Source organism: Roseobacter fucihabitans, from assembly GCF_014337925.2.
GTDB lineage: Bacteria > Pseudomonadota > Alphaproteobacteria > Rhodobacterales > Rhodobacteraceae > Roseobacter > Roseobacter fucihabitans.
Genome location: NZ_CP143423.1, coordinates 1 through 90,000 on the forward strand (window position 1 = coordinate 1; position 90,000 = coordinate 90,000).

Genomic DNA, 90,000 nt, shown 5'->3' on the forward strand with positions numbered 1-90,000 from the left:
AACGGGGGCGGGGTTGAACTGGGAACGCTAGAGGGAAAAACAGGTCCAATATGACTAAGGAAAAATGGGGGCAGTTGAGGCAGCGGCTGCTTAAGACCGTCGGGCAAAACAACTATACCAATTGGATCGAACCGATTGAGTTCCGCGCAAACGAAGAAGGCATTGCGACCTTTGACGTACCGACCAATTTTCTGGGGAATTACGTCAACCAGAATTTTGCAGATCTCATACTGCATGAGCTGAAATCCGAAGACCCCAATATCCGTCGTTTGCATTTCGCCGTCCCGGCACTTGCCGCGGCCCACCGCACTAACGCGGTCACGACCGACAAACCGGTGCCGACGACCCCAAAAACATCCGGCTCGATGGCCACTGCACCGCTGGATAGACGTTTCACTTTCGACACCTTTGTCGTTGGCAAGCCGAATGAACTGGCCCATGCTGCTGCCCGCCGCGTTGCCGAAGGTGGCCCTGTTACTTTCAACCCGCTCTTCCTATATGGGGGCGTTGGCCTCGGCAAAACCCACCTGATGCATGCGATTGCCCATGAATTGCGCCAACGCAAGCCCGGTATGAACGTGCTGTATCTCTCTGCCGAACAATTCATGTACCGTTTTGTGCAGGCCCTGCGCGACCGCAAGATGATGGATTTCAAGGAAATCTTCCGCTCTGTCGATGTGTTGATGGTCGATGACGTGCAATTCATCGCCGGAAAAGGCAGCACGCAGGAAGAGTTTTTTCACACCTTCAACGCGCTTGTGGATCAGAACAAGCAGATCATCATTTCTGCTGATCGCGCGCCGGGAGAGATCAAGGATCTTGAAGACCGCGTGAAATCGCGGCTGCAATGCGGTTTGGTCGTGGATTTGCACCCGACCGATTACGAACTGCGGCTCGGCATTCTCCAGAGCAAGGTGGAACAACAGCGTCTCAACTACCCCGGCCTTGAAGTCGAAGCGGGCGTTCTGGAATTCCTTGCGCATCGTATCTCGACCAACGTGCGGGTGCTTGAGGGCGCGTTGACGCGGCTCTTCGCCTTTGCCTCGCTGGTCGGGCGTGAAATCAACATGGATCTGACGCAGGATTGCCTTTCTGACGTTTTGCGCGCCTCCGAACGCAAGATCACCGTCGAGGAAATCCAGCGCAAAGTCTCGGATCATTACAACATCCGTCTCAGCGATATGATTGGCCCCAAGCGGCTGCGCAGCTATGCACGGCCGCGTCAGGTCGCCATGTATCTGTGCAAGAAGCTGACGAGCCGCTCCCTGCCCGAGATTGGGCGTCGTTTTGGCGGGCGCGATCACACCACCGTCATGCACGGTGTGAAACGCATAGAGGAACTCAAGATCCAGGATGGCCAGATCGCCGAAGATCTGGAACTCCTGCGCCGCGCGCTGGAAGAATAGTCACACATTTCACCCGTCGCCCTGCAAAATGGCGGCGGGTCTTGACGCCCTGCGCTTTCCAACACACAAAACAATAAAAGTCTTGTGAAGTCGGTGGAACCGGGTAGTTTGCCTGTCCCGACTGGTGGGAAGGATAACAAAATCATGAAGATCAGCATCGAACGTGCCGCCCTGCTGAAAGCGGTGTCCCAAGCGCAATCTGTTGTTGAGCGACGCAACACCATTCCCATCCTGGCCAATGTATTAATTGAGGCCGAAGGCAGCGACGTTTCCTTTCGCGCCACGGACCTCGACATCGAGGTCGTGGACAAAGCGCCCGCCCAAGTGGAACGCGCCGGGGCGACGACGGTATCGGCCACCACCCTGCATGAAATCGTGCGCAAACTCCCCGATGGGGCGCTTGTCACTCTGACGGCGGATGGTGCAACGGGCCGCCTTACGGTGGAGGCGGGCCGGTCGAATTTCTCGCTGGCGACCCTGCCGAAAGAGGACTTCCCGGTCATGGCCTCCTCGGAATATGCCTCGAACTTCTCCGCGCCCGCGCCCGTGTTGCGGCGATTGTTTGATAAATCGAAATTCGCGATTTCGACCGAAGAGACACGGTATTACCTGAATGGCGTCTATATGCATGTCTCGGATGGCGAAGAGGGGCGGGTTTTGCGCTGTGTCGCAACGGATGGGCATCGATTGGCCCGGATCGACGCCAATCTGCCGGTCGGGGCCGAAGATATGCCCGGCGTCATCGTGCCGCGTAAAACCGTTGGTGAATTGCGCAAATTGCTTGATGACGATGACATGAAGATCGCCGTGTCGGTGTCGGAGACGAAAATTCGCTTTGCCACGCCCGAAATCACGCTGACCTCCAAGGTCATTGACGGAACGTTCCCCGATTACACCCGCGTGATCCCCCAGGGCAACACGCGCAAGCTGGAGGTGGACGCCAGCGATTTCGCCAAAGCCGTGGACCGTGTGGCAACAGTCAGCTCGGAACGCTCGCGCGCCGTCAAATTGCAACTGGACGAGGATCGCCTGATCCTGTCGGTCAATGCGCCCGACAGCGGAGCCGCAGAGGAAGAGCTCGCCGTGGCCTATAGCGATGAACGGCTGGAGATCGGCTTCAACGCGAAATACCTGCTCGAAATCGCGAGCCAGGTGGATCGTGAAAACGCGGTGTTCATGTTCAACTCCTCCGGTGATCCCACCTTGATGCGCGAAGGCAATGATATGTCGGCAGTCTATGTCGTCATGCCGATGCGCGTTTGACGCGCCGCACCGGGCATTTCGTAACATCCGGGTGATGTCGTGACATTGGCGCTGACATCCCTGACGCTGTCGCATTTTCGGTCGCATAAACTGGGGCGGCTGTCTCTGGACGCGCGCCCGGTTGCGCTTTACGGGGCCAATGGGGCGGGCAAAACCAACGTTCTGGAGGCAGTATCGCTGTTTTCGCCGGGACGTGGGCTGCGCCGGGCGAGCGCACAAGACATGACGCGCCGCCCCGAAGCGTTAGGCTGGAAAGTCACCGGGCTTCTCCAATCTCTGCACCAGACCCATGAGATTGAAATCTGGTCGGAAAATAACGCAGCCCGTCAGGTCAAGATTGACGACAAAGCGGCACCGCAAACGGCATTGGGCCGCATTGCACGGGTGCTGTGGCTGATCCCCGCCATGGACCGGTTGTGGATCGAAGGGTCTGAGGGGCGGCGGCGGTTTCTCGACCGCATGACCCTGAGTTTCGAGCCGATGCACGCCGAAGCCTCGCTGAATTATGAACGTGCCATGCGTGAACGCAATCGTCTGCTCAAGGATCAGGTGCGTGATCCTGCTTGGTACGGCGCATTGGAGAGCCAGATGGCGCAATCGGGTGCCGCCATTGATGCCAACCGGCGCACCGCACTCGCGCAATTGGCCACAGCACAACAGGATACGGCGACGGCCTTTCCCACAGCGGATCTGACCCTGACCCACGCCGACGGGGACCTGCCGGCGACGGAGGCGGATTTGCGCGAGGCGCTGGCGAGCAACCGGAACCGGGACATGGCCGCCGGGCGGAGCCTGATCGGACCGCATCGCGCGGATCTGGACGGTGTCTACAGCGCCAAGGACGTCCCGGCCAAAGATTGCTCCACGGGCGAGCAAAAGGCGCTGCTGGTCTCACTGATCCTCGCCAATGCGCGGGCCTTGGCGCGGGATTTTGGCGCACCGCCCCTCCTGTTGCTCGATGAGGTCGCCGCCCATCTGGACGCGGACCGTCGCGCGGCGCTCTATGATGAAATCGTGGCTCTGAAGGCGCAGGCCTGGATGACAGGCACCGGGTTGGAGCTTTTTGAAACCCTCGGAAACCGCGCCCAATACGTAGAGGTCGGCGAAAGTGACGGCATCTCACAGATCGCGCCACCGCGATGAGCATCTCTCTGGCCGATCTGCTGCTCTATTCGGGCGCGCTGGTGATCCTCTTCCTGACGCCCGGACCGGTCTGGCTGGCGCTCATGGCGCGCGCCCTGTCGGGTGGGTTTCAGGCCGCCTGGCCGCTGGCGCTCGGCGTGGCTGTCGGCGATATCATCTGGCCGCTTGTGGCCATCCTTGGCATCTCCTGGATCCTGTCGGTGTTCGATGTCTTCATGGCCGTGCTGCGTTGGGTGGCCTGCGGTGTTTTCATCATCATGGGCGCGCTGCTGATCAAACATGCGCATCAGAAAATCAGCGCCGATAACAGCCTGACCCGCCCCGGCCTCTGGCCCGGTTTTCTGGCTGGGATAATCGTCATTCTGGGTAATCCAAAGGCGGTTTTATTCTATATGGGTGTGCTGCCGGGTTTTTTTGATTTGCGCTCGGTGACGCCGCTCGACGTCGCTGCAATCCTCGGCGTTTCCGTTGCAATCCCGATGATCGGCAACCTGATATTGGCGGCTGGCGTCGGGCATGTCCGCGCAATTATCACCAAGCCGGAAACCCTCGCCCGCATCAATGTCACCTCTGGCGTGTTGCTGATCGCGGTGGGTATGCTTATTCCCCTGATCTGACACAAAATATTGTGCCAATTGCGTGACAACCCCCCGAAAAAAACGTATAAATCTGAAAAAATACGAAGGTGGCACGGCATGTCCGACAACGAGCAGGCGCAAGAAGATTATGGCGCTGATTCTATCAAGGTTCTCAAGGGCTTGGAGGCTGTTCGTAAGCGCCCAGGCATGTATATCGGGGACACGGATGACGGGTCCGGTCTGCACCATATGGTCTACGAGGTCGTGGACAACGGGATTGACGAGGCGCTGGCGGGTCATGCGGATGCTGTGAACGTCACGATCCACGATGATTCATCGATTTCCGTCAGCGATAACGGCCGTGGTATTCCCGTGGGCATTCACGAGGAAGAGGGCGTTTCCGCCGCCGAAGTGATCATGACGCAGCTGCATGCGGGCGGCAAATTCGACAGCAATTCCTACAAGGTGTCGGGCGGTCTGCACGGCGTTGGCGTTTCTGTTGTAAACGCGCTCAGCGATTGGCTGGAACTGCGCATCTGGCGCAGTGGCAAGGAGCATGTCGCGCGGTTTGAGGGCGGGTTTACGGTTAAGCATCTCGAGGTAGTCGGTCCCACAGATCGGAGCGGCACTGAAGTGCGTTTCATGGCTTCCACCGATACGTTTTCAAACCTCGAATACTCCTTCGAGACGCTGGAGAAGCGCTTGCGGGAGCTGGCGTTTCTGAACTCCGGTGTGCGGATCATTCTGACGGATGAACGCCCCGCCGAGCACCTGCGCTCGGAATTGTTTTACGAGGGCGGCGTCAAGGAATTCGTCAAATACCTCGACCGACACAAGTCCTCTGTTATGCCCGAGCCGATCTTCATCACCGGCGAAAAAGACGACATTGGCGTCGAGGTCGCGATGTGGTGGAATGACAGCTACCACGAGAACGTGCTGCCCTTTACCAACAACATCCCGCAGCGTGACGGCGGCACCCATATGGCGGGTTTTCGCGGTGCCCTGACGCGCACCATCAACAATTACGCGCAGGCCAGCGGCATTGCCCGCAAGGAAAAGGTCAGCTTCACCGGGGATGACGCGCGCGAAGGTCTGACCTGTGTTTTGTCGGTCAAAGTACCGGATCCGAAGTTTTCATCGCAAACCAAAGACAAGCTGGTATCCTCCGAAGTCCGCCCCGCCGTTGAGGGGCTGGTGAACGAGAAACTGGCCGAATGGTTCGAGGAAAACCCCACCGAGGCCAAGATCGTAGTGGGCAAGATCATCGAGGCCGCCCATGCCCGCGAAGCCGCGCGTAAGGCCCGCGATCTGACCCGGCGCAAGACGGCGATGGATGTGAATTTTCTGGCTGGGAAGCTCAAGGATTGCTCGGAGAAAGACCCCTCCAAGACCGAAGTCTTCCTTGTGGAGGGCGATAGCGCCGGGGGCTCTGCCCAAACGGGCCGGGACCGCCAGACACAAGCGATTCTGCCGCTCAAAGGCAAGATTCTGAACGTCGAACGCGCGCGGTTCGACCGGATGCTGGGCTCTCAGGAGATCGGGAACCTCGTGATGGCGCTCGGCACGGGCATTGGACGGGATGAGTTCAACATCGACAAATTACGCTACCACAAGATCGTCATCATGACGGACGCGGATGTGGATGGCGCGCATATCCGGACGCTTTTGCTGACCTTCTTTTTCCGCCAAATGCCGCAGCTGATTGAAAGCGGGCATCTCTATATTGCCCAACCTCCGCTTTATAAGGTGTCGCGCGGCAAGTCAGAAGTTTACCTTAAAGATCAGCAAGCTATGGAAGATTACCTGATCCAGCAGGGCATCGACGGTGCCATGCTCAGGCAGGGAAATGGTGAAGAGATTACCGGCGCGGACCTGTCTCGCGTCGTTGATCTGGCCCGGCAAATGCGCCGCGTACTGGAAGCCTTCCCAACGCATTATCCCCGCCATATTCTGGAACAGGCTGCGATTGCCGGGGCCTTCACCCCTGGTGTTGTCGATGCTGATCTGCAAGGCACCGCCGATAAGGTCGCCGCGCGTCTGAACTTGATTGCGGCGGAATACGAGCAGGGCTGGCAAGGCAGGATCACGCAGGATCACGGCATTCGGCTGGCGCGCATTTTGCGCGGCGTGGAAGAGGTACGCACGCTGGACGGTCGTATCCTGCGCGGCGGCGAGGCGAAACGGACGGGTGGCTTTACGCAGAGCCTGCAGGACGTCTACAGACTGCCCGCGACGCTTGTACGAAAGGACCGGGTGCAATCCATTCTGGGGCCCATGGACCTGCTGGATGCGATTTTGCAGGAGGGCGAAAAGGGTCTGTCGTTGCAGCGATACAAGGGGTTGGGCGAAATGAACCCCGATCAGCTGTGGGAAACTACGCTGGACCCGGATGCGCGGACGCTGTTGCAGGTCAAGGTAGATGATATGGCGGAAGCCGATGACCTCTTTACCAAACTGATGGGCGATGTGGTTGAACCGCGCCGCGAGTTCATTCAAAAGAACGCGTTAAACGTTGAAAACCTGGATTTTTGACCCTGTGTAGGAATCCACAAAGCACTTCGCACGCCCCATAATTATTCGTGAAACGCCCATAGTGTTTCGCGAATGAGTTTGTTGCTACTTATGAAATCTAAACCGCGACAATAAATTTTTCATTCAAGCGCTCGACCGTGGCGCGCCACTTCGGTATTGTGGTTTCCAAACATTCCTATTTCTTGGATTGTCTGCTTTTCTGGAACCGTATGAAGCCAATCAACGGGCACGAAATATTCGCATTTTTCCTGATCGTCCTTCAAGTGTCGATGATAGCCACCCGTCAATTTATCGAGCGCTGGGCTTCCCTCGATCCGAAATTCGTTTGCGGCTACGCGAGGTCCAGACACACGCCCTACACCAACGAACCCCTTCCCAGGGATCTTGACCCAAATGCGGTCGTCCTCATCCAACATTCGCAAAGAGTTACTATACCAAGAGCCTCCACCACCGGATATGAAACCAAATTCAATGGCTTCATTCCATTTTCGCGTGTCGTCCGCACCAAAGCTGACATAAAACTCACCGTTCCAAGGTTCCTTTTCCCCACCCTTACTGCTGCTCGCTGCTTGAACCTGAACTTCCCCAGGATCAATGAGCCAAGCCCGGCTCAATAGTTGCTCCATCTGTCAACCGTGCCCTGATCCCCAAGTCTCATTCGGCTTTGCGCGGAGTCCTTTGGGTTAGATCTTTGGCGTTAGGCGGCCATTTTGTCCATCGCCTTTCTGTGCGAGAATTCCATCGGGGTCAGGTTGCCCAAGCCTGAATGTGGTCTTTGCCAGTTGTAATCCTCCTGCCATTCTTCGAGCGTTTTGCGAGCATCGCCTAAAGCACCAAACAGCGTTTCGTTGAGGCATTCATCCACTGCCCGGCAGTGCATGTTTACATGCACGAGAGGGGCGCAGCTGGTTGTGTCGCAAACTTTGTCGTGAGGCGAGATGGGGCCTCGCTAGGATACAATTATCCAGCGAGCTCGGCAAACTGTTCGAAGCCGGACAACCCTGGTCGGTCGAATTGTCCTTTGCGGATCATGTGGGCGACTTCGATGCCCGCCAGAGTGGACGCGGCTGAATTGAACGATTTGAAGGTCCGCATTGGCTGATTCTGTGGAAAAACAACGTGTTGCGAGCGCAGGAAGTGGTGATCTAAATGGAGCGCGAGCGCCTTTCTTATCAGGCTTTTTGCATTTGCTGCGGTGCAGGAAAGATCTTGGCGAGTTTGCGGAGGTTTTGGGCGGTGGCGGCGAGCAGGAATTCGTCATTTGCGCCGCATGGGCCACGTAATCGGGGACGTCCCAGCCCGAGGATGCGTTTGAGATGCGCGAAGAGCATCTCAACTTTCTTGCGCAGCCGCATTGAGATTGCGTATTGCTTGGTCTTGGCAATGTCGCGGGCGACCTGACGGGCGTCTTCATGTTCTTCGCGGGTAATTTTTCGCGCATCAGCATTCGGGCAGCATTGCATTTCTGACAGACAGGCCTGACACGTCTGTTTAAGGGCCTTATACTTGGCGACGCCTTTGCCGGTTGGCCCACGATTTGGGTCAGAATAGTTGCGCCGGAATTGCTTGAGCGGCTCGCCTTCCGGGCAGATGTATTGGTTATTCTCCGCATCCCATTCAAAGTCCGCGCAAGACCATGTGCCATCCGTGCGGCTCGCTTTATCCATAACCGGAATGTGCGGTTCGATCTTGCGATCAACCAACCACCCGAGCATCGGGCCGGAACCGTAAGCTGTGTCCATTGCCCGGCAGTTGATTGCAAAGCAATCAATGAGAGGGGGCGATAATCCATTCGGGATGCAGATCGAACGTGTCTTTGACCCGATCCAACATTGAGCGCACAGACCCGACTTCTGCTTGCCGGATTGATCGTCTGGCCTCCACATCGACGATCACGGCATGATCCGTGTCGATCAGGTAATTGGTGGAATAACTGAAGAACGCAGGGCCTTTACGGGCTGCCGTCCATTGGCTTGCAGGATCAGAATGGGACGTGAACTTGGGTTCAACCTCAGATGCTGCGCCAAAAGCTGCGTTATCCAAGACATCAAGATACTCCTTCACGGCACGCGGCGCATCGTTTGGATCGATGGCATTATGGTCCCAATCTTCCTTCGGCGTCGCGTTTTGTTTGTTCGCATCTGCCTCGATCAAACTGGCGTCTGCCGCAAGGCGCTGGCCACTCACCAAGCCATCCGCGATGCACCGAGCTACGGTCTTCTCGAACAGGTGTCGCAACAATGCACTCTCCCGGAAACGCCCATGCCGGTTCTTGGAGAACGTCGAGTGGTTCGGCACCGGATCAGATAGATCGAGGCGGCAAAACCAACGATACGCCAGTTTCAAATGCACCTCTTCACAAAGACGGCGCTCCGAGCGGATGCCAGAACAATAGCCCACGAGCAGCATGCGCCCTCTCATGCATGTAAACATGCACTGCCGGGTAATAGATCAGCAGTTCTGGGTCGATGGACGGGCGGCCAGTGTGGCTATAAAAGTCCGCTAGGTATTGGCGGATGTCGCTTAGATCAACGAACCTATCAATTGACCGCAGCAGGTGATCTTGGGGCACATGATCGTCAATCGAGAACTCGTAAAACAGCGCGCCTTGTGCTTCTTGCTTTGGTCCCAGCATCGAAATCACCCCCGTTGCTAAGGAAAATTGAATCAGCGAATAGCCACCCGATCAAGCAAGAGTTTTTCAACAGAATCGGCTCAGACCGTATCTGAAGGCTCTGGTCAGATCACTCTTGCCCGGAATGCACAGAAGCTGCTGCTCGGACCAGGCAAAGAAGGCCACAATCTTTGGCTGGCTCAGCTTTTGACGCGCGGCCATGCGGACGTCGGCTGGCTGGCCGTTGGTGTCGCGCTCGATGTCGTGGAGTTTGCCGATCCTGTCGAGGGCCTCGTGGGCGATATCGGACTTGGTCGAGGTCCGAAAATCGTGGAAATCGCGCCGCAGGCAGGGCCAGCAGGCCGCCTCCCGCAAACGCGGCACACCACCCGGTTCAGGCGCGTAAAGCTTGGCATAGCCTTTGTAGCCGTCGGCTTGGAGGATGCTGCGGGCATCTGCCAGATGGGTCAGGACATGCTCTTCCTTCCAGTCTGGCGCAAACCGATAGACAGCGCCGGGCGGTGCGCCCCCCGCCCAAGGACGTTGGTCCTGCACACAGGCCCGGATCCGGCCTTGCTTGACACCTTTGCCAGGTCCTTTGTCGCGCCTTGAACGATCCGGCACCCGGATCGGCGTGTCATCCACTGGCTGGCAGGGCATTGCGCAGCAATCTGCCGAGAGGGGGCGTGCAGCAGATCGCTGCCCATGATGTGCGCCTCGATCCGTTCAATAATGGGCGACAGTGTTTTCATGGCACGGCCACCCTGGGCTGCGCCCGTTCACACCTCAGACTGTCCCCCGGGACAGCCCGTAGCTTCGCGAACCGGTGCTCACCCAGCCGACCAGCGTGGTTTCGGGAATGTCGCCCCCCATACGCGCAAAGATCTCATGCTGGCGATATAACGGAAGGTGATCGTCGAACTTCGACACCCGCTGAGCGACGGGCGATGCCTGCATCGCCAAGAGGGGCACATGCGCCAGCAGGTCTGGCCCTGCCATGCTGCCCGGGATCGGACGGCCTGGCGCGGGCTCCTGCACCATCTTTTCGCAACGACGGCAGGATTTCCTGATCCGGACGATCTGCACAACCTTCATCCGTGCGGCGATCATGTCGAGAAGTTCGCTGACATCCTCGCCCACGACGCGCAGATCGCCACCACAGTCGGGGCAGCACGTGCCCGGATCAAGCTCACGGCGTTCTCGCAGGGTCACCTTCGACACACGCGGGCAGCGGCGCAAAACGGGCGCGCAGGGCTCATCAGCGGCCGGTGCGTCCTGACCTTCGTCGATCATCGCGTCATCGTCTTCGGCCACGGCGACCAGCAGGTCTTCGAGCGCCGGTTCCAGCTGCTTGATCTTCTCTGAGGATTTGCCAAAAGCCAGTTTCTGGAGTTTGGCGATCCGCAGCCGAAGGGCCTGAACCGGTTGATCGTGGACCCGCAAGGTCGCTGTGATCCTGGCGTTCTCTGCCTGCAATTCCGCGATCATCGCCTTCAAAACAGCGGGATCATCCGTTTGCCCGGCAGGGCATTGCGCGAAGCCAATATCCCGAGAGGGGGAGAGGTTTTCAGCAGGTTTCGACAGGCGTCTGATTACCAGAAAGCAGGCCAAAGCACCATATAAATAACGCAAATACAGACGCAAAATCACCCCACACGCGCAGGCGGAGCCCCCCCAATCCAGACGCCGCCAGTCGATCGAGCATCGCGAGCTGCGCTGACGTCATCCGCACAGCCCCGTCTTGGGCGCTTGGCCACGGGAAACGGCAACGTTCCAGCACCTTGTAACAGAGACAAAAGCCCTGGCCATCCCAATACAGCAGCTTGATCCGATCCCCACGCCGCCCCCGGAACGCAAACACGGCACCACTGGCAGGCTTCTGCCGCCACGCGTAAATTTGTTGTCGCCTTATCTCATGGCGCTGCGCCACCTGTGTAACGCTCGCCCCACCAACCCCAACCGACATGACAATCTCGAGCTTGTGATCACCATGCCAGAAGCGTCGTCGCTCAGCCCCAATAAGTTCACCACAAATCACAAATCCCGCATAAAAGACGTCGCTAATGACGTCTTTAAACACATCTCTCAGATCATCGCGTCGTTATCAGGCAGGCCGTGCCAATCGAGCGGTTGCCAACTTCACGTTGACGCTCTTACTCTTGAGCGCTGCGCTTTTCTCCAGAACGTTTGGGACATTAAAGCGGAGTTTTGTTGGATTTTGCGCAATGGTTTTTGTGGCGTCGCAAGCGACGCCACCGGTCTCGACCATCGGCGCAACGATTATCATTGAAGACGTACAACTGGCCGGATCTTAACTGAAGTGCAAGAAACATTCAGTACTTCCTACGCATGTTTAGATCTGCTTTTTGGATTCTCAATGCAATGTTGTTGGCGCTGGCGATTGGGCCAGTATCCCTTGTTGCGTCGCAGTCGGGTCTTCCAGACGAAGCCGGTATCTACCTCGTTTTTGAATTCGGATCATCTTCAGGTCTAACGAGAGACATATTGTTCTCTGGAGCTCAGGAAATAGGACCGATCCGCCCTCCGATGTCACGGATAATTTTTGCATCTCAGACAACACATGATCATCTCCACGCCGCTGGCTATACAATGATGCCCGCCAGTGCACTGGCTGCGCTTTGCGGCATTGAAATCCAAAAAACACATCAACTTCCGAGGACTTAGTTATCATGCTTGCAACCGTAGTGTCTTCACCCGTCCGGATGGTGTTTGTTATCGCCACCGTGCTAACACCATGTGCGATGTTCGCCGCATTCCTTATTGGTGGGAGCGTACTGTCAACCGCATTAATATCTCTGAGTTTCCTCGGTTTAGGATTAATGATGGGGCGCAGCCAACCTAAGTTGCTACCTGTCGGCGCAGCTGTCGCATTAATTGGCCAAGCCATTGCATTGAACAATGCATTTCAAGGGCATCCTTGGCAGATCGATACTCACATGCTGTACTTTGCCCTGCTTGCAGTGTTGGTAAGCTTGCGCAGTGTCCCAGCCGTCTTGACTGCCGCTGGCATTATCGCAGTCCATCATGTTTCTCTATCGTTTCTGATGCCTTCCTTAATCTATCCTTCAGGTGGGTTTACTGAAAATATTGGACGTACCACGCTTCATGCCGTGATCGTACTTATGGAGACTGCGGCGCTTGTTCTAACGGTAGTTCAGTTGCAACGCCTCAATCAACAGATGCAAGTCAAAGCAGGTGAGTTGGAGGAGAGCTTGAAGCTATCTGACCAAGCACGTCATCAAGCTCAGAAATCCCAAAAAGAAGCTGAAGCAGCCAAGAACGATGCGGAAAAAGCTGCGACGCGTGAAGTCGAAATGGCCAAAGAAAAAGAAAGCGCCGATCGTAAGGCGACCAAGGCCCGGGAGGCGATGATGATCGACCTTGGTAATTCCTTCGGTACGGTTGTCGAAGCGGCTGTCGCAGGTGAGTTTTCCAAGCGGGTGGACGCGAATTTCTCCGATCAAACCCTCAACGAGCTCGCAGAAAATATCAACCAACTGCTGGGGGCCGTGGATCAAGGTCTTTCCCAAACCGGTCAAGCGCTGGAGCGTGTTGCCGGTGGAGATCTGACGAAGCCTATGGACGGTGACTTTCATGGAGCCTTTGGTCATCTACAGAGAAACGTCAACAATATGATGGACGGCCTCAAGTCTCTCATCGTTGAAATTACAGGCAGCGGTACTACTCTCGCGTCATCATCGGCTGAGTTGCGCGATACGTCCGACGGGCTGTCAAAACAAGCCGAACAAAATGCAGCTTCTCTGGAAGAGACATCCGCAGCTCTCGAAGAACTTTCTGCAAGTATCAAGCGGGTCAGCGGGAGTGTCGCGGACGCAAGCAAGAACGCGCAGACAGCCCGAGATACGGCACAGTCCAGCGAGAAAGTGGCATCTGACGCGGCGGAATCAATGGAGAGTATCGCCGACGCTTCCAAAGAGATCACGCGAGTAGTTGGTGTCATTGACGACATTGCGTTTCAGATCAACTTGCTTGCCTTGAACGCTGGCGTTGAAGCGGCGCGCGCGGGAGAGGCGGGCCGTGGTTTCTCAGTCGTCGCCTCAGAAGTTCGACTGCTCGCTCAAAGAGCAGCCGAAGCCTCAAAAGAAATCGCGGCTGTAATCGTCAAAAGTGATACTGCGGTTTCTCAGGGTGTTGAAAAAGTTTCCAACGCGAAATCTTCTCTCGAGACGATTGCTGAGAGCGTCATCGGTATTTCCAAAGGGGTTGATGAAATATCTACCGCAATATCGGAACAAGTGCATGGCATCGGTGAAATCACGACGACCGTGAGCCAAATTGATCAAAATACGCAGAGACAGGCAGCTTCATTTGAAGAAGTCACAGCTGCAAGTGCCATACTAGCAAGCGAAGCCGACAATATGAAACAAACAACAGCACGCTTCCGAACAGGTCAGGAGACCAAAATAGCCGAAATGAACAAACCAGCCGCACCCCTCACAATACAACAGCCGAGAAGTGCCGCCGTAAGCGCCGGCGGACGTGCAAGCCAAGACGGTTGGAATGAATTTTGATTGCTATGAGTGAGTGGCAAATGGGAACAAGCGTTGTTACGATATCTGTTTTGGCGCGGAAATTTAGCTTAAAAAATTGATCGATACAGTCTTCGCAGTAATGAGAGCCTGTTGAATGTTACAGAGAACTGCCGCGGTATTGTTACCGAGATTTGGGCCGCTCAGTCATGATGTTTTGTTCGCCATGACGTGGTCAATAGTGACCTTGTTGCAGGGATCGTATCACGACTGCTATCGAGGCGGTTTGTTCTTTTCAGGATGCTGTAAATGCCGCACAAGTTTAACGCCAGTCGATGAGGCAAGATCCCGAAGCAACGGCATCGGGTGACCAACTGGGCCGATTATAACGAAGGCCTGCGGCGGCGCGGTGATCTGGCTGTCTGGATCAGCGAAGACGCACTCGCCCTGTGGTCGGTGCCACGCCGAACGACACGTGGCGGACAGCCGCACTACTCTGATCTGAGTTGTGTGGCTGTCCGGAGTTGATGCGCCAAAGGCCTTGTCGTCAAAAGCGTCGAGATATTCCCTGACTGCTCGCGGTGCATCGTCTGGATTGATTGCCGATACATCCTATTCCGACTGTGCAGCGGAGTTCATTCTATCGACATCTGCTTCCCCCTCTCGGGATATTGCTGCGCAATACCCTGCCGGGCAGCGATCAAACTGGCATCAACTGCAAAGCCATGGCCACCAACAAGACCTTCAGAAATGCAGCGCGTAACAGTGGCTTCAAAAACTGACCGAAGCAGGTCGCCATCCCGGAATTTACCGTGACGGTATTTTGAGAAGGTACTGTGATCCGGCACTTTGTTGTTCAAATCGAGACGACAAAACCACCGATATGCCAGGTTCAGATGAACCTCATCACACAGACGCGTTCAGATCGGATGCCTAAAACGTAACCGACAACCAGCATCCGTACGATCAGTTCCGGGTCAATCCCCCCTCATGCATTTTCAATGCACAGCCAGGCAATGGAAGTGCGTCCCAGATGGCTGTAGTGCGGCACAAGTTGATGACGGACCGTCCCGACGTCCAGAAACTGATCAACCTCACGCAATATGTGATTGGCAGTACATGTGCCTTGCCCTGTGCCCCAAGTCTCATTCGGCTTTGCGCGGAGTCCTTTGGGTTAGATCTTTGGCGCTAGGCGGCCATTTTGTCCATCGCCTTTCTGTGCGAGAATTCCATCGGGGTCAGGTTGCCCGAGCCTGAATGTGGTCTTTGCCAGTTGTAATCCTCCTGCCATTCTTCGAGCGTTTTGCGAGCATCGCCTAAAGCACCAAACAGCGTTTCGTTGAGGCATTCATCCACTGCCCGGCAGTGCATGTTTACATGCACGAGAGGGGCGCAGCTTGCCGTTGAAGCTTTCAATGAAACCGTTCTGCCGGGGCCTTCCGGGCGCGATGTAGTGCCAGTCAATGCCGGTATCCTGAACCCATTTGAGAGGATCGCCATGCTGGTGAACTCGGTACCGTTGTCCGATACAATCGTCGTTGGCATGCCGCGTTCAGTAATGATCTGATCCAGTTCACGCGCGACCGTTGACCAGACAGCGACGTGTCGGCCACCAGCACCAAGTTCTCGCGGCTGAAGCCATCGACAACTGCCAAAATGCGAAACCGACGTCCATCTGTCAGCGCGTCAGACACGAAATCCAACGACCAATGCTGGTTCGGTCCGTTGGGCAATGCCATTGGCTTCCTCGTTCCCAACGCGCGCTTCCTGCCACCCCTGCGACACACCTGAAGCTTCTCTCTTCACGATAGATGCGCCGCACTTTCTTGTGGTTCACCTCAAAGCCCTCCCGCGCAATCATCACGTGGATGCGGCGGCACCCAAACCGACGTCGTTCACGAGAAACGCGTTTGATTGCATCTCTTAGCTCAGCATCATCGCCTCGGCGCGACAGATATCGCACCGAGGATCGATCAACTTGTAAAACATCACACGCCCGCCGTTGACTGACTTGATGGGCCGCCATCAAATGCACCACAGCTTGCCGCTTCAGGGCGGGCGTCACCGTTTTTTTGAATTGATGTCTCGCAACATGGCGTTGTCCAACATTTGTTCAGCCAACAGCTTCTTCAGCTTGCTGTTCTCATCCTCAAGCGCACCCAGTCGCTTCGCGTCGGACGGCTCCATGCCGCCATACTTCGATTTGTATTTGTAGAACGTTGCTGAGCTGATCCCCCTCCCGGCAGATTGCTTCGCAATCGCCTGCCGGGCAATGCATGCCGCCGACATACGTCCGCAGTCTTCTCACCAGCTTCCTGTTCTTTGATCATTGCTATGATTTGTTCGTCCGTGAAACGTGCCTTCATTTGTCCGTCCTGCTGGTGGGCAGACTCTACACAAATTTGGAGGAGTTTAAGGGGCGCAGGTCAGTGTGGATGCGACTAGTCCCTACAGGTCGGGTGCCGTCATCACAGCACATCTTCATGCTATATTTTGGCTTAATCCAATATACGGGGTGTTTTATGCTGTTTGATACTGATTTCATATAAAGTATCAGACGATGTTTGGTGAGATCTGTCGCCGTGCCCCGACTGACGCATGCAAAATGCCACTGTTGAGAGGAGAGCTGTGAACGGCGGTCGCTGATCATACGTCTAGGGAGGACAACATGAGTATTTTTAAGATAACGGTTTTGGCCGCGACGATTGGCCTGGTTGCAGGCCCCATATTGGCCGAAGGGTATGAAGGCGTGCCACGCACGTTCCTCTGGAACCCCGGCACAAGTGAAATCAACGATGCCGCCGAATTCAAAAAAGAAGGGCCATATGTCATCGGTTTTTCAAACGCTTCTATCTCAAACCCTTGGCGCGTCGCGATGCTGCATGGCATCGAAGCGGCTGCTGAACGCAACGCCGACAAGCTTGAACGTTTCATCATCACCGACGCCAATGACGACCCCGGCAAGCAAGCCGCGGACGTGCAAGACCTGATCGCGCAAGGGGTCGACATCTTGCTGATTTCACCTGCGACAGCAGAGGCCATGGATCCCGTGATCCGGCGCGCCAGCCGTGCGGGCATTCCTGTCGTTTTGGTAGACAGGTCGGTCCCCTCAAGCGAGAATTTCATTACGTTCGTCACCGCATCTGACCAAGCGCTTGGCCGTATTTCGGCACAATGGTTGGCCGAAAAGCTGGGTGGTGAAGGTCAGGTTGTCATGCTGGGTGGTCTTGCAGGTGCGTCCCCTGCGGAGGCGCGGATCACCGCCGCGATGGAGGTGTTTAACCAGTTCCCCGATCTGGAAGTCGTCGAAACACAATATACCAGCTGGTCACCTGCCAACGGCAAAACCATCATGTCTGCGCTGATCCAAAAATACGGCGATGACATTGATGGCGTCTGGGCTGACAGCGGTTTGCAGGGCTCTGGCTCAATCGAGGCCTTCCTTGCTGCTGGATACGAAGACGGCACAATTCCACCGCACACAGGTGGCGATTTCAACGCAATGTACCAGCTTTCCGTTACGCATGACGTGCCGATGGTTGGCGTTGATTATCCACCTGCGATGGGCGCGCGCGCGTTCGAGGTCTTGTTTGACGTGCTTGACGGCAAGGGCATCCCTTCGCGAATCGAAGTGAACCAACAGGTTGTCGTCTCTGAAGGCCATGAAACGCCTTCTGTGCAGGCCGATGTGTTTGTTTCAGACTATGCTCTGATGGACAAGCCGGGTTCGGTCATCATGTCATCTGGTGTCGGTGTGGACTATGATCCTGCGACCTTCACTGCTGTTTACCCCAAGTAAGATGAAACGGGCCAGAGCGGTGACATGCCGCTCTGATCACAAAAGGGGAGGACACGCACAATGGCAGGCCCATTTTTAGCCGCGCGCGGCTTAAGCAAATCATTTGGACCTAACCAAGTCCTCAACAACATAGAATTCGCGGTATCTGGCGGCCAAGCTGTGGCATTATGCGGCGAAAACGGCGCTGGAAAATCAACCCTGATCAAGCTTTTGACGGGTTTGTATACCCCCACGTCTGGTCATGTAGAATTTGACGGCGCACCTGCAAAATGGACAGGTCCGCGCCAAAGTCTGGCGGCAGGGATTGCCGTCGTCCATCAGGAATTCTCCGTGCTGGGCGCATTATCCGTCGCCGAAAACATCTATCTGGGCGCAGAGCCACGCACCCGTTTTGGCCTGATTGACCGCAAAGCGCTCAAACGGCAGGCGACAACGCTGCTGGCTGATCTCAAGATCACCCTCGACCCCGATACATTGGTCGAAACGCTTTCCGTGGCTGACAAACAAATGGTCGAAATCGCCAAAGCCTTGCGCGCCGATGCGAAGGTGTTGATCCTTGATGAACCGACTGCTGTCCTTAGTCAGAATGAAACGCAGCACCTGTTTGCAATCATCCATGACCTGCGCGCACGCGGCATGGGGTTTATCTATGTCTCGCACCGCCTTGATGAAATATTTGAAGTTTGCACCGATATCACAGTGATCAAAGATGGTGTTGTGACGTCCAAAGGTCCTGTCAGCGACTACACGCACGACAGCGTCATTGCCGCAATGGTGGGCCGTGAGTTGGGTGATCTGTTTCCGCCCAAGGCCAGCGACCCAAACGCTGGCGCATTGGTTCTGGGCGTACGTAATTTCCATGTCGGTTCCGATCTGCCACCTGTAGACCTTGATGTCCGTGCAGGCGAAATCGTGGGATTGGCAGGGCTTGTCGGGTCTGGCCGGACGGAACTGGCGTTGGCGCTATATGGCGCGACCCCTTCCACCGGGGAAGTCCATCTATCAGGCGAACTCATGCCCCATCGCGATCCAGCGGGATGTATCGACGCGGGCATCTTGATGCTGACCGAAAGCCGCAAGGACGACGGGCTGTTCCTGAACTCATCTGTCGCGCGCAATTTTGCAGCGACCACGCCAGGGTTTGGCGCGCATCACAATGCCATTCCGCCCGGCCATGAAGATACGCGCGCTGCCGTCCTCAAAGAGCGTCGCGGCGTTGTTGTTGATCACGTCGGCCTTCCCATTTCTGCTTTATCTGGGGGTAACCAGCAAAAAGTTCTTGTCGCACGCCTGCTGGAAAACCGGCCTAAGCTGTTGATCCTTGATGAACCCACCCGCGGCGTGGATGTGGGTGCCAAGGCAGAGATTTACAAAACCCTACGCGCGCTTGCGCAAGAGGGGCTCGCGCTTTTGGTGATTTCGTCGGAGTTGATTGAAATCGTCGGATTATGCGACCGCGTGTATGTCATGCGCGACAATGAAATCGCGCAAGAGTTGCGCGGCGCAGACATCACCGAAGAAGCCATTATCACGATTGCCGCTGCCGAAACCTCCCGCCACCACGGGGTCGCCGCATGAACAATCTGATCCGTGCAACCCGCGCCCAACCTGTTCATCTTGTCGTGTTTGCCCTGATTGCAATCGTCTTTGCCGTGGGGGCTGCGTCCTCTGACCGGTTTGCGACACCGCTGAACATCGGCAACATCCAAGACCAGATGGTCGCCCTTGCCATTATCGCCTTGGCACAGACAATCGTGATCCTGTCTGGCGGGATCGACCTGAGCTATGCAGGGGCGCTGAGCTTTCTATGCGTTGTCTTTGCCGCCATCGCAGGGGACGGAACCGGGACATTGATGCTGGCGATGGTTGTCGTTGCGGGTTTGGGCATCACAATCGGCGTGATTAATGGTGCCATTACGGCCTATGTCGGTGTGCACCCTTTGATCACAACACTTGGCACATCAACAATACTGGCAGGTTGCGCGCTGCTGATCACGCGGCAGCCATCAGGATCGGTCCCGCTGTTTTTCGAGGACTTGATGTACGAGCGCGTCGGTATCGTCCCTTACGGCATGACCTTTGCGGTCGCCCTTTATCTGCTGGTCGGTTTCATGCTGTGGCGGACAGTTTTTGGCACACGCATCTACGCAATCGGCGACAATGAGGGCGCAGCCACGGTGTCAGGGCTGCCGGTCAAACAGACCAAAGTGGCAGTCTATGCTTTGTCAGGGCTGCTTTGCGCAGTGGTGGCCATGTACATGACAGGGCGGTTCGGCGTCGGCGATCCGCGCGCGGGCGTTGGCTTTGATCTGCGCTCGATTACCCCCGTCATTGTCGGCGGTACTTTATTGGCCGGGGGCAAAGGCGGTGTATTGGGGACCGGGCTTGCCGTGGTCTTGCTGGCAGTGTTGGCCAATGTGTTGAACTTTATGAATGTCTCCAGCTTCTATCAATGGATCGTCGAAGGGTTGATCATCATCGCGGCCGTGTCCTTTTTCGCTGGAAAGGCCAAGTCATGAGTGCCGCAATATCTGTTAACCGCAACACCGTCCGCGCCGTGCAGCGCCGCGAAATCCTGATGCTTCTGGGGTTTCTAGCGGTGATCTGGGCAACTACAGCAGCACTTAGCCCACGTTTTCTGACGCCCGCCAATTTGAGTGATATCTTGATCCAAGCGGCACCTTTGGGCTTTGTCGTGATCGGCCAGATGATCGTGATCATCGTGCGGGGGCTGGACCTCTCAGTCGCCTCGATCATGGCGACTGTGGCGGTGCTTTCAACGTCACTGATTGATTCAACAGCAGCAATTTTTGCAGTGGGGTTGCTGCTTGGTGGATTGATCGGTGCGGTCAACGGCTATCTGGTCGCTTTTCGTCATGTCACGCCTTTCCTTGCGACACTGGCCACAATGATCGTGCTGCAAGGCATCCGCTTTGGCTATACTGGCGGCGCGCCCGGCGGGTCCCTGCCCGAAACATTCCGCTGGCTGGCAACTGGCAACATCGTGGGCGTCCCTGTGGCCCTGATCGCATTGGGTATTGTGGCATGTGCGGTGCACTGGTTGCTGGAACGGACGGTCTTTGGCAGACGGCTAAAGCTATATGGTGACAGCCCAGAGGCCGCTTACATGACGGGTGCGCCAACGCGGTTCTTGGTGATGATGGCCTTTGTGATATCAGGGGTTATGGCTGCGTTTGCAGGGCTGTTTTTGGTGGGTTACGTAGGTATTGTCGATAATTGGACAGGGCGGGGATATGAGTTGGACAGCATCGCCGCCGCAGTGATTGGCGGGGCTGCTCTATCGGGGGGCAAAGGCACCGTTCCGGGGGTATTGCTGGCCGCACTGATCCTTGTATCGCTCTTCAACATCGTTGTGATTTTGGGGCTTTCGATCGAACTCCAGCTTGTGATCAAGGGTACGCTGATCATTCTTGCCGCTGCCGTCTACATGAAACGGGCGCAGACATGAGCCTTGATGCAAAATCAAACATGCAGCGGATCACTGCGATCCTGAAAACATTTGACGTCGATAACACGCCACGGCGCACGACGGATATTCTGGCAGAGCTTGGCAGTACACGCTCTACCGGATTTGGCCTCATCAGGGCGCTGGTCCTTGCAGACTGGCTTGAACGTTACGATCACGGGCTTGTCAGGTTGGGACCAAAAGCACGCGGCATGATTTTTGCGCCACTTGAGGTCGCAGAAGACATCAATACCAAACAAATCACGGTGACCGCAGCACGTCTTCAGTCACCTGCGGGTGAACGCGGTCTCGATTGGGATCAGGCGTTGGTTAAGACCGTGAACACGGCACATTTTGCAAAACCTGCGCCCTACCGGATCGGGTTCTCAAACGCTTCGGTCAACAATGCGTGGCGACGTGCAATGCAAGACAGCCTGCTTTATGCCGAGAAAACCAACCGCCAACAAATCACAGAACTTATCACACTGGACGCGCAAGATGATCCGGCACTGCAGTTGGCACACATCGATCAGCTTGTTGCACGGGGCATTGATCTGTTGCTGATATCAATGACGACCGACACCGATCAGATCGTCAGCAAACGACTGAAGGAATTATCGCATGCCGGCCTACCCATTGTTGCACTTGATCGGCGGCCCTTTGATACGTCGTCGCTGACAACTTTCGTCACCGCATCTGATCAACGGATTGGGCGCATAAGCGCGCTGTGGCTGGCAGAGCATTTGGCCGGACAAGGCAAGATTTGGATGCTGTCGGGCCTGGAAGGCGCAAGCCCGGCTATCCGCCGCCAGCAAGCCGCACTTGCCGTTTTTGCGCAGTTCCCGCATTTGCAGGTCGCGTATGTTAGCCATACAAACTGGACACCCGAAGGCGGGTATCGGACAGTTGGGCAACTACTGGATGAAGCGGGACGCGCCCCTGACGGGATATGGTGCGACAGTGGATTGCAAGGCATGGGATCGGTGCAGCAGTTCCTGGATCGCGGGCTGACACCGCCTGCGCATACGGGTGGCGACCTGAACGGCATGTACAAACTCTGTTTGCGCCGCAAAGTGCCGATGGTCGCACTGGATTACCCGGCCAGCATGGGCGCACGCGCACTCGAAGTCGCATTGGAAATCCTTGCCGGGCACACAATCCCGCAAAGGGTTGAAGTGCCGGTACAGGTTGTGCTGCCGCGCAGGATGGAAACAGCAACCGTCAAGGCGGATGTCTGGGCCGAACGCCATGTCGCCTGGGATTTGCGCGATGAAGCAATCTTGTCCCAAGGCCCAGCCCTGCGCGGTGCCACCGTCCTGTCCGATCCAAGGCCTGTGACATGACAGGAACAGCATATGATCGTGCAGTTGCCGCGTTTGAAGAAATTATAGGCGCCCCGTCTCAGGGGGCTTACCCGACACCTGCGAAGCTGATCAAGCAGACTGGCCAGCATCTGACAACCGGCTACCGCAACACTGCAGCATTGGAGGCCGAACAATTCCTGCGCCGTGATGCGAGTGGTGTCTATCTGCAAGGGCTTACCGGCATTCGTACAGGTCTGAACGCCTTTGGAATGGGGCGGCTTGCACCTGTTATGGTCCCTGTTTTGCTGCGCATCCGCGAGGCCACGCAGCAAACCAGCTTCTTGGCCATCATAGACGGCACATCTGTTCACACAGGGCCATATGCTGTCGGGCGCAACACAAAACGGACGCGGCTGGACGCAAGATACCGCCTTGAAAAACCGCAGGACGCAACGGACAATACCCCCCAAGAAGTGCCGCTTCTTGCGGACGGTCCAGATGGTTCGCGACGGATCCATACCTTGATGGTGACGGTTGTGATCAATCACACTTATCAGGCTGTCTTTGGGCTAAAGCTGAACCCTTCCCAACCTCCAGAGCCGTTTTTGGCGCAAGAGCTGGCACAGGCCGCCGCGACAATTACGCAATGAAGCTGAGTTATTGGAATCAGCAATTTCAGATGACGCAGGTGTTGCCTGATTTTCATAGCTATCTTGCAAGTATGAAGCGCCGCAGCGCTTCGGTCACGTCCGCGTTTCAGCGGCTCACCTATGGTGATGACCCGCGCCAATATGTGGAGTGGACAGGCACCCCATCCAAAGACCGCCCGCTGCCCGTCTTTATCCATGGGGGGTATTGGCGCGCACTTACGGCGCAAGACCACCGCTTTGTGCTGCCTGCAATCCAATCTGCGACGGGTGCTGTGGCAAACCTTGAATACCGACTTTTGCCGCACGTCACCCTGCGCGACATCGTGATGGATGCAGTACAAGGCTTGCACGCTTTGTCGGAAAGGTTCCATTGCCCATTGGTCGTCATAGGTCATTCTGCCGGTGGTCATCTTGCGGCGATGGCTGCACGACAAATCCCAGACCGTATCGTTGCCGCGATAGGGATCAGCGGGCTCTATGATCTCACACCGCTGCAATGGTCATTTCTGCGCGAAGAAGTAGGCCTGACACTCGCTGACCTGCGCGGCCAAAGCCCGCAAGACGTTTGGGAAGGTCACGATGCAAGCCACATCACCGTCGCGGTTGGTGCCAACGAGACCCCTGAATTTCTTCGCCAGTCGCACATGTTTGCCAACGCACACGGCGCGCTCTCGCTGACCATTCCAGACGCACACCACATGACCGTTCTTGACGATCTGGCCGACCCCCAAGGCGTGATGATCGCACATCTAACCACCATTCTCGCAACATCGCATTCCAACCTGTGACCAAGAAGGAGACCTATTTTGTCAATCACTACAGAAAGCTACGCGTCCCAGCCTGACGGGATGATCCCCAATAGCCGCTTTCCATTGCTCGTGCATCGTAATGCTGTCCCCGGTGGCGGCGCCAATGCCATCAAAGAGCGTTTTCGGTCAAATGGCTGGTCCAATAACTGGGACTATCCGGGTGTGTATGAATATGCGCATTTTCATTCCACGACCCATGAATGTCTGGGCTGTGCGCAAGGCTGGATGGCATTCAATTTATCCGTTGGCGACGGTGGCTGGACCAAGGTCCGTATTGAGGCAGGCGATGTTATTGTGATGCCCGCAGGTGTCAGCCATGAAATGACCAGCCAATCCGAAGATATCCATATGTGTGGCGGCTATCCTGGCGGCCGTGATTGGGACGATATCCAAGAAGAGTTCCTGACGGACGAGGACTACAAACGTGCTTGCAAACGGATCATGATGTTACCGATCCCCGACAAAGATCCTGCCACAGGGCAGGCTATGCCTGAATGGCACGCAGCCTCTTCCTCGGTCGATGGTGGATGGAACGACTGGCGGCATGGGCTCGATAAACGCAACTAAGTCCAAGCGCCTAAAACCAAAAAAGGCTCTGATTTCAGAGCCCTTTTTCCTTATTCTGCGGTGTCTCGGTATGGTGCGCCGGTGGCATAAGGTACATTCACACCGCCATATCGCCTTACCCGCACATTGCATTGCTCCGCATGGCCTGCAAACCCTTCAAGCATGCATAACCGCGATCCATATTCCCCGATCATCGTGGTAACCGCATCGGTTGTGATCTTTTAATAGCCATGGGTTTTCAGAAACTTACCGACCCAAAGACCACCCGTATGGTGCCCCGCCTTATTGGTTGGTAACGTGTGATTGGTCCCGATCACCTTATCGCCATTGGCCACATTGGTGCGCGCACCCAAAAACAGCGCGCCATAGCAGGTCATATTCTCTAAAAACCAGTCATCGCGGTCGGTCATAACCTGCACATGTTCTGATGCAATTTCATCGGCGACGGCCAGCATTTCATCATAGCTGTCAACAACGATCAGCTCACCATACTCTCCCCAAGATATCGCCACCGTATCAGCCGTCGGCAAAATTGTCAGCAGACGGGTAATTTCATCCATCGTGTCGCGAGCAAGCTTTTCGGCTGCGGTCAACAAAATACAAGGGCTGTTGTACCCATGTTCGGCCTGTCCCAACAGGTCAGTGGCGCAAAGCTCTGCGTCTGCCCCCATTTCGTCAGCGATCACCATCGCCTTTGTCGGGCCAGCAAAAAGGCCGATGCCCACGTGACCAAAAAGCTGTCGCTTAGCTTCGGCGACAAAGGCATTTCCGGGGCCAACAAGCATATGCACCGGCTCGATCGTTTCAGTGCCGATAGCTATCGCACCAATGCCTTGAATGCCGCCCAAGACATAAATCTCATTCGCGCCGCCCAGATGCATCGCTGCAATCATCGCCGGATTTGGCTTGCCTTGAAACGGCGGCGTACATGCAACGATCCGTGGCACACCCGCAACCTAAGCAGTCGCAACAGACATATTCGCTTCCCGGGGTCTGCTCCGGCTGAGTGTTAAATCCTACGCTAAGGATTGAGCACGCGTTTTCCGTAGTCTTGAAGATTTCCATTTGGGTTGACGTAGCGGTAAAGCGTGACGGGCTTCACGGCTAATTCCTTGCAGAGCTCAAAAACTGACGTGTCACGGTTTGCCATTGCGGCTTGCGCCATGCGCACTTGGGCTTTTGATGACGCGAATTTCCATCCGCCTTTTCTGCCCCGCGCTCGGGCGGCAGCTAATCCAGCCATTGTGCGTTCGCGGATCAATTCACTTTCAAATTCAGCTAGAGTAGCGAAGATGCCGAAGGACAACCGGCCAGCGGCTGTTGTTGTGTAGATTTGCGGCCCTTGGCCGGTCAGCACTTTGAGACCGATACCGCGATCTGACAGTGTGGTAACGGTCTTGACCAAGTGGTGAAGGCTGCGGCCAAGGCGGTCCAGTCTCCAGATAACCAGCACGTCGCCGTTCCGAAGAGCCTTGAGGCAGGTTTCGAGTCCGGGCCGGTCATCTTTCTTTCCCGACGCCTGATCCGAATAGATCTGGTCATCCGGCGCGTCGGCGGCGAGCAGGGCATCGTGTTGCAGGTCGAGCGTCTGGCTGCCGTCTGCTTTGGAGACGCGGGCATAGCCGATCAGCATGTTTCACAAACGAACGTTTGAGATACTTGATCCGGTTGGTGGCATTCGGGCACTGAGCATGCTCCTTAACCCATATCACAATCAAAAATGGACAATCCCCTATTAGAAAGCAAAAGAAACATGGCGACACTACCGCCATGGGTAAGGCAGATTGTGCCTTTATCACCATGGCCAATGCCCGGTTGATCGCATCACTTCCAATATGCCAGCGTGACAGGCGCGAGAGCTGGTAATAATCATGTGTGTTTGTAGCTTCAGCCATTTTGCTGAGTCCCAGATTAAGACCTTCTGCGAGCAGGACATTCAATAGCCCAATTCTGCCCTTGCAGGGTGCGCCCGTGCGCAGATGGGTGAACGCATCGGTAAAACCCGTGGCCTCGTCCACTTCCAGCAGCATGTCTGTAATCCGTACATCCGGCAGACGTCGGTAGAGATCAAGGACAAGCTCATCTGTTTCAGCAGAAACGGCGGCGGTCAGGCGGTCAATTTTCAGGATGCCATTCTCAATGGAACCACCCGGACTGGCACCGGCTTTGGCGGCGGCTAGGCGTTTCAGGCCCTGCGCCATACGCGCTTTGCAGTCATTCAGCCATTACTCAGGATCGAACAGAACCGTTAAACAGGGCGTGGCCTTCCCTGTTTCAATCGGCACCAAAGCCTGCTTCAGATCGCCGTAGCGCCGGGAGTGTGATAGCCAGATATCGCCGGACCGGAAGGCATCACGCAGGTGGGACATTACTGCAACCTCCCATAGCCGGTGGCCATCAGATTCTTGTACATTGAGATGATGATGCCATTTTGAGTTGCGTTGCAAGAAGGTCCTGGGCTTTTCTGCTACATCTTTGTTTTTCCTGATGATACTGGCGGCGGCCATCAACGGTTCCGCAACTGTTGCCGCCTTGATGTCCAGCGCTCGCAGCATTCGCAGTGCATAGCGACGGAACCGGTGATAGCCCTGTCCTACATGGGTCAAAGGCTCGGCTGACATGGTATCGCCCAGCTGCGCCGCCGTTGCCACAAGGCCTTCCAGCTTGTGCCATCCACAGGCGGTTGCAACAGCCGGATCAAGCGGCGCATCATCGTCTTTTGCTTCGAGCAATGCCGCGCCCAGACGTTTAAAAGAGCGCAGAGTGTCCTGCAGTGATGTCTTTGCGCCATTGATCTGTGCATCGCATTGTTTCTTCGTATCCGGCCAGATCTTGCCAACAATCCGGTCATGGTTTTCCACAATTGCGTCGGCAATGTCAGCGCGCCACTCCACGGTGCAAACTGCAAGAATGGCCAGCCGTCGATCGCTGGAAATATCCCGTAAACCATCTGTAAAGTAGCGCTCGCCCTGGCGGCGAAGGCGGGTCACCTAGTGCGGTGGGACGCCGTCCAACACATCAAGGGATAGCTCAATGCCTTGCAAAAACTCCAGCCGATCCAGCAATCGGCTGATGTCGGCCGAGTTCTTACCAACCTCAAATTGGCGCAGCCAGATCAACCGGCTTACCCGACCATCTGCGCTTTCAGCCAGCAGAGTATCAAGCTGGGGTTCTATTGGGCCACTCAGGCGATCGACGATACGTGTTTCAATCCGTCGTTCAGCGGCGACAAGGGCGTCAGCGCATAGGCGTTCTATGACCGATATTCCAGGCAGCATGATCTGCGCGCCTTGACATTGCTTTACCAAGCGCCGGGCCAAATCCTTGTTTGAGCCCGCCACCTCAGCTTCCCTTACAAGCCAAGCCTTCAGATCGCCTGCGCCCCGCCCGGAAAACATTTTGTACCCGTAGATATCGCGCAGGGCAGCGAGATGCTCATGACGCGTTTCTTCGCGGGCAGCATACCCCATTAGATCATCGGGTTTCAGGCCCAGCTGTGCGGCAAGTAACCGTGATATCTCCTGAGGGATTACTTCACCTGGCACAAGCAAGCGCCCGGGGAAACGCAACGCGCAAAGCTGCAAAGCTGCAAAGTAAAACCGAAACGGTAGTGTGAACGGCGTCTCGTGTGAATGTATTCAAGGTCATCATCCGCCAATGTGTAGTGGCGCAGCAATGAGGGTTCGTCCGTAGGCAGGTCAAAAATAGCAGAGCGCTGGCGCTTCGTTAGAATGGTGCGAGGTTGTGTCGCAAACTTTGTCGTGAGGCGAGATGGGGCCTCGCTAGGATACAATTATCCAGCGAGCTCGGCAAACTGTTCGAAGCCGGACAACCCTGGTCGGTCGAATTGTCCTTTGCGGATCATGTGGGCGACTTCGATGCCCGCCAGAGTGGACGCGGCTGAATTGAACGATTTGAAGGTCTGCATAGGGCGGGTGATCTTTTTTATGAAACGGTGGTCCTGTTCGATAATATTATTGAGATATTTCACCTGCAGAATCTCGATCAGCCAACACCAGTTATGCATCACCAGCAGGCAATTCATGTTGAACAGACCGACCGCGTTTGATCCGCTCTTGTCGATAAAAACCTTGTCCGGCCAGCCGTTACTGGCGATCACCTTGGCGAAGAATGCGGTTGCTGCCGCCTCATCACGTCGCTCGGACAGCATGAAATCAAGGGTATTGCCGTATTTGTCTATCGCTCGATAGAGATATGTCCACTGGCCTTTGACCTTGATATAGGTTTCGTCCATCCGCCAAGATCGACCGGTCGACGCCTTCTGACAACGCGCCTCACCGGCAACGGCGACAGAATATTTCTCGACCCATCGATTAAGCGTTGCATGATCAACATCGACGCCGCACTCGTTCATGATTTCTTCGAGATCCCGATACGATACCGCAAACCGAACGTAGAAATAGACCGCGTATAGGATCACCGATTTCGGAAAATGCGCGCCTTTGAAACTGATCAATCGTTTAAACCTTGAATGAGATGTCGAAAGGCTGCCCGATGAACGTCACTGCCGAGAAGTGCAACAGGGCTCCAAAAGTTTGCGACACTACCCGGGCAGTGCCCATGGCGTGTTTTGCTGTTTACTTTACGAGCCAAGCAAACTTTCTCTTGACGCTCAAGTTGTATTCGTTCGAGCATTGGACCTCATAACGTCAAAAAGTGAAGACGAATTGGAGGATACTATGAAAAAGCAGCTTTTATCAGCTGTCGTGGCACTCAGCGTGATGACGACAGCATCCGCTGCATGGTCAGACGGACACCAAGGAGCGATGGACGTACCCAAAATCACTTCATCGGTTGTCTTGGAGGGGCGGGAAGCTCCTTGGGACATGGCTTTCTTGCCGGACGGTACAATGTTCTTCACTGAAAAATGCGGCGGTCTTTCTGTAAGAACGAAAGATGGCACCGTAAATGCTCTGTACGGAATGAAGGATTCCGAGGGCTTTTCAGATGCCGGTAGTGATCTGTTCTGCGAAGGGCAAGCCGGTATGCTTGGCGTGGTAGCAGATAGGCATTTCGCGAAAAATCGTACCCTGTATGTCTATTCGAGTTCATCCAAATATCACGGCGATGGCTGCAAGACCAATTTCGAGAGGTGTGACGGCAACATCGTAATGAGGTTCAAGGTCAGCGAAGACCTGAAAAGCGTGTCTGACAGGACCGATATTGTTACAGATATTCAATATAAGTCGTTTGACTCCGATCAGCCCTTTGGCGGACCGGGGGCCCATAACGGCGGTAGAATCCGCATTGGACCCGGCGGCTATCTCTGGGTCGCTGGTGGTGATCGTCACAGAGGGATTTGTCCGCAGGACGGAACACTCCTTTGTGGCAAAGTTCTTAGGATCGATGCGGATGGAAATGCTCACCCGGACAACAATCCCCCCGAAGGTTTTGACAAGCGCATCTACACTTACGGGCACAGAAACGTTCAAGGGATAGATTTCCGCCCAAGCGACGGAAAGGCTTTCACGGCAGAGCATGGCCCGTGGCATAACGACGAAATCACAGCACTTGTAAACGGTGGTAACGCCGGATGGGATCCCGCTCAGAACACAGGTGGCAGAGGTGAGTGCCCGGATCAGTACTGTGGTTATGAGCCGAACCAGCTGGACGCTGTTGACCCAGCGATACGTGCTGCGTACACGCCAATGAGTGACACGCGTTTTGATGACTTGATGCCAGCCACTTGGAACAACAATGGGTACTCTCAAGGCACTGGTTCCGCCGCCTTTCTCAGAGGCGAGAATTGGGGCATCTACGAGGGCCGCTTGGCAGTCGGCATTATGGGTATCGCTTTTGGGGATACGCCAGCAGGCTCAAGAATTGACCTGATCAGCATTACGCCTGACGGCTTGGGTATTAATGGAATCACTCGGATGCCTCTCGGGTTTTCGGCGAGATTCCGTGGTCTCGTGATGGGGCCGGACAATGCGTTATACGTCGCCACTGACGAGGGCGAAATCTACAAAGTAACAGCAGAAAGCATGAAGTAGTTTTTCAAAAGAGACTCCGCGCTATGGAAGTGGCGCGGGTGTTTTGTTGAATGTTTTGGACGAAATGACGCCGTTAGAATACGCCCAAATCAATTGCCCGCGAACAGGGTGTCGGGCAACTCGTAGCGCTGACCGTCAACATGAATCACGTGGATACCGTACTTGAGGCTCCAATCGGCATTGGTGCCGACACCGGACATTGTTACGCTTGCCTTCAGGAATTTACTACCTTCGAATAAGAGTCCCCGCTCGAAGCCATTCGCGAAAACCACCGTCACCGTGGTTTTCCCTTTCTCATCCCGTTTGATGCGGTAGCTGCATTGACCAAGCGACTCGCCACGTTCCTGGGCGCACGCAATTGATTTCGGCGTGTTGTTGTCAGCCGAAGACATCGGTGATTTATCTTGTTGTTCGGCGGACGCCTCCACCGTGCCAAGCAAAACGACAGCACATATACAACTCAGGATTGGCGTCTTCATTTCAACTTGTCCCCGTAACTCACTTTTGAAGTTCAGGTTTCGTGCAATGCGTCACCGTCCCGGTCAATCATAGCAACTCGCCAAACTACTCTTCCCTGATCCTTGGTTCGTCGGGGAGCAGGATGCGCTGTTTGATACTCTTTGCACAAGGAACATTCAAATTTGATCAGTAAGCGGTGCGGCGAAACCAGCTTCCTGAAGGCACCCCAAGGGGCAATCTTTCCACCCACAAAAGCCCCCGCGCAGCGCAGGCGTTAAGAAAGCGCGGCTGCTGGTTCCTGTTCTTGCCCGCCCTACTCCCGCGACCTCAACCCCACCTCTCGCGACATTGCTGCGCAATACCCTGCCGGGCAATGATCGAGATGGCTTTCTCAAAGCTCAAAGCCCATCTGAGACGGATCGGACCAAAAACGTTTGATACAAACTTCCAGGCCCTCGGCGACATTTGTGATCTGTTTGATCCAAGCGAATGCTGGAACCTCCTCAAAGCTGCCGGATATGCCTCAGATTAAATGCAAAATGCTTTAATCGCGCTCACAGTGCGAGAACATTGATCAGCTTGCGCACCTGTCGCCGCCAGTCATTGCGACACTGGCAAACAGTCCCTCAAACCGCAAACCCGACAGTCTGGTGTTTCAGTACGCCTCTGCTGAAAGTGTGGGACAGGTCTGAACAATGTTATTGAGCGTGCAGGTATCGAAAAGCTGTCACCCCACTGTTGTCGCCACGGCTTTGCTACCTCAATGTTGCAAGCTGGGATAGACCCCAAGACTGTTGCGTTGCGGGGTGGCTGGAAAGATGTTGGAACAGTCATGAAGTTCTATGCCCATGCGATGGATGATCCGACCGTCACAGATGCGCTTTTTGGCACAAAATAGACACAAGACAAAAGCAAGGTGTAACCAAGTATCTGTAAATAAAAGGAAATATAACAATGACTTGGACCCTTTGTTAGGGAACGGTATCCCGCCGCCAAACCTATGGCACTTGCGGCTCTGGTACAACGGGAAAAACGGGGCTAGAACGCCGCAAATTCGCTTTTTTGCGACACACCTGCTCCGATCGGAAACCTGACTTATGTATACTGCCACTCTTCTGTGCGCACCGGCGCTACGAAACCTTGAACCGGCTTTCGTAACCGCGCTGCGCAATGCCTGGGGCGGCGGAGATGTCATCTGGTTGGCGCCGGATGAGGCGGCTGAGTTTTCACTCGCTCAGATTCGGGGCAACCGCTGGGATGTTTGGCGAGAGGCGCAGAAACGGGGTGTCGATCTGATCGTGCAACCAACTGAAAACCGTGTCAAAAAAATGCTCCTGGCCGACATGGACAGCACGATGATCCAACAGGAATGCATTGATGAACTGGCGGATGAGGCCGGTGTCGGTGACAGGGTCAAGGACATCACCGCGCGGGCCATGAATGGGGAGCTGGACTTCGAGGAGGCATTGCGCGCACGCGTCGGTCTCTTGTGCGGTCTGCCGATCCCAACGATCCGGAAGGTTCTTGAAGAGCGCATCACATATATGCCGGGCGGTGCCGTATTATTGGCTACGATGAAGGCGCAGGGCTGCTATGCGGCGTTGGTCTCCGGTGGGTTTACGGATTTCACGGCGGCTGTTGCGACCAGGCTCGGCTTTGATGAAAACCGCGCGAATACGCTTGTCTCAGAGGGGGGCGCTTTGACGGGCGAGGTCGGCACACCGATTTTAGGCAGGCAAGCCAAGGTTGACGCTCTGGTCGAGATCACAACCCGTCTGGGATTGACGGAAGCGGATGTGCTTGCGGTCGGGGACGGCGCAAATGATTTGGGCATGTTGGCGCGGGCCGGTACGGGGGTTGCCCTTCATGCCAAACCCTCTGTTGCGGCGCAATGTGACGTTCGCATCAACCATGGCGACCTCACCGCGCTCCTGTTCCTGCAAGGCTATGCCAGCAGCGATTTTATCACTCCCTGAACGGGCGTATATGGTCATAACAACGCGGATGCGGCCCTGACCCAGCCGGTTTGCACCTTGCGGCGATTGGTAATGGGTGCGTTGAGCCGCTTGCGCGTTGCCGCATGGTCGGACTCCAAAACGCCCAGCTTCACAAGAATGGCCGCAATGGCGCATTCCGCGGCGCGTGTCGTGCCATCGGCGATCTTCAGCGCGATCCCCAGTTTCTGCTCCGGCAGGATCGCGGTGAAAAAACCCTCGGCACCGGTTTTGACCGCAACCTTGCCCTCCATCGCGCGCATCAGTTCGCTACAGGCGCGACCCTCTCCGGCGACCAGATCGGGATGCAGACGCATCGCCTCATGTAGCCGTGTTTCGGCGCTCCCCGTCGGTGCGGCGGCGAAATGTGCCATGGCGCGCGCAACCCCATGCAGGCTGGCGGCGTAATTGGGTGCTGAACACCCATCAATGCCATAGCCGGGCGAAGTTTCCCGCGTCGTCGCCTCGAAGGCCTCAAGGCAGGCGCGCTGCACCGGATGGTCCGGGTCGATGTATTCGGGACCCGCGTCAAGATGGTGGGACAGGGTCAGGAACCCCGCGTGCTTGCCGGAGCAATTATTATGGCACTGGCCAGGGGCTCCGTGATCGCAGATCAGCTTTTCGCGCGCTGTTCGATCATCCGGCATCTGTGGCCCGCATCGCAACGCCGCATCGCTCAGCCCAAGCGTGCCGAGCCAGGCCTCGACCCGGCGAGTGTGAATGGCGGCACCATTGTGGGAGGCACAGGCCAGGGCCAGTTGCTCGGTGCTCAGACCGGCGCGATCCGCAGCCCCGGACGTGATCAGCGGCAAGGCCTGTATCATCTTGGTGGAACTGCGTGACAGAACGATCTTGTCCGGGTCCCCCCAGGCCTGCACGATCTGGCCGCCCGCATCACAGATCACCGCATGGCCAGAATGGGCGCTCTCCAGAAAATCGCCGCGCCACATTTCGACCATTGGAGTGGCTTGCGTCATTTTATCCCTCATGATTTTGGCAAAAACCTGCTAATCGCTCTTTCGTGCATCGCGGATTTTGCGTTACTGTGCCAGTTGTCGAGAAGTTTACCCGGTCCTGCAAGAGAGCGCACCGAAAAAGGTGCGCCGGGCGGATCGCGGATATATTGAGGCTATGGGCGGCTGGAGGCTGTTAGATATGCGGATGAATGGAATTTTTATTGGGCTGGTTGCGGCTTTGGCCTTGTCAGGTGCTGCTGTGCAAGCGCAGGGACAGAGCAGTAACCTGGTCGCGGAAAAGACCGATTGGAGCGTGTTCGAGGATACCAACCCCAAGGAATGCTGGGGTGTTGCGGTGCCCGACAAGACGGTCAACACCCGCGATGGGCGTGTCGTGGCCGTCACGCGGGGTGATATTTTGCTGATGGTGCTGTTCCGTCCGGCCGCCAATGCGAAGGCGCAGGTGACGTTCAACGGCGGCTATCCATTCGCCAGCGGGTCCAAGGTCAACCTCAACATCAGCGGTTCGGATTTTGCATTGTTCACGGATGGCGAATGGGCCTGGCCCGAGAATGAAGCCGAAGACGCAAAGATCGTGGCGGCGATGAAAAAGGGTGCGAATGCCGTGGTGTCGGGCGTGTCGACACGCGGTACGAAAACCGAAGATACGTTTTCCCTGCTCGGCTTCACCGCAGCCCTTGAAGAGGCCGAAAAGCGCTGCGCCGGTTAATGATCCGGGTGTTTTCCTTTTGATCCTGGCGCAAACCTCTATATAGGGGCCAATCTTCGCCACGTTAGGAATCGCCATGTCCGCCTCCGCGCCGATTACGCAAGACGTCCACACCATGCCGCGCAAATTGCCGGAGGGACCGGTGAACCTTGTCGGGCTCACGCGCTCGGGCATGCGGGATGTTCTGATTGCCGCCGGTACGCCGGAGAAACAGGCCAAGATGCGCGTCGGGCAGATCTGGCAATGGATCTATCAATGGGGCGTGCGTGATTTCGACCTGATGACGAACCTGTCCAAGGCGTTTCGTGCCGATCTCAAAGAGCGTTTCGTGATTGAGGTGCCGGAGGTCGTGTCCAAACAGGTCAGCGAGGATGGCACGCGCAAATACCTCGTGCGCATCGCGGGCGGGCATGAGGTGGAGGTTGTCTATATCCCCGAAGAGGGACGCGGGACTTTATGTGTGTCTTCGCAGGTGGGCTGCACCCTGACCTGTTCGTTTTGTCATACCGGCACGCAGAAGTTGGTGCGCAACCTGACCGCCGGTGAAATCGTCGGCCAGATCATGATGGCACGCGACGATCTGGATGAATGGCCCGAGACGGGGACACGTACCTATGAAGCGCGGTTGCTGAGCAATATCGTGCTGATGGGCATGGGCGAGCCGCTTTATAATTTCGAAAACGTGCGCGATGCGATGAAGATCGCGATGGACCCTGAGGGTATCCAGTTGAGCCGTCGCCGTATCACCCTGAGCACATCCGGTGTTGTGCCCGAGATTGCGCGCACGGCGCAAGAGATCGGTTGCCAGCTTGCCATCAGTTTCCATGCCACCACCGATGAGGTGCGCGACAAGCTGGTGCCAATCAACAAGAAATGGAATTTGGAGGTGCTGCTGGAAGCGCTGCGCAGCTATCCCAAAGTGTCCAATTCCGAGCGGATTACCTTTGAATATGTGATGCTGAAAGGGGTGAATGACAGTGACGCAGACGCGCATCGGCTGATCAAACTGATCGAGGGCATCCCGGCCAAGATCAACCTGATCCCGTTTAATGAGTGGCCCGGCGCGCCCTATGAACGCTCCTCCAACAACCGCATCCGTGCTTTTGCGGACATCGTTTATAATGCGGGCTACGCCTCGCCCGTGCGCACGCCGCGCGGTGAGGACATCATGGCGGCCTGTGGCCAGTTAAAATCCGCAACCGAGCGCGCGCGCAAGTCCCGCCGCCAGATCGAGGCAGACGCGGGTATGACGGGCGCCTAATGCGGCGCAGGGACGCCTTGGTCATTGGTGGTATTTTCGCGGTCGCCATTGCCATTCCACCTTTTTTGCGGCGGCGTGAGCAGGCGTTTGAGTTTTCCGACCTGCCCGGAATGCCGGGATTTCGCCGGTTAGAGCGCGGCAACATCAGCGGTGCACCGGATTTTTTCACCGGACTGCAAACGCCACAGGAAATCGCTGCAAACGGGCGGTTGCCGCAGAACCTGTGTCGCGCCGTTTTTCCAGAAAAAGCGATGCCGGGGCGCGTTCCGGTTGCGGTTTTCAGCGATTATTATTGCCCCTATTGCGCCGTTTTGGACAAGCGATTGGCCGATTTGGAGGCCGGGGGCGCTTTGATTGATCTTAGATTTCACGAGCTGCCGCTCCTCGGGGAGCGGTCGCGTTGGGCCGCGCGCGTGGCCTTGGCCGCCAGCACGCAGCATGATCACAAGGCAATTCACCTCGATATGATGCAGCGCATCCTGCGCCCTGCGATAGCCGGTGTCAGGGACGTTGCGGACCGTTTCGACCTCGATGCGCAGCGCATCATGAAGGAGGCGCGAAGCGGGGCAATGGATTTGCGGATCGAGGATGCCTTGGCGCTCGGACGCGCTTTGGGTATTCCCGGCACACCCGGTGCGATGATCGGGCGTACGCTTGTTATCGGCGCGCTGCCCGAACGCGATTTGAGCCACCTCATTGATCTGGAAGCGGGCGCTCCAAGTTGCGCCTGATCCAGCCTATCGGAGGGTTGCTAGCGTGTTTGCTTTACCGCCATGCCCTGCGCCATGCCCTGCATGAAGGCCGCTGCGATGGGCGGCATCGCTTCTTGTTTGGCTGCGCTGTCATCTGATGAGCGGGGTTTGTTCGGCGCTCCTGCCAGCCACGTGATGATCAGACCCGTACCGAAGAAGCCGCCCCCCATGATGGCGCAGGCGGTGATTGGATCGGTCTGGGTCAGCAGGAGCATAAAGACCGATGCGCTCAGGAAACCAAGGCCGACGAGTGCCAGGACCGCGCCAATACCACCCAGCGCGAAACGCTGAGCGGTTTGACGGATCCGATGTTGCAGGCGATCCAACATGTCAGGACCTGCGTGCTGTCATCATGCCAAAGAGGAAGCCCAAGCCAGCAGCAATTCCAACGGCCATCGCCGGTTGCTGGCGCACCGAATCTTCGGCCTTGTGATAAGCCGCTTCGGCATCGGAATAGAGCTTTTCTCCCGTTTCAACGGCTCTTGTCTGCGCTGTCTCGACCGATTGAGTGGCAGAGGCCTTAACAGCCTTGGCCCGGTTTTTGGCCTCCTGTGCCGCGTCGTCTTTCTTGTCCTTTGCCAACTCTGACATCAGCCCGGTCAGAGCCGCGATGTCTTCTTTGATTGTGTCAATCTGGGCGGTGACATCTGTAACTTCTGTTTTGCCGTTGGTGCGTGCTTGTGCCATGTTTAGAGCCTCCAATTAAAATTCACGACCTCAGGGGGTGCGTGAGTGACTGTTCGGAAGGTCAACGCCCTGTGTCTGGAAAAGGTTCCCTAGCCGCGCCCCGGTAATTTATCCCGTGTCGGCAATTCCTGCCAGTTTTCGATCAGATGCATGGCCTCGGACGCGCTGTCGACAAAGCGAAAGAGCGACAGGTCCTCATCCGAAATCGTCCCCGCATCCGCCAGGACCTCCCAGTTGATGATCCCTTCCCAGAACGCGCGCCCAAAGAGCAAAACCGGCACCGGCTGCATGCGCCCGGTCTGGATCAGGGTGAGGGCCTCAAACAATTCATCGAGCGTACCAAAACCACCCGGAAAGACGCAGATCGCACGCGCGCGCATCAGGAAATGCATCTTGCGGATCGCGAAATAGTGGAAATTGAAACACAGTTCCGGCGTCACATATTCATTTGGGGCCTGTTCATGCGGCAGCACGATGTTCAACCCGATGGAATGGCCGCCCGCATCAAGGGCACCGCGATTGCCGGCTTCCATCACACCGGGACCGCCGCCCGTGACGATGACATTCTCGCGCCCGTCGCTTTGCAGGCTCTTGAGTGTCATGAGCCGAGAAAATTCGCGCGCTTCGTCATAGAAATGCGACAGATCCGCCAGCGTCCTGGTGCGGGCCTTGTCCTTATTTGCCGGGCTGGGAATACGCGCACCGCCAAACAACACGATGGTGCTGGTGATCCTATGCGCATCCAGCATCATTTCCGGTTTCAGCAGTTCCAGTTGCAACCGCACCGGGCGCAATTCTTCGCGGCACATGAAATCATCATCGGCAAAGGCTAGACGATAAGCGGGCGCGCGGGTTTGCGGCGTGTCCGGAACCTCCCTGGTGGCATCACGGTCTGTATGCGCATCACGCAAGGGGTGTCGGGATTTGTTCATCACGTTTTCTCCGGAAACTCGATTTGTGGCAGGGGGACATGTTGTGCCCCAAGATGCAATGGCTTTGGCGCGCGCGGCGGGGTCGTGAGTGATTGCGTGCACCGTCCAGCGCTTGTATAGGCCGTGCATTAACATTCTTTTCCTTTGGGGGCCTTATGTCCAACGCACAGCTTGAAACCGCCATCGAAGCCGCCTGGGAGGCGCGTGACACGATCACCCCAGCCACCACCGGCGAGACCCGCGACGCCATCGAAGACACGTTGGCGGCACTCGACAGCGGCAAGCTGCGTGTTGCGGAAAAGCAGGCAAGCGGTGACTGGCATGTGAACCAATGGGCGAAAAAGGCCGTTCTGTTGGGATTCCGCATCAAGGATATGGAACGTCAGGGCGGTGGCCCGCAGGAAGGCGGCTGGTGGGATAAGGTCGATAGCAAATTTGCGGGCTGGGGCGACAATCAGTGGAAAGCGGCCGGATTTCGCGCCGTGCCCAATTGCGTGGTGCGCAAATCCGCGTTTATCGCGCCGGGTGTTGTGTTGATGCCATCGTTCGTGAACCTCGGCGCCTATGTCGATGAGGGCACGATGGTTGATACCTGGGCGACCGTCGGTTCCTGCGCGCAGATCGGCAAGAACGTACATCTGTCGGGCGGTGTGGGCATCGGCGGCGTGCTGGAACCCATGCAGGCGGGGCCGACGATCATTGAGGATAACTGTTTTATCGGCGCGCGTTCCGAGGTGGTTGAGGGCTGCATCGTGCGCGAAGGGTCGGTGTTGGGCATGGGCGTTTTCATCGGTAAATCGACCAAGATTGTGGACCGCGAAACCGGCGAATTTACCTATGGCGAGGTGCCGTCTGGATCTGTGGTTGTGGCGGGCTCAATGCCGTCCAAGAATGGCGTAAACCTCTATTGCGCGGTGATCGTGAAGAAGGTGGATGCCCAGACCCGTTCGAAAACCTCGATCAATGAGCTGCTGCGCGACTAAGGCCGGCGGGGAGACCCGAGGCTGTTCCGCCTCGGGTGCCTTGGCTCTGTGATGTCTTCTGGAGCGCTTTGTAAGGATCGAGATCGCATGGCAACAGACAAGAAACCCTCCCGGCAACAGGTCTTTACGCTTGTGGTGCAGATCGGGCGTAAAAGCGGTGACGGCTTGCCCGAGAAGGCCACCGGCGCGGGGCTGGTGGTGTTTGCCAGCGGCATTGATGAGGCCGAAGCCGTGCGCGAAACCGTGGCCGTTCTGAAACAGGCCGAGACCGCACCGCTTGATGTGACCGGATACGGCACGCTTGAGGAACGCCTCGCGGAAGGCCATGAGATCGACGACGAAGAGCGCGGGTTGATGCAGCGCGCGCTCGATGAAAACGCCGTGATCATTGCGCAGATGGAGCCGTTTTACGGCACCCACCCCGAGGTTGACGCGGATTAACCGCCGTTGTTTTGCGCGCTGGCTCTTGGCATTGCCGGGATTACGTCACACTCTCAGAAATGACCAAATAGAACCGCAAGGGAACGTCTTATGGCTGGCCTCGATCCTGTTTCACTGACCGCTGAATTGGTGCGCTGCGCTTCCGTTACGCCTGCCAATGAGGGCGCGTTGGAGATTCTGCAGGGTCTGCTCTCGGAGGCCGGGTTTGAATGTGCCTGGGCGGATCGTGGCGGGATACGCAACCTTTTTGCACGCTGGGGGCCAGCCGCTCATGCGCGGACGTTCGGTTTTAACGGTCACACGGATGTGGTGCCCATCGGGGACGCTGCCGCCTGGAGCAAGCCGCCCTTTGGTGCGGTGATCGAGGGCGGCGTGCTTTATGGACGCGGCTCGACGGATATGAAATCCGGCGTTGCGGCCTTTGCCTGTGCCGCTGTGGATTTCGTTACCGATACGCCGCCTGAGGGCGCCATCATTCTGGCCATCACAGGGGATGAAGAGGGCGATGCGCTGGACGGGACGACCGCGCTGTTGGAGCATATGGAGCGCAGCGGAGAGCGCATGGATATGTGCCTGGTCGGAGAGCCGACATGCCCGGACACCATGGGTGAAATGATGAAAATCGGACGGCGCGGGTCGATGACCGCCTGGATCACGGTGATCGGTAAACAGGGCCATTCCGCCTATCCGCACCGTGCGCTGAACCCTCTGCCCTCGATGATGCGCCTGATGGACCGGCTGGCCAGTCGCGAATTGGATCAGGGGACCGATCATTTTGACCCTTCCACGCTGGCGGTCGTCACGGTGGATACCGGCAATCCGGCCAATAACGTGATACCGGCGGAATGTCGCGGCGCGGTGAATATCCGGTTCAACGATGCGCATAGCGGTGCGTCGCTGAGCGATTGGATTCGTGATGAAGTAGCCAAGATAGAGACGGAATTCGGCGTTCGCACGGAGGTCACGATCAAAATCTCGGGAGAGAGCTTCATAACCCCGCCGGGGCCCTTATCCGATCTTGTGGCCAAAGCCGTCGAGGCGGAAACCGGCATCATGCCTGTTCTCTCCACGACGGGCGGCACATCGGACGCGCGGTTCGTGAAAAACCACTGTCCCGTGGTGGAATTCGGTCTTGTCGGGCAATCCATGCATCAGGTGGATGAACATGTGCGCGTGGAACATATTCACCAGCTAAAGGCGGTTTATACCCGCATTCTGAAAGACTATTTCACGTGACTTTTGACATTGCGCTTAGCGATGACATCGTCACATGTCAGGCATTGCGCCGCATCGTTTTTATCGAAGAACAGCGCGTCTCTGAGGTCGACGAAGTGGACGGGCGCGACGGTGAAGCGCTGCATCTGCTGGCGCGCGCTGACACCCGACCGATCGGTACCGCGCGGCTTTTGATTTATGGCGATACGACGAAGATTGGGCGTGTTTGTGTTTTGCGCGACCACCGTGGCAAGGGGTTCGGTGCCGCTTTGATCCGCGCCGCCGTGGAGATTGCACGGGATCAACACAACGTCCGCCGGGTCCAGCTGGGCGCACAAATTCAAGCGCTTGCGTTTTACGAAAAGCTGGGCTTTGCCGCGTTTGGACCAATTTACGATGATGCCGGGATTGATCATCGTGACATGGAGCACGTGCTGTGAAACGCACCGTCGTAGTGATGCTCAAAGAGCCGTACCCCGGGCGTGTCAAAACCCGTCTGGGCAAGGATATCGGTATGGTGCCCGCCGCTTGGTGGTTTCGTCATCAATCCCGCCGCCTGATCGCCCATATTGAAGATCCGCGTTGGCACGTCGTGCTGGCCGTCAGCCCGGATCGCGAGGGGCTGCAAAGCCGTGTCTGGCCCGCGCATCTGCCTCGGATACCGCAGGGACGCGGGGATCTGGGGGATCGCATGGCGCGCATTTTGCGGCACCACGACCGGGGGCCTCTTTGTATCATCGGGGCGGATATTCCCGGTATCGGGCGGCCTCAGATCGCGCGTGCGTTCACGGCTTTGGGAGCGACGGAGGCCGTGTTTGGTCCTGCCCCGGACGGCGGTTACTGGCTTGTCGGTCTGAAACGCACGCGGGCCGTGCCAGCGCGGATATTCGAAGGGGTTCGGTGGTCGTCAAAGCACGCCTTGGCCGATTCTGTCACGACCCTGCCCGACAAACGCATCGCCTATGTGGATACTCTACGCGATGTAGACCAGGCTTGCGATTTGCGCATGACGGCACCGGGCGCGCGTGTTACCTCAGAGGCATGACACGCATCCCCACAAAACCCGAAATCCTCGACTGGATCAGCGAAAACCCCACCCTGACCGCCAAGCGGGACATCGCAAAGGCATTCGGCATCAAGGGGGCCGCGCGTATTGATCTCAAACGCGTGCTGAAAGAGCTTGAAGCCGAAGGCCACCTCGAAAAGCGCCAGCGCAGCTACCGCGACCCGGACCGCTTGCCGCCGGTCAGCGTGTTGCAGGTCACAGGACCGGACAGTGACGGTGATCTCTTTGCCAAGCCGATGGAATGGCAGGGTGCGGGAGTTGAACCGGTTGTTTTGGTCATTCCACGCGCGGCTGATCCGGCATTGGGGGCCGGGGATCGCATTTTGGCGCGGCTGACGCTGATCAAGGGCGAGGATCATCATTACGAGGCACGTCTGATCCGGCGGATCGGCACCAATCCGCGCCGCATTTTGGGGGTGTTCCGACAGACTGCGGAAGGGGGGCGTATTCTGCCCATCGACAAGGGGTCGGACAAGGAATGGCAGGTCGCGGGCGATGCCACCCACGGGGCCAAAGACGGCGAGTTGGTGGAGGCCGAACAGGCCGGACCAAAAGGCCGTATGGGTCTGCCGCATGCGCGCATCGTTGAACGGCTTGGAGACCCTTCGGCCGCCAAGGCGGTGTCGCTGATTGCGATCCATCAACATGGCATTCCGGATGCGTTTCCCGATGACGTCGTTGCTGAGGCGGATCGCGCCAAACCGGCGGACCTGAAGGGGCGCGAAGATCTGCGTGACTTGCCGCTGATTACCATCGACCCGTCGGACGCGCGCGATCACGATGATGCCTGCTATGCCCACGCCGATGAGGATCCCAAAAACGCGGGCGGGCACATCGTCTGGGTCGCGATTGCCGATGTTGCCGCCTATGTCACGCCCGGTTCTAGCCTGGACCGCGAGGCGCGCAAGCGGGGCAATTCGACCTATTTCCCGGACCGTGTGGTTCCGATGTTGCCGGATCGATTGTCCGGTGATCTGTGCTCCCTGCATGAAGGGGTGCCGCGTGCCTGTATCGCCGTGCGGATGCAGTTGGACGCCGCGGGTCACAAGCTGGGGCATAGCTTCCACCGCGGTTTGATGCGCTCTCCCGCGTCGCTGCATTACGAAGAGGTGCAACAGGCCATGGACGGCCAGCCGAATGAGCGGTGTGGGGCCTTGTTGGAGCCTGTATTGAGGCCACTATATGCCGCTTATGCCGCGCTGGTTGCAGCGCGTGAAAGACGTCAACCGCTGGAATTGGACCTGCCGGAACGGCGCATCGAGTTGGACGACGAAGGCAAGGTCACGGCGGTCAACTTCAAGGACCGGTTGGACGCGCATCGCCTGATCGAAGAGTTCATGGTTCTGGCCAATGTTGCCGCCGCCGAAACGCTGATCGCCAAGAAAATCCCGCTTCTGTTCCGCGTGCATGAAGAACCCAGCCCCGAAAAGCTCGATGCGCTGCGCGAAACCGCAAAGGCCAGCGGGTTCACGCTGGCCAAAGGGCAGGTCCTCAAAACCGCTCATTTGAACCGGCTCTTGAAAGAGGCGGCAGGGTCTGATGAGGCCGAGTTGATCAATATCTCGACCCTGCGCTCGATGACGCAGGCCTACTACGGGCCGCAAAACCTTGGGCATTTCGGACTTGCGCTGGGGCGGTACGCGCATTTCACCTCGCCCATTCGCCGCTATGCGGATTTGATCGTGCACCGGGCGCTGATCACGGCACACGGGTGGGGCAAAGACGGGTTACGTCCGGAGGATTACGACGATCTTGAGCAGACCGGCGAGCATATTTCGGACACCGAACGCCGCTCGATGGTGGCCGAGCGGGATACCACCGATCGCTATATGGCGTCCTTTCTGAGCGAGCGGGTCGGCAATGAATTCTCCGGCCGGATCAGTGGCATCGCGCGTTTTGGTGTCTTTGTGAAACTCGATGAGACGGGCGCGGATGGGCTTGTGCCGATGCGCTCGATTGGGCGTGAATATTTTCACCATGATGCGGAGACGAATTCGCTGATGGGGTCCGATACCGGCATGATGATCTCTCTGGGACAGCGCGTCACCGTGCGATTGGCCGAGGCCGCGCCGGTCACGGGGGGCATCGCGCTGGAGCTCTTGGCGCTTGAGGGTGACGCAATCCCACAGGGGCGCAGATCGCCGGCGGGTCGCACGCCAAAACGTCGCGGCGTCACCGCAAAGCGCAAGGCGGATAAGACCAAACGCAAGGTAAAACGCACCAGACGGTAATCTTGCAGGCCAACGGGTGCCGATACGCGCCTCTGCTGTCATTTTCTGTCATGACATGTGGTAGGGTTCTTGCATGAGCCGTACGCACCGCCTTTTTCAGATGATGCAAACCCTCCGCGGGTTGCCGCCACCCGTAACGGCACGGCAATTGGCCGACGAGATGCACATGTCTGAACGTACGATATACCGCGACATTGATGCTTTGCGTGGTATGGGCGCGGTGATCGATGGCGAGGCGGGCTTTGGGTACACATTGATTGAGGACGCCGCCCTGCCTCCTTTGGGCTTTGAGGATGAAGAGTTGGAGGCGCTTGTCCTTGGGCTGCGTGATGTGGCCGTGATCGGCGATCCGGCTCTTGCCAAGGCGGCGCTCTCTGCGCTGGCCAAGATCAAGGCGCGTGTCCCGCCGAGACAGGCACATCGCTTGCAGCATGCGGTGCTGGATGCCCATCGATTTGGGGTGCTCCCAGAGATCAGCATCGATGTGTCGGTGTTGCGCAGGGCGACATGGGATGAGGTCGCTGTCGCATTCAACTATCGCGACGGGCAGGGGGCCGCGACGGTGCGGCAGGTCGATCCGCTTGGTCTGGTATATCTTGACCGCTCAAACGTGCTGTTGGCCTGGTGCCATCTGCGGCGCGATTTTCGGACGTTCCGCCTTGATCGCATGAGCGCATTGCGCCGAACGGATCACAGTTTCCGGCCCCGACGGGTTCCGATGCTGCGCGCCCATCTCGAGCTCATTCGAGGCAGCGAGGCTAAATCGGCAAATGATCGCGGAACCTGTGATTGAATCATTTTGCAGGAGTGCAATTTCCGCTACACTGACCGCAATAATAAGAAAGCAGCAGTAGGGCATATCATGCGGTGGACATCGGTAGGCGTGGTTGTTTTGGCAACCGGAATGATCGGCAATGACCTGAGCGCTTCCAGCGCACTCCAGGCCAACAGGCCGGTTTTGAGACCGGACACGGCGGTTGTGTCACAGGCAAGTGTGACGATTCTCCGGCCTAAGCTGAGGCCGTCCGATCTTGCGGCGACGATAACACCTGTGGTGACGCAGGTGGCGTCAAATTCCGGTTTCGAAAGCTGGATCAAGGGCTTTGAGCCGCGCGCACGGGCGCAGGGGATAAGCGCTGAAACGCTGCGGGCCGCGTTCAATGGGGTTCAATATGACCCCGATATCATTCGGCGGGACCGCAACCAGTCCGAGTTTAGCAAGAACATCTGGGACTATCTGGACAGTGCGGCCTCAAGCACACGGATTGCCAATGGTAAAGCGGCCCTGCGCGCGCATAATCGCAAGCTGGAGGCGATTGAAAAACGCTTTGGCGTCGAAAAAGAAGTGGTCGTCGCAGTCTGGGGGCTGGAAAGCGCCTATGGGACGTTCCGGGGCAAGAACGATATCGTGCAATCGCTGGCGACGCTGGCCTATGACGGGCGGCGGGGCGCGTTTTTCGAGGAGCAGTTGATCGCTGCGCTCAAGATCCTGCAAAACGGGGACACCAGCCCGCGCAACATGACCGGCAGTTGGGCCGGGGCCATGGGGCATACGCAGTTCATCCCGACGTCCTATCTTGATTACGCAGTTGATTTTACCGGCGACGGGCGGCGCGATATCTGGTCGGATGATCCGACGGATGCGCTGGCGTCCACGGCGGCCTATCTGTCACGGTTCGGATGGGTCACGGGGCAGCCCTGGGGCGTGGAGGTGCAGGTTCCAGAGGAGTTCGACTATACGCTGGCCGACCGCAAGATCACCAAATCCCCGCGGCAATGGGCGCGGTTGGGCGTGGTGGATATGGCGGGTCGCGCGGTGCCTAACCATGGCAAGGCGGCGATCCTGCTGCCGGCGGGGAGCCAGGGCGCGGCCTTTATGATCTTCAAGAATTTCGGCGTGATTGAGCGCTATAATACGGCGGATGCCTATGTGATCGGTGTCGGGCATCTGAGTGACCGCATCAAGGGCGGTCCGGGGATAAAGGCCAGTTGGCCGCGCGGCGATCGTGCTCTGAGTTTCGCCGAACGCCAGGAGATGCAAAAGCGCCTGACGCGCGCGGGGTTCAGCACGCAGGGCATCGACGGCAGAATTGGACCCAAAACCATTGATGCGGTGCGCGCCTATCAGCGTAGCCAGGGAATCGTTCCTGATGGATACGCGTCGCTCAGATTGCTGAAACGTCTGCGATAAAAGAGTGTCGGGGCGCATGTGGTGAGATGCGCCTCCGGCGGGCATATTTTTGGAACAATGAAAGTGGCATCCTGAACCTTCGATCAGGCGGGGGACATGCCGCGCAGTCGTTCCGAGCGCCGCCTTAGCATTTCAACAACGGTCAGTAACGCAATCGAGACGATTACGAGGATCGTGGCCACGGCGAGGATCGTCGGGCTGATCTGTTCGCGCAGGCCGGTGAACATTTGCCATGGCAGGGTTTTCTGCCCCGCAGAGCCGACAAAAAGCACCACGACGACTTCGTCAAAGCTGGTGATGAAGGCAAAGAGGCCGCCGGAGATCACACCCGGCAGGATCAGTGGCATCTGCACCCGGAAAAACGTTGTGATCGGCCCGGCCCCCATGTTCGCCGCCGCACGGGTCAGGGAATTGTCAAAGCCGACAAGCGTTGCGGTCACCGTGATGATCACGAAGGGGATGCCGAGGGCCGCGTGGGCGAGAACCACGCCGATGTAAGTGCCTTGCAGACCGATCCGGCTGTAGAAGAAGTACATGCCAGCGGCCGAAATGATCAGCGGTACGATCATCGGCGAGATCAGGATTGCCATGATGGCGCGACGAAACGGGACATGCGGCTGGCTCAGGCCGATGGCGGCCAGAGTGCCGAAGCTGACCGAGAGGAGCGTGGCCATGGGGGCGATTTTGACCGAGTTTGCCAAGGCGTTCTGCCAGTCATCGTTGGTCAGGAAATCCCGGTAGTGTTTCAGTGAATAGCCCGCCGGGTCAAACCGCAACATCTCGGGCGTGAAGGTAAAGAAGTTCTGCGCATTAAAGCTGAGCGGCATGACCACGAGAATAGGCGTGATCAGAAACACCAGAATCGCCCCGCAGATCACCCGGAAGGTGAAGTGCCATAGCACTTGTCCGGGCGTCAGATAAGGCGCGATATAAGCCCGGTATCGCCCCTCATAGAGCCAGAAACTGAACCAGCCGAAAAACCAGCCGAACAACGCGCCGATGATGCCAGCCGGAATCCCGCCGAGTGCAAATCCGGCAAGCGCCAGAAGCACGACCAATGCCCAACGCGCGGGTTTTTCGGCTTTCACGATCTGCGTCATCACAAAGGCCAGACCGCCCAGTAGCACGGCACCCAGGATGACACCCAAAAGGGAATTCTCTTGCGCGGTGCCGACCAGCAGCCCGGCAAAAGCACCGGCGGCGGCCACCACGGGCACGTAAAACGAGACGGGCGTGCGGGAGATAGGGGTTAAAGCAGCCATTGTTCAGCCTCCCAGCTTGACGTTATCGATGCCCACGATGCGGTCGTAGGCCCAGTAAAGCCCAAGGACGACGACGAGCAAGATCGCCCCGAGCGCCGCCGCCAGACCCCAATTGAGAGAGCTGGAAATGTGATAGGCAATGCGGTTGGAGATGAATATCCCGGTGGTGCCACCGACCAGTTCCGGCGTGATATAATAGCCGATGGACAGGATGAACACGAGGATAGAGCCCGCGCCGATGCCTGGCACCGATTGCGGGAAATAAACGCGCCAGAAGGCAGTCCAATTCGTCGCACCCAGCGATTTCGCCGCGCGCAGATAGGTTGGCGGGATCGTTTTCATGACCGAATAAAGCGGCAGGATCATGAAGGGCAACAGAATATGCGTCATCGCGATGATGGTGCCGGTCTGGTTATTGATCAGCGCAAGGCGGCTGTCATCGGCCACCACGCCCAGCCAGACGAGCGTATCGTTGATCACGCCTTGTTGTTGTAGCATGACCTTCCAGGCGGATGTGCGCACCAGCAGCGATGTCCAGAACGGCAGAAGCACCAGGATCATCAGCAGGTTGGCAGTCCGTGCGGGTAGGTTGGCCAGGATCCAGCCAACCGGATAGCCCAGCAGGATACAGCTGCCGGTAATCACCAGCGACATGATCAGCGTACGGATGAACAGTTTGATATAGAGCTGTTGGTTTTCAGGACGCATTTCCGGACCATCGGGAGATTTTTTCATATCGACGGCATTGAGGAAATACCCGGAGGTGAAGGCAGGGCTGTAGGTCTGGATCGTTTGCCAGACCTCAATATCGTGCCAATCCTCGTCGACGTCTTCAAAGGCTGCGGCGTAATCGACCGTCTCAAACGTGCCAACAGCCCCCATGGCCTCCAGCAATTCCGCGGATCCCGGCCCGGCGTAACCAGACATGTCCGGCTCTAACAGTAGATCGTTGTAGAGCGCGGAATAGACCAGCGCCCAGGGGTCTTCCTTGGCGAGATTTTCCGCGTCTTCGTTCTGAACGAAATCCGCGAAAATCTCGAAGGTGGCGGCGGTTTCAGGCAAAAGCGCAGAAATCTCGACGCGGGGTTGAAAGGCTGGCTGTGCGGCGGTGCCTTTGGGGTCCCATGCGTTCTGTTCGGCAAGCCAGCGATCTGTCCCCATCAGGGCGTTCCAGTTTTCGCTGTCCTTCCAGAAATCATCCAGATCTTCGAATTGGTCCTGATGGACCTCGCCCATATCCTCAACCCTGCGCCCGGATTTGCGGAACAGAGACGACACGCCGGTCAATTCATAGTTCAGACGGGAGCCCAAGCGCGTATGAAGCTTGCGTTCCTGCGCAACGAAGATGTCCTGATAAAGCGCCTCAAAGGTGGATTGCGGGGGGATTTCGCCCGCATCCCCATCCCAGTCGGTCAGCGCCTCCGTGGTGCGTGGCAGCGTTTCGGCAACAATCTGGTTTTCAACCGAACGGAACAACATATCGGCGATCGGTGCGATGAACGTCACCAGCACGAAGAGCAGCAAGGGCGCGATTAACAGCAACGCGCGTAGCTTCTGGCGGCGCAACGCGCGGCTCAGGCTTGATTTCAGCGTGGTGCCGTCGGCAGCCATCATGGGGCCGGTGGTTTGGGTTGTATCCGTCATTTATATACCTTCCACCGCGATGATGGTTCCGTCAGAACATGCCTGTCTAATCTTCATATTTTCCTGGTATTCAGGGTCATTATAAAAGGCGAGCGCTGCGTCATATGACGGAAACTCGATAATGACATGGCGCGGATGGGCCGCGCCTTCCAGGATTTCGGACGATCCGCCGCGCGCCAGAAACTTGCCGCCGTGACGCGGTACCAATATGTCATTGCGCGCGCTGTAGGGCTTGTAAGCCTCACCGTCCTTCAGGTCTATATTACCGATGATGTAGCCTTTGGGCATGGCGTGTCCTTTTTTGGATGTGGTGGAGGCCAGCAGCTGGCCCCCACCCTCTTTTTCAGTCCCTAAGCGGGATTATTGTGCCAGCCACGCCTGGAATTTGGCGTCGATGTCGTCGCGGTAATCCGCCCAGAACTCGTAGTTATAGAGGAACGTATTCTTTGCGTTTTCAGGATCGGTTGGCATATGCGGCGCCATGTCGATACCCAGATCGGCATGCTGCCCGACGAGCGGCGCAGAGGATGCACGGGCCGGGCCATAGCTGATCCACTTGGCCTGATCCGCGAGACGCTGCGTGTCTGTGGCAAAGTAGATGTAATCCAAAGCGCGCGCTTTGCGCTCATCGCTCAGACCGGCGGGAATGATCCAGCCATCAAGGTCGAACACCTGTGCGTCCCAAAGCATGGCAACGGGTTGGTTCTGTTCCTCAATCACCGAGAACAAACGCCCGTTGTATGTGGAGCCCATCACGACTTCGCCGTCCGCCAGCAACTGTGGCGTATCCGCACCCGCAGACCACCAGATCACGTCGTCTTTGATGGTTGCCAGCTTGTCGAGTGCCTGCTGTTGACCTTCGTCGGTTTCCAGAACGTCATAGACTTCGTCCTTGGCGACACCGTCACAGAGCAAGGCCCATTCCATGTTGTTGATCGGACGTTTTTCCAAAGCCCGTTTGCCCGGATAAGCGTCTGTGTCAAAGACGGCGCAGACAGATGTCGGTGGCGTATCGCCCACCATGTCGGTGCGGTAGCCGAAGGTTGTGGAGTAGACGATCTGCGGAATGAAGCAGTCAGACACCAGCAAATCACCGAAATCATCCGATGCCGATGTGCCATCCGGCGCCGGTGCAAGCTGTTCGTCAAAATCGATTTCCATGGCGAGGCCTTCATCGCACAGGCGGATGGCATCTGCTGCAACCACGTCGACCACGTCCCAGGTTACGTTTCCAGCTTCGTTCATCGCGCGCAGCTTGGCCACAGCTTCGGCCGAAGATTCATCGTTGATGATCTTAACGCCGGTCTTTTCCGAGTAAGGGTTGTGATAGGCTTGTTGCTGTGAATTGGAATAAGCACCACCCCAGCTGACGATGGTCATTTCGTTTGCCATATGGCCGTCAGCGAAAGTCATGCCAGCCACAACAGTCAGTGCGGTGGATGCCAAAAGCGTCTTGGTCAGTTTCATTGATAGTCTCCCATTATACACCCGTTTCGTGTCCAGAGGCAGGCGATAACGGGTTTGATCGCCACCTCTCTTTTGATCGCGCCCGCGAGGGGCACGACAAGTCGCGCGCGTCGGGCGTCAAGCGTCCAATGCGCGGCAATCCTGGGGCATCCAGCCAATCTCGATCTGCTGCCCGGGTTTGAGGCGTTCCACGTCCGGTGCGTTACGCGTCTTGATGATAAAGTCCTCCATGCCCGCAACCCGCAGGCGCGTGCGGAAAATATCACCCATATATACGAACTCAAGCACCTCGGCCTTTAAGGTATGCGCATCCGCGCTCAACCGGTCTTTGTTATACTCAACCCGCTCAGGGCGGATCGACACCCGCGTGCGCTCTCCGGCGGCGGTGACATTGACGGGTTTGGCGTCGATCATTTCGCCACCGTCCAGTTCCACCAGTGCAACGCCGTTCTTTATCTCTTTGACCACACCCTCGAGTGTGTTGTTTTCGCCAATGAACTGCGCCACGAAGCTGTTCTCGGGCTCCTCATAAAGCTTGTCGGGTGGTGCCAGTTGTTGAATACGACCGTCGTCGAAAACGGCGACGCGATCCGACATCGTCAGGGCTTCGGTCTGGTCATGCGTCACGTAAACAACCGTGATCCCCAGATCATGCGCAAGCTTTGTGATCTCGAATTGTAGCGTTTCGCGCAGTTGTTTGTCCAAAGCCCCCAGCGGTTCGTCCATCAGCACAAGTTCGGGTTCAAACACCAAAGCGCGCGACAGCGCGATCCGCTGCTGTTGACCGCCCGACAACTGCGAGGGACGCCGACCTGCGAAATCGCCCATCTGGACCATATCCAAAGCGCGTTTCACTTTGGCTTCCCGGTCCGATTTGCCCATCTTGCGCACTTCCAGCGGGAACGACAGATTTTCGGCAACCGTCATATGCGGAAACAGCGCGTAGTTCTGAAATACCATGCCGATGCCGCGCTTATGCGGTGGGATGTTATTAATCGAAATACCGTCCAGACGAATGTCGCCATGCGTTGCGGTCTCAAAACCCGCCAACATCATCAGGCAGGTGGTCTTGCCGGATCCCGACGGCCCGAGCATCGTCAGGAATTCACCTTTTGGCATCGAAAGGTTCAAGTCTTTGACGACAAGGTTCTCGCCGTCATAGCTTTTTTGCACGCGTTCAAATTCGACGAACGCATCTGCGTGTTCGGTGTTGGCCAAGGTAGGCTCCCCATTTTGTCCGGCGGTTTTCCGCACTGATTGGGGAAAGGGTAACACGAGAGGCCCGCCCAAGTGCAAGCAGTTAACTTGATGCAAATGACAGGAGGTCAAATTCAGGCGTTTTCACGTCAAAATTCGGTTTACTGACCTCAAATGCCCGCGATTGGCATCAGTAAAAGCCAATCCTCCTGTCAATTGGCTGCTCCGAAACCTAAGCTCTCGCCTGGGGTGAGAGTCGTTATGAAGCTGCTTTAAGGAGGTCCTGGTCTTTTAATTGCGCGTATGTTTCATCGAGGGCCTTCTTGGCGCGGGAGATCAGCAGGTCGATTTCGTCAAGCTCGATCACCAAGGGCGGCGAAATGATCATACGGTCTCCCACATGACGCATGACCAGATTATTCGCGAAACACCGTTCACGACACATGTAGCCGACCGTCCCGGCGTCCGTGGCAAATTTCGCGCGGCTTTCCTTGTGGGGCGTCAATGGGATCGACGCCATCATGCCTTTGATCGAAATCCCGCCCACGAGGGGGTGGTCATTAAGGGACTCGAGACCTGCCTTAAGCGCCGGGCCGCCAACATCACGCACGCGGTCCACAAGCTTTTCTTCCTGCAAGATACGCAGGTTTTCCAGCGCCACCGCCGCGGCGACCGGATGGCCCGAATAGGTATAGCCATGATTGAATTCGGTCGCGCCGATGACCTGCGCGACTTCATCGCAGACAATCGAGCCGCCAATCGGCTGGTAGCCCGAACTCAGACCCTTGGCGATGGTCATGATATGGGGGCGGATGCCCATGGTCTGGCTGCCGAACCAATTGCCGGTGCGCCCGAACCCGCAGATGACCTCATCCGCGATCAGCAGGATTTCATAGGCGTCGCAAATGCGCTGGATTTCCGGCCAATAGGTTTGCGGCGGGATCACAACGCCCCCCGCCCCCTGGATGGGCTCCGCGATGAAGGCGGCCACATTATCCTCGCCCAGTTCGAGGATCTTGGCCTCGAGCTCCTCTGCCCGCGCGAGGCCGAATTCCTCAGGCGTCATGTCGCCACCCTCCGCCCACCAATCGGGCTGGTTGATGTGATGGATGCCGGGAATCGGCAAACCACCCTGCGCATGCATATACGCCATGCCGCCCAGCGACCCCGACCCGACAGAAGACCCGTGATAGGCGTTCTTGCGGCTGATGATATGAGATTTCGCAGGCTTGCCCTTTTCCGCCCAATAGGTGCGGACCATACGGATGTTGGTGTCATTCGCCTCTGAACCGGAACCGGCGAAAAACACATGGTTCAGACCTTCAGGCGCAAGTTTTGCGATCTCCTGAGCCAGGGCGATGGCGGGCACATGGGTGGTCATGAAGAAGGTGTTGTAATAGGGCAGTTCCATCATCTGGCGCGCTGCAACTTCGGCCATTTCGGGACGGCCATATCCGATGTTGACGCACCACAGCCCCGCCATGGCATCCAGAATCTCGTTCCCTTCGCTATCCGTCAGGAACACGCCTTTGGCTCGGGTGATGATCCGTGCGCCCTTCTCCGCCAACTCGTCGTTTGTCGTGAAAGGATGCATATGGTGTGCGGCATCCAAGGCCTGCAACTCAGCGGTTGGCATGTGGTTCGAGAGGACGGACATAAGAGCACCTGACGGAAAAATGACGGGGTTTCAACTTCGCCCTTAAAATATGATCAAATTATTCGAAGTCAATCGAATCGGTGCTTTCGCGCGGTTATTCTATTGATGCTCGAATTTGGCGCATCCCCTGTTGAACGTCCTCGGCCATCGCGAATGCCGCCGCCTCTGCGTTACCGTCTTCAAGGGCGCATAATAGATCAGCGTGTTTGTCAGGCAGGTTGAAGGTGCCATATCGGCCGCAGACCACACGCAGGGAGGGCGCAAAGCGGAGCCACAGCCGATCGACGGTTGCGCTCAGGATCGGCGCATTTGCCGCCCGGTAAAGCCTTGCATGGAACCGGTAGTTTTGCGTCAGGTAGCCTGAAATATCGCCCGCTGTAATCGCCGCATTCAAAGAGTCATCCTCGGATCTAAGCGCGGCCAGAAGGGTCGAATCGACGTTTTCAATCGCCAGTCTGGTGAGTTGTGGTTCCAAGGACTGACGCATAAAATCAAGCTGTTCGATGCAATTTATGGTCAGTTCAGGCACGATCACGCGGCGATTGCCCATCATGCTCAAGGCACCGTCGGAAATCAGTCGGCGGATCGCTTCGCGCACGGGCGTCATCCCCGCGCCAAGATCTTCCACGAGTCCCTGGATTGTGACCGCCTGTCCCGGAGCGAGATCGCCAAAGAGAATGCGGGTTCTGAGTTGCTCATAAACATGTTGGTGAGCCGGTAGCTTCCCTTTGACTGAAGGATCCACTGGCGCTGGATTTCTGAGCATTTGCATGATCTGTTCCTCCTCTCCCTTTGTGAATGAGAGACCATCCCTTGCACAGGGCGTAATCGCGTGAAAGCATAAAGCATCTTGCCGAAGAGGACAAAACTTGATCAAATTCGGCCGAGCCGGGAAAAACCTGGCCTGTATAAACGGGAGTTTGATATGAAGAAGCTAATGCTGAGCAGCGCATCGCTTGCCCTTTGCGCGACGGTGGCGGTGGCCGATGAGGTCCGCGTCTACAACTGGTCCGACTACATTGATGAGGCACTGCTGGAAAAATTCGAGCAGGAAACAGGTATCGAGCTCATCTATGATGTGTTTGATAGCAACGAGGTGTTGGAAACCAAGATGCTTGCGGGCGGTTCGGGTTACGATGTTGTTGTGCCGACCGGGACATTCCTGCAACGCCAGATTACCGCCGGTGCTTTCCAGAAACTGGACGCAACAAAGCTGCCAAATCTTGCGAATATGTGGGATGCGATCGAGGCGCGTACTCTTCAGTATGATCCCGAAAACGCTTATTCAATCAATTACATGTGGGGAACGACCGGCATCGGTGCCAATGTCGGTAAGGTCCAGGAACTGCTCGGTGCGGATGCGCCAATTGGATCTCTCAATCTGATTTTTGACCCTGCCAACATGGAAAAACTGGCCGAATGTGGCGTGCATTTCCTTGATGCACCGGCTGAAATGATCCCTGCGGCCTTGAAATTCATCGGCGAAGATCCCGACAGCCATGACCCTGAGGTGATTGAGAAAGCTGAAGCCGTTCTGATGGGTGTACGTCCCTACATTCAAAAATTTCACAGTTCGGAATACATCAACGCTCTGGCGAACGGGGATATCTGCGTCGCTTTCGGTTGGTCCGGTGACATTCTGCAAGCCCGTGATCGTGCCGCAGAGGCCGATAATGGCGTTGAAATCGTGTTTAATGCCCCTTCGGAAGGCGCGTTGATGTGGTTTGATCAAATGGCGATACCGGTTGATGCGCCCAATCCAGAGGCCGCGCATGTGTTCCTGAACTTCATCATGGACGCTCAAAACATGGCTGATGCGTCAAATTATGTCTATTACGCGAACGGAAACCTCGCCTCCCAAGCCTTGCTGGCCGAGGACGTTATTGGCGATCCGGCGATATATCCCGATGCTGAGACGGTTGAAAACCTTTATACAACAACGCCGTATCCCGCGCGTGTACAGCGGACCGTGACCCGGCTCTGGACAAAGGTCAAATCTGGGATCTGATCGGTTGAAACGGGCGGAGCTTATGGGTTCCGCCCGGTTTTTTACGCCCCATTTTTTGGGCAAACAAAGGACATGACGTGAACCAAACCGTTTTTGCTCCATGGAATGATCCGGCTGAAAAACCCCTGATCCGTTTTGAGAACGTCACAAAGCGTTTCGGAGCATTCACCGCGATTGACGATCTGACGCTCGATATTTTCGAAAAAGAATTTTTCGCTCTCCTGGGCCCCTCGGGATGTGGCAAAACGACGATGATGCGCATGTTGGCAGGGTTTGAGGCACCGACAGCGGGCCGGATCATTTTGGCCGGACAGGACATCGCACCGGTGCCCCCCAATAAGCGGGCCGTGAATATGATGTTCCAGTCTTATGCGTTGTTTCCGCATTTGAGTGTCTATGAGAACATCGCCTTTGGGTTGCGGCGCGGAAATATGCCCAAACATGATATCGATGATCGTGTTGGTGAAATGCTCAAACTGACGCGGCTGGAAAAATTCGCACGCCGTAAACCGCATCAGATTTCAGGCGGTCAACGCCAGCGGGTCGCGCTGGCCCGCAGCCTGGCCAAGGCCCCCAAACTGCTGCTTCTTGACGAACCACTTGGTGCGCTGGATGCGAAGCTGCGTCAGGCCACGCAGTTCGAGCTGATGGATATTCAGGAGAAAACGGGGACGACCTTTGTGATCGTGACCCATGATCAGGAAGAGGCGATGACCGTCGCCAGTCGCGTTGCCGTGATGGACGAGGGCCGCATCATGCAGGTGGCCACGCCAGAGCGGATTTATGAGGTGCCAGAAAGTGTCTATGTCGCTGATTTTATTGGAGACGTGAATATCATCCAAGGAACTGCCAAGCCAAGTGGCGCGCAGCAATACGCGATTCATTGGGCGGAGGGTGTCGCACCGTTAACCGCCGCGAGTGAGCGTGTTCTGGCGGACGGGCAAACCTGCCATCTTGCGGTCCGCCCGGAAAAGATAGCCATCAGCGCGGAGCGTCCGGTTGATGCCGACAATGCGGTTCAGGGAACGATTCTGGACATCGCCTATTTGGGCAATTTGTCCACCTATCATGTGGCGTTGCCAGGCGGGCAGGTGATCAAGGCGCAAACGGCTAACACCCGTCGTGTATCGCGCCGCAGCTTCACCTGGGAAGATACCGTCTGGATTTCCTGGACGACAACCGCAGGGGTGTTGTTGGAGCAATGAAAACACGTCACCAGGGAGTCCCATAATGCAAAGATTTGCTTTAATCGCAGTGCCTTATGCATGGTTGCTGGCATTGTTCCTCATCCCCTTCGTGATTGTGTTCAAGATTTCCCTATCGGATATCGCGCTTGCGATTCCGCCTTACACGCCCACCCTGAAAGAGGGGTTCGGGCCGTTTCTTGCCGCGCTGGACTTCGAGAACTTCGCCTTCCTGGCCTCGGATGACCTCTACTGGAGAGCCTATGTCAGTTCCCTGCGCATCGCGCTCATCTCTACGCTGCTGACACTCTTGATCGGTTATCCGGTTGCCTATGCGATGGCGCGTGCACCCGAAGAATGGCGCGCAACGCTGATGATGCTGGTCATTCTGCCGTTCTGGACGTCTTTCCTCATCCGGGTTTATGCATGGATGGGCATCCTAAGCCAGGAAGGGTTCCTCAACCAGTTTTTACTCTGGACCGGGTTGATTTCGGCTCCGCTCACGATCTTGAACACGACCTCTGCGGTCTATATCGGCATCGTCTATACTTACGTGCCCTTTATGATCCTGCCGATTTATGCCGCCCTCGACCGGCTCGACGGATCGCTTATCGAAGCCGCCGAAGATCTTGGCTGTTCGCGGTTTCAAGCCTTCTGGCTCGTGACAATTCCACTGTCCAAGAACGGTATTATCGCCGGCAGTTTCCTTGTCTTCATCCCGGCTTTGGGCGAATTTGTCATCCCATCCCTGCTAGGTGGGTCCGGCACGCTGATGATCGGCAAGGTGCTCTGGGAGGAGTTTTTCAACAACCGCGACTGGCCCGTCGCCAGCGCGGTCGCGGTGGTTCTGCTGCTGATCCTGATCATCCCGATCATCCTGTTCCAGCGCAATCAGCAACGCCAGGCGGAGCAGGAAACATGAACAGGCTCAGTTGGTTCAATGTTACGTCGCTGACGCTGGGGTTCGCTTTTCTCTACCTGCCTATGGTCATCCTGATCATCTATTCCTTCAATGAGAGCAAATTGGTCACGGTCTGGGCGGGATTTTCGACCAAATGGTATGGCGAACTGCTCCAGAACGAAGCTTTTCTCGATGCCGCGTGGGTCACGATAAAAGTTGCAGTTTTATCCTCAACAATAGCCACTGTTCTGGGAACCATGGCGGCCTATGTGCTCGTGCGCGGTGGCCGGTTCATGGGGCGCACGCTGTTTTCTGGCATGATCTACGCGCCTTTGGTGATGCCGGAAGTAATTACCGGGCTTTCGTTGTTGCTCCTCTTTATCGGTATCGGTTTGGATCGAGGTGTTTTGACCATCGTGCTGGCCCATACGACCTTTTCGATGTGCTATGTTTCCGTGGTGGTTTCTTCCCGGCTGCTGACGTTTGACCGCTCGCTTGAAGAGGCCGCGTTGGATCTGGGATGTTCCAGCTTTGACGCATTCCGGCTTGTCACCTTGCCCATTATCGCGCCTGCGGTCGTATCCGGATGGCTGCTGGCGTTTACCTTGAGCCTTGATGATCTGGTCATCGCCTCCTTTGCTGCGGGACCATCGGCGACGACCCTCCCGATCAAGATTTTTTCAGCCGTAAGACTGGGTGTTTCCCCTGAGATTAACGCCCTTTCCACGATCATGATTGGCATCGTCACCATCGGCGTGATCGGTGCTTCACTTGTGTCCAAGCGCAATAGTCTTAAGCAACAAAAAGATGAACAGGCTGCGGCCCGAGCAGCATGACGCGGATCTTTTCCGATTTTGTCTATGGCGATGGCCCGCGTCAGCGATGTTGGTGGTCTGGGACATGTTACGTGCCTGACCGACCTTCGGTTGTGGGGTCCTGTCGTGCTGATGTCGCGATCATCGGGACTGGTTCCACGGACTTGTCGGCTGCACTGCATTTGGCCGAGGCGGGTGTGGATGTCGTGGTGTTGGATGCACATTTTCCGGGGTGGGGAGCGTCGGGCAGGAATGGTGGCTTTTGTTTCCTTGGTGGTGGTGCGAAAACAGATGCCAGTCTTGACGTTGAGTTTGGGCGGCAAGGTCGACTGGAATACAGAGCCATGGAGCATGCCGCGGTTGAATTTGTTCAAAATTTGTTAACGCGTTTGGGTTTGAGCGTCGATCTGCACTCCAAAGACGAAACAGAACTGGCGCATCGTCCCAGTGACATGGCGTTGCTGCGGGCCAAAGCGGCAAGTGTCGAGGAAAATTATGGGGTATCACCAGTATTGATTAAAAAATCAAACCTGTTGGAAAATGGTCTGGGAGGGCTTTTTTTTTGGTGCTCTGACGACACCCATTGGGTTCGCTTTGAACCCAATGAAATACCTGACGGGATTGGCCGCCGCTGCAGAGAGGGCAGGTACCACAATTCACAACTACAGCCCCGTGCTGCGCAGTGAAGCTGCGGGAAAAGGTATCAAACTGGTTTGCAACGATGGTCATGTGTTGGCTGAGCAGGTGATTGTGGCAACGAATGGCTATTCATCCGAAGATTTTCCCGATTGGCTTGGGGGCCGCTACATGCCAGTTCAATGCAATGTTCTGATGACGCGGCCTCTGAGCGACAGCGAGATCGATCAACAGGGCTGGAGCAGCCAACAAATGAGCTTTGACGTGCCCCTAGTTTCCTAGACGCTTGCCTTGTTCATTCTCTGCTGTTCCATTTCATAGTCAACCGGTGACTGCATGCTATTGTTCGTGTGCTTGCGTGTAGGGTTGTAGAACATCTCGATGCAGTCGAACACGTCTCGCCTTGCTGCGTCGCGTGTGAGGTACGTTCGTCGCCTGATCCGCTCCCGTTTCAATAGGTGTAAAAAGTTCTCTGCCACGGCATTGTCATGGCAATTCCCACGCCTGCTCATACTGGCATCCAGATTGTGTTTGCTGAGAACCGATTGCCACTCTGCACCCGTGAACTATAGCCCTGGACGCCCTTCTAAGTGTCAAGCCGCGATCTGAGCCCGATTGATCTGTTTGTGGCGTCGCGCGATGATGTTGAAGACTTCGCGAGCTATGTATCGCTTGACGCAGCGGATTGCTTCGAGTTTGGAATGGCCTTGGGCTACTCGGCGCGCCACGTATTCTTGGGTCTTTGAATCCAGTCGCAACCGTCCAATTGCAATGATATGAAGCGCGCTGTTGGCGGCACGGTCGCCGCCCCAGTTCAACCGGTGGCGTGTTGTTTTGACTGATGACGCCGGAACCGGACTGACACCGCATATTCCCTTACTCATATCCGTCTCCCCTTGGTTCCAAAATTACCAAGCAAAGCGTCTAGAAATCTAGGGGCCCCTCAATTTGATACCCGGAATTTACTTCATTACTTTCGTTTGATGCCGGATCGGAGGTTTCTTTTCGGTATGCCCGGCGGGTTGTTAAGCGGTGCAGCTACGCAATCGCGGGCACGCCGTCACATCAGGCGCGATTTTGAGGCAATTTTTCCTGGGTGGCGGGATGTGGAGGCCCCCCACGATTGGCCCGGTATGGCTTGTCTTTCACGGCAGCGTCAGGCTTTTGTTGGTGTAGTCACGAACTGTCCTGGATGGTGGGCCGCAATGTGTTATCACGGCAACGGTGTGGCGATGGGCAGCTTTTGCGGCAAACTTTTAGCGGATTTAATTCAGGGCCGCTGTCCGGAACATTATCCGCAAGCCGCGCGCCGACACATGCAAAAGTTTTTACTTGGCCGCGCGCGGCGTTTGATTATGCTACCAATTTATGCCGGTTTAAGACTGGCGGACCGCTAGTTAGGTTCACGAAGAGCCGTAATCTCCGTTGTTGCCACAGTTGCACCGCCGTTTAAGACCAGAACTGTCGAGTCACCCTGTCGGCGTGCCTCGTTGATGCGCGCATAGGATTCTGCTGGATTCGTCCCAACAATCTGTCCAAGGGACCTGCTTTCAACCTTGAACGTATATTGTCCGGCGGCCAGCGTCGTACCGTCGGTCGCGACCCCTGTCCAATCAACAGGTTGGGTGCCCGTAGTGATCTGTTGGCGTTGCACCTCTTCGCCTTTGGCGTTGAAAGCAACAAGAATGGCTTGGTCCGCGCCAGCTTCCGTTTTCGGTACAATTGTTATCGGTGACCCATCGAAACTAACCGGCGCGTTGGTACGCGCCTCCATACCGATCCAACCAGCCATTTGCCCAATGTCATCAGCACCCATTTGTCCGGAGAGGGCTTGCAACAAGTCGTTAGACAAAACTTGCTGTTCTACCATTGAAAACTGAGCAAGTTGCGCAGCATATTCAGAAGAATCAATGGGTTCCAGCGGGTCTTGATATTTTGCCTGTGCGGTTAGCATCTGCAAGAAAGTTTCAAAATCGGAAGAGAGGACTGCGTTGGCTTGAGCCGGGGCCGCTGCTGCTCGGACTGCATTTTGAGCCGCTTGTGAATTACTAATCTCCATGAATCTTCTCCTTATAGCCGTAAATCAACACCAGTTGCCGTGGCTAGCGTTATGGGTGTTATGGAGCCATCTTCCGGCTCATGTGATTGGGTATTGGCATTGCTTGCCGTGTGGGGCTGATCATTTTGGCTTGAATTCTGATCAGAATTCCCTTCATTGAAGGCAAAATTGATATTGCTGTAGCCCAAAGTTTGAAACTCTCGCGCAAGTTGATCGATATGACGTCGCATCAAATCCAGCGTTTCGGGGCGTTCAGCCAAAACGCTGACGGTGATTCCACCTTCGGTCGCGGAAATGCTGAGACGGACCCGCCCCAGCTCCTCGGGATTAAGCGCCACTTCAACGGGACGATCCGGCATTCTATGGAGAACTTCTGCCATTTGCCGCCCAACCATACTGGCCGTTTCTGGCCGTGAGATCGCATGGGCGGAGGTCGTCGCCGTCGCCGCGCCGCGGGCGTCCCATGGTGCTGGTGCATCCAGATCGCCATTGACGATCATTGGCGTGTCGAGCCCGGAAATATCAGGCTGGGCCGTCGCTATTGTCAGGGGTTGTATCGTCGTCGGGGCCTTTGAAAGAGGTATCTGCTGCGAGATCCCCTTGGGGTCGGTCCTGACACTCACTTCGGAAGCGGTCTGTCCGTTTTCAGCAGCGGTTCGTTTAATACGCCGATCCGGTTTGGCCTCGACGACCTCGGGCAAAGCGACCTGTGTTGCAACAGGTTGCTCGGGTTGCTTGTTGATAACAGACGCAGTCGCCTGCGCAGTAGCAGGTAGTACCGCTTCAGCTGTCCGCGTGGTCTGCATTTCCGCAACTTTTTGTTCCGTATTAGGCGACGCCGTTTGTCCAGACGCGCGGCTGGTCTCAAAAGTCACAGTTTGCGATTGTTTCGATGGAACCGCGCCCAATGTTGGAGCCGCTGAGAGAGCATCTTTTGGTTCAGGGTTCCGTTGGGTTGCCAACACCGGAACGCTGTCCTCACTTATGAAAGCCGCTTTCGCATTTTTAGCTCCGCTGGACGCCAATATCTGAGAAAAAACCAGTTCATTGGTGCCAATAAGCGATTTCTTCATATCAGTTTGTTTTGTGGGTTGATCATTAATGACCAGACCACTCTCGGGCATGACCGGCTTTTCAACAAGATCAACTGTGGTTGAGGCCTCTTTGCTCTCCTCCTCCAGGTCGTCTGTTTCAACAGCAAGGAGCTCATCCTCAGCGTTATCTACCGTTTCCACTCTTGGTTCGTCCGCTGTTTCGGCGGCTTCACGTTCTGTTTCGGCGCTGTATGCGGTGTCGAAATCGACCTCTTTTTCTGCTGCCTCAGCGGAGTTCGTCGTGTCTTTGGGGGTCGCAGCAACATTTCGATCCGTTTTGGACGGCGGCTGCATCATAGGAATATCAAGCACAGAGTTCTCCAGGAGTTCTTCCTCGTTATCCGACCTATATGACGTGGTTTGGTTACTGCATCTTTACCGATTGCGCACATACTCACGAAAAGTAGTTGCAATTGGAGACAGTAGACATGTCAGTAATTCAATCCGTAAACGGATCTGTAATACCCACACAAAAAGACCAGGCGCTGCGCGAAGTTGCCCAAAAGCTTGAGGCCAGTTTTCTGGCGGAAATGTTGAAATCTGCGGGTTTAGGCAAGACAAGCGACCACTTTGGCGGTGGAGCGGGAGAGGAACAGTTTGGTTCTTTCCTGTTGCAAGAGCAGGCGATGCAAATGGTCAAGGCCGGGGGCATCGGATTGAGCGAATCACTATTTCAAGCACTGAAGGAGAAACAAAATGACGCATGAAGAGTTTCAAGATGTGATCGACGCATTGGACGATGTTCTCGAATCCGAACGCACGGCTTTGTTAGAGGGAAATCTCGATGAAGTCGGGCGCCTGTTGGAGCGTAAAGAACAACTAATTGATACTTTATCTAATTTGGAGATGGCGTCCCTCGCGCCATTGGAAGACCTGAACTCAAAGGTGAAGAGAAATCAGGCACTGCTTGATCACGCACTTGAAGGTATTCGCACAGTCGCACGCAGGTTGGCGGCAATGCGTCGTGTCCGCAGTTCACTTGACACCTATGATGAGAAGGGTGCGCGCCAGACAATCGACATCACCCCTGAGGGCGTTTTGGAAAAGCGGGCGTGAGGTTAAATTTGAATAAAAACTGCTAGACTGCAATGGCGTGGTTTAAGCACTCGTTAGCCTTTGAGAGTGCATGTTGGCGTTGCATCCGAGGTCGGGTGGCGCGTTGCCTAAAGTAGGGTGATCGCATTGGTCAGAAAGACTGTTTCGTTCCCCCGTAAAGTCGGGTGGGGCACAATCCACGCAAAGCGTGAATGATCAAAGGAACATGCTTCATGTCGAGCATTCTTACCAACAACAGTGCAATGGTCGCACTGCAAACACTGAAATCCATCAACAGCAATCTGGGCAAAGTTCAAAGCGAAATTTCGACTGGTAAAACTGTTGAAACTGCCAAGGACAATGCTGCTGTTTGGGCCATCTCCAAAGTTATGCAGTCGGACGTTAAAGGCTTCGCAGCCATCTCTGACTCGCTGGCCCTTGGTGAAGCGACTGTAGGCGTTGCCATGAACGGTGCCGGTGCAATCACTGATCTTCTGACCGAAGTAAAAGGCAAGATCGTAAACGCTCAGGAATCCAACGTTGACCGTGACAAGATCCAGACAGACATCGAAGCTCTGACGACACAGATTGCTTCGATTGTTGGAGCGGCCCAGTTCAACGGCCTGAATTTGCTGAATGCTTCGGGTATTGCTACAGAAGATCAAACATCCAATATCTTGTCATCTCTTGACCGTGCCAGTGACGGTACTGTTTCTTCGGGTGAAATCGTAGTCGCACGCAGCGATCTTGGTACCAACAAGGCTGAGTTGAGTGCAACAGTTGCCGTTGTCGGTAGTGCTACTGTAGGTGGCGCAGTTGCTGCGGCGGGTACAACCATTAACGCCACGGACGCAACAGTGGCCATCACTGCGACCGGTACTGGCGTTGAGGCAAAAGGCGGTACAGCGTTCAGTCTTCGCTTGATTGGTGTTGATGCTGACGCCAGCAGCTTCACTCCGGCTGACTTCACGACGGGCACAGCGACTGCTGCTTCCGACATCGTCTACGTAGGCAAAGAAGGTGATACTGCTGAAGACATTGGCAAAGGGCTCAAAGCGGCTTTCGATGTTTGGGCGATGGAAAACGGTGTAACTGAAGATCAACTTAGTGTTACGGCAACTGCAACTGGTCTAACCGCAAGTTCAACTTTGACGGATGCCACTGATACAATCCAGTTGGCAGTTGACGTCGTCGCGCCTTCGGCGACTGAGGCTCACAAATCTGCCGGTCAACTTGCTATGTTGGATGCTATTGACGTTTCAACCGACGAAGGGGCTGAAGCAGCCTTGGGCGCGATTGAAGGTTTGATCCAGACTTCCATCGATACAGCAGCCGCTCTTGGTTCCAGTGCACGTCAGATCAAAACTCAGTCCGATTTTGTCGGTAAGCTGAGCGATCTTCTGACATCTGGTATCGGTACGCTTGTGGATGCGGATATGGAAGCTGCGTCCGCGAAACTTCAGGCGCTGCAGACACAGCAGCAGCTGGGTGTTCAGGCACTGTCTATCGCCAACCAGGCACCACAGACAATCCTGTCGCTCTTCCGTTAAGCGATACTTTAGAGGCCCACTCCGGTGGGCCTCTTTCCCTTACCCATTTTTATAAAACCGAAGGCAGTATCGTGAACGCATTTTCGCAGGCTCAGCGCGCATATGCGCCCACGCAAGCTCCGATTAAAACGACGCGGAGCATCGAATATGAGGTCATTGCCCGCATTTCGTACCGTATGAAATCTGCAATGCAGAATGATGATTTTCCAGCGCTGGCTTCGGCGCTATATGAAAACAATAAGTTATGGCTGACTTTAGGGTTGGACGCCGCAGACGATGATAACCTGCTTCCCAATGAGTTGCGTGCCAGCATAGTTTATTTGGCAGATTTTACGCGGCAGCACACGCATAAGGTTCTCCAAAAATTAGAGACTGCCGTCCCGCTACTAGAAATCAACGCCGCAATCCTCCGAGGTCTTAAGCAAGAAGGTTCGAGTAAATGAGTGGACTAGTACTTAAATTGAGCCCTAAGGAGCGGGTATTGATTAACGGCGTAGTAATCGAGAATGGTGACCGCCGTAGTCGCCTTGCGATAATGACCCCAGGGGCCAATATTTTGCGTCTTCGGGACGCAATTCATCCCGAAGACGCAAAAACCCCAGTCCGTAGGGCTTGTTTCGCTTTTCAACTTGTGTTGTCCGGCGACAAAAATCCCGATGACGCGCATCTATCTTTATTGAGACAGATTGAAGAGTTGAGCCAAGTGTTTACCGATACAGACAGTAGAAACATGCTTGCAGAGGCAACACGCGGGCTCGTTGAAAAGCAACATTACCGCGCTTTGAAAGCCTTGCGTACTTTGCTCCCTCGCGAAGACAGACTGCTGGCGACCCGGCCATCTTGATGACTTCCGTTATCTTCAGCCTGACATGACGGTCTCGTAAGAGAATATGAAGCCGAGGGAGGGGCTACTCGGATATATTTCCAAGCAATTGTCGGTAGAGCACAATCCACGCCAAAGGTCTCGATGGCTTTTTTGTGGCCGGACGTTGCGCTCTTGGGTTAGGCCTGCTGCGATTGACATTGATCGGCGTAATGGCGTGACGACTGCCAAACGTGACCGCATCAAAGCCTTGGAGTTTGAGATCCGCCCGTTTCGGCAGGCCAACGAGATCTTGAAGAAATCACCAAGGTATTTTGTTCCCCTCTCTCATCGCCGCAAACGGCGACTGCCGCTCAGAGGGACGGAGATCGAGCGCCCGTTTAGGATATGATTGCTTTTATCAAAGAGAATCGTGAGGTTTGAGAGGTCGAGCCGATTTGGCGTGTTTTGCAGATCGCCCGTCCATTATGCGTCAAAAAAGCCTGCCACATAAAACGAAATTGAAGACGCCTGCTGATTGCATGGGCCTGTCACCCAGAAGATGATGTGTCGGAAGCCTGTTGCAGATCGTTTCTTTCGAGCGTCATCCGTTGGCCAGTCAGAGCGAGGATTGACGTGACCAGTTTATGTGTTTGAGGGTGTGGCAGGTCGAAGGAAACCCACTGAGTCGCGAAATGCTGTTTGTCGCGTATCAATTCCGTTCTAAGAAACGCGGAGAACATACAGGGTTGTCCCGGTCGCTAATGCAGGAACATTGCGTAAACTCCGCAAGGTTCCAGAAATCATGACGAAAAAGTTGACCTGACGGCTAAAAACAACAACGTTGTCCCTAAGGTGGCCAGAAAGCGCTGCGCTTGTCCGAGAATGGCAAGGTCTGGGAGGAAAACAGTTGAACAGCAAGACCATGGGGGCCAGCGGGGCTCAATCCATCCCGGCGTTGTTGCATCGCAATGCGCGTGATTTTGCGAACGCTCCGGCGTATCGCGAAAAGGAGTATGGCATCTGGCAGTCGTGGACATGGCAGGAGGCCCTCGAAGAAATCGAAGCGCTTGCGATCGGATTGCTCGACCTGGGTGTCGCCGAAGGAGATTTTGTCGCGGTAATTGGGCGCAATCGGCCTAATCTCTACTGGTCGATGGTGGCAGCTCAAATGGTCGGGGCAATCCCGGTGCCGCTCTATCAGGACGCCGTGGCCGAAGAAATGGCCTATGTAATGGGGCATTGCGGCGCGCGTTTCGTGATCGTTGGGGACCAGGAACAGGTCGATAAGGTCATCGAAATTCAGGATGATTTGCCGAATTGCGAGCAAATCATATATCTCGACCCGCGGGGGCTGCGCAAATATGAACATGCGCATCTGCACCAATATGCGCATGTTCAGGATGTCGGCCGCGCGAAACGTGACGAATTGATAGGCGAATTGACCTCCCGGCAGCAGAAGCTGGACTACGACAGTACTGGTGTGATGCTCTATACTTCGGGCACAACGGGCAAACCAAAGGGCGTGGTATTGAGTAACCGCAATGTTATTGAGACCTCAAAATCTTCATCGGAATTTGATGATCTGCGTCAGACCGATGACATTCTGGCATATTTACCGATGGCGTGGGTGGGGGACTTTATTTTCTCCGTGGGACAGGCGATGTGGACTGGTTTCTGCACGAATTGTCCGGAAAGTGCGGATACGATGCATAATGATTTGCGTGAAATCGGGCCGACCTATTATTTCGCGCCACCGCGCGTTTTCGAGACGCAGCTGACCAATGTCATGATCCGGATGGAGGATGCCGGTCGGTTCAAGAAATGGCTGTTTGATATCTGCATGGCGCATGCGCGCAAGATCGGGCCCGCCATTCTGGACGGGCAGCCCGTCAATCAATGGGATCGGTTCAAATATAATCTGGGCGAATTGTTCATATATGGCCCGTTGAAAAATACGCTTGGTTTCAGCCGTGTGCGCGTTGGCTATACGGCGGGCGAGGCCATTGGACCGGAAATCTTCGATTTTTACCGCTCGCTGGGGATCAACCTCAAACAGCTTTATGGCCAGACCGAAGCCACCGTTTTCATCACCGCACAGCCAGATGGCGAGGTGCGCAGTGATACCGTGGGCGTAAGTTGCCCCGGCGTGGAGCTGAAAATCGCGGAGAATGGCGAGGTGTTTTACCGTTCACCGGGGGTTTTCGTGGAATATTACAAAAACGCCGAAAGCACGGCGGATACCAAGGATGCCGAGGGTTGGGTGGCCACAGGCGACGCGGGGTTCATTGAGGAAGACACGGGGCATCTGCGCATCATTGATCGCGCCAAGGATGTGGGCCAGATGGCGGATGGATCGCTCTTTGCGCCGAAGTATGTTGAGAATAAGCTCAAGTTTTTCCCCAATATTCTGGAAGTGGTGGTGTTCGGGAATGGCCGCGCCGAATGCACGGCCTTCATCAATATTGACCTCACGGCCGTGGGGAATTGGGCGGAACGCAACAACATCGGCTATGCGTCATATCAGGAGTTGGCGCGCCATCCACAGGTGATGGATACGATCCAGAGCCATGTGGAGGGGGTGAATAAATCCGTCGCGCAGGACGAGATGTTGTCGGGCTGCCAGGTGCACCGTTTTGTGGTGCTGCACAAGGAGTTGGACGCGGATGACGGCGAGCTGACCCGCACCCGCAAAGTGCGCCGCCGGATTATTGAGGAGAAATACGCGGATATTATCGAAGCACTTTACGATGGGTCGTCTGAGGTCTCGACGGTCACGGAAGTGACTTATGAGGATGGGCGCAAGGGCTCGATTGCCGCGACACTGGAAGTGCGCAGTGCGGCGGTTCAGCCGGTAGCGACGAAGATGGCGGCGGAATGATGGGGCCATTTCCAAACGTAGTGTTGTCCGGGCTGCCGCTACACTGCTGCCTAGGGTCAGAGGTTTCTCGACGGCCCATCATAGGCGGCGTTGACGGCCTGGATGATGTGAAAGCAGGTCGAAAACCCACACAAGGTCGCATTGATATCGCGGATGGCGTCCGCGCGGCAAAGACCTTGGCGCTGATGCTTGTCTGCCATCGACATCAGGCAGTTGCGTTCCCAGTCTCTGTTCATCGTGACGTTTCCTCTCGCTGCTCCCCCAAAGAGTTAGAGCACAAAATGGTTAAGATACCGAAGACCCTCAGAACGATGGTGGCAAAAGATGCTTGATCAAACCGACGGATACACCACCGCGGATGGCCGCCAGATCGGCCCGGTGGTGATGGAGATGAAGAATATCACTCTGCGTTTTGGCGGGGTGGAGGCCATCAAGGATATTTCTTTCGACATCCGAGAAGGCGAAATTCGTGCGATCATCGGGCCTAATGGAGCCGGCAAGTCCTCGATGCTGAACGTTATTTCCGGGTTTTACGTGCCCCAAGAAGGGCAGGTGTTCTACAAAGGTGCGCCGCGCCCGCCGATGAAACCCTATCAGGTTGCACGGCAAGGGATCGCGCGCACGTTCCAGAACATCGCGTTGTTTGAGGGCATGTCAGTGCTGGATAACGTCATGACGGGACGTTTGACCCATATGAAAACGGGGCTGTTCTCGCAGTCGTTCTGGATGGGCAAAGCCGAAAAGGAAGAGACTGAAAATCGAGAAGTGGCTGAAAAAATTATTGATTTCCTCGAAATTCAAGCGATCCGTAAGACGCCGGTGTCGCGCCTGCCTTATGGGTTGAAAAAACGCGTGGAACTGGCGCGCGCCCTGGCGGCAGAACCCTCGCTCTTGTTGTTGGATGAGCCGATGGCGGGCATGAACGTCGAGGAGAAGGAGGATATGAGCCGCTTTATCCTCGATGTGAATGACGAATTCGGCACGACGATTGCGCTGATCGAGCACGATATGGGCGTGGTCATGGACCTATCCGACCGGGTGGTCGTGATGGATTACGGTAAGAAGATCGGTGACGGTACGCCTTCGGATGTGCGCAACAATCAGGCCGTGATCGACGCCTATTTGGGGGTCAGCCATGACTGATTTTCGCGCTGTGCTATGCGTGCACAACCTGTACACTCCCTGTGCACCGTTGTGGTGCATCCGGTGGCTTTTGCGGGGGTGTGGCACGGTCGGGTGTTTAATCCTGTTTTTGTGTTTCACATTCCTGCCGCAGCAGGCGCAGGCTGCGGAAACCTATGACATTGTTGAGTTGATTGAGAGCTGTGTCGCGGCGGTGCGGGAAGGGTCGTCTACGCAGGTAAGCGTCTTGGGGCTTTCCCGGATAAACCCAAGAGCGATTTCTGCAGAGCTCAAAACGCCAGAGGGTCGGGTTGTGATGACCTATTCTACAAGCATCAAGGAACATCTTGGGCAAACCTGCGGCATGTGGGGTCATGACCCCGAAGATGCGACGGTTACCACGCTTGCATTTGAGGACGTGGAGGCTGCGGTCAGCACGTGGCACAAAGACGCGCTTACAGCAGTTAACGTTTTTCAAGCTGAAAACCCGCAACATCCCGGTTTCGCCGTCGCCGAGTGTCGCGGCGACGCGCCTTCCTATTGGGCGGTAGCGCAGCCAATTTTTCCGAGATTCCGCCAGGTTCTACCAAAACCGGAAAATGGGTCCGACACTGAACCATCAGCTGCTGCGTTTGGTTTCTCAGCTTATCGTCTGAACTCGGAAGATTGTCAGGCAACGGTCGAACGCGCCAAAAAGCAAAGAGAGGCTATGTAATGCCTGAACAACTCGCCTTTACCATCGAAGTGTTCCTCAACGGGCTTATGGCCGGGGTGCTTTATGCGCTGGTCGCTCTTGGCTTCGTGCTGATCTACAAAGCCTCTGGCATCTTCAATTTCGCCCAGGGGGTCATGGCGCTGTTCGCGGCGATGACGCTTTACGGGATCATGAACGGGCTGGTGCCCTTTGCCCATCTGATCAATGCGATCTTTGGCACAGATATTCATCATTTCGGCTGGACCGTGCCCGCCTTTGCCGCGATCGTGCTGACCATCGGGGTGATGATATTGCTCGCCTACCTCGTGCAGCGGTTCATTTTTCGCTACCTTGTGGGGCAGGAACCGATCATCCTCTTCATGGCCACGATTGGCCTTGCCTATTTCCTCGAAGGGGTGGGGGATCTGATGTGGGGATCGGACATCAAGACGCTGAGCGTGGGGCTGCCGCAAGGGATCAACGAGACCATCGACGCGACCACCTATGAATGGTTCGGCTATGGGTTTTTCATCGATAACCTTGATATTGTCGCCTCTGTCGTGGCGATCATCCTGGTGGCGGCACTGGTGATGTTTTCGCAATATACCAAACAGGGCCGCGCGATGCGCGCCGTGGCGGATGACCATCAGGCGGCGCTGTCGGTGGGCGTGTCGCTCAATTTCATCTGGATATTGGTGTGGTCACTGGCCGGGTTCGTCGCCTTGGTCGCGGGTATCATGTGGGGCGCTAAATCGGGGGTGCAATTCTCGCTGTCGCTCATCGCGCTCAAGGCGCTGCCCGTTTTGATGCTGGGCGGTTTCACCTCCATCCCCGGCGCGATTGTCGGCGGGTTGATCATCGGTGTGGGCGAAAAACTGTTTGAGTTCCTGATTGGCGCGCCATTCCTCGGGGGCGCGACGGAAAACTGGTTCGCCTATATGCTGGCGCTGGTGTTTTTGGTGTTTCGCCCGCAGGGGTTGTTTGGGGAGAAGATCATTGAGCGTGTTTGACCGGCGTTTCATCACATCTGGCGCGCGAGTTTTGAGCCGTCCGCCGGGCGCAGATTACTCTTCGAGATTGCGCAACAATGCGATGCTGAGCGCGGCCAGCACGGTCACGCCGAGGGTCAGCGCGAGGTTGAAATCGGCAAATGTCAGCATTGCCAGACATAAGCAAATGCCCACAACGCCGAGGCAGATAATAATGCCAAGCGATGAAGACATGCCCCCGGTATTGGCAGGCAAGGGTGTGTCAGAGGCATGTTTGACCGTGGCACCTTGTGGAACGGAATCGCTGACCGCGACGAATTCGGGTTCCACGACATCCACGCTCTCGATCAGCCGAGCACGCTGCGCTGCATATTCGACATCGGAAATATCCTTGCGTGCTAACCGCTCATCAAGCGTTCGTAATTCCCTCAGGATCGCCGTCATAATTACCACTCCCAACCACGATGATGAACATGACGGATCAATTGGGACAGAATGCGGCGAAATTGGGAAAAATTGTGGCATGGTTAATAAGACGGCTCAAACCGCAGGCGTATTGACCATGTCAGCGACAACATCGGAGACATTGAATGTTCTATCGTGAAGCCGGTGATTTCAGCACCACATACCCGCAGGACAGTCAAACCTTCCCGATCAAATTTGACCGTTGGCGCTATTATGCCGTGCTCTTTGTGGCGATCTTTATCGTCCCGTTCATGGTTAATGACTATTGGGTCAATTCGATCTTCATGCCCTTCCTGATTTATACGATTGCGGCGATCGGGTTGAATATTCTGGTGGGATACTGCGGGCAGGTGTCGCTTGGAACGGGTGGGTTCATGGCCGTGGGGGCCTATGCCTGCTATAAGCTGATGACCTCGTTCCCGGAGGTCAGCATGTTCATCCATGTGCTGCTGGCGGGCGGGATCACGGCCATGGTGGGCGTGTTGTTCGGTCTGCCGAGCTTGCGCATCAAGGGGTTTTATCTGGCCGTGGCGACGCTGGCGGCGCAGTTCTTTCTGGTCTGGCTGTTCAACCGCGTATCGTGGTTTTACAATTATTCCGCTTCCGGTCAGATCAACGCACCGGAACGTGACACCTTCGGGATTCTGATCACCGGACCCAACACCGAGGCCTGGGCAACCTATATGTTCTGCCTGATCTTCACGATTTTTTCGGCCGTGATGGCGCGTAACCTGACGCGTGGCTCGGTGGGGCGGCAATGGATGGCGATCCGCGACATGGACATCGCAGCCGAGATCATCGGGGTGAACCCGCTGCGCGCCAAACTGACGGCCTTCGCTGTCAGCTCGTTCTTCGTGGGCATCTCCGGTGCGCTGTTCTTCGCAGTTTACTTGGGCGCGGTGGAGGTAGGCGAGGTATTTGGCATCACCAAATCCTTCCTCGTGCTGTTCATGATTATCATCGGAGGCTTGGGTTCGATCTTCGGCTGCTTTGCCGGTGCCGCGTTCCTCGTGCTGCTACCCGTGCTGCTCAAGATCATCGGCGTGGATTGGTTGGGATGGCCCACCGATATCGTGGCGCACCTCAATCTGGTAATCGTGGGTGGGTTGATCGTGGTCTTCCTGATCGCGGAACCCCATGGTCTGGCGCAACTCTGGCGCGTGGCCAAGGAGAAACTCAGACTATGGCCCTTTCCACATTAGAGAGGGATAACCGTAAGGTGGGCTTTTAGGCCACCTTAAGAGACGCAATATAACAGCCGGGACAACCTGGCATCATCAACTTCCAAGGGAGGAAATAACGATGAAATACAAACTGGCAACCTGGGCCACCGCGGCTCTGATGGCGGCAAGCCCTGCGCTCGCGGATCTTGTTCTGCCGAGCCTCAGCTTCCGCACCGGCCCTTATGCCGTTGGCGGCATCCCGCTGGCGGATGGCTATGCGGATTACTTTACCATGGTGAACGCGCGCGATGGGGGCATCGGCGGCGTGCCGGTGCGTATTCTGGAATGCGAAACCGGGTATAACACTGAAAAAGGCGTCGAGTGCTATGAGAGCACCAAGGGCGAAGGCTCGCTGCTCTATCAACCCTTCTCTACGGGCATCACTTACCAGCTGATCCCCAAGGTCACGGCAGACGGCATCGCGATGCACACTATGGGCTATGGCCGCACATCGGCCGCCAATGGCAAGGTCTTCTCGAATATCTTCAATTTCCCGGCCAACTATTGGGATGCGGCCTCCGTGGCGATCAACTATCTCCTGGATCAGAACGGTGGTGACATTTCCGGGCGTAAGATCGCATTGGTCTATCACAATTCCGCCTATGGCAAGGAGCCGATCCGCACGCTGGAAAAACTCTCCGAAAAGTACGGGTTCGAGTTGAGCCTGCTGCCAGTGGATCACCCCGGTCAGGAACAGAAATCGCAATGGCTGCAAATCCGCCGTGATAAGCCGGATAATGTGCTGATGTGGGGCTGGGGCGTGATGAATCAGGTCGCCGTGCAGGAGGCCGCCAACATCCGCTATCCGATGGAAAACTTTATCGGCGCATGGTGGTCCGGGGCCGAGGCGGACGTGATCCCGGCGGGCGCTGCGGCCAATGGCTACAAGGCGCTGACCATGAATGGTGTCGGCAAGGAATATCCGATCTATGCTGATATCCAGAAATACGTCGTGGATGCGGGCAAGGCCGCAGGTGCAGGCGATCAGATCGGCACGGTGCTTTACAACCGCACGATCTATGCCGGGTTCCTCGCGCATATGGCGATCCTAAAGGCGCAGGAAATCCATGGTGTGATGGACATCACGCAGGCGATGATGGTCGATGGTATGGAAAACCTCGAAATCACCAATGCGCTGATGGCAGAATACGGCGTCGCAGGCATGGGTCCTGAATTCGCGGTCAGCTGTGAAAATCACGGCGGTCCGGGTCTGGGCGCTGTGACGCAGTGGGATGCTTCGGCTGGCGTCTGGAATCAGATTTCCGAGTTCAAGATGTCGGATCGCGAGATCATCGAACCGCTGATCGAAGAGGACAGCATGGCCTTTGCGGCAGAGAACAACATTGATCTGCGCTGCAACTAGACTTTTTCCTCTGGCCACGGCGAGGGCCGTGGCCAGAGGAAATCTGCATATTTATGGAACAATGAAGGTTGAGATACATGCCTGATGCCGACGTGGCAGTCGAGACTGTGTTGGAAGTCAACAACATCGAGGTGATCTACAACCATGTGATCCTCGTGTTGAAGGGCGTGAGCCTGAAGGTGCCCAAGGGCGGCATCACCGCTCTGCTGGGCGGCAACGGCGCGGGCAAAACGACGACGCTTAAGGCGATTTCGGGGTTGCTCGCCTCTGAGCGCGGTGAGGTCACAAAGGGCTCGATCCGCTATCGTGGCGAGGTGATCCAGCATCAGGACCCTGCCGAAACTGTTAAAAATGGCGTGGTGCAGGTGATGGAGGGGCGTCACTGCTTTGAGCACCTGAGCGTTGAAGAAAACCTGCTCACTGGGGCCTATACCCGGCGCGACGGCAAGGCGGCGATCGCGGCCGATCTGGAGTTGGTTTATGGGTATTTTCCGCGTCTGAAGGAACGCCGCAAATCGCAGGCAGGCTATACCTCAGGCGGTGAGCAGCAGATGACGGCGATTGGCCGTGCGCTGATGTCCAAACCCGAAACGATCCTGCTCGATGAACCCTCCATGGGGCTGGCACCGCAACTGGTCGAGCAGATCTTCGAGATCGTGAAATCGGTGAATGAAAACGAAGGCGTAACCTTCCTGCTGGCCGAACAGAACACCAATGTGGCGCTGCGCTTTGCGCATTACGGCTACATTCTAGAATCGGGTCGCGTGGTGATGGATGGTCCGGCGGCGGAGCTGCGCGAGAACCCGGACGTCAAAGAATTCTATCTGGGCATGTCGGAAGAGGGCCGTAAATCCTTCCGCGACGTGCGCAGTTATCGTCGCCGCAAGCGGTGGCTATCATAATCCTCAATTCGGGAGATCCAAGATGCTGAAATCTGCCGTGGTTTTTGTGGTGCTGTTGATTGCCGCGCCCGTTTTTGCCGATGACTTGGTGGTGCGTAAGGTGTTGAATGAACAACCGCTGAGCGGGTCGGCGGGGATGGTGGTGATCGTTTCTAAATTGACCGTGAAACCGGGCGGACGCATCCCGCTGCATACGCATCCCGGCGATGAGCATGCGGTGATTGTCGTGGGCGGTCAGGCCCTGATGCCAAACGGCAAAGAAATGGCTTTTCCCGATGGCACGCCGATGTTTTTCCCCGCGGGCCAAGTCCATGGCGGTGTGACCAATCAGGGGGAGGCCAACATCGAAATCGTGACCACCCATATCGTGCAGGCGGATCAACCCTTTCAGACGGCGGCCGAATAAATATGTCTAACTTCTATGACGATCTGGAAACCCGCAGCAGTGACGCGCGCGAAGCGGCGCAATTGGCAGTGTTGAATGCCAACATTGAACGTATTGCTGCAGCACCGGGGGCCTGCCGGATCGAGACGGGTGCGCTGGGCGCGCTGAGCGATCTGGTGCGTTTGCCGGTGTTACGCAAATCTGATCTGACGCAGTGGCAGGCGGATAACCCGCCCTTTGGTGGTATTCCGGTCAATAACATCACCCATGTGTTCCAATCGCCGGGGCCGATTTACGAGCCCGGCGGTATGAGCCATGATTGGTGGCGTATGGGGCGTTTTTTGCATGCGGTGGGGATCGGCGCGGGCGATGTTGTGCAGAATTGCTTTGGCTATCACCTGACCCCTGCGGGGATGATTTTCGAGAGCGGCGCACGGGCCGTGGGGGCGACCGTGTTGCCCGCTGGCACCGGGCAGACAGAGTTGCAGGTTCAAGCGGCCAAGGCGGTGGGATCAACCGCCTATGCGGGCACGCCGGATTATTTGAAGGTGATCCTTGATAAGGCCGCGGAGATGAACGTGACGCTGGGAATCACACGGGCGGCGGTGGGGGGCGGTGCCTTGTTCCCCGCGTTGCGGCAGGAATATGCGGATCGCGGGATTCTTTGTCTGCAATGCTACGCGACCGCCGATTTGGGCAATATCGCCTATGAAAGCCCCGACTTTAACTCTCCCGTAAGCCCACCCGAGGGGATGATCGTGGATGAGGGCGTGATCGTGGAGATCGTGACCCCCGGCACCGGCAATCCCGTGTCAGCGGGTGATGTCGGCGAGGTTGTCGTTACATCGCTGAACCCGGATTACCCGCTGGTGCGTTTTGCCACCGGGGATCTGAGCGCTGTGATGCCCGGTCAAAGCCCCTGCGGGCGTACCAATATGCGCATCAAGGGCTGGATGGGACGCGCTGATCAGACCACCAAGATCAAGGGCATGTTCGTGCGCCCCGAGCAGGTCGCGGCGTTGGTGGCGCGTCATGATGCCATCCTCAAAGCGCGCGTCATCGCTACCCGCGACGGTGCACAAGACGTGATGACGGTGCAGGTCGAAGCCACCGGGGTGTCGCCTGATGACATCGCGGATGCGGTGGTCGCGACCCTGAAGATGAAGGGTCGCGTTGAAGTCATGGCCCCTGGCAGTCTGCCCAAGGATGGTTTGGTGATCGAAGATCAGCGCAGCTATGAGTGACCCGGCCGCGTGAGCGACGGGCGAGCGTCGTGGCGATTAAACCATTTTTACCGAGAGGGACGCGCAAGACTAAGGCAAAAATCCGAGGGACGCGCAGCGCGTTCCCCTGAGTTCTGATCGTTGCCGTAGCGGGTATGCGCCCGTTGGGAGGCCATCGGCGGGGCTAGCGATAAAGCCAGCCCCGGCGCGCGTGTCTTAGGCTTCTTCGCCGATCTTATCCTGCGTTTGGGTTTCGAAATCACCCGCGTCATGGCGTTCACGTAATTGCGTCTCGGGTTCGCCAGAAGTGCGGTTGACCATGCGCCCGCGCTGCACGGCGGGGCGCGCATTGATGGTTTTGGCCCACCGCATGACGTTTTCATAGCTTTCAACATCCAGAAATTCCGCCGCATCATAGAGACGGCCCAGCACCAGTTGCCCGTACCACGACCAGATCGCGATATCGGCGATGGTGTATTTATCCCCTACGATGAAAGCATGACCCGCCAGTTGGCGATCCAGCACGTCCAATTGGCGTTTGGTCTCCATCGTGAAACGGTTGATCGGGTATTCGAATTTTTCTGGCGCATAGGCGTAGAAATGACCAAAACCCCCGCCCAGATAGGGTGCGGAGCCCATTTGCCAGAACAGCCAGGACAGCGTTTCGGCGCGCGGGCCCGGTTCGGTCGGCATGAATTTCCCAAACCGTTCCGCCAGGTGCAGCAGGATCGCGCCAGATTCAAACACACGCGTCGGGGTTTTGCCCGAGCGGTCCATCAGCGCAGGGATTTTGGAGTTCGGATTGACCTCCACAAAGCCGCTGCCGAATTGATCACCGTCGCCGATTTTGATCAGCCAAGCGTCATATTCGGCCTCTTTGATGCCCAGCTCGAGCAGTTCTTCCAGCATCACCGTTACCTTTACACCATTGGGCGTGGCCAGTGAGTAGAGCTGGAAAGGGTGCTTGCCGACGGGCAATGCCTTGTCATGGGTTGCACCGGCGACAGGACGGTTGATATTGGCAAATTTGCCGCCGCTCCCAGCGTCCCAGGTCCAGACGGTGGGCGGGGTATAATCGGATGTATCGGTCATGGCGTTTTCCTCGTTACGGGCGGTTGGAGCGCAGACCTTAGGGGCCGCAGGGATTTGCGCAAGGCCCATGCCTGCACGTATTTGTGTTCCGGCTGATGGGCGTGGTCATGCTATGATGTGGCGAAAGAGGAAAAAGATGGCGCACCGGCGGTTGCATACCCTTTTGCATGTTATCCTTTTTGGGGTCTGCTTTGGTTTGGTGGTCCTTCCCGCTGCGGCGCGCAGCCAGGAGACGGCTGAACCGCGCGCAGGGTTGATGTGGCACCATAGCGGGCTGCCGGCTGTTTTCCCGCTTCAACTCAGGACACCTCCCGGTAGCGATTATTACGTCAGGTTATTCGAGCCTGAAACTGATCGTGCCGTGCTTGCCGCTTTTATGAAGGGCGGGTCGTTTTTCCGCGTGCTGGTGCCGCCGGGGCGTTATGATCTGCGCTTTGCGTGGGGAGAGACATGGATCGATGAAAGGGAACTTTTCGGCGCAGGGAACAGGACGCGTCTGTTTGCGCTGGATCAACCGCTGCGTTTTGCCATTCGCGATTTTGCCACCAAGGCCGGGCATTTGGTCGATATCACCTTTTCGGATGACGCCCAGGAGGTACAGGTCGCAGTAACGGCGCAATTCATCTGCCAGGGTGCGCGAATTGCCAGTTTCCCACGGCTTCAACCGCCGTTTGAGGATGGGGACCCGTATCGGTTCCGCATTCCAGATGACGATCAGTTGAGGCGCTTTCCGTCGCGGTATTCACAAGAGCGATTGTTGGATAGCGGCGAAGAGGCAACCTTCCCGACGCGCTATGCGCCCTATCTTTCCGCGCCGGAATATGAACTGCGCGGGGTTCCCTGCTAAGACGGCCCGCTTACTGAGTTGGAGCCATAAAAAAACCGCCCCCGAGGGAGCGGTTGTTTATTGTGAGGCAGTCGGGTCTCAGCCCTGACGGGCTTTGAACCGGCGCTGTGTCTTGTTGATCACGTAAACGCGGCCTTTGCGTCGCACAACACGGCAGTCGCGGTGCCGATTCTTGAGCGAGCGGAGCGAATTGCGAACCTTCATGGTCGTTCTCCTCTGGTCTTCTTCTCAGTCGGCGCGCGGACCAGCGCCGGGTTGCGGGCGATCCGGAGGGTTCCGGACCAGTGAATTAGGTGGTGGGCGATACTGGGATCGAACCAGTGACCCCTTCGATGTCAACGAAGTGCTCTACCGCTGAGCTAATCACCCCCTATGTAACGCGAATTCCTTAACCCCAAACAAAAATGGGGCGCGAAAACACGCGCCGGTATCGCGGTCTATAAAAGGAGTCGTCGGAGGGATCAAGGGCTTTTGGTTTTTGGTTTTTCTGCGCTAAGGTCGCGTCAAGAGGAAGGTCAATGAGCAAGCCAGCGTTTGAAGTCTTTTACCCCGAGCGGAATAAATCCTGTGTGGTCTTCGCCTCGCCCCACAGCGGGCGGGACTATCCGTGGTCCCTGCTCCGGACAACCGTGCTGGATGATCATGTGATCCGATCGTCCGAGGACGCCTATGTGGATTTGCTTTTCGATTGTGCGACGCAGTTTGGTGCGACCTTCCTGAAGGCGGGCGCGCCGCGTGCCTATGTCGATCTCAATCGGAGCGCTGACGAATTGGACCCGGCATTGATTGAGGGCGTGCGGCGGCAAAGTCACAATCCCCGTATCGCGTCGGGTCTGGGTGTGATTCCCCGTGTCGTGGCCAATGGGCGCGCGATCTATCGCGGCAAGCTCAGCATGATCGAGGCGCAGAATCGGTTGAACACGTGCTGGCACCCCTATCACAAAATGCTGCAATCCTTGCTTGTGGATGCTGTGCAGCAGCATGGTCAGGCCGTGTTGATTGATTGTCACTCGATGCCGCATGAGGCCGTACAGAGCGTTGTGCGTCGGGGGGCAAAACGGCCGGAGGTTGTGCTCGGTGACCGTTTTGGCGCGGCTGCCAGCGGGGAGTTTGTGGACCGGATCGAGGCGGCATTTACCGCTGCGGGTTTTGTCGTGTCGCGCAATGCACCCTTTGCCGGTGCCTATGTGACGCAGGCCTACGGGCGTCCGAACCGCGGCCAGCACGCGGTTCAGATCGAGATCGATCGCGCGCTTTACATGGATGAAAAGACGATTAAACCCTCACGGCATTTTGTGGATGTGCAACGCAGGCTCCGCAGTGTTATCGCGGAGATCGCATTGATAGGACAGGAGCGCATGCCGCTGGCCGCCGAATAGTCACAGTCGTTTTGGCGCAAGACCCGAACCGCCCGGTGCCGTCTGGAATCAGAGCTGCGAGAATAGGGCCTGAGAGGTCCCACTCAGCCGTTTGGAGAATCGCTTTAACGTAACGCGCGCCCTTTCAGAATTGCGTCACTGCCGAAGCGCGCGCGTATCTTATCAGTCGCGCGTTCTGCGTCGCTGCGCCGTTTGGCCAGCGGATCCAGCAGGTCCCCGGAGCGGTCCGCCCCCGTCGCCTCAATCAGATCCGAAATGCCACAGCCAAGCAGCCGGTAGGGGCCTTGATCGCCGATCTGATCAAAGAGAGCGCGCGCGGTGCGATAGATCGTATCGGCCATCTGCGTCGCATCACGCAGGCTGAGCCGTTTGGACAGTAACGAATGATCCGACCGCTTGAGTTTCAGCGTGACGACACGGCCCGCCAGATCCTTGGCCTTGGCGCGATCCGCGACCTTTTCCGCCATGCGCCACAGGTGCCCATCCAGGAGGTCAGGATCGTTTGTGTCCTCGTTGAAGGTGGTTTCGTTGGAAATGGATTTCATCGGGCTGTTGGAGGAGACGCGCCGGGCGTCCTGTCCGCGCGCCAGATGCCAGAGCCGGTCGCCCGTGGTCCCAAAACGCGCAATCAATTCCGTGCGTTCCCATCGCAAAAGATCGGCGAAGGTCCGAATGCCCGCTTTGTCGAAAGACGCTTGCGCAGCGGGGCCCACGCCCCAGATCATCCGCACCGGCTTGTCGCGCAAAAAATCATTGGTTTCCGCGGCACCAATGACCGAAAACCCATGCGGTTTATCGAGGTCGGAGGCGACCTTGGCGAGGAATTTGTTATGGCTGAGACCGATGGAGCCGGTCAGACCCAGCTCGCTGCGCATGCGCCGGATGAGACGCGCCAGCATCACCGCCGGGGGGCACCCATGCAGGCGCTCAGTGCCCGAAAGATCCATGAAGGCTTCATCCAGCGACAGCGGTTCGATATCTGGCGTCATTTCCGACATCATATCGCGAATCGCGCGCGAGGCTTCGACATAGGCTTCCATGCGCGGCTTAATGATCACCGCTTCGGGGCAGAGTTTGAGCGCCTGAAACATCGGCATGGCAGAACGCACACCGCGAATGCGCGCCACATAACAGGCGGTCGAGACAACCCCGCGCCGTCCACCGCCGATAATGACGGGCTTGTCCTGGAGGCTGGGATCGTCGCGTTTTTCAACCGAGGCATAGAAGGCGTCGCAATCCATATGTGCGATGGAGAGTGAAAAAAGTTCAGGATGCGCGACGATACGCGGGCCGCCACAGGTCGGGCAACGGCGTCCGGTATCGAATTGGCTCAGGCAATCGCGGCAAAGGGCGGGCATTTTCGCATCAATCGTCTAGGGTTTTGGCACGACGCAATGCTATGCCAAGCAGGCCGAAATGAACATGGCCTTTGAAGGTGCAAAGAGAGGAGACCGTCATCCTGCGGGATGACCGACCCGATATACCTCGGCCCGAACATTGGAATTTGCCTGGCGGTGGGCGCGCAGGCGCGGAAACTCCGATGGGCTATGTTCTATGCGAGACAGGTGGGTGGGGTTGCTCTTCAATCACGGGGTTTTAACGAAAAACCCCCCGCTGCTGTGAGCAGGGGGAGGTAACGAACCTCAGGAAGATGCGGTTCGTCGGGGAGTATCACCTAACGTCAACTTACCACCTATAGGAGAATACGCCTAACGCCAGATGGCATTTTTTACCAGATAGAGTGGTCTGTTGTGCAAAGGCCACAGTCGGTTGAGCACCCGTGGTTGCCGTCGGTCTGTGGATAAGAGGCGATTTTATAGCTGTGTCAGAGGTTTGGATTGTGGATTTAGGCCCCGTTGAGTTCTGCGAGAATCGTCTCTGCGGCCAAGCGCGGGGTGGGTGATTGCCAGACCGGGCGCCCGACAACGATGTGATCCGCCCCATCGGCGATTGCGCGGGCTGGGGTGGCGACGCGCTTTTGATCGCCCATTTCGGCACCTGCCGGGCGCACACCGGGCGTCACAATCAACCGGTCGTGGGCTAAGGGCAACGCGCGGATCATTGCCGCCTCTTGCGGGGAGGCAATGACGCCATCCGCCCCGGCTTCAAAGGCGCGGCTTGCGCGGGTTGTGACCAGATCGGAAATATCACCCGCGCGGATCTGACAGGCATCCAGGTCATTTCGGTCCAGTGATGTCAGGATGGTGACGGCCAGTATTTTCATGTCTGACCCGGCGGCACCTTGCTTGGCAGCATCCACCACATGCGGATCGCCATGTACCGTCAGAAAATCGAGATCGAATTGCGCCAATCCGCGCACGGCGGCCTCAATCGTGGCGCTGATGTCAAAGAGCTTCATGTCCAGAAAGATGCGCTTGCCGTGTTCCTGTTTGAGCTCATTGGCCAATGCCAGCCCGCCCCCGGTCAACATCCCCAACCCGATCTTGTAGAAATTTACCGCATCGCCCAGTTGCGCGGCAAGGTCCTGGCCGGCCGGTGCATTAGGCACATCCAGCGCCACGATCAAACGGTCGTCCATCATCTTTTATATCCCCTTTTGGCGTCGCTTTTCCTTAGGCTGTGAAGCCGGCGCTGTCCATCCGGGTGGGCAGGTCGTGCAAAAAGCCCGGAGAACGTCACACGCGCTCCGGGCCAGGTTGTGTCTGCGGATTTCATGAGCGTTGCAGCATGACCGGGCTCCGGGGGGATTGGAATGGCCCGCGTTTTACAACCATGAAACCTGTCGATCCCCCCGGCTGCGTGGAGATGTGAGGCCGGGCGGATCAACTGAAACTGGCAGAACATGCCAACTTTTTACCTTACGTTTTGACCGGCAGAGAACGGGGCGAACCGTATTCTGTTCCGTGTCTGACACTGGAAATAGGCGATACCGACGCATGGGTAACGGGGAAAGGGCGCATCGCTTTCCCATGTCTTTGAGAGATTTGATTCACATCAGGGTAAGGCGCGCGTTTTACATATATCTATCCGATGGGACGCGCGGACCTCTTGAAGCGGTTACCAGCACGCCCCAAATACAATGCGAGGTCCTATTAAGCTGTCGTGCCGCCAGGTCGGGCGCAGCGCATCGGGACGCTTTATAAAAAGGAGAATACCCATGGACTTGAGTAAGTTCACGGAACGGTCGCGCGGTTTCATTCAGGCCGCCCAGACCATAGCGACACGCGAAAGCCACCAGCGGCTGTCACCCGAGCATCTGTTGAAAGCGTTGATGGATGATGATCAGGGTTTGGCCAGCAATCTGATATCCGCAGCGGGTGGTGAGCTTGCGCAGGTGGTGCAATCACTGGCGCTGGCGCTCTCGAAAATCCCCAAAGTCAGCGGGGATGCGGCGCAGATTTACCTCGACAACCCGACCCAGAAGGTTCTGGTCGAAGCCGAAGCCCTTGCCAAGAAAGCAGGCGATAGTTTCGTGCCAGTCGAACGCCTCCTGATGGCATTGTGCATGGTGAAATCCGCCGCCAAAACCGCCTTGGATGCGGGCGGCGTGACGGCCCAGGGGCTGAATACAGCGATCAATGACATTCGCAAGGGGCGCACGGCGGATACGGCCAGCGCCGAAGATGGCTATGATGCGCTGAAGAAATACGCGATGGATCTGACGGCGCGCGCGGAGGCGGGCAAGATCGATCCGATCATTGGCCGTGACGAGGAAATCCGCCGCGCGATGCAGGTGTTGAGTCGCCGGACCAAAAACAACCCGGTTCTGATCGGTGAGCCCGGTGTGGGTAAAACCGCCATTGCCGAAGGGTTGGCGCTGCGGATCGTGAATGGCGACGTTCCGGAGTCTTTGCGCAACAAGAAGCTGTTGTCGCTTGATATGGGTGCGTTGATCGCCGGTGCGAAATACCGCGGTGAGTTTGAGGAACGCCTCAAGGCGGTTCTGACCGAGGTCACCGAGGCCGCGGGCGAGATCATCCTGTTCATTGATGAGATGCACACGCTGGTTGGCGCGGGCAAGGCGGATGGCGCGATGGATGCGGCCAACCTGATCAAACCGGCGCTGGCGCGCGGCGAATTGCACTGCGTGGGCGCGACCACGCTCGATGAATACCGCAAATATGTGGAGAAGGACGCGGCCCTTGCGCGCCGTTTCCAGCCGGTGATGATCCTGGAGCCGACGGTGGAGGATACGGTCTCCATCCTGCGGGGCATCAAGGAGAAATACGAATTGCACCATGGTGTGCGGATTTCGGACTCTGCGCTGGTCGCGGCGGCGACATTGAGCCACCGCTACATCACGGATCGGTTTTTGCCCGATAAAGCCATCGATCTGATGGATGAGGCGGCGAGCCGTTTGCGCATGGAAGTGGACAGCAAGCCCGAAGAACTGGACGCGCTGGACCGCTCGATTTTGCAGATGCAGATTGAGGCGGAAGCCCTGCGCGCCGAGGATGATGTGGCCAGCAAGGACCGTCTGGAGACGCTCGAGAAGGACCTCGCCGAGTTGCAGGAGCGCAGCGATGAGTTGACGGCGCAGTGGCAGGCGGAACGGGATAAGCTGTCGGGTGCGCGCGACCTCAAGGAGAAGCTGGACCACGCCCGCGCCGAATTGGAAATCGCAAAGCGTGAGGGTAATCTGGCCAAGGCTGGGGAGCTCTCCTATGGTGTGATCCCTCAGTTGGAAAAAGAACTCGAAGCGGCGGAGGGTCGCGATGACAGCGACCGTCTGGTCGAGGAGGCCGTGCGCCCTGAGCAGATCGCGGGTGTGGTCGAGCGCTGGACCGGTATCCCCGCAGGCAAAATGCTGGAGGGCGAGCGTGATAAGCTGTTGCGCATGGAGGATCAGCTGCACAACCGGGTGATCGGCCAAAATGCGGCTGTGCGCGCCCTGTCCAATGCGGTGCGCCGGGCGCGGGCCGGTCTGAACGATGAAAACCGTCCGCTTGGATCGTTCCTGTTCCTGGGCCCAACTGGCGTGGGCAAGACCGAACTGACCAAAGCCGTGGCGGAATTCCTGTTTGATGATGACAACGCGATGGTGCGCATCGATATGTCAGAATTCATGGAGAAACATGCCGTGAGCCGTCTGATTGGTGCCCCTCCGGGTTATGTCGGATATGATGAGGGCGGTGTATTGACGGAAGCCGTGCGGCGCAGGCCGTATCAAGTGGTGCTGTTTGACGAGGTCGAAAAAGCGCATCCGGATGTGTTTAACGTGCTGTTGCAGGTGCTCGATGATGGGGTGCTGACCGATGGTCAGGGCCGCACGGTTGATTTCAAACAGACGCTGATCATCCTGACCTCCAACCTTGGGGCGCAGGCGCTGAGCCAATTGCCCGATGGCGCGGATGCCTCTGATGCCAAGCGCGATGTGATGGACGCGGTGCGCGCCCATTTCCGCCCCGAATTCCTGAACCGCCTGGATGAGACGATCATCTTTGACCGTCTGGGCCGCGAGGATATGGGCGGGATTGTCGATATTCAAATGGCGCGGTTGCTCAAACGCTTGGCGGCGCGCAAGATCATATTGGATCTGGACGCCGGTGCGCATCAATGGCTGGCGGATGAGGGCTATGACCCGGTCTTCGGCGCGCGCCCTCTGAAACGTGTGATCCAACGAGCCTTGCAGGATCCGCTGGCGGAAATGCTTCTCGCGGGGGATGTGAAGGACGGGGATGTGCTCAATATCTCCGTCGGGGCCGAGGGCTTGATCATCGGGGACCGGGTGGCAGCCACGAACCGGCCCAAGCCGGATGATGCGGTCGTGCATTAATGCGCGTGTTGTAGGTCGTGCATTGAATGCGCGCGTTGTAAGTCATGCATTGACGCCGGACATTATATAAAGTCACAAAGGCCGGGCATATGACCCGGCCTTTTTCATGATATTCCCCCCCGACCTGGTGATTTTCGACTGCGATGGCGTGCTGGTGGACAGCGAGCCGCTCACGAATGTCGTGATCCGTGACAATCTCGCGCAACATGGGCTAGACCTGTCGATCGATCAGATCATTGATCTGTTCGTAGGCGGCACGATCATGGGCGTCATGACGACCGCGCGCGAGATGGGTGCTCGATTGCCGGATGATTGGGTCGATCATATATATAGTGAAGTTTTTGACGTGCTAGATGAAAAGGTCGAGTTGATCCCCGGTGTCGTGGCTGTGTTGGACGCATTGGACGCTGCTGGCATTCCCTATGCGGTCGGTTCCAACGGCCCGCATCGCAAGATGGACATCACCTTGACGCGGACCAGTTTGATGAGCCGTCTGCGGGGACGGGTGTTTTCGCGTGAGGATGTTGCGGCACCCAAACCGGCACCGGATGTTTATCTCAAGGCGGCGGCCTCTGTTGGGATCCTGCCGTCCCGATGTATTGTGGTGGAGGATAGCGCGAGCGGTGCGCGTGCTGGCAAGGCCGCTGGCATGTATACGCTTGGATTTGTCGCAGAAACAGATCCCGCGCGTATGCGCCCTATCTGTGACGCCTTATTTAAGTCGATGGATGAACTCATCCCGCTTTTGCAGGTTTGAACGCAGCGTCCAAAAAAGGCGGCCCGGCAAGAAAGATCTTTCCGGGCCTAACTGTGTCTGCTCGAAAACGGAGGGTTATTCGGGCAGGATCACAGTATCCACAACATGGATGACGCCGTTGGAGGCCTCTACATCCGCTGCGGTGACTGTTGCACCGTTAATCTTTGCACCGTCAGACAGGTCAACGGTAAGATCTCCGCCCTGAACGGTCGCAGCCGTCATGCCATCAGACAGATCAGTGGACATCACTTTGCCCGGCACAACGTGATAGGTCAGGATTGCAATGAGCTGGTCCTTGTTCTCTTCGAGCAACAGGGATTCGACCGTCCCCTCGGGCAGGGCGGCAAAAGCTTCATCCGTGGGTGCGAAAACCGTAAACGGGCCATCACCTTTCAGGGTGTCAACAAGGCCCGCGGCCTGGACCGCAGCCACCAGCGTTGTGAACGACCCCGCGCCAACGGCGGTATCCACGATGTCTTTGGGCGCGTCCCCGGCAAAGGCGGTCGTGCCCAAAAGGGCGGTTGCGGCTGTCAGGCTCAGAAAACTACGACGAAACATAACTGTCTCCTAGGTTAAAAGGGTCGATGCCTCCATGGACATCTGTGAGGTAAACGCAGCAGCCTTGGTTTTGGATCATCGGGGTTTCTTGCTGAGACCATTTGACAAAATGACAGCCGCGCTAAGCTGGGTGCTTTTCCCGTTTCCAGTCACAAAAATGTCAGCAAAAAGACAACCAGGCACAGTGTATACCCCGAGCGGTGGCGGCAAAAGTTACAGTCTGCTGTCCGTATTGTGAGACGAAATCGTTTGGAGTGCCGGGTGTCGTCTCCTACATAGGGCGCAACATAGAGCACTGGAGTATCTGATGGCCTACCGCTGGAAAAATGAGTTGACGCATGCAGATGTGACCCCTGAGGCCGCGTTTATGAACCGGCGTCAGTTGATGAGTGTGGCGGCGGCGGGCGTCGGTCTGGCAGCTTTGGGTGCGCGCGCCGGTGCCGAAGAAGCGCTGGAGCCAAATTCCTGGGAAGACATTACACAGTATAATAACTTCTATGAATTCGGCACGGGCAAGACCGATCCGGCCACCTATGCCGGTGGTCTGACGACCGACCCCTGGAGTGTGACGATCGACGGTCTGGTTGAAAAACCCGGTGAGTATGATTTCAAAGACATCATGGCGCAGATGACAGTTGAGGAGCGCATCTATCGTTTTCGTTGTGTCGAGGCCTGGTCGATGGTCATTCCGTGGAACGGCTTCGAGTTGGCCGATCTGTTGACGCTGGCCGGGGTCAAACCAGAGGCGAAATACGTCCGCTTCGAAACGCTCTATCGTCCCGAAGAGATGCCGGGTCAGAAGTCGCGCTCGATTGACTGGCCCTACGTCGAGGGTCTGCGGCTGGATGAGGCGGTGCATCCGCTGACGATCATGGCGACCGGAATTTACGGCAAACCCATTCCAAATCAGAATGGCGCACCGATGCGGTTGGTTGTGCCGTGGAAATATGGCTTCAAATCGATCAAATCCATCGTGAAGATCACCCTGACGGACGAAGCGCCCGTCAACACATGGCAGGATTTGCAGGCCAGCGAATACGGTTTTTATGCCAATGTGAATCCGACCGTGGATCATCCACGCTGGTCTCAGGCGACGGAGCGCAAGATCGGTGGCGGGTTATTCTCCAAACGGATCCCGACCTTGATGTTCAACGGGTATGAGGAAGAGGTCGCCAGCCTTTATGAAGGTATGGACCTGACGCGTTTCTATTGATTGTTGGCTATTGACCGAAAACCACCAGATGCATGTCGCGCCCCGGAAGTAGTGTGAAAGCGCCCGCACCGATCAGCGCCACATAAAAGAGCTGGCGCATCGTACTGCGATGTTCGTCGATCTTGCCGCGCTGTGCGGCGCGGATGCCGCCGACAAGGTTATAGAGTGTATAGACGGACAAGAGGTGAATGAGGCTGAACGGTCCGATCTGGCGCAGATCGTGAATCCAAAAACTGGATAAAGCGACGAGGCCGAGCAGAGACGCCCAGATATATCCGATGACCCGGTGTCGACGCGTGCCTTTGGCCAGCAACAACTGCGTCGCACCCAGCAGGAGAGCGGTAAGGGCTGCGAAAGCATGGGCTGTTACGATGATGCCCGATTGATAGAGTGGAGCGAACGAGATGGGACGAGTTCCTGGGTTTCGAAGAGAGCAGTGATGCGGGATGCTAAGAACGCCGTGGTGGATGTTGTCAACGGTGCGCTGCGCCGGGTGCCCACGTGGGTACTATATATACTGTATCTTCTGCCGGTGCCTTATCTGCTTTATCTGGCGCAAACCGGTGGGCTCGGGCGCGAGCCGATCAAGGCGTTGGAACATGAGTTGGGCGAGATCGCCTTGCAGCTTCTGATCATCGGTCTGACCGTAACACCCTTGCGCCGCTATGGCGGTTTGAACCTGCTGAAGTTCCGCCGCGCGTTTGGTGTCTTGGCCTTTATATATGTCGCGCTGCATCTGTTGGTCTGGCTTGTGCTGGACGTGGGTATCCTGAGCCAGATCTGGGCGGACATCATCAAGCGTCCCTATATCACTATCGGCATGGCGGGATTCGTCCTGCTGGTCCCCCTGGCAATCACCTCCAACAACTGGTCGGTGCGTAAATTGGGGCCGCAATGGCGCAAGCTGCACCGCCTTGTATATGTCGCCGCGATTCTGGGCGGGGTGCATTATGTCATGCTGACCAAGACATGGGCGTTTGAACCGCTGGCCTATCTGGCCGTGATTCTGGGCCTTCTGGCGCTGCGACTTCCCAAAGCGCGGCGCAAACAAGCCGTCTGATGTCCGAAAGTTGAAAAACTGGGCAGGATGAAAACCCCTCTCAGGGCGATTCCACTCGGAATCACCAGAATCCCCCAGCCGATTTTTGATCGTTTGGACGAATCCTTTCCCAAATGGAGATAAACGGGAGACGATTCACATGAATCACACCACGACTCGGGGGTGATTTGCGCTGTGACTCGGGGAGTCTTGGGGGTGGTCTGGTGGATAACGCAATATATGGGGCTCTAAGGCTCGTGCTTTCC

The 90,000-nt window shown here is 56.5% G+C and carries 81 protein-coding genes, 1 tRNA gene and 11 pseudogenes; 56 read left to right on the forward strand and 37 right to left on the reverse strand.

What is annotated here, in order from left to right:
- Positions 1-50 precede the first annotated feature (50 nt).
- The 5 genes from dnaA (at position 51) to gyrB (ending at position 6,922) form a co-directional block, all read left to right on the forward strand.
- Positions 51-1,406: a chromosomal replication initiator protein DnaA gene (dnaA, locus tag ROLI_RS00005; RefSeq protein WP_187431719.1), complete on the forward strand. Its 1,356-nt coding sequence runs from the start codon at positions 51-53 to the stop codon at positions 1,404-1,406.
- Between the two features lie 144 nt (positions 1,407-1,550).
- Positions 1,551-2,669 (forward strand): DNA polymerase III subunit beta, encoded by a 1,119-nt coding sequence (gene dnaN / locus ROLI_RS00010; RefSeq protein ID WP_187431720.1) that lies wholly within the window; start codon positions 1,551-1,553, stop codon positions 2,667-2,669.
- 39 nt (positions 2,670-2,708) lie between these two features.
- Positions 2,709-3,812, forward strand: coding sequence for a DNA replication/repair protein RecF (gene recF, locus ROLI_RS00015; RefSeq protein ID WP_187431721.1), 1,104 nt, complete (start codon positions 2,709-2,711; stop codon positions 3,810-3,812).
- Positions 3,809-4,429: a LysE family translocator gene (locus tag ROLI_RS00020; protein WP_187431722.1), complete on the forward strand. Its 621-nt coding sequence runs from the start codon at positions 3,809-3,811 to the stop codon at positions 4,427-4,429. Before recF ends, ROLI_RS00020 begins: the two co-directional genes overlap by 4 nt.
- Positions 4,430-4,507: 78 nt before the next feature.
- Entirely contained in the window at positions 4,508-6,922 is a 2,415-nt protein-coding gene (gene gyrB / locus ROLI_RS00025) for a DNA topoisomerase (ATP-hydrolyzing) subunit B (RefSeq protein ID WP_187431723.1), read from the forward strand.
- 119 nt (positions 6,923-7,041) lie between these two features.
- On the opposite strand, the gene ROLI_RS00030 is transcribed toward gyrB, so the two are convergent.
- From ROLI_RS00030 to tnpB, 6 genes and pseudogenes are all read right to left on the reverse strand, one after another.
- Complete coding sequence (locus ROLI_RS00030) at positions 7,042-7,536, reverse strand: hypothetical protein (RefSeq protein ID WP_187431724.1); 495 nt, start codon at positions 7,534-7,536, stop codon at positions 7,042-7,044.
- 83 nt (positions 7,537-7,619) lie between these two features.
- Positions 7,620-7,793 (reverse strand): annotated as a pseudogene (locus tag ROLI_RS00035) (integrase core domain-containing protein); the annotation flags it as partial.
- 89 nt (positions 7,794-7,882) lie between these two features.
- Positions 7,883-8,017, reverse strand: a pseudogene (locus ROLI_RS00040) (IS6 family transposase); the annotation flags it as partial.
- 77 nt (positions 8,018-8,094) lie between these two features.
- Positions 8,095-9,557 (reverse strand): annotated as a pseudogene (locus tag ROLI_RS00045) (IS1182 family transposase).
- Between the two features lie 75 nt (positions 9,558-9,632).
- Positions 9,633-11,024 (reverse strand): annotated as a pseudogene (locus tag ROLI_RS00050) (transposase); the annotation flags it as partial.
- 79 nt (positions 11,025-11,103) lie between these two features.
- Complete coding sequence (gene tnpB, locus ROLI_RS23915; RefSeq protein WP_405048962.1) at positions 11,104-11,616, reverse strand: IS66 family insertion sequence element accessory protein TnpB; 513 nt, start codon at positions 11,614-11,616, stop codon at positions 11,104-11,106.
- 610 nt (positions 11,617-12,226) lie between these two features.
- Here tnpB and ROLI_RS00060 point away from each other — a divergent pair.
- Positions 12,227-14,089: a methyl-accepting chemotaxis protein gene (locus ROLI_RS00060; protein WP_187432381.1), complete on the forward strand. Its 1,863-nt coding sequence runs from the start codon at positions 12,227-12,229 to the stop codon at positions 14,087-14,089.
- 477 nt (positions 14,090-14,566) lie between these two features.
- Here ROLI_RS00060 and ROLI_RS00070 read toward each other — a convergent pair.
- Together ROLI_RS00070 and ROLI_RS00075 are read right to left on the reverse strand one after the other, a co-directional pair.
- Positions 14,567-15,161, reverse strand: a pseudogene (locus ROLI_RS00070) (transposase); the annotation flags it as partial.
- Between the two features lie 74 nt (positions 15,162-15,235).
- A pseudogene (locus ROLI_RS00075) lies at positions 15,236-16,413 on the reverse strand (IS3 family transposase).
- A gap of 302 nt (positions 16,414-16,715) precedes the next feature.
- Here ROLI_RS00075 and ROLI_RS00080 point away from each other — a divergent pair.
- From ROLI_RS00080 to ROLI_RS00115, 8 genes are read left to right on the forward strand one after another with little or no spacing between them, the layout of a single operon-like run.
- Positions 16,716-17,846 (forward strand): substrate-binding domain-containing protein, encoded by a 1,131-nt coding sequence (locus ROLI_RS00080; protein WP_187432245.1) that lies wholly within the window; start codon positions 16,716-16,718, stop codon positions 17,844-17,846.
- A gap of 60 nt (positions 17,847-17,906) precedes the next feature.
- Positions 17,907-19,424: a sugar ABC transporter ATP-binding protein gene (locus tag ROLI_RS00085; RefSeq protein ID WP_262386708.1), complete on the forward strand. Its 1,518-nt coding sequence runs from the start codon at positions 17,907-17,909 to the stop codon at positions 19,422-19,424.
- A complete protein-coding gene (locus tag ROLI_RS00090; protein ID WP_187432247.1) occupies positions 19,421-20,365 on the forward strand; it encodes an ABC transporter permease in 945 nt (314 codons plus the stop codon). The genes ROLI_RS00085 and ROLI_RS00090 overlap by 4 nt, the downstream gene beginning before the upstream one ends.
- On the forward strand, positions 20,362-21,315 hold the full coding sequence (locus tag ROLI_RS00095; RefSeq protein WP_187432248.1) for an ABC transporter permease: 954 nt from the start codon (positions 20,362-20,364) through the stop codon (positions 21,313-21,315). The genes ROLI_RS00090 and ROLI_RS00095 overlap by 4 nt, the downstream gene beginning before the upstream one ends.
- Entirely contained in the window at positions 21,312-22,655 is a 1,344-nt protein-coding gene (locus ROLI_RS00100; RefSeq protein WP_187432249.1) for a substrate-binding domain-containing protein, read from the forward strand. Before ROLI_RS00095 ends, ROLI_RS00100 begins: the two co-directional genes overlap by 4 nt.
- Entirely contained in the window at positions 22,652-23,266 is a 615-nt protein-coding gene (locus ROLI_RS00105; RefSeq protein WP_187432250.1) for a hypothetical protein, read from the forward strand. The genes ROLI_RS00100 and ROLI_RS00105 overlap by 4 nt, the downstream gene beginning before the upstream one ends.
- Before the next feature lie 29 nt (positions 23,267-23,295).
- On the forward strand, positions 23,296-24,054 hold the full coding sequence (locus ROLI_RS00110) for an alpha/beta hydrolase (RefSeq protein ID WP_222869724.1): 759 nt from the start codon (positions 23,296-23,298) through the stop codon (positions 24,052-24,054).
- Positions 24,055-24,072: 18 nt separating this feature from the next.
- The gene (locus ROLI_RS00115; protein WP_187432252.1) at positions 24,073-24,642 is read left to right on the forward strand and encodes a hypothetical protein; all 570 of its coding nucleotides are present in this window, start codon (positions 24,073-24,075) and stop codon (positions 24,640-24,642) included.
- Between the two features lie 50 nt (positions 24,643-24,692).
- Here ROLI_RS00115 and hisD read toward each other — a convergent pair.
- The 4 genes and pseudogenes from hisD to ROLI_RS00135 all read right to left on the reverse strand — a co-directional run.
- Positions 24,693-25,625 (reverse strand): annotated as a pseudogene (hisD, locus tag ROLI_RS00120) (histidinol dehydrogenase); the annotation flags it as partial.
- A 38-nt stretch (positions 25,626-25,663) separates the two neighbouring features.
- Complete coding sequence (locus ROLI_RS00125) at positions 25,664-26,275, reverse strand: recombinase family protein (RefSeq protein WP_187432253.1); 612 nt, start codon at positions 26,273-26,275, stop codon at positions 25,664-25,666.
- 133 nt (positions 26,276-26,408) lie between these two features.
- Positions 26,409-28,435: pseudogene (locus tag ROLI_RS00130) on the reverse strand (Tn3 family transposase); the annotation flags it as partial.
- Positions 28,436-29,119: an IS6 family transposase gene (locus ROLI_RS00135; RefSeq protein ID WP_338469208.1), complete on the reverse strand. Its 684-nt coding sequence runs from the start codon at positions 29,117-29,119 to the stop codon at positions 28,436-28,438. It lies immediately after the preceding pseudogene.
- Positions 29,120-29,342: 223 nt separating this feature from the next.
- Between ROLI_RS00135 and ROLI_RS00140 the strand changes: the two genes are divergently transcribed.
- On the forward strand, positions 29,343-30,656 hold the full coding sequence (locus ROLI_RS00140; protein WP_262386549.1) for a sorbosone dehydrogenase family protein: 1,314 nt from the start codon (positions 29,343-29,345) through the stop codon (positions 30,654-30,656).
- Positions 30,657-30,745: 89 nt separating this feature from the next.
- On the opposite strand, the gene ROLI_RS00145 is transcribed toward ROLI_RS00140, so the two are convergent.
- Entirely contained in the window at positions 30,746-31,135 is a 390-nt protein-coding gene (locus ROLI_RS00145; RefSeq protein ID WP_187430721.1) for a hypothetical protein, read from the reverse strand.
- Positions 31,136-31,815: 680 nt separating this feature from the next.
- Here ROLI_RS00145 and ROLI_RS23760 point away from each other — a divergent pair.
- Positions 31,816-32,013, forward strand: coding sequence for a tyrosine-type recombinase/integrase (locus tag ROLI_RS23760; protein WP_350340421.1), 198 nt, complete (start codon positions 31,816-31,818; stop codon positions 32,011-32,013).
- A 199-nt stretch (positions 32,014-32,212) separates the two neighbouring features.
- Positions 32,213-33,091: a phosphoserine phosphatase SerB gene (gene serB, locus ROLI_RS00155; protein WP_187430720.1), complete on the forward strand. Its 879-nt coding sequence runs from the start codon at positions 32,213-32,215 to the stop codon at positions 33,089-33,091.
- Positions 33,092-33,105: 14 nt separating this feature from the next.
- Here the strand turns inward: serB and ROLI_RS00160 are convergent, their stop codons facing one another.
- The gene (locus ROLI_RS00160; protein WP_187430719.1) at positions 33,106-34,086 is read right to left on the reverse strand and encodes an asparaginase; all 981 of its coding nucleotides are present in this window, start codon (positions 34,084-34,086) and stop codon (positions 33,106-33,108) included.
- Between the two features lie 178 nt (positions 34,087-34,264).
- On the opposite strand from ROLI_RS00160, the gene ROLI_RS00165 reads away from it, so the two are divergent.
- From ROLI_RS00165 to ROLI_RS00175, 3 genes are all read left to right on the forward strand, one after another.
- Entirely contained in the window at positions 34,265-34,795 is a 531-nt protein-coding gene (locus ROLI_RS00165; protein ID WP_187430718.1) for an invasion associated locus B family protein, read from the forward strand.
- A gap of 76 nt (positions 34,796-34,871) precedes the next feature.
- A complete protein-coding gene (rlmN, locus tag ROLI_RS00170; RefSeq protein ID WP_187430717.1) occupies positions 34,872-36,056 on the forward strand; it encodes a 23S rRNA (adenine(2503)-C(2))-methyltransferase RlmN in 1,185 nt (394 codons plus the stop codon).
- Complete coding sequence (locus ROLI_RS00175) at positions 36,056-36,787, forward strand: DsbA family protein (RefSeq protein ID WP_187430716.1); 732 nt, start codon at positions 36,056-36,058, stop codon at positions 36,785-36,787. Before rlmN ends, ROLI_RS00175 begins: the two co-directional genes overlap by 1 nt.
- 20 nt (positions 36,788-36,807) lie before the next feature.
- Here the strand turns inward: ROLI_RS00175 and ROLI_RS00180 are convergent, their stop codons facing one another.
- From ROLI_RS00180 to ROLI_RS00190, 3 genes are all read right to left on the reverse strand, one after another.
- A complete protein-coding gene (locus tag ROLI_RS00180; protein ID WP_187430715.1) occupies positions 36,808-37,137 on the reverse strand; it encodes a phage holin family protein in 330 nt (109 codons plus the stop codon).
- 1 nt (position 37,138) lies between these two features.
- Positions 37,139-37,495, reverse strand: a complete 357-nt coding sequence (locus ROLI_RS00185) for a YqjD family protein (RefSeq protein ID WP_187430714.1) — start codon at positions 37,493-37,495, stop codon at positions 37,139-37,141.
- Positions 37,496-37,584: 89 nt separating this feature from the next.
- A complete protein-coding gene (locus ROLI_RS00190) occupies positions 37,585-38,427 on the reverse strand; it encodes a TIGR00730 family Rossman fold protein (protein ID WP_187430713.1) in 843 nt (280 codons plus the stop codon).
- A 155-nt stretch (positions 38,428-38,582) separates the two neighbouring features.
- Here ROLI_RS00190 and dapD point away from each other — a divergent pair, with 155 nt between their 5' ends.
- The 8 genes from dapD (at position 38,583) to ROLI_RS00230 (ending at position 46,554) form a co-directional block, all read left to right on the forward strand.
- Positions 38,583-39,410, forward strand: a complete 828-nt coding sequence (dapD, locus tag ROLI_RS00195; protein WP_187430712.1) for a 2,3,4,5-tetrahydropyridine-2,6-dicarboxylate N-succinyltransferase — start codon at positions 38,583-38,585, stop codon at positions 39,408-39,410.
- Positions 39,411-39,497: 87 nt separating this feature from the next.
- Positions 39,498-39,851 (forward strand): hypothetical protein, encoded by a 354-nt coding sequence (locus ROLI_RS00200; protein ID WP_187430711.1) that lies wholly within the window; start codon positions 39,498-39,500, stop codon positions 39,849-39,851.
- Positions 39,852-39,941: 90 nt separating this feature from the next.
- Positions 39,942-41,087 (forward strand): succinyl-diaminopimelate desuccinylase, encoded by a 1,146-nt coding sequence (dapE, locus tag ROLI_RS00205; RefSeq protein WP_187430710.1) that lies wholly within the window; start codon positions 39,942-39,944, stop codon positions 41,085-41,087.
- On the forward strand, positions 41,084-41,506 hold the full coding sequence (locus ROLI_RS00210; RefSeq protein WP_187430709.1) for a GNAT family N-acetyltransferase: 423 nt from the start codon (positions 41,084-41,086) through the stop codon (positions 41,504-41,506). The genes dapE and ROLI_RS00210 overlap by 4 nt, the downstream gene beginning before the upstream one ends.
- Positions 41,503-42,111 (forward strand): DUF2064 domain-containing protein, encoded by a 609-nt coding sequence (locus ROLI_RS00215; protein WP_187430708.1) that lies wholly within the window; start codon positions 41,503-41,505, stop codon positions 42,109-42,111. Before ROLI_RS00210 ends, ROLI_RS00215 begins: the two co-directional genes overlap by 4 nt.
- On the forward strand, positions 42,108-44,363 hold the full coding sequence (gene rnr, locus ROLI_RS00220; protein ID WP_187430707.1) for a ribonuclease R: 2,256 nt from the start codon (positions 42,108-42,110) through the stop codon (positions 44,361-44,363). Before ROLI_RS00215 ends, rnr begins: the two co-directional genes overlap by 4 nt.
- Positions 44,364-44,436: 73 nt before the next feature.
- Positions 44,437-45,156: a YafY family protein gene (locus tag ROLI_RS00225; RefSeq protein WP_187430706.1), complete on the forward strand. Its 720-nt coding sequence runs from the start codon at positions 44,437-44,439 to the stop codon at positions 45,154-45,156.
- Positions 45,157-45,225: 69 nt separating this feature from the next.
- Entirely contained in the window at positions 45,226-46,554 is a 1,329-nt protein-coding gene (locus tag ROLI_RS00230; RefSeq protein ID WP_187430705.1) for a lytic murein transglycosylase, read from the forward strand.
- An 83-nt stretch (positions 46,555-46,637) separates the two neighbouring features.
- On the opposite strand, the gene ROLI_RS00235 is transcribed toward ROLI_RS00230, so the two are convergent.
- The 7 genes from ROLI_RS00235 to ROLI_RS00265 all read right to left on the reverse strand — a co-directional run bounded on the left by ROLI_RS00235 (position 46,638) and on the right by ROLI_RS00265 (position 54,553).
- Positions 46,638-47,816, reverse strand: coding sequence for an ABC transporter permease (locus tag ROLI_RS00235; RefSeq protein WP_187430704.1), 1,179 nt, complete (start codon positions 47,814-47,816; stop codon positions 46,638-46,640).
- Positions 47,817-47,819: 3 nt separating this feature from the next.
- Complete coding sequence (locus ROLI_RS00240; RefSeq protein WP_187430703.1) at positions 47,820-49,460, reverse strand: ABC transporter permease; 1,641 nt, start codon at positions 49,458-49,460, stop codon at positions 47,820-47,822.
- Positions 49,461-49,748 (reverse strand): DUF1330 domain-containing protein, encoded by a 288-nt coding sequence (locus tag ROLI_RS00245; RefSeq protein ID WP_187430702.1) that lies wholly within the window; start codon positions 49,746-49,748, stop codon positions 49,461-49,463.
- 72 nt (positions 49,749-49,820) lie between these two features.
- Positions 49,821-50,927: an extracellular solute-binding protein gene (locus tag ROLI_RS00250; RefSeq protein ID WP_187430701.1), complete on the reverse strand. Its 1,107-nt coding sequence runs from the start codon at positions 50,925-50,927 to the stop codon at positions 49,821-49,823.
- Positions 50,928-51,044: 117 nt separating this feature from the next.
- Complete coding sequence (locus tag ROLI_RS00255; protein WP_187430700.1) at positions 51,045-52,145, reverse strand: ABC transporter ATP-binding protein; 1,101 nt, start codon at positions 52,143-52,145, stop codon at positions 51,045-51,047.
- A 238-nt stretch (positions 52,146-52,383) separates the two neighbouring features.
- The gene (locus ROLI_RS00260; protein WP_187430699.1) at positions 52,384-53,781 is read right to left on the reverse strand and encodes an aspartate aminotransferase family protein; all 1,398 of its coding nucleotides are present in this window, start codon (positions 53,779-53,781) and stop codon (positions 52,384-52,386) included.
- Between the two features lie 94 nt (positions 53,782-53,875).
- Positions 53,876-54,553, reverse strand: coding sequence for a GntR family transcriptional regulator (locus tag ROLI_RS00265; RefSeq protein ID WP_187430698.1), 678 nt, complete (start codon positions 54,551-54,553; stop codon positions 53,876-53,878).
- Between the two features lie 153 nt (positions 54,554-54,706).
- Here ROLI_RS00265 and ROLI_RS00270 point away from each other — a divergent pair, with 153 nt between their 5' ends.
- The 6 genes from ROLI_RS00270 (at position 54,707) to ROLI_RS23765 (ending at position 59,607) form a co-directional block, all read left to right on the forward strand.
- Complete coding sequence (locus ROLI_RS00270) at positions 54,707-55,789, forward strand: polyamine ABC transporter substrate-binding protein (protein WP_187430697.1); 1,083 nt, start codon at positions 54,707-54,709, stop codon at positions 55,787-55,789.
- A 77-nt stretch (positions 55,790-55,866) separates the two neighbouring features.
- Complete coding sequence (locus ROLI_RS00275) at positions 55,867-56,994, forward strand: ABC transporter ATP-binding protein (protein ID WP_187430696.1); 1,128 nt, start codon at positions 55,867-55,869, stop codon at positions 56,992-56,994.
- A 25-nt stretch (positions 56,995-57,019) separates the two neighbouring features.
- Complete coding sequence (locus ROLI_RS00280) at positions 57,020-57,895, forward strand: ABC transporter permease subunit (protein WP_187430695.1); 876 nt, start codon at positions 57,020-57,022, stop codon at positions 57,893-57,895.
- Complete coding sequence (locus ROLI_RS00285; RefSeq protein ID WP_187430694.1) at positions 57,892-58,710, forward strand: ABC transporter permease; 819 nt, start codon at positions 57,892-57,894, stop codon at positions 58,708-58,710. The genes ROLI_RS00280 and ROLI_RS00285 overlap by 4 nt, the downstream gene beginning before the upstream one ends.
- Entirely contained in the window at positions 58,707-59,375 is a 669-nt protein-coding gene (locus ROLI_RS00290) for an FAD-binding oxidoreductase (RefSeq protein ID WP_316247459.1), read from the forward strand. Before ROLI_RS00285 ends, ROLI_RS00290 begins: the two co-directional genes overlap by 4 nt.
- Positions 59,293-59,607: an FAD-dependent oxidoreductase gene (locus ROLI_RS23765; RefSeq protein ID WP_262386548.1), complete on the forward strand. Its 315-nt coding sequence runs from the start codon at positions 59,293-59,295 to the stop codon at positions 59,605-59,607. The genes ROLI_RS00290 and ROLI_RS23765 overlap by 83 nt, the downstream gene beginning before the upstream one ends.
- Here the strand turns inward: ROLI_RS23765 and ROLI_RS00295 are convergent.
- Together ROLI_RS00295 and ROLI_RS00300 are read right to left on the reverse strand one after the other, a co-directional pair.
- Positions 59,604-59,891: pseudogene (locus ROLI_RS00295) on the reverse strand (IS3 family transposase); the annotation flags it as partial. The gene ROLI_RS23765 and the pseudogene ROLI_RS00295 overlap by 4 nt on opposite strands.
- Positions 59,892-59,918: 27 nt before the next feature.
- Positions 59,919-60,197 (reverse strand): annotated as a pseudogene (locus tag ROLI_RS00300) (transposase); the annotation flags it as partial.
- Between the two features lie 24 nt (positions 60,198-60,221).
- Between ROLI_RS00300 and ROLI_RS23770 the strand changes: the two are divergent.
- Positions 60,222-60,722, forward strand: a complete 501-nt coding sequence (locus ROLI_RS23770) for an FAD-dependent oxidoreductase (RefSeq protein WP_187430692.1) — start codon at positions 60,222-60,224, stop codon at positions 60,720-60,722.
- Here the strand turns inward: ROLI_RS23770 and ROLI_RS00305 are convergent.
- Positions 60,719-61,384, reverse strand: coding sequence for a flagellar hook capping FlgD N-terminal domain-containing protein (locus ROLI_RS00305; protein ID WP_187430691.1), 666 nt, complete (start codon positions 61,382-61,384; stop codon positions 60,719-60,721). The two genes, ROLI_RS23770 and ROLI_RS00305, sit on opposite strands and share 4 nt — an antisense overlap.
- 11 nt (positions 61,385-61,395) lie before the next feature.
- Positions 61,396-62,790: a flagellar hook-length control protein FliK gene (locus tag ROLI_RS00310; RefSeq protein ID WP_187430690.1), complete on the reverse strand. Its 1,395-nt coding sequence runs from the start codon at positions 62,788-62,790 to the stop codon at positions 61,396-61,398.
- Between the two features lie 116 nt (positions 62,791-62,906).
- Between ROLI_RS00310 and ROLI_RS00315 the strand changes: the two genes are divergently transcribed.
- From ROLI_RS00315 to ROLI_RS00340, 7 genes and pseudogenes are all read left to right on the forward strand, one after another.
- Positions 62,907-63,185 carry a rod-binding protein gene (locus ROLI_RS00315; RefSeq protein ID WP_187430689.1) on the forward strand — a complete coding sequence of 93 codons (279 nt, stop codon included), beginning with the start codon at positions 62,907-62,909 and terminating at the stop codon, positions 63,183-63,185.
- A complete protein-coding gene (locus ROLI_RS00320) occupies positions 63,175-63,534 on the forward strand; it encodes a flagellar biosynthesis protein FlgN (RefSeq protein WP_187430688.1) in 360 nt (119 codons plus the stop codon). Before ROLI_RS00315 ends, ROLI_RS00320 begins: the two co-directional genes overlap by 11 nt.
- Positions 63,535-63,746: 212 nt before the next feature.
- Complete coding sequence (locus ROLI_RS00325; protein WP_187430687.1) at positions 63,747-65,063, forward strand: flagellin; 1,317 nt, start codon at positions 63,747-63,749, stop codon at positions 65,061-65,063.
- Between the two features lie 71 nt (positions 65,064-65,134).
- On the forward strand, positions 65,135-65,506 hold the full coding sequence (gene flaF, locus ROLI_RS00330) for a flagellar biosynthesis regulator FlaF (RefSeq protein ID WP_187430686.1): 372 nt from the start codon (positions 65,135-65,137) through the stop codon (positions 65,504-65,506).
- Positions 65,503-65,907, forward strand: coding sequence for a flagellar biosynthesis repressor FlbT (flbT, locus tag ROLI_RS00335; RefSeq protein ID WP_187430685.1), 405 nt, complete (start codon positions 65,503-65,505; stop codon positions 65,905-65,907). The genes flaF and flbT overlap by 4 nt, the downstream gene beginning before the upstream one ends.
- A 136-nt stretch (positions 65,908-66,043) precedes the next feature.
- A pseudogene (locus ROLI_RS23920) lies at positions 66,044-66,208 on the forward strand (IS3 family transposase); the annotation flags it as partial.
- 582 nt (positions 66,209-66,790) lie between these two features.
- On the forward strand, positions 66,791-68,746 hold the full coding sequence (locus tag ROLI_RS00340; RefSeq protein WP_187430724.1) for an AMP-binding protein: 1,956 nt from the start codon (positions 66,791-66,793) through the stop codon (positions 68,744-68,746).
- A 56-nt stretch (positions 68,747-68,802) separates the two neighbouring features.
- Here ROLI_RS00340 and ROLI_RS00345 read toward each other — a convergent pair whose 3' ends face one another.
- Positions 68,803-68,982, reverse strand: coding sequence for a hypothetical protein (locus tag ROLI_RS00345; protein ID WP_187430684.1), 180 nt, complete (start codon positions 68,980-68,982; stop codon positions 68,803-68,805).
- A gap of 88 nt (positions 68,983-69,070) precedes the next feature.
- On the opposite strand from ROLI_RS00345, the gene ROLI_RS00350 reads away from it, so the two are divergent.
- The 3 genes from ROLI_RS00350 to ROLI_RS00360 all read left to right on the forward strand — a co-directional run bounded on the left by ROLI_RS00350 (position 69,071) and on the right by ROLI_RS00360 (position 71,572).
- Complete coding sequence (locus ROLI_RS00350) at positions 69,071-69,889, forward strand: ABC transporter ATP-binding protein (protein WP_187430683.1); 819 nt, start codon at positions 69,071-69,073, stop codon at positions 69,887-69,889.
- A gap of 292 nt (positions 69,890-70,181) precedes the next feature.
- Entirely contained in the window at positions 70,182-70,583 is a 402-nt protein-coding gene (locus ROLI_RS00355) for a hypothetical protein (RefSeq protein WP_338469218.1), read from the forward strand.
- The gene (locus tag ROLI_RS00360; protein WP_187430681.1) at positions 70,583-71,572 is read left to right on the forward strand and encodes a branched-chain amino acid ABC transporter permease; all 990 of its coding nucleotides are present in this window, start codon (positions 70,583-70,585) and stop codon (positions 71,570-71,572) included. Before ROLI_RS00355 ends, ROLI_RS00360 begins: the two co-directional genes overlap by 1 nt.
- Positions 71,573-71,626: 54 nt before the next feature.
- Here ROLI_RS00360 and ROLI_RS00365 read toward each other — a convergent pair whose 3' ends face one another.
- Positions 71,627-71,995, reverse strand: coding sequence for an SHOCT domain-containing protein (locus ROLI_RS00365; protein ID WP_187430680.1), 369 nt, complete (start codon positions 71,993-71,995; stop codon positions 71,627-71,629).
- A 146-nt stretch (positions 71,996-72,141) separates the two neighbouring features.
- Between ROLI_RS00365 and ROLI_RS00370 the strand changes: the two genes are divergently transcribed.
- From ROLI_RS00370 to ROLI_RS00390, 5 genes are all read left to right on the forward strand, one after another.
- On the forward strand, positions 72,142-73,218 hold the full coding sequence (locus ROLI_RS00370) for a branched-chain amino acid ABC transporter permease (protein WP_187430679.1): 1,077 nt from the start codon (positions 72,142-72,144) through the stop codon (positions 73,216-73,218).
- A 100-nt stretch (positions 73,219-73,318) separates the two neighbouring features.
- Positions 73,319-74,602, forward strand: coding sequence for an ABC transporter substrate-binding protein (locus ROLI_RS00375; RefSeq protein ID WP_187430678.1), 1,284 nt, complete (start codon positions 73,319-73,321; stop codon positions 74,600-74,602).
- A 77-nt stretch (positions 74,603-74,679) separates the two neighbouring features.
- Positions 74,680-75,504: an ABC transporter ATP-binding protein gene (locus tag ROLI_RS00380; protein ID WP_187430677.1), complete on the forward strand. Its 825-nt coding sequence runs from the start codon at positions 74,680-74,682 to the stop codon at positions 75,502-75,504.
- A 22-nt stretch (positions 75,505-75,526) separates the two neighbouring features.
- The gene (locus tag ROLI_RS00385) at positions 75,527-75,910 is read left to right on the forward strand and encodes a cupin domain-containing protein (RefSeq protein ID WP_187430676.1); all 384 of its coding nucleotides are present in this window, start codon (positions 75,527-75,529) and stop codon (positions 75,908-75,910) included.
- Positions 75,911-75,912: 2 nt separating this feature from the next.
- Complete coding sequence (locus ROLI_RS00390; protein ID WP_187430675.1) at positions 75,913-77,133, forward strand: phenylacetate--CoA ligase family protein; 1,221 nt, start codon at positions 75,913-75,915, stop codon at positions 77,131-77,133.
- 195 nt (positions 77,134-77,328) lie between these two features.
- Here ROLI_RS00390 and yghU read toward each other — a convergent pair whose 3' ends face one another.
- The gene (gene yghU, locus ROLI_RS00395) at positions 77,329-78,204 is read right to left on the reverse strand and encodes a glutathione-dependent disulfide-bond oxidoreductase (RefSeq protein ID WP_187430674.1); all 876 of its coding nucleotides are present in this window, start codon (positions 78,202-78,204) and stop codon (positions 77,329-77,331) included.
- Positions 78,205-78,340: 136 nt separating this feature from the next.
- On the opposite strand from yghU, the gene ROLI_RS00400 reads away from it, so the two are divergent.
- The gene (locus ROLI_RS00400; RefSeq protein WP_222869568.1) at positions 78,341-79,051 is read left to right on the forward strand and encodes a hypothetical protein; all 711 of its coding nucleotides are present in this window, start codon (positions 78,341-78,343) and stop codon (positions 79,049-79,051) included.
- Positions 79,052-79,129: 78 nt separating this feature from the next.
- Here the strand turns inward: ROLI_RS00400 and ykgO are convergent, their stop codons facing one another.
- Both ykgO and ROLI_RS00410 read right to left on the reverse strand, forming a co-directional pair.
- Positions 79,130-79,255 carry a type B 50S ribosomal protein L36 gene (gene ykgO / locus ROLI_RS00405; protein ID WP_005850168.1) on the reverse strand — a complete coding sequence of 42 codons (126 nt, stop codon included), beginning with the start codon at positions 79,253-79,255 and terminating at the stop codon, positions 79,130-79,132.
- Positions 79,256-79,345: 90 nt separating this feature from the next.
- A tRNA-Val gene (locus ROLI_RS00410) sits at positions 79,346-79,420 on the reverse strand.
- Positions 79,421-79,569: 149 nt separating this feature from the next.
- On the opposite strand from ROLI_RS00410, the gene ROLI_RS00415 reads away from it, so the two are divergent.
- On the forward strand, positions 79,570-80,430 hold the full coding sequence (locus ROLI_RS00415; protein WP_187430672.1) for an N-formylglutamate amidohydrolase: 861 nt from the start codon (positions 79,570-79,572) through the stop codon (positions 80,428-80,430).
- 104 nt (positions 80,431-80,534) lie between these two features.
- Here ROLI_RS00415 and ROLI_RS00420 read toward each other — a convergent pair whose 3' ends face one another.
- Complete coding sequence (locus tag ROLI_RS00420) at positions 80,535-81,788, reverse strand: DNA polymerase IV (protein ID WP_187430671.1); 1,254 nt, start codon at positions 81,786-81,788, stop codon at positions 80,535-80,537.
- Between the two features lie 488 nt (positions 81,789-82,276).
- Entirely contained in the window at positions 82,277-82,972 is a 696-nt protein-coding gene (pyrF, locus tag ROLI_RS00425) for an orotidine-5'-phosphate decarboxylase (protein ID WP_187430670.1), read from the reverse strand.
- 576 nt (positions 82,973-83,548) lie between these two features.
- On the opposite strand from pyrF, the gene clpB reads away from it, so the two are divergent.
- Together clpB and ROLI_RS00435 are read left to right on the forward strand one after the other, a co-directional pair.
- Entirely contained in the window at positions 83,549-86,167 is a 2,619-nt protein-coding gene (clpB, locus tag ROLI_RS00430) for an ATP-dependent chaperone ClpB (protein WP_187430669.1), read from the forward strand.
- A 106-nt stretch (positions 86,168-86,273) separates the two neighbouring features.
- A complete protein-coding gene (locus ROLI_RS00435) occupies positions 86,274-86,924 on the forward strand; it encodes an HAD family phosphatase (RefSeq protein WP_187430668.1) in 651 nt (216 codons plus the stop codon).
- A 75-nt stretch (positions 86,925-86,999) separates the two neighbouring features.
- Here the strand turns inward: ROLI_RS00435 and ROLI_RS00440 are convergent, their stop codons facing one another.
- Complete coding sequence (locus tag ROLI_RS00440) at positions 87,000-87,482, reverse strand: fasciclin domain-containing protein (RefSeq protein WP_187430667.1); 483 nt, start codon at positions 87,480-87,482, stop codon at positions 87,000-87,002.
- 307 nt (positions 87,483-87,789) lie between these two features.
- Here ROLI_RS00440 and msrP point away from each other — a divergent pair, with 307 nt between their 5' ends.
- The gene (gene msrP, locus ROLI_RS00445; RefSeq protein WP_187430666.1) at positions 87,790-88,695 is read left to right on the forward strand and encodes a protein-methionine-sulfoxide reductase catalytic subunit MsrP; all 906 of its coding nucleotides are present in this window, start codon (positions 87,790-87,792) and stop codon (positions 88,693-88,695) included.
- A gap of 7 nt (positions 88,696-88,702) precedes the next feature.
- Here msrP and ROLI_RS00450 read toward each other — a convergent pair whose 3' ends face one another.
- Positions 88,703-89,164 carry a DUF2306 domain-containing protein gene (locus ROLI_RS00450; protein ID WP_405049033.1) on the reverse strand — a complete coding sequence of 154 codons (462 nt, stop codon included), beginning with the start codon at positions 89,162-89,164 and terminating at the stop codon, positions 88,703-88,705.
- Here ROLI_RS00450 and msrQ point away from each other — a divergent pair.
- Positions 89,135-89,755, forward strand: coding sequence for a protein-methionine-sulfoxide reductase heme-binding subunit MsrQ (gene msrQ, locus ROLI_RS00455; RefSeq protein ID WP_187430665.1), 621 nt, complete (start codon positions 89,135-89,137; stop codon positions 89,753-89,755). The genes ROLI_RS00450 and msrQ overlap by 30 nt on opposite strands.
- Positions 89,756-90,000 lie beyond the last annotated feature (245 nt).

What these genes read in the sequence shown, in the direction of transcription:
- dnaA (WP_187431719.1), top strand. Translation starts at nt 51, where the DNA reads ATGACTAAGGAAAAATGGGGGCAGTTGAGGCAGCGGCTGCTTAAGACC.
- dnaN (WP_187431720.1), top strand. Translation starts at nt 1,551, where the DNA reads ATGAAGATCAGCATCGAACGTGCCGCCCTGCTGAAAGCGGTGTCCCAA.
- ROLI_RS00020 (WP_187431722.1), top strand. Translation starts at nt 3,809, where the DNA reads ATGAGCATCTCTCTGGCCGATCTGCTGCTCTATTCGGGCGCGCTGGTG.
- gyrB (WP_187431723.1), top strand. Translation starts at nt 4,508, where the DNA reads ATGTCCGACAACGAGCAGGCGCAAGAAGATTATGGCGCTGATTCTATC.
- ROLI_RS00060 (WP_187432381.1), top strand. Translation starts at nt 12,227, where the DNA reads ATGCTTGCAACCGTAGTGTCTTCACCCGTCCGGATGGTGTTTGTTATC.
- ROLI_RS00080 (WP_187432245.1), top strand. Translation starts at nt 16,716, where the DNA reads ATGAGTATTTTTAAGATAACGGTTTTGGCCGCGACGATTGGCCTGGTT.
- ROLI_RS00085 (WP_262386708.1), top strand. Translation starts at nt 17,907, where the DNA reads ATGGCAGGCCCATTTTTAGCCGCGCGCGGCTTAAGCAAATCATTTGGA.
- ROLI_RS00090 (WP_187432247.1), top strand. Translation starts at nt 19,421, where the DNA reads ATGAACAATCTGATCCGTGCAACCCGCGCCCAACCTGTTCATCTTGTC.
- ROLI_RS00095 (WP_187432248.1), top strand. Translation starts at nt 20,362, where the DNA reads ATGAGTGCCGCAATATCTGTTAACCGCAACACCGTCCGCGCCGTGCAG.
- ROLI_RS00100 (WP_187432249.1), top strand. Translation starts at nt 21,312, where the DNA reads ATGAGCCTTGATGCAAAATCAAACATGCAGCGGATCACTGCGATCCTG.
- ROLI_RS00105 (WP_187432250.1), top strand. Translation starts at nt 22,652, where the DNA reads ATGACAGGAACAGCATATGATCGTGCAGTTGCCGCGTTTGAAGAAATT.
- ROLI_RS00110 (WP_222869724.1), top strand. Translation starts at nt 23,296, where the DNA reads ATGACGCAGGTGTTGCCTGATTTTCATAGCTATCTTGCAAGTATGAAG.
- ROLI_RS00125 (WP_187432253.1), bottom strand. Translation starts at nt 26,275, where the DNA reads ATGCTGATCGGCTATGCCCGCGTCTCCAAAGCAGACGGCAGCCAGACG.
- ROLI_RS00140 (WP_262386549.1), top strand. Translation starts at nt 29,343, where the DNA reads ATGAAAAAGCAGCTTTTATCAGCTGTCGTGGCACTCAGCGTGATGACG.
- ROLI_RS00145 (WP_187430721.1), bottom strand. Translation starts at nt 31,135, where the DNA reads ATGAAGACGCCAATCCTGAGTTGTATATGTGCTGTCGTTTTGCTTGGC.
- serB (WP_187430720.1), top strand. Translation starts at nt 32,213, where the DNA reads ATGTATACTGCCACTCTTCTGTGCGCACCGGCGCTACGAAACCTTGAA.
- ROLI_RS00160 (WP_187430719.1), bottom strand. Translation starts at nt 34,086, where the DNA reads ATGACGCAAGCCACTCCAATGGTCGAAATGTGGCGCGGCGATTTTCTG.
- ROLI_RS00165 (WP_187430718.1), top strand. Translation starts at nt 34,265, where the DNA reads ATGCGGATGAATGGAATTTTTATTGGGCTGGTTGCGGCTTTGGCCTTG.
- rlmN (WP_187430717.1), top strand. Translation starts at nt 34,872, where the DNA reads ATGTCCGCCTCCGCGCCGATTACGCAAGACGTCCACACCATGCCGCGC.
- ROLI_RS00175 (WP_187430716.1), top strand. Translation starts at nt 36,056, where the DNA reads ATGCGGCGCAGGGACGCCTTGGTCATTGGTGGTATTTTCGCGGTCGCC.
- ROLI_RS00180 (WP_187430715.1), bottom strand. Translation starts at nt 37,137, where the DNA reads ATGTTGGATCGCCTGCAACATCGGATCCGTCAAACCGCTCAGCGTTTC.
- ROLI_RS00185 (WP_187430714.1), bottom strand. Translation starts at nt 37,495, where the DNA reads ATGGCACAAGCACGCACCAACGGCAAAACAGAAGTTACAGATGTCACC.
- ROLI_RS00190 (WP_187430713.1), bottom strand. Translation starts at nt 38,427, where the DNA reads ATGAACAAATCCCGACACCCCTTGCGTGATGCGCATACAGACCGTGAT.
- dapD (WP_187430712.1), top strand. Translation starts at nt 38,583, where the DNA reads ATGTCCAACGCACAGCTTGAAACCGCCATCGAAGCCGCCTGGGAGGCG.
- ROLI_RS00200 (WP_187430711.1), top strand. Translation starts at nt 39,498, where the DNA reads ATGGCAACAGACAAGAAACCCTCCCGGCAACAGGTCTTTACGCTTGTG.
- dapE (WP_187430710.1), top strand. Translation starts at nt 39,942, where the DNA reads ATGGCTGGCCTCGATCCTGTTTCACTGACCGCTGAATTGGTGCGCTGC.
- rnr (WP_187430707.1), top strand. Translation starts at nt 42,108, where the DNA reads ATGACACGCATCCCCACAAAACCCGAAATCCTCGACTGGATCAGCGAA.
- ROLI_RS00225 (WP_187430706.1), top strand. Translation starts at nt 44,437, where the DNA reads ATGAGCCGTACGCACCGCCTTTTTCAGATGATGCAAACCCTCCGCGGG.
- ROLI_RS00230 (WP_187430705.1), top strand. Translation starts at nt 45,226, where the DNA reads ATGCGGTGGACATCGGTAGGCGTGGTTGTTTTGGCAACCGGAATGATC.
- ROLI_RS00235 (WP_187430704.1), bottom strand. Translation starts at nt 47,816, where the DNA reads ATGGCTGCTTTAACCCCTATCTCCCGCACGCCCGTCTCGTTTTACGTG.
- ROLI_RS00240 (WP_187430703.1), bottom strand. Translation starts at nt 49,460, where the DNA reads ATGACGGATACAACCCAAACCACCGGCCCCATGATGGCTGCCGACGGC.
- ROLI_RS00245 (WP_187430702.1), bottom strand. Translation starts at nt 49,748, where the DNA reads ATGCCCAAAGGCTACATCATCGGTAATATAGACCTGAAGGACGGTGAG.
- ROLI_RS00250 (WP_187430701.1), bottom strand. Translation starts at nt 50,927, where the DNA reads ATGAAACTGACCAAGACGCTTTTGGCATCCACCGCACTGACTGTTGTG.
- ROLI_RS00260 (WP_187430699.1), bottom strand. Translation starts at nt 53,781, where the DNA reads ATGTCCGTCCTCTCGAACCACATGCCAACCGCTGAGTTGCAGGCCTTG.
- ROLI_RS00265 (WP_187430698.1), bottom strand. Translation starts at nt 54,553, where the DNA reads ATGCAAATGCTCAGAAATCCAGCGCCAGTGGATCCTTCAGTCAAAGGG.
- ROLI_RS00270 (WP_187430697.1), top strand. Translation starts at nt 54,707, where the DNA reads ATGAAGAAGCTAATGCTGAGCAGCGCATCGCTTGCCCTTTGCGCGACG.
- ROLI_RS00280 (WP_187430695.1), top strand. Translation starts at nt 57,020, where the DNA reads ATGCAAAGATTTGCTTTAATCGCAGTGCCTTATGCATGGTTGCTGGCA.
- ROLI_RS00285 (WP_187430694.1), top strand. Translation starts at nt 57,892, where the DNA reads ATGAACAGGCTCAGTTGGTTCAATGTTACGTCGCTGACGCTGGGGTTC.
- ROLI_RS00290 (WP_316247459.1), top strand. Translation starts at nt 58,707, where the DNA reads ATGACGCGGATCTTTTCCGATTTTGTCTATGGCGATGGCCCGCGTCAG.
- ROLI_RS23765 (WP_262386548.1), top strand. Translation starts at nt 59,293, where the DNA reads ATGAAATACCTGACGGGATTGGCCGCCGCTGCAGAGAGGGCAGGTACC.
- ROLI_RS00305 (WP_187430691.1), bottom strand. Translation starts at nt 61,384, where the DNA reads ATGGAGATTAGTAATTCACAAGCGGCTCAAAATGCAGTCCGAGCAGCA.
- ROLI_RS00315 (WP_187430689.1), top strand. Translation starts at nt 62,907, where the DNA reads ATGTCAGTAATTCAATCCGTAAACGGATCTGTAATACCCACACAAAAA.
- ROLI_RS00320 (WP_187430688.1), top strand. Translation starts at nt 63,175, where the DNA reads ATGACGCATGAAGAGTTTCAAGATGTGATCGACGCATTGGACGATGTT.
- ROLI_RS00325 (WP_187430687.1), top strand. Translation starts at nt 63,747, where the DNA reads ATGTCGAGCATTCTTACCAACAACAGTGCAATGGTCGCACTGCAAACA.
- flbT (WP_187430685.1), top strand. Translation starts at nt 65,503, where the DNA reads ATGAGTGGACTAGTACTTAAATTGAGCCCTAAGGAGCGGGTATTGATT.
- ROLI_RS00340 (WP_187430724.1), top strand. Translation starts at nt 66,791, where the DNA reads ATGGGGGCCAGCGGGGCTCAATCCATCCCGGCGTTGTTGCATCGCAAT.
- ROLI_RS00345 (WP_187430684.1), bottom strand. Translation starts at nt 68,982, where the DNA reads ATGAACAGAGACTGGGAACGCAACTGCCTGATGTCGATGGCAGACAAG.
- ROLI_RS00350 (WP_187430683.1), top strand. Translation starts at nt 69,071, where the DNA reads ATGCTTGATCAAACCGACGGATACACCACCGCGGATGGCCGCCAGATC.
- ROLI_RS00360 (WP_187430681.1), top strand. Translation starts at nt 70,583, where the DNA reads ATGCCTGAACAACTCGCCTTTACCATCGAAGTGTTCCTCAACGGGCTT.
- ROLI_RS00365 (WP_187430680.1), bottom strand. Translation starts at nt 71,995, where the DNA reads ATGACGGCGATCCTGAGGGAATTACGAACGCTTGATGAGCGGTTAGCA.
- ROLI_RS00370 (WP_187430679.1), top strand. Translation starts at nt 72,142, where the DNA reads ATGTTCTATCGTGAAGCCGGTGATTTCAGCACCACATACCCGCAGGAC.
- ROLI_RS00375 (WP_187430678.1), top strand. Translation starts at nt 73,319, where the DNA reads ATGAAATACAAACTGGCAACCTGGGCCACCGCGGCTCTGATGGCGGCA.
- ROLI_RS00380 (WP_187430677.1), top strand. Translation starts at nt 74,680, where the DNA reads ATGCCTGATGCCGACGTGGCAGTCGAGACTGTGTTGGAAGTCAACAAC.
- ROLI_RS00385 (WP_187430676.1), top strand. Translation starts at nt 75,527, where the DNA reads ATGCTGAAATCTGCCGTGGTTTTTGTGGTGCTGTTGATTGCCGCGCCC.
- ROLI_RS00390 (WP_187430675.1), top strand. Translation starts at nt 75,913, where the DNA reads ATGTCTAACTTCTATGACGATCTGGAAACCCGCAGCAGTGACGCGCGC.
- yghU (WP_187430674.1), bottom strand. Translation starts at nt 78,204, where the DNA reads ATGACCGATACATCCGATTATACCCCGCCCACCGTCTGGACCTGGGAC.
- ROLI_RS00400 (WP_222869568.1), top strand. Translation starts at nt 78,341, where the DNA reads ATGGCGCACCGGCGGTTGCATACCCTTTTGCATGTTATCCTTTTTGGG.
- ykgO (WP_005850168.1), bottom strand. Translation starts at nt 79,255, where the DNA reads ATGAAGGTTCGCAATTCGCTCCGCTCGCTCAAGAATCGGCACCGCGAC.
- ROLI_RS00415 (WP_187430672.1), top strand. Translation starts at nt 79,570, where the DNA reads ATGAGCAAGCCAGCGTTTGAAGTCTTTTACCCCGAGCGGAATAAATCC.
- ROLI_RS00420 (WP_187430671.1), bottom strand. Translation starts at nt 81,788, where the DNA reads ATGCCCGCCCTTTGCCGCGATTGCCTGAGCCAATTCGATACCGGACGC.
- pyrF (WP_187430670.1), bottom strand. Translation starts at nt 82,972, where the DNA reads ATGATGGACGACCGTTTGATCGTGGCGCTGGATGTGCCTAATGCACCG.
- clpB (WP_187430669.1), top strand. Translation starts at nt 83,549, where the DNA reads ATGGACTTGAGTAAGTTCACGGAACGGTCGCGCGGTTTCATTCAGGCC.
- ROLI_RS00435 (WP_187430668.1), top strand. Translation starts at nt 86,274, where the DNA reads ATGATATTCCCCCCCGACCTGGTGATTTTCGACTGCGATGGCGTGCTG.
- ROLI_RS00440 (WP_187430667.1), bottom strand. Translation starts at nt 87,482, where the DNA reads ATGTTTCGTCGTAGTTTTCTGAGCCTGACAGCCGCAACCGCCCTTTTG.
- msrP (WP_187430666.1), top strand. Translation starts at nt 87,790, where the DNA reads ATGGCCTACCGCTGGAAAAATGAGTTGACGCATGCAGATGTGACCCCT.
- msrQ (WP_187430665.1), top strand. Translation starts at nt 89,135, where the DNA reads ATGCGGGATGCTAAGAACGCCGTGGTGGATGTTGTCAACGGTGCGCTG.